The 88,122-nt window shown below is 65.3% G+C and carries 76 protein-coding genes, 1 tRNA gene and 1 pseudogene (1 of these 78 cut by a window edge); 32 read left to right on the top strand and 46 right to left on the bottom strand.

Translation table 11 applies throughout. The features are described 5' to 3' along the window. The 3 genes from trxA to LRX75_RS04785 all read left to right on the top strand — a co-directional run. A protein-coding gene (gene trxA / locus LRX75_RS04775) for a thioredoxin (RefSeq protein WP_231812343.1) crosses the window boundary here: on the top strand, window positions 1-473 show its 3' end. 526 nt of this gene lie to the left of the window's left edge; 473 of the gene's 999 nt are visible here — the last part of the coding sequence; the start codon falls outside the window, past its left edge; the stop codon is at window positions 471-473. Window positions 474-636: 163 nt separating this feature from the next. Then, window positions 637-1,302 carry an LON peptidase substrate-binding domain-containing protein gene (locus LRX75_RS04780; RefSeq protein WP_113149782.1) on the top strand — a complete coding sequence of 222 codons (666 nt, stop codon included), beginning with the start codon at window positions 637-639 and terminating at the stop codon, window positions 1,300-1,302. Between the two features lie 8 nt (window positions 1,303-1,310). Continuing rightward, window positions 1,311-1,499 (top strand): Trm112 family protein, encoded by a 189-nt coding sequence (locus tag LRX75_RS04785; protein WP_231812345.1) that lies wholly within the window; start codon window positions 1,311-1,313, stop codon window positions 1,497-1,499. A 40-nt stretch (window positions 1,500-1,539) separates the two neighbouring features. Here the strand turns inward: LRX75_RS04785 and LRX75_RS04790 are convergent, their stop codons facing one another. Then, window positions 1,540-2,841 carry a ubiquinone biosynthesis hydroxylase gene (locus tag LRX75_RS04790; RefSeq protein ID WP_420851154.1) on the bottom strand — a complete coding sequence of 434 codons (1,302 nt, stop codon included), beginning with the start codon at window positions 2,839-2,841 and terminating at the stop codon, window positions 1,540-1,542. Between LRX75_RS04790 and tesB the strand changes: the two genes are divergently transcribed. The 7 genes from tesB (at window position 2,830) to LRX75_RS04825 (ending at window position 10,807) form a co-directional block, all read left to right on the top strand. After that, complete coding sequence (gene tesB, locus LRX75_RS04795; RefSeq protein ID WP_231812347.1) at window positions 2,830-3,729, top strand: acyl-CoA thioesterase II; 900 nt, start codon at window positions 2,830-2,832, stop codon at window positions 3,727-3,729. The genes LRX75_RS04790 and tesB overlap by 12 nt on opposite strands. A 225-nt stretch (window positions 3,730-3,954) precedes the next feature. After that, window positions 3,955-4,305: a P-II family nitrogen regulator gene (locus LRX75_RS04800; protein WP_018328583.1), complete on the top strand. Its 351-nt coding sequence runs from the start codon at window positions 3,955-3,957 to the stop codon at window positions 4,303-4,305. 30 nt (window positions 4,306-4,335) lie between these two features. Then, entirely contained in the window at window positions 4,336-5,703 is a 1,368-nt protein-coding gene (locus tag LRX75_RS04805) for an ammonium transporter (RefSeq protein ID WP_231812348.1), read from the top strand. A gap of 253 nt (window positions 5,704-5,956) precedes the next feature. Beyond that, complete coding sequence (locus LRX75_RS04810; RefSeq protein ID WP_231812349.1) at window positions 5,957-6,289, top strand: hypothetical protein; 333 nt, start codon at window positions 5,957-5,959, stop codon at window positions 6,287-6,289. Between the two features lie 176 nt (window positions 6,290-6,465). After that, on the top strand, window positions 6,466-9,090 hold the full coding sequence (locus tag LRX75_RS04815) for an FtsK/SpoIIIE family DNA translocase (RefSeq protein ID WP_231812350.1): 2,625 nt from the start codon (window positions 6,466-6,468) through the stop codon (window positions 9,088-9,090). Between the two features lie 135 nt (window positions 9,091-9,225). Next, a complete protein-coding gene (locus LRX75_RS04820) occupies window positions 9,226-9,888 on the top strand; it encodes an outer membrane lipoprotein carrier protein LolA (protein WP_113149776.1) in 663 nt (220 codons plus the stop codon). A gap of 112 nt (window positions 9,889-10,000) precedes the next feature. Beyond that, window positions 10,001-10,807, top strand: a complete 807-nt coding sequence (locus LRX75_RS04825; protein WP_231812351.1) for an exodeoxyribonuclease III — start codon at window positions 10,001-10,003, stop codon at window positions 10,805-10,807. Window positions 10,808-10,813: 6 nt separating this feature from the next. Here the strand turns inward: LRX75_RS04825 and LRX75_RS04830 are convergent, their stop codons facing one another. Both LRX75_RS04830 and LRX75_RS04835 read right to left on the bottom strand, forming a co-directional pair. Further along, window positions 10,814-11,269 (bottom strand): cyclic nucleotide-binding domain-containing protein, encoded by a 456-nt coding sequence (locus LRX75_RS04830; RefSeq protein ID WP_231812352.1) that lies wholly within the window; start codon window positions 11,267-11,269, stop codon window positions 10,814-10,816. 54 nt (window positions 11,270-11,323) lie between these two features. Then, window positions 11,324-12,007 carry a response regulator transcription factor gene (locus tag LRX75_RS04835; protein WP_113149773.1) on the bottom strand — a complete coding sequence of 228 codons (684 nt, stop codon included), beginning with the start codon at window positions 12,005-12,007 and terminating at the stop codon, window positions 11,324-11,326. Between the two features lie 275 nt (window positions 12,008-12,282). Here LRX75_RS04835 and LRX75_RS04840 point away from each other — a divergent pair, with 275 nt between their 5' ends. Then, a complete protein-coding gene (locus LRX75_RS04840; RefSeq protein ID WP_231812354.1) occupies window positions 12,283-12,834 on the top strand; it encodes a L,D-transpeptidase family protein in 552 nt (183 codons plus the stop codon). Here the strand turns inward: LRX75_RS04840 and LRX75_RS04845 are convergent, their stop codons facing one another. Continuing rightward, entirely contained in the window at window positions 12,835-13,659 is an 825-nt protein-coding gene (locus tag LRX75_RS04845; protein ID WP_231812356.1) for a MerR family transcriptional regulator, read from the bottom strand. Window positions 13,660-13,784: 125 nt separating this feature from the next. On the opposite strand from LRX75_RS04845, the gene LRX75_RS04850 reads away from it, so the two are divergent. Continuing rightward, on the top strand, window positions 13,785-15,065 hold the full coding sequence (locus LRX75_RS04850; RefSeq protein WP_231812358.1) for a 4-aminobutyrate--2-oxoglutarate transaminase: 1,281 nt from the start codon (window positions 13,785-13,787) through the stop codon (window positions 15,063-15,065). A gap of 2 nt (window positions 15,066-15,067) precedes the next feature. After that, a complete protein-coding gene (locus tag LRX75_RS04855) occupies window positions 15,068-16,549 on the top strand; it encodes an NAD-dependent succinate-semialdehyde dehydrogenase (protein ID WP_231812360.1) in 1,482 nt (493 codons plus the stop codon). Window positions 16,550-16,646: 97 nt separating this feature from the next. Here the strand turns inward: LRX75_RS04855 and lpdA are convergent, their stop codons facing one another. The 16 genes from lpdA to sdhC all read right to left on the bottom strand — a co-directional run bounded on the left by lpdA (window position 16,647) and on the right by sdhC (window position 33,578). Continuing rightward, a complete protein-coding gene (gene lpdA / locus LRX75_RS04860) occupies window positions 16,647-18,050 on the bottom strand; it encodes a dihydrolipoyl dehydrogenase (protein WP_231812362.1) in 1,404 nt (467 codons plus the stop codon). Between the two features lie 101 nt (window positions 18,051-18,151). Continuing rightward, window positions 18,152-18,802, bottom strand: a complete 651-nt coding sequence (locus LRX75_RS04865; protein WP_231812488.1) for a LysE family translocator — start codon at window positions 18,800-18,802, stop codon at window positions 18,152-18,154. A gap of 97 nt (window positions 18,803-18,899) precedes the next feature. Then, window positions 18,900-19,313 carry an MAPEG family protein gene (locus tag LRX75_RS04870; RefSeq protein WP_231812364.1) on the bottom strand — a complete coding sequence of 138 codons (414 nt, stop codon included), beginning with the start codon at window positions 19,311-19,313 and terminating at the stop codon, window positions 18,900-18,902. 60 nt (window positions 19,314-19,373) lie between these two features. Beyond that, entirely contained in the window at window positions 19,374-20,621 is a 1,248-nt protein-coding gene (odhB, locus tag LRX75_RS04875; protein ID WP_231812366.1) for a 2-oxoglutarate dehydrogenase complex dihydrolipoyllysine-residue succinyltransferase, read from the bottom strand. A 239-nt stretch (window positions 20,622-20,860) separates the two neighbouring features. Continuing rightward, window positions 20,861-23,857: a 2-oxoglutarate dehydrogenase E1 component gene (locus tag LRX75_RS04880; protein ID WP_113149973.1), complete on the bottom strand. Its 2,997-nt coding sequence runs from the start codon at window positions 23,855-23,857 to the stop codon at window positions 20,861-20,863. A gap of 223 nt (window positions 23,858-24,080) precedes the next feature. Beyond that, window positions 24,081-24,983, bottom strand: coding sequence for a succinate--CoA ligase subunit alpha (gene sucD / locus LRX75_RS04885; RefSeq protein WP_231812368.1), 903 nt, complete (start codon window positions 24,981-24,983; stop codon window positions 24,081-24,083). Between the two features lie 3 nt (window positions 24,984-24,986). After that, complete coding sequence (locus LRX75_RS04890; RefSeq protein WP_231812370.1) at window positions 24,987-25,364, bottom strand: hypothetical protein; 378 nt, start codon at window positions 25,362-25,364, stop codon at window positions 24,987-24,989. Between the two features lie 4 nt (window positions 25,365-25,368). Continuing rightward, the gene (sucC, locus tag LRX75_RS04895; RefSeq protein WP_231812372.1) at window positions 25,369-26,565 is read right to left on the bottom strand and encodes an ADP-forming succinate--CoA ligase subunit beta; all 1,197 of its coding nucleotides are present in this window, start codon (window positions 26,563-26,565) and stop codon (window positions 25,369-25,371) included. A gap of 31 nt (window positions 26,566-26,596) precedes the next feature. Then, entirely contained in the window at window positions 26,597-27,559 is a 963-nt protein-coding gene (gene mdh / locus LRX75_RS04900) for a malate dehydrogenase (RefSeq protein WP_113149763.1), read from the bottom strand. A 188-nt stretch (window positions 27,560-27,747) separates the two neighbouring features. Next, window positions 27,748-28,842 (bottom strand): cell division protein ZapE, encoded by a 1,095-nt coding sequence (gene zapE, locus LRX75_RS04905; RefSeq protein ID WP_420851155.1) that lies wholly within the window; start codon window positions 28,840-28,842, stop codon window positions 27,748-27,750. 137 nt (window positions 28,843-28,979) lie between these two features. Further along, on the bottom strand, window positions 28,980-29,528 hold the full coding sequence (locus tag LRX75_RS04910; RefSeq protein WP_231812376.1) for a protease inhibitor Inh/omp19 family protein: 549 nt from the start codon (window positions 29,526-29,528) through the stop codon (window positions 28,980-28,982). Between the two features lie 160 nt (window positions 29,529-29,688). Beyond that, complete coding sequence (locus LRX75_RS04915) at window positions 29,689-30,468, bottom strand: succinate dehydrogenase iron-sulfur subunit (protein WP_231812378.1); 780 nt, start codon at window positions 30,466-30,468, stop codon at window positions 29,689-29,691. After that, the gene (locus LRX75_RS04920) at window positions 30,461-30,925 is read right to left on the bottom strand and encodes a DUF3052 domain-containing protein (RefSeq protein WP_231812380.1); all 465 of its coding nucleotides are present in this window, start codon (window positions 30,923-30,925) and stop codon (window positions 30,461-30,463) included. Before LRX75_RS04920 ends, LRX75_RS04915 begins: the two co-directional genes overlap by 8 nt. A 2-nt stretch (window positions 30,926-30,927) precedes the next feature. Then, window positions 30,928-32,790, bottom strand: a complete 1,863-nt coding sequence (gene sdhA / locus LRX75_RS04925) for a succinate dehydrogenase flavoprotein subunit (protein ID WP_231812382.1) — start codon at window positions 32,788-32,790, stop codon at window positions 30,928-30,930. A 4-nt stretch (window positions 32,791-32,794) separates the two neighbouring features. Then, a complete protein-coding gene (gene sdhD, locus LRX75_RS04930) occupies window positions 32,795-33,175 on the bottom strand; it encodes a succinate dehydrogenase, hydrophobic membrane anchor protein (protein WP_110735417.1) in 381 nt (126 codons plus the stop codon). A 10-nt stretch (window positions 33,176-33,185) separates the two neighbouring features. Continuing rightward, on the bottom strand, window positions 33,186-33,578 hold the full coding sequence (gene sdhC, locus LRX75_RS04935; protein ID WP_113149757.1) for a succinate dehydrogenase, cytochrome b556 subunit: 393 nt from the start codon (window positions 33,576-33,578) through the stop codon (window positions 33,186-33,188). 301 nt (window positions 33,579-33,879) lie between these two features. Here sdhC and LRX75_RS04940 point away from each other — a divergent pair, with 301 nt between their 5' ends. After that, window positions 33,880-34,389: a hypothetical protein gene (locus tag LRX75_RS04940; RefSeq protein WP_231812384.1), complete on the top strand. Its 510-nt coding sequence runs from the start codon at window positions 33,880-33,882 to the stop codon at window positions 34,387-34,389. A 30-nt stretch (window positions 34,390-34,419) separates the two neighbouring features. On the opposite strand, the gene LRX75_RS04945 is transcribed toward LRX75_RS04940, so the two are convergent. From LRX75_RS04945 to tsaD, 5 genes are read right to left on the bottom strand one after another with little or no spacing between them, the layout of a single operon-like run. Continuing rightward, entirely contained in the window at window positions 34,420-35,064 is a 645-nt protein-coding gene (locus tag LRX75_RS04945; protein ID WP_231812386.1) for a class I SAM-dependent methyltransferase, read from the bottom strand. 10 nt (window positions 35,065-35,074) lie between these two features. Continuing rightward, window positions 35,075-35,518, bottom strand: a complete 444-nt coding sequence (locus LRX75_RS04950) for an EVE domain-containing protein (RefSeq protein WP_231812388.1) — start codon at window positions 35,516-35,518, stop codon at window positions 35,075-35,077. A gap of 6 nt (window positions 35,519-35,524) precedes the next feature. Next, window positions 35,525-35,815: a YciI-like protein gene (locus LRX75_RS04955; RefSeq protein ID WP_231812390.1), complete on the bottom strand. Its 291-nt coding sequence runs from the start codon at window positions 35,813-35,815 to the stop codon at window positions 35,525-35,527. A gap of 18 nt (window positions 35,816-35,833) precedes the next feature. Beyond that, window positions 35,834-36,838: an NAD(P)H-dependent glycerol-3-phosphate dehydrogenase gene (locus tag LRX75_RS04960; RefSeq protein ID WP_231812392.1), complete on the bottom strand. Its 1,005-nt coding sequence runs from the start codon at window positions 36,836-36,838 to the stop codon at window positions 35,834-35,836. Continuing rightward, on the bottom strand, window positions 36,835-37,929 hold the full coding sequence (tsaD, locus tag LRX75_RS04965; protein ID WP_231812394.1) for a tRNA (adenosine(37)-N6)-threonylcarbamoyltransferase complex transferase subunit TsaD: 1,095 nt from the start codon (window positions 37,927-37,929) through the stop codon (window positions 36,835-36,837). The genes LRX75_RS04960 and tsaD overlap by 4 nt, the downstream gene beginning before the upstream one ends. A 75-nt stretch (window positions 37,930-38,004) precedes the next feature. Here tsaD and hemC point away from each other — a divergent pair, with 75 nt between their 5' ends. From hemC to LRX75_RS04990, 5 genes are all read left to right on the top strand, one after another. After that, window positions 38,005-38,934: a hydroxymethylbilane synthase gene (gene hemC / locus LRX75_RS04970; protein ID WP_231812396.1), complete on the top strand. Its 930-nt coding sequence runs from the start codon at window positions 38,005-38,007 to the stop codon at window positions 38,932-38,934. A 4-nt stretch (window positions 38,935-38,938) separates the two neighbouring features. Next, the gene (locus tag LRX75_RS04975) at window positions 38,939-39,643 is read left to right on the top strand and encodes a uroporphyrinogen-III synthase (RefSeq protein WP_231812398.1); all 705 of its coding nucleotides are present in this window, start codon (window positions 38,939-38,941) and stop codon (window positions 39,641-39,643) included. Between the two features lie 87 nt (window positions 39,644-39,730). After that, entirely contained in the window at window positions 39,731-41,080 is a 1,350-nt protein-coding gene (locus LRX75_RS04980) for a hypothetical protein (protein ID WP_231812400.1), read from the top strand. Window positions 41,081-41,091: 11 nt separating this feature from the next. After that, window positions 41,092-42,822 (top strand): heme biosynthesis protein HemY, encoded by a 1,731-nt coding sequence (locus LRX75_RS04985; RefSeq protein ID WP_231812402.1) that lies wholly within the window; start codon window positions 41,092-41,094, stop codon window positions 42,820-42,822. A gap of 123 nt (window positions 42,823-42,945) precedes the next feature. Beyond that, on the top strand, window positions 42,946-43,422 hold the full coding sequence (locus tag LRX75_RS04990) for a tellurite resistance TerB family protein (protein ID WP_231812404.1): 477 nt from the start codon (window positions 42,946-42,948) through the stop codon (window positions 43,420-43,422). Between the two features lie 8 nt (window positions 43,423-43,430). On the opposite strand, the gene LRX75_RS04995 is transcribed toward LRX75_RS04990, so the two are convergent. After that, window positions 43,431-44,672 (bottom strand): MFS transporter, encoded by a 1,242-nt coding sequence (locus LRX75_RS04995; protein WP_231812406.1) that lies wholly within the window; start codon window positions 44,670-44,672, stop codon window positions 43,431-43,433. Window positions 44,673-44,937: 265 nt separating this feature from the next. Between LRX75_RS04995 and LRX75_RS05000 the strand changes: the two genes are divergently transcribed. Beyond that, the gene (locus LRX75_RS05000; protein ID WP_231812408.1) at window positions 44,938-45,240 is read left to right on the top strand and encodes a YggT family protein; all 303 of its coding nucleotides are present in this window, start codon (window positions 44,938-44,940) and stop codon (window positions 45,238-45,240) included. Window positions 45,241-45,303: 63 nt separating this feature from the next. On the opposite strand, the gene LRX75_RS05005 is transcribed toward LRX75_RS05000, so the two are convergent. The 11 genes from LRX75_RS05005 to LRX75_RS05055 form a co-directional block, all read right to left on the bottom strand. Further along, on the bottom strand, window positions 45,304-46,956 hold the full coding sequence (locus LRX75_RS05005; protein WP_231812410.1) for an OFA family MFS transporter: 1,653 nt from the start codon (window positions 46,954-46,956) through the stop codon (window positions 45,304-45,306). Window positions 46,957-47,067: 111 nt separating this feature from the next. Beyond that, entirely contained in the window at window positions 47,068-47,448 is a 381-nt protein-coding gene (locus tag LRX75_RS05010) for a formate dehydrogenase subunit delta (protein WP_231812412.1), read from the bottom strand. After that, window positions 47,438-48,295: a formate dehydrogenase accessory sulfurtransferase FdhD gene (gene fdhD, locus LRX75_RS05015; RefSeq protein WP_231812414.1), complete on the bottom strand. Its 858-nt coding sequence runs from the start codon at window positions 48,293-48,295 to the stop codon at window positions 47,438-47,440. Before fdhD ends, LRX75_RS05010 begins: the two co-directional genes overlap by 11 nt. Window positions 48,296-48,353: 58 nt before the next feature. Next, window positions 48,354-51,233 carry a formate dehydrogenase subunit alpha gene (gene fdhF / locus LRX75_RS05020; RefSeq protein WP_231812416.1) on the bottom strand — a complete coding sequence of 960 codons (2,880 nt, stop codon included), beginning with the start codon at window positions 51,231-51,233 and terminating at the stop codon, window positions 48,354-48,356. Window positions 51,234-51,467: 234 nt separating this feature from the next. Next, window positions 51,468-53,036: a formate dehydrogenase beta subunit gene (locus LRX75_RS05025; RefSeq protein WP_231812418.1), complete on the bottom strand. Its 1,569-nt coding sequence runs from the start codon at window positions 53,034-53,036 to the stop codon at window positions 51,468-51,470. Beyond that, entirely contained in the window at window positions 53,033-53,452 is a 420-nt protein-coding gene (locus LRX75_RS05030) for a formate dehydrogenase subunit gamma (RefSeq protein WP_231812490.1), read from the bottom strand. The genes LRX75_RS05025 and LRX75_RS05030 overlap by 4 nt, the downstream gene beginning before the upstream one ends. A gap of 220 nt (window positions 53,453-53,672) precedes the next feature. Beyond that, the gene (locus LRX75_RS05035) at window positions 53,673-54,566 is read right to left on the bottom strand and encodes a LysR family transcriptional regulator (RefSeq protein ID WP_231812419.1); all 894 of its coding nucleotides are present in this window, start codon (window positions 54,564-54,566) and stop codon (window positions 53,673-53,675) included. Between the two features lie 166 nt (window positions 54,567-54,732). After that, a complete protein-coding gene (locus tag LRX75_RS05040; protein ID WP_231812420.1) occupies window positions 54,733-55,500 on the bottom strand; it encodes a sugar transferase in 768 nt (255 codons plus the stop codon). 275 nt (window positions 55,501-55,775) lie between these two features. After that, complete coding sequence (locus LRX75_RS05045) at window positions 55,776-56,777, bottom strand: DUF6030 family protein (protein WP_231812422.1); 1,002 nt, start codon at window positions 56,775-56,777, stop codon at window positions 55,776-55,778. 182 nt (window positions 56,778-56,959) lie between these two features. After that, on the bottom strand, window positions 56,960-57,157 hold the full coding sequence (locus tag LRX75_RS05050) for a hypothetical protein (RefSeq protein WP_113149735.1): 198 nt from the start codon (window positions 57,155-57,157) through the stop codon (window positions 56,960-56,962). A 179-nt stretch (window positions 57,158-57,336) separates the two neighbouring features. After that, a complete protein-coding gene (locus tag LRX75_RS05055) occupies window positions 57,337-58,206 on the bottom strand; it encodes a potassium channel family protein (RefSeq protein ID WP_231812424.1) in 870 nt (289 codons plus the stop codon). A 250-nt stretch (window positions 58,207-58,456) separates the two neighbouring features. Here LRX75_RS05055 and mprF point away from each other — a divergent pair, with 250 nt between their 5' ends. Together mprF and LRX75_RS05065 are read left to right on the top strand one after the other, a co-directional pair. Further along, window positions 58,457-61,093 carry a bifunctional lysylphosphatidylglycerol flippase/synthetase MprF gene (mprF, locus tag LRX75_RS05060; protein WP_269456060.1) on the top strand — a complete coding sequence of 879 codons (2,637 nt, stop codon included), beginning with the start codon at window positions 58,457-58,459 and terminating at the stop codon, window positions 61,091-61,093. After that, window positions 61,090-62,460: a virulence factor family protein gene (locus LRX75_RS05065; protein ID WP_231812426.1), complete on the top strand. Its 1,371-nt coding sequence runs from the start codon at window positions 61,090-61,092 to the stop codon at window positions 62,458-62,460. The genes mprF and LRX75_RS05065 overlap by 4 nt, the downstream gene beginning before the upstream one ends. A 17-nt stretch (window positions 62,461-62,477) precedes the next feature. Here the strand turns inward: LRX75_RS05065 and LRX75_RS05070 are convergent, their stop codons facing one another. From LRX75_RS05070 to LRX75_RS05095, 6 genes are all read right to left on the bottom strand, one after another. Continuing rightward, window positions 62,478-63,053 (bottom strand): dual specificity protein phosphatase family protein, encoded by a 576-nt coding sequence (locus LRX75_RS05070; RefSeq protein WP_420851148.1) that lies wholly within the window; start codon window positions 63,051-63,053, stop codon window positions 62,478-62,480. A 134-nt stretch (window positions 63,054-63,187) separates the two neighbouring features. Then, complete coding sequence (locus LRX75_RS05075) at window positions 63,188-63,667, bottom strand: chemotaxis protein CheW (RefSeq protein WP_062477976.1); 480 nt, start codon at window positions 63,665-63,667, stop codon at window positions 63,188-63,190. A gap of 97 nt (window positions 63,668-63,764) precedes the next feature. Further along, window positions 63,765-64,688: an arginase gene (gene rocF, locus LRX75_RS05080; RefSeq protein ID WP_231812428.1), complete on the bottom strand. Its 924-nt coding sequence runs from the start codon at window positions 64,686-64,688 to the stop codon at window positions 63,765-63,767. A gap of 188 nt (window positions 64,689-64,876) precedes the next feature. Next, window positions 64,877-70,588 (bottom strand): translocation/assembly module TamB domain-containing protein, encoded by a 5,712-nt coding sequence (locus LRX75_RS05085; protein WP_231812430.1) that lies wholly within the window; start codon window positions 70,586-70,588, stop codon window positions 64,877-64,879. A 147-nt stretch (window positions 70,589-70,735) separates the two neighbouring features. Next, on the bottom strand, window positions 70,736-72,655 hold the full coding sequence (locus tag LRX75_RS05090; RefSeq protein WP_231812432.1) for an autotransporter assembly complex protein TamA: 1,920 nt from the start codon (window positions 72,653-72,655) through the stop codon (window positions 70,736-70,738). 247 nt (window positions 72,656-72,902) lie between these two features. Further along, window positions 72,903-73,160 (bottom strand): YMGG-like glycine zipper-containing protein, encoded by a 258-nt coding sequence (locus tag LRX75_RS05095; RefSeq protein ID WP_113149728.1) that lies wholly within the window; start codon window positions 73,158-73,160, stop codon window positions 72,903-72,905. A gap of 419 nt (window positions 73,161-73,579) precedes the next feature. Here LRX75_RS05095 and hemA point away from each other — a divergent pair, with 419 nt between their 5' ends. Together hemA and LRX75_RS05105 are read left to right on the top strand one after the other, a co-directional pair. Continuing rightward, window positions 73,580-74,794, top strand: a complete 1,215-nt coding sequence (gene hemA, locus LRX75_RS05100; RefSeq protein WP_231812434.1) for a 5-aminolevulinate synthase — start codon at window positions 73,580-73,582, stop codon at window positions 74,792-74,794. Between the two features lie 89 nt (window positions 74,795-74,883). Next, a complete protein-coding gene (locus LRX75_RS05105; protein ID WP_231812493.1) occupies window positions 74,884-75,363 on the top strand; it encodes a DUF2938 domain-containing protein in 480 nt (159 codons plus the stop codon). 1 nt (window position 75,364) lies between these two features. Here the strand turns inward: LRX75_RS05105 and dxr are convergent, their stop codons facing one another. Beyond that, entirely contained in the window at window positions 75,365-76,549 is a 1,185-nt protein-coding gene (dxr, locus tag LRX75_RS05110) for a 1-deoxy-D-xylulose-5-phosphate reductoisomerase (protein ID WP_231812436.1), read from the bottom strand. A gap of 314 nt (window positions 76,550-76,863) precedes the next feature. Here dxr and LRX75_RS05115 point away from each other — a divergent pair, with 314 nt between their 5' ends. The 3 genes from LRX75_RS05115 to LRX75_RS05125 all read left to right on the top strand — a co-directional run bounded on the left by LRX75_RS05115 (window position 76,864) and on the right by LRX75_RS05125 (window position 80,288). Beyond that, window positions 76,864-77,880 (top strand): glycosyltransferase family 61 protein, encoded by a 1,017-nt coding sequence (locus LRX75_RS05115; RefSeq protein WP_231812438.1) that lies wholly within the window; start codon window positions 76,864-76,866, stop codon window positions 77,878-77,880. After that, complete coding sequence (locus tag LRX75_RS05120; protein ID WP_231812440.1) at window positions 77,877-78,881, top strand: O-fucosyltransferase family protein; 1,005 nt, start codon at window positions 77,877-77,879, stop codon at window positions 78,879-78,881. The genes LRX75_RS05115 and LRX75_RS05120 overlap by 4 nt, the downstream gene beginning before the upstream one ends. A gap of 69 nt (window positions 78,882-78,950) precedes the next feature. Next, the gene (locus tag LRX75_RS05125; protein WP_231812441.1) at window positions 78,951-80,288 is read left to right on the top strand and encodes a glycosyltransferase family 61 protein; all 1,338 of its coding nucleotides are present in this window, start codon (window positions 78,951-78,953) and stop codon (window positions 80,286-80,288) included. A 77-nt stretch (window positions 80,289-80,365) separates the two neighbouring features. Here LRX75_RS05125 and LRX75_RS05130 read toward each other — a convergent pair whose 3' ends face one another. Further along, complete coding sequence (locus LRX75_RS05130; RefSeq protein ID WP_231812443.1) at window positions 80,366-80,656, bottom strand: hypothetical protein; 291 nt, start codon at window positions 80,654-80,656, stop codon at window positions 80,366-80,368. Between LRX75_RS05130 and LRX75_RS05135 the strand changes: the two genes are divergently transcribed. Further along, entirely contained in the window at window positions 80,651-80,959 is a 309-nt protein-coding gene (locus LRX75_RS05135) for an acyltransferase (RefSeq protein WP_162742905.1), read from the top strand. The two genes, LRX75_RS05130 and LRX75_RS05135, sit on opposite strands and share 6 nt — an antisense overlap. A gap of 122 nt (window positions 80,960-81,081) precedes the next feature. On the opposite strand, the gene LRX75_RS05140 is transcribed toward LRX75_RS05135, so the two are convergent. Continuing rightward, window positions 81,082-81,158, bottom strand: a tRNA-Arg gene (locus tag LRX75_RS05140). Window positions 81,159-81,338: 180 nt separating this feature from the next. On the opposite strand from LRX75_RS05140, the gene LRX75_RS05145 reads away from it, so the two are divergent. From LRX75_RS05145 to metH, 4 genes and pseudogenes are all read left to right on the top strand, one after another. After that, entirely contained in the window at window positions 81,339-82,232 is an 894-nt protein-coding gene (locus LRX75_RS05145) for an ROK family protein (RefSeq protein WP_231812445.1), read from the top strand. Between the two features lie 4 nt (window positions 82,233-82,236). Continuing rightward, window positions 82,237-82,737: a heme-degrading domain-containing protein gene (locus LRX75_RS05150; RefSeq protein WP_231812447.1), complete on the top strand. Its 501-nt coding sequence runs from the start codon at window positions 82,237-82,239 to the stop codon at window positions 82,735-82,737. Between the two features lie 38 nt (window positions 82,738-82,775). Continuing rightward, the gene (locus LRX75_RS05155) at window positions 82,776-83,939 is read left to right on the top strand and encodes an AGE family epimerase/isomerase (protein WP_231812449.1); all 1,164 of its coding nucleotides are present in this window, start codon (window positions 82,776-82,778) and stop codon (window positions 83,937-83,939) included. 66 nt (window positions 83,940-84,005) lie between these two features. Beyond that, window positions 84,006-87,833, top strand: a pseudogene (gene metH / locus LRX75_RS05160) (methionine synthase). Window positions 87,834-88,122: the final 289 nt, after the last annotated feature.

Raw genomic sequence — 88,122 nt, forward strand, 5'->3', positions numbered from 1 at the left:
TGCAGACTGCCGGCGGCATCTTCGCTTCCGTGCTTCAGGTCGAGCCGGAAAGCCTGCCGGCGCGCGCGGGGCTTGCCGAGGTGATGATCGCGTCCGACGCGCTCGATCAGGCGCGCGAGATCCTGTCGGAGCTGTCCGACGAGCAGAAAGCCGAACCGCAGGTCTCCGCCCTGCTCAAGCGGCTCGACCAGATCGACGAAGCGCGCAAGCTCGGCGATCCCAAGGCGCTCGAAGCCGCGCTTCTCGCCGATCCCGACGACCACGCCGCCCGGTTGAACCTTGCCAAGATCCGCAATGTGGAGGGCGACCGCCAGGCGGCGGCCGATCACCTTCTGACGATCATGCGGCGCGACCGCACGTTCGAGGACGACGGAGCCCGCCGGGCGCTGGTCGCCTTCTTCGAGGTCTGGGGGCCTGCCGATCCGGCGACGCTGTCTGCGCGCCGCAAGATGTCGGCCATCCTGTTCGCGTGAACTTTTCCGCGCCGGAGCCGTTTCCTCCGGTTCGACATGCCGCATCCCCATCGCCATGATTCCCGCTTGAGATTTCGGCCGAGCGCACCATGTCATCCCATAATGCGAGGCGGACGGGCCGATGATCGGTCCGTTGCCCGAGATACGGCGGAGTTTGCCTGAGATGCAGGTCGGAAATGCACGTTACCTGAAGCCGAAGGATATTCCGGACGTCATTCCGGTGTTTCCGCTGACCGGCGTTCTGTTGCTGCCGGGCTCGCAGCTGCCGCTCAACATCTTCGAGCCGCGCTATCTCGCCATGTTCGACGATGCGCTCTGCGGCAACCGCCTGATCGGCATGGTCCAGCCCTCGCTGACCGACCATCGCGAGGACAGTCAGGCGCTGTGTCAGGTCGGTTGCGTCGGCCGCATCACGTCGTTCGCCGAAATGGAGGACGGGCGCTACATCACCTCGCTGACCGGCATCTGCCGCTTTCGCCTGTTCGACGAGATGCACCCGGTCAAGGGGTATCGTACCTTCAAGATCACGCCCTTTGCCGGCGATCTCTCGGAATCCGAGGACGAGGCGCAGGTGGACCGCGAGGCGCTGCTCGCCGCCTTCAAGGCCTATCTCGACACCAACAAGCTGGAAGCCGACTGGGAAAGCGTGGAGCGCGCCGGCAACACGACGCTGGTCAACTCCATGGCGATGATGCTGCCCTACGGTCCGGCCGAAAAGCAGGCGCTGCTGGAGGCGCCGGACCTGAAGACGCGTGCCGATACGCTGATCGCGATCACCGAGATCGTGCTGGCCAAGACCTTCGGCGACATCGAAACCATGCTGCAGTAGGTTTTGCAATGGACGAGAGGACCCGCCGCGTCGATCCCAAGCTGCTCGAGCTTCTCGTCTGCCCGCTCACCAAGGGGCGGCTGAGCTACCGCGCGGCGGAGAACGAACTCGTCTCGGAAAAGGCGCGGCTCGCCTATCCCATCCGCGACGGCATTCCCATCATGCTGATGTCCGAGGCCCGCAAGATCGACGACTGAGGGTCTCGCTCTTGTCGGCGCGACATCCCGGGCCGGTCGTTCAGATCGCCTTGCCCGTCAGCAGCTTCGGATCGCTGCCGGCGGCCGTGCCCGCCTGGCGGATGAAGAAGGACTTGAGGGGGGTCAGGCGATCCACGAGGCCGAGCCCGACATCGCGCAGCACGCGCACGGGCATGATGTCGTTGGAAAACAGCCGGTTCAGCACGTCCGTCGTCACGCCCATGCGCACCGTGTCGAAGCGGCGCCAGGTCTGGTAGCGCTCGAGGACGGCGAGCGAGCCGATGTCGAGGCCGAGGCGATCGGCATCCACGATGGTTTCGGCCAGTGCCGCCACATCCTTGAAGCCGAGATTGAGGCCCTGCCCGGAAATGGGGTGGATGCCATGGGCCGAGTCGCCGGCGAGCGCGAAGCGGTTGGCGACGAAGGCGCGGGCCAGCGTCAGCCCGAGCGGGAAGGCGCGGCGGCCGCCGACCACCTTCAAAGTGCCGAGCTTGTGGCCGAAGCGGCGTTCGAGCTCGGCCTCGAAGACGAGGTCGTCGCTGGCGATCAGGCGGTCGGCATCCTCCGTCCGCTCGGTCCAGACGAGCGACGAGCGATTGCCTTTCAGGGGGAGCGTGGCGAAGGGACCGGCCGGGAGGAAATGCTCTTCGGCCGTGCCGTCATGCGGGCGCTCGTGCTCGACCGTGGTGACGATGCCGGACTGGGCATAGTCGAAATTCACCGTCTTGATGCCGGCCGCGTCGCGCAGCCTGGAGCGCACGCCATCGCAGGCGACCAGCAGGCGGGCCTCGATCTCGCCGCCATCGGCCAGCATCAGCCGAACGGCGTGATCGTCGGCGGTAAAGCCGCGCGCGGTCGTGGAGGCGCGGATGTCGATGCCGAGGCTTGCCGCCTTGTCGCGCAGCGCACCCACGAGCGCGACGTTCGGGACCATGTGCGCGAAGGGACGCTCCGCATCCGCGTCGCCCTCGAAGGTGAGGAAGACGGGGCGGACGGGATCGGCGGTCTTGGAATCGGTGATGACCATGCGGCGGATCGGCTCGGCCTCCGGCGCGATCGTTTGCCAGATGCCCATGACGTCGAGCATGGCGGACGCGGCGGCGGCGATGGCGGAGGCCCGCTCGTCGCCGCGCCAGGCACCCTCCGGCGCGCCGTCGATCAGCGTGACGGACAGATGCGGCGCCGCCGTCTTGACCGCGACCGCCAGCGAGAGCCCGACATATCCGCCGCCTGCCACCAATAGATCGATCATCCGTCCCGTCCTTCGCTCTTGTGCTTCAGCGCTATATAGATCATCGACGTCATGCTTCCTACCGCCGGAGACCGCGCAATGTCCAATGATGCCCCGTCCGAAACCGCCCTCGCCACGACCGCCATGGACGTGCTCCTCCAGACGCTCGATCTGGAGACGCTGGAGGAAAACCTCTTCCGCGGCGTGTCGCCGCAGGTCGGCTGGCAGCGGGTGTTCGGCGGGCAGGTGATCGGGCAGGCGCTGGTGGCCGCGCAGCGCACGGTGACCGCGGACCGTCTCGTGCATTCGCTCCACGCCTATTTCATGCGGCCGGGCGACCCCACCGTGCCGATCATCTACGAGGTCGACCGGATCCGCGACGGCGGCAGCTTCACCACCCGGCGCGTGGTGGCGATCCAGCATGGCGCAGCGATCTTCGCGCTGTCGGCCTCCTTCCAGGTGGAGGAAGAAGGGCTGGAACACCAGGTGGCGCCGCCGGCGGTGCCGCAGCCGGAAGAGCTGATGGGCGAAGCGGAGATGAAGGCGATGTTTCTGGCGAACGCGCCGGAGGCGATCCGGCGCTACTGGGAGCAGCCGCGGCCGATCGAGATCCGTCCGGTGTCGCTGACGCACTACTTCTCGCGCGAGCAGCAGGAGCCGGTCCAGCACGTCTGGGTCAAGGCGACGGGCGCGGTGCCGGACGACCGGCCGCTGCAGGCGGCGGTGCTTGCCTATCTCTCCGACATGACGCTGCTCGACACCTCGCTGCGCGCCCATGGCACCTCGATCTTCGACCGCAGCATGCAGGTGGCGAGCCTCGACCACGCCATGTGGTTCCATCGCCCGGCCAAGCTCGACGACTGGCTGCTCTATACGCAGGACAGCCCCAGCACGAGCGGCGCGCGCGGCATGAACCGCGGCAGCCTGTTCGATCGCGCCGGAAACCTGATCGCGTCCGTCGCTCAGGAAGGACTGATTCGGAAAAAGGCAAATGACTAAGTCTTCAGCAAATTTTTAAATTTGCACAATTTTTAGCCTGAAAATCTGGCCAATATTTAACATTTCACCGACGGCCCATCGGTGAATGCGGTGATTTCGTGTCTTTTCATCTATTTTTCGCCCTGACGCGGAACTGGCACGCGCCTTGAATAGAACTGAGCGGTCGTTGGGGAAACAAGGCTCATCGGCATGCAAAGACGGCACGTGAGCCGCAGATGAACAAGGATGGGAAACCAGATGAAAATTGTGATGGCCATTATCAAGCCGTTCAAGCTCGATGAGGTTCGTGAAGCGCTCACCGCCGTCGGAATCCAGGGCCTGACCGTGACCGAAGTGAAGGGCTACGGCCGCCAGAAGGGGCATACCGAAATCTACCGCGGCACCGAATATGCCGTCAGCTTCCTGCCGAAGCTCAAGATCGAAATCGCCGTCGCTTCCGAGATCGTGGACAAGGCCGTCGAAGCGATCGCGTCTTCCGCCAAGACCGGCCAGATCGGCGACGGCAAGATCTTCGTCTACTCCATTGACCATGCGGTGCGCATTCGTACCGGCGAAACCGATTCAGAAGCGCTGTAAGCCACGGCTGTTAGAGGGAGCTTTCTTCACATGACATCTCACACATTCTCGACAACCCTCGGACGCTTCGGCGCCGCAACGGCCGCCTTCCTGGCGCCGGTTGTCGCATTTGCCCAGGACACCGCGGCGCCGGCCGTTGCCGAAACGGCAGCCGCCCTGCCGGTTCCGGACAAGGGCGACACCGCCTTCATGTTCGTCTCGACCATTCTGGTTCTCTTCATGCTCATCCCCGGCCTCGCCCTGTTCTACGGCGGCCTGGTGCGCACGAAAAACATGCTGTCGGTTCTCATGCAGTGCACCGTCATCGGCGCCACCGTGATGCTGATCTGGGTCACCTACGGCTACTCCTTCGCCTTCGGCGGATCCGAGAGCGCCTACTGGGGCGGTACCGCCAAGATGTTCCTGTCCGGCGTGACCAAGGATTCCACGGCGGCAACCTTCTCCGCCGGCGTCGTCATTCCCGAATATATCTTCGTGGTCTTCCAGATGACGTTCGCGGCGATCACGCCCGCCCTCATCGTCGGCGCCTTTGCCGAACGCATCAAGTTCTCGGCCTCCGTCCTGTTCTGCGCCCTCTGGGTCACGTTCGTGTACTTCCCGGTCGCGCACATGGTGTGGGATGCCAACGGCCTTCTCTTCAAGATGGGCGCGCTTGACTTCGCAGGCGGCACGGTCGTTCACATCAATGCCGGTATCGCCGGTCTCCTCGGCGCCCTGATGGTCGGCAAGCGCACCGGCTTCGGCAAGGACATGATGGCCCCGCATTCGATGACGCTGACGATGGTCGGTGCCTCCATGCTCTGGGTCGGCTGGTTCGGCTTCAACGCCGGCTCCAACCTCGAAGCCTCCGGCGGCGCGATGCTCGCAACGGTCAACACCTTCGTCGCGACGGCCGCTGCCATCGTCTCCTGGTCGATCGTGGAAACCTTCAACCGCGGCAAGGCCTCCATGCTCGGCGGCGCTTCGGGCATGGTTGCCGGCCTCGTCGCCGTCACCCCGGCCGCCGGCATCGTCGGCCCCATGGGCGCGATCGTTCTCGGCCTCATCGTCTCGCCGCTCTGCTACTTCTTCGTCTCGGTCGTGAAGAACAAGTTCGGCTACGACGACACGGCTGACGTCTTCGGCGTCCACTGCGTCGGCGGCATCTTCGGCGCCATCGCAACGGGCGTCTTCGCCAGCGCCTCGCTGGGCGGCATCGGCTATGCCGAAGGCGTCACGATGGGCGCGCAGGTCTTCACCCAGATCAAGGCCGTCGGCATCACCATCATCTGGTGCGGCATCGGTTCGGCGATCCTCTACAAACTCGTCGACGTCATCGTCGGCCTGCGTGTTCCGGTCGAAGCCGAGCGCGAAGGTCTCGACCTCGCAAGCCACGGCGAAGCGGCCTACCACTCGTAAGCGCTTTCGCAGGAGACCGGCCGAAAGCCGGTCTTCCCCGCGCCCGCGGGCGCATGATCGTCAAACCCGGCAGTCACCTGCCGGGTTTTTGCGTTCCGGCGCGCCTCTTGTCGGCCTGTCGCCTGCCTGTGTCGCCTGCCTGTCTCATTTCCCGACCCTTTGGTGCCGGTGATTTTTCAGGCGCCCTGCAGGTTGCCGATTGACTCCGCGCGAAAAAATTTTCAACTTTCGGTTTCCCTCATTGGAGACCATCATGGCCACTGCGATCCGCTTGCAACATCCCGGTACCGGCATGACGAAGATCGGATATTACGGCTTCAGCTGGACCAGTCTCTTCTTCGGCGGCATCCCGGCGCTGCTGCGGGGGGATGTAGGGCTCGGCCTCGGCATGATCGTCGTGGGCATGATCGCCGGCTTCATCGGGGTCGGTCTCGGCTGGTTCATCGTCGGCATCATCTGGGCCTTCATCTACAACAAGATCCACACGACGCGGCTCTTGGAGGCCGGCTACAAGCTGGCGGATGCGCCGGAGCGGGTGCGCGATGCCCAGCGGGCGCTCGGCGTTGGCGACCAGGGCGTTCTGTAGCCTCAATACGGCTCGTGCGTCGATTTTTGCCCGCCCACGCCGTCCGGGCGGGCATGGTTAATGGAGCTTTAACCCTCCTCTGCCTACCCTGCGGGCCGGAGCGCCTCTTCGTTCAGACGATGGGGGCGTTCGGCACGATCACGGCGCTTCAGGCGATCAGGACAGGCAGATTATCCATGGCAAGAAGCAATCAGGCGGCATTCGACACCCGGTCCGACAGGTTCGTGCTGTCGGCCTTCGTGTGGCGCCAGTCGGTGGCGCTGGCCGGTTACGCGCTGTTCGCGCTGCTGATGGCGGCGGTCGCCGCCCTGTCCACCTGGAACGTGGCGGATCCGAGCTTCTCCTATGCCACGGCCAACCCGCCGACCAATATTCTCGGCACGGGCGGCGCGGCCTTTGCCGACGGGATGATGCAGTTCTTCGGGATCGGCAGCGTCGTGGCGCTGCTGCCCGTGCTGGCTTGGGCGCTGGTCCTTATCGGCAACAAGCCGTTCGACAAGGTCATCAAGCGCGGCGTCTCGTGGTTCGTCGGCTCGGTTCTTGCCGCAGCCGCGCTGTCCTGCGTGCCGGCACCGGTCACCTGGCCTCTGCCCAACGGCCTGGGCGGCGTCTTCGGCGACATGATCCTGCGCCTGCCGGCGCTGATCACCGGGGAGTATCCGACCGGCAATTTCGCCACCGTGCTCGGCGCGATCATCGCCATTCCTGCCACCGTCTTCCTCGTCTATGCCGCCGGTCTCTTCGGCGTGGCCGATCCGGACGAGGAGGAGGCGCCGGTCGTGACGCCGAGCAAGGCGAAGACCGTGCGCGAGGAGATCGAGGACGACGAGGCGGGTGGCGGGTTCGTCATGTTCCTCGCCGGCGCCGTCACGCATATGCGCTACACGACGCAGGCCCGTTTCCGCCGCCTCTTCGGTCTCGCCCGCCGCAAGCCGGCACCCGAGCGCGATTTCGACGAGCCTTACGATTTCAACGACGACGAGTTCGGCACGCTGAACGAGCCGGTGCGGCGCAAGTCGGCCGTGCGGGTCGAGCCGTCCCTCGACGGTCCGGCCACCCCGCGCCGCGATCCCGGTTTCGACCTGGACGATGCCGATGACGCGGACGATGCGGACGACATGCTGCCGTCGGGTCTTCTCTCCGGCGATGACGACATGCCGATCGCTCCGGCCGCCCGTCGCGCGCCCGTCGCCGGCCGCGTCGTTGCCGCACAGCCGCGGCCGCGCGCCCCGGAAGCCGCCTTCGAGCGGCAGGCTCCTGGCGACGGCACCTTCACCCTGCCGCCGCTCGCGTTCCTCAGCGAACCGAAGAACGTCGTGCGCGACGCGACGCTCTCGGCGGATGCGCTGGAGCAGAACGCCCGCATGCTGGAAGGCGTGCTCGAGGATTTCGGCGTCAAGGGCGAGATCATTCATGTCCGTCCCGGCCCCGTCGTCACGCTCTACGAACTGGAACCGGCACCGGGCATCAAGTCTTCCCGCGTCATCGGCCTTGCCGACGATATCGCCCGCTCGATGAGCGCGATCGCCGCCCGTGTCGCCGTCGTGCCCGGCCGCAATGCCATCGGCATCGAACTGCCGAACCAGCGCCGCGAGACGGTCTATCTGCGCGAACTGATCGGCTCCCGGGATTTCGAAGGCAGCAAGGCGAAGCTCGCCATGGCGCTCGGCAAGACGATCGGCGGCGAACCCGTCATCACCGATATCGCCAAGATGCCGCATCTGCTCGTGGCCGGCACCACCGGCTCGGGCAAGTCGGTCGCGATCAACACGATGATCCTGTCGATCCTCTACCGCATGACGCCGGACCAGTGCCGGCTGATCATGATCGATCCGAAGATGCTCGAACTCTCCGTCTATGACGGTATCCCGCATCTGCTCTCGCCCGTGGTGACCGATCCGAAGAAGGCGGTCGTGGCGCTGAAGTGGACGGTGCGCGAGATGGAAGAGCGCTACAAGAAGATGTCGAAGATCGGCGTGCGCAACATCGACGGCTTCAACTCCCGCGTCGAGCAGGCGCTGGAGAAGGGCGAGGCGATCAGCCGCACGGTGCAGACCGGGTTCGACCGCCAGACCGGCGAAGCGACCTACGAGACGGAAGAGTTCGACCTGCAGCCGATGCCCTATATCGTCGTGATCATCGACGAAATGGCCGACCTGATGATGGTGGCCGGCAAGGACATCGAGGGTGCCGTGCAGCGGCTCGCGCAGATGGCCCGTGCCGCCGGCATCCATGTCATCATGGCGACGCAGCGTCCGTCCGTCGACGTCATCACCGGTACGATCAAGGCGAACTTCCCCACCCGCATCTCCTTCCAGGTGACGTCGAAGATCGACAGCCGCACCATTCTGGGCGAGCAGGGCGCCGAACAGCTGCTGGGGCAGGGCGACATGCTCTACATGGCCGGCGGCGGGCGCATCCAGCGCGTTCACGGGCCCTTCGTGTCGGACAACGAGGTCGAGCAGATCGTCTCCTACCTGAAGACGCAAGGAGCGCCGGATTATCTCGATGCGATCACCGAGGACGATGGCGAAGACGACGGCGAGGGCGGCAATGGCGGCGGGCCGGCCGGCACCGGCAATCTGTCGGAGTCCGACGACCCCTACGATCAGGCCGTGGCGATCGTCCTGCGCGACGGCAAGGCCTCGACCTCCTATGTCCAGCGCCGCCTCGGCATCGGCTACAACCGTGCGGCCTCGCTGATCGAGCGCATGGAGAAGGAAGGCATCATCGGCGCTGCCAACCATGCCGGCAAGCGCGAAATCCTCGTGCCGACGGAAGACGAGATCAGCGGACGCTGAGGGCGTTCTGTGGTCCGACCAGCAGAGCGTGGTCTTGTCCTGCGCGGTCTTGCCCGTTGAGGTCTTGCCCGTTGAGGTCTTGAAGGTGCCGCAGTTGCGCGCCACATCACGCAGAGATTGAACAGGAGTTTCCCCATGACAGAGACACGAACGACCGACAGGACGGGACAGACGGATCGGTCGCTCCTGTCGCGGCGCAGCTTCGTGGCCGGCGTGGCGGTTTTCGGCGTGCTGGCGACCCTCGGGCTGCCGCTCGACCCGGCCGCGGCGCAATCGACCGCGACGGCGCAGAAGATCGCCGATCATTTCGCCTCCGTGAAGACGATGAGCGGCGAGTTCGTCCAGTTCGGCCCGCGCGGCGAGCAGACGGGCGGAAAGTTCTTCATCAGCCGGCCCGGCCGCATCCGCTTCAACTACGAGGCGCCGTCGCCGATGCGCGTCATTGCCGACGGCAAGTCGGTGGTCATCGGCAACCAGAAGCTCAAGACCTGGGATCTCTATCCCCTGTCGAAGACGCCGCTGAACCTGCTTCTGTCCAATTCCATCGACCTTTCGGGCAAGACGGTGCGCGACGTGAAGGAAGAGACGGACCTGATCACCATCGTGCTCGGCGACCGCTCGATCTTCGGCGACAGCACCATCACCATGATGTTCGATCCGAAGACCTACGACCTTCGCCAGTGGACGATCACCGATCCGCAGAAGAAGGATACGTCCGTGATGATCTTCAATGTGAAGACCGGCATGCCGATGGACGATGCCGTCTTCCGCATTCCCTATGACGAGATCCGCAAATAGGGCTCCGCCGTCGCGCTTGTCGTCTGTGCGCAAAATGGATTAAAGGTCCCGCATGGGGCTGGCTCAAGGTCCCGTCCCCGCGGGACCTTTTTTGCATTCCGGAAGGCACATCATGACATTGTCGATCGCAACCTGGAACATCAATTCCGTTCGTCTGCGCATGCCGCTGGTGTCGGATTTCCTCGTGCGGTTCCAGCCCGACATTCTCTGCCTGCAGGAAACCAAGTGCCCGAACGATCTCTTCCCGGTGAAGGCCTTCGAGGCGCTCGGCTATGGCCATATGGCCATGCACGGGCAGAAGGGCTATCACGGCGTCGCCACGCTCTCGCGGCTGCCGCTGACCGAGCTGGTGGACCGGCGCGACTATTGCGGCGTCGGCGATGCACGGCATCTCTCGGTCGTCTTCTCGCACGGGTCCAAGCGCATCCGCCTGCACAATTTCTATGTGCCGGCGGGGGGTGACGAGCCGGACCGGACCATCAACACGAAATTCGGCCACAAGCTCGATTTCCTCGAGGAGATGAAGCTGCTGCACGCCGAAGCCGAGGCCGGCGTGTCCTCGATTCTCGTCGGCGATCTCAATGTGGCGCCGCTCGAACACGACGTCTGGTCGCACAAGCAGCTCCTGAAGATCGTCAGCCATACGCCGGTGGAGACGGAAGGCCTGACCGCGATCATGACGGGCGGCGCCTGGGTGGACCTGATGCGCCAGCACACGCCCTCGCCGGAAAAGCTCTATACCTGGTGGAGCTACCGCGCCAAGGACTGGGAAGCGGCCGACCGCGGCCGCCGCCTCGACCACATCTGGTCGTCCGCCGATCTCGCCACGGCTCTGCGGCAGGTCGATATCGTCAAGGAAGCGCGCGGATGGGAACGCCCGTCCGACCATGTGCCGGTGATCGCGACCTTCGACCTCTGAGGGCCTTCAGAGGAAGCGCGGGGCGAGATTGCCGACGCGGCGGATCATGGCGTGAAGGTTGTCGCGGATGCGCGTGTCGACGAGGGCGGCAACGTCGGGATATTCTTCCAGCATGCGGTGAAACAGCGGGCGGGTGATGCGGATGACCTCGGTCTCGACCTCCGCCGTGGCGGTGAACTTGCGTTCCACCAGCGAGATCATGGCGAGTTCGGACAGGAGCGTGCCGCGGCCGACATTGGCGATGGTCTCGGTGCCGCCAGCGGCTGTCGACCGGGTCAGCGCCAGGCGTCCGGCGGCGACCGCATAGGCGCAATCGGCCGGCGCCCCTTCGCGAAACAGCTGCTGGCCGCGCACCAGCCGGCGGCGCTCGGCGCCGAAGGCGACCAAGCGGAGCTTTTCGTCATCGATGTCCGCAAACAGCGGCACGATCGAGAGAAGGGCGATATCGTCGTTCAGCGCCAAGGGGCTCTCCGATCCGTTGCCGCCCGCGCGCGAACGGCCGATCGTCAGCCTTGGTTACGGGACGATCTTGTAGCCGCCATTTTCTGTCACCAAAATCTCGGCATTGGAAGGGTCGCGCTCGATTTTCTGGCGCAGACGATAGACATGGGTTTCCAGCGTGTGCGTGGTGACGCCGGAGTTGTAGCCCCAGACCTCCTCCAAGAGCACGTCGCGCGTCACCACCTTCTGGTCGGCGCGGTAGAGATAGCGGATGATGGCCGCTTCCTTTTCCGTCAGGCGGATCTTCTGACCGTTCTCCAGCGTCAGCAGCTTCTGGCTCGGCTTGAACGTGTAGGGGCCGACGGTGAAGGTGGCATCCTCGCTCTGCTCGTGCTGGCGCAGCTGGGCGCGGATACGGGCGAGCAGGACGGCGAAGCGGAACGGCTTGGTGACGTAGTCGTTGGCGCCAGCTTCCAGCCCGAGGATCGTATCGGAATCCGTGTCGTGGCCGGTGAGCATGATGATCGGCGCCTTGAAACCGCCCTTGCGCAGCAGCTTCACGGCCTCGCGGCCATCCATGTCCGGCAGGCCGACATCCATGATCAGCAGGGAGACCGTGGCGGTGCGCGCCGCCTGGATGCCCTTGCTGGCCGTCGCCTCCTGCAGGATGACGAACTCCTCGTAGAGCGAGAGCTGTTCGACCAGGGTCTGGCGCAACACGTCATCATCGTCGACGAGCAGAATGGTACGGGATGACATGACGGATTTCCTCCTGGGCGTCTGACGTAAATTAGCTCTCGCATCGGACTTGGCAAGCACGCGACACGCAATGGGCGTGCGGTGCCGGCACCAGGCAGGCCGGGGCGGCCCGCGTCATGCCGGAGACGGCAGGTCCGGCGTTGCCCTCGGCGAGAGGTCTGTCGGGCAAAAGCGCTTTTCCGGGAACAGCTTTGCGTCCTTTCGCTGACGGAACCTTGCTAACATGGCATGATGGCACCGCACCATCACGACCCATGCACTTTCCTGTGAGCCTCATGCGCAAGATCCCCAGAGAACCGCGTTCATCCCCCGGCACGATCATCGTGCGGGCAGCGCCGGGGAACCGGTGCCGGGCGCTGGTGTCGTTTGCCGGCCGGACGGAACAGGCGGCGATCGGGCGCGGCGGCATGACGGCGCGCAAGCGCGAAGGCGACGGCGCGACGCCGATTGCGGCCATGCCGCTGATCGACGGCTATGTCAGGGCCGATCGGATCGTGCCGCCGGCCACACGGCTGTCGCTGAAGCGAACGCGGGGCGACATGCTGTGGTGCGATGCGCCGGATCACGCGTGCTACAACCGGCTGGTCGCGGCGCCGTTTGCCGGCCGGCACGAGACGATGATGCGCGCCGACGGGCTCTACGACGTCTGTCTGGTGATGGACTGGAACATGCGCGCGCGCCGCCGCAACGGGGGCTCGGCGATCTTCTTCCATCTCATCCGCCCCGGCTACCAGCCGACGGAAGGCTGCATCGCCGTCAGCCTGCCCGCCATGCGGCGCATCCTCGCCTTCGCGCGCAGGGGAACGGTCGTGAAGGTCCTCGGCTGATCAGAAGGTCGCCGGCGTGTTGATCCAGATCAGCACGGTCTCGGCCTCGTGGAGGTTGCGCCAGGCGTGGTAGCGGGTGCTTTCGAAGGTGAAGCTGTCGCCGGCGGCGAGATCGAAGAACTGGTCGCCATCGAGCACGATCTGCATCCGGCCCTGGAGGACATGCAGAAATTCCTCGCCCTCATGCCGGTAGGCACCCTCGCTGGAGGCGCCGGGGGCCAGCACGAAGCGGTGGCACTCCATCTGGTGCCGGCCTTCGGCCAGCGGCTGGATGGTGACGCCGGAGGCGGTCGCAGGCCACGCGCTCCACTGACCGGCGCGCACGAGCGACTGCCGGTGCTCCCCGCCTTCCTGACCGGAAAGCGCCGCCAGCGTCGTGCCGAAGCAGGCCGCCAGCGCGTGGAGCGCCGGCAGGGACAGGCCCTGCGATATCCGCTCGAAGGAGGAGAGCAGCGACAGGGCGATGCCGGTTTCGTCGGCGACGCTCTGCAGCGTGCGGCCGGCCTGGCGGCGGATGTGGCGGATCTTCGGGCCGATGGCGCGGGAAGCATCCGCCTCGACCGGCGCGGTCTCCGTTGCCGCCGCTGGGGCCGTCTCGCCTTCGTCCTTCAGGACCTCACGGATGGCGGCCGGGTTCAGGCCCTTTTCCGTGCGCAGCCAGCCGATGGTCTTCAGCCGGTCCATCAGCGTCTGGTCGAACAGGCGCTGCCCCGTCGCGGATCGCAGGGGCTCGATCAGCCCCTGGCTCTCCCAGAGACGCAGCGTCGAGGCGGACACGCCGGCCATGCGGGCGGCTTCCGTGATCTTGAAGCGAATGTCGTCCATCTGCGTCGCCTGACGTGGTGCGTGGGGCCTCTCTTAGCCCGTGAAATCCGGATTGCAAACTCTACAGAAAAAATATAGGTAATTTTCATGGGCGCGCGGGCGCCCGTTGCCGGAGGAACTGTGCCATGTTGAATCTCGATGTCGCCGAACGGCGCGGCGCTGCCATATCGCGCGGCGTGGGCGTGACCACGCAGGTCTATGCCGAGCGGGCGGAGAACGCCGAAATCTGGGATGTCGAGGGGAATCGCTATATCGACTTCGCCGCCGGTATTGCCGTCGTCAACACCGGGCACCGGCACCCGCGCGTCATCGCCGCCGTCAAGGACCAGATCGATCGCTTCACCCACACCTGCCATCAGGTCGTGCCCTACGAGATTTATGTGCGTCTCGCCGAGCGGCTGAACGCGCTGGTGCCCGGCGATTTCGAGAAGAAGACAGTGTTCGTCACCACCGGTGCCGAGGCGGTCGAGAATGCGGTGAAGATCGCCCGGGCCGCGACGAAACGCTCCGCCGTCATCGCCTTTTCCGGCGGTTTCCATGGCCGGACCTTCATGGGCATGGCGCTGACCGGCAAGGTGGCGCCGTATAAAGCCGGATTCGGCGCGATGATGCCGGATGTCTTCCATGTTCCCTTTCCGGCCGAACTGCACGGCATGACGGTGGAGGCATCGCTCGCCGTGCTCGACCGGCTGTTCAAGGCGGACGTCGATCCCGCCCGGGTCGCGGCCTTCATCATCGAGCCGGTGCAGGGCGAGGGCGGCTTCTACGAGGTGCCGAAGGCGCTGATGATCGCGCTGCGCGAGATCGGCGACCGGCATGGCATCCTGCTGATCGCCGACGAGGTGCAGACCGGCTTTGCCCGCACCGGGCGCATGTTCGCCATGGAGCATTACCCGGTCGTCGCCGATATCACGACCATGGCCAAAGGGCTCGGCGGCGGCTTTCCGATCGCCGCCGTCACCGGCCGCGCCGAGATCATGGACGCACCGGGCCCCGGTGGCCTCGGAGGCACCTATGGCGGCAACCCGATCGGCATCGCGGCGGGCCTTGCCGTGCTCGACGTCATCGCCGACGAGGCCCTTTGCGCCCGGGCCGAACAGCTGGGTGCGCGGTTGAAACAGCGGCTGCAGTCGTTCAAGGACTTCGTGCCTCAGATCGTCGATATCCGGGGGCCGGGCTTCATGAATGCCGTGGAGTTCAACGTGCCGGGCACCGCGACGCCGGATGCCGACTTTACCAACCGGGTCCGGCAGCGGGCGCTGGAGAAGGGGCTGATCCTGCTCACCTGCGGCGTTTATGGAAATGTCATCCGTTTCCTCTCGCCCATCACCATTCAGGATCATATCTTTACCGAAGCGCTCGAGATCCTCGAGGATACGCTGCGCGACTGCGTCAAGGGAGACTGACAATGAGCCTATCACCGGACCTTCTCGCCAAGCTGAAAGACCCGAGCCTTGCCACCGACAAGGCGCTGATCGGCGCCGACTGGGTGGCGGCCGCCGCCGACGGCAAGACCTTCGACGTGCTCGACCCGGCAACCGGTGCCCATGTGGCGACGCTTCCCGACATGGGTCGCACCGAGACGGCGCAGGCCATCGCGGTCGCTCACAAGGCGCAGAAGGCGTGGGCGCGGAAGACCGGCAAGGAGCGGGCGCAGATCCTTCGCCGGCTATACGACCTGCTGGTCACGAACGCCGACGACCTCGCCGTCATTCTGACGACCGAGATGGGCAAGCCGCTGGCCGAGGCGAAGGGCGAGGTGCTCTACGGCGCCTCCTATGTCGAGTGGTTCGGCGAGGAGGCCAAGCGCGTCTATGGCGATACGATCCCCGGCCACCAGCCGGACAAGCGCATCATCGTCGTCAAGCAGCCGATCGGCGTCGTTGCGGCCATCACGCCGTGGAATTTTCCGAATGCGATGCTTGCCCGCAAGGTCGCGCCGGCGCTCGCCGCCGGCTGCGCCATCGTGTCGAAGCCTGCCGCCGAGACGCCGCTGTCGGCCTTGGCGCTGGCAATTCTTGCCGAGCGGGCCGGTCTCCCCGCCGGGCTCTTCAGCGTCATCCTGTCGACCGATTCGGCCTCCGTTGGGCTGGAGATGTGCGAGAGCGACAAGGTGCGCAAGCTGACCTTCACCGGCTCCACCAATGTCGGCAAGATCCTGTTCCGGCAGTCGGCGGGGCAGGTGATGAAGCTCGGGCTCGAGCTCGGGGGCAACGCGCCCTTCATCGTGTTCGAGGATGCCGATCTCGATGCGGCGGTCGAAGGCGCCATGGTGTCGAAATACCGCAACAACGGGCAGACCTGCGTCTGCGCCAACCGTCTCTATGTGCAGGCGAGCGTCTACGACGCCTTTGCCGAAAAGCTGGCCGCCAAGGTGCGCGCGCTGAAGGTCGGCGGCGGTTTCGAGCCGGATGTCAGTGCCGGCCCGCTGATCTCGGAAAAGGCGCTCGCCAAGGTCGAGGATCACATCGCCGATGCGGTCTCCAAGGGGGCCGCCATCGCCGTCGGCGGCGCGCGGGACGCGGCGAAGGGCGACCTGTTTTTCCAGCCGACGATCCTCACCGGCGTCACGCCCGAGATGAAGCTTGCCCGCGAGGAGACCTTCGGCCCCGTCGCGCCGCTCTTCCGCTTCGAGACGGAAGAGGACGTCATCGCCATGGCCAACGACACCGAATTCGGGCTTGCCGCCTATTTCTACGCCCGCGACATTTCCAAGATCTTCCGCGTGGCGGAAGAGCTCGAATACGGCATGGTCGGCATCAACACCGGCCTCATCTCCACCGAAGTCGCCCCCTTCGGCGGCATCAAACAGTCCGGCCAGGGTCGGGAAGGCTCGAAATACGGCATCGAGGACTATATCGAGGTGAAGTATCTCTGCCTGAGTGTGTGAGCGCATCGGACCTTGAAAGCAGAAAGCGGGCGCCTGACAACGCCCGCTTTCTGCATGTCAAAAAGACAGTTTCCGGCCGGAGCCGGACGCCCGTTTCTTACATATGGATTGGCTTGAAGAAGGTTGCCAGCGCGGCTTCCTTGACGGCTTCCGACATGGTGGGGTGGGCGTGGCAGGTGCGGCCGAGGTCTTCCGACGAGCCGCCGAATTCCATGAGGACGGCGATTTCGTGGATCATTTCGCCGGCGCCGAAGCCGATGATGTGGCCGCCGAGAACGCGGTCGGTTTCCTTGTCGGCCAGAATCTTCACGAAGCCGTCGATGGCCTGCATGGCGCGGGCGCGGCCATTGGCGGTGAAGGGGAACTTGCCGACCTTGTAGGCGATGCCGGCGCTCTTCAGCTCTTCCTCGGTCTTGCCGACGGAGGCGACTTCCGGCTGGGTGTAGACGACGCCGGGGATGACGTCGTAGTTCACATGGCCCGCCTGGCCGGCGAGGATTTCGGCGAGTGCCACGCCTTCGTCCTCCGCCTTGTGGGCGAGCATCGGGCCGCGCACGACGTCGCCGATGGCGTAGATGCCCTCGACATTCGTCTTGAAGTGGCCGTCGATCTCGACGCGGCCGCGATTGTCGAGCGCGACGCCGGCTTCCTCGAGGCCGAGACCGGCCGTGTAGGGCTTGCGGCCGGTTGCCACGAGAACGACGTCGGCCGAAATCGTCTGCGGCTCGCCGCCCTTGACGGGCTCGAAGGTCACGGTCGCGCCGTCGCCTTCGCGCGCGACGCCGGTCACCTTGGCGCCGAGGTTGAAGGCGATGCCCTGCTTGGCGAGGATGCGCTGGAACTGCTTGGAGACTTCGCCATCCATGCCGCCGAGAATGGTGTCGAGATATTCGACCACGGTAACCTGCGCGCCGAGGCGGGCCCAGACCGAGCCAAGCTCGAGCCCGATGACGCCGCCGCCAACCACGACCATGGTGCCGGGCACTTTTTCGAGCGCGATGCCGCCGGTGGAGGAGACGATGACGGTCTCGTCGATCTCGACGGGGACGCCCGGAATGCCGGCGACGTCGGAGCCCGTGGCGATGACGATGTTCTTCGTCTCGATCGTCTGTTCTTCGCCCGCTTCGTTGGTGACGACGACCTTGCCAGCGCCCGCAATGCGGCCGGTGCCCTGGATCGCGTCGATCTTGTTCTTCTTGAACAGGAAGGCGACGCCCTCGACGTTCGACTTCACGGTCGCGTCCTTGTGCTCCATCATCTTCGGCAGGTTGAGGCGCGGCGCCTCGACCTCGATGCCGAGGCTGTCCAGATGGCCGGCGGCGTGAAACATTTCGGAGGCGTGCAGCAGGGCCTTGGAGGGAATGCAGCCGATGTTGAGGCAGGTGCCGCCATAGGTCGCACGCTTTTCGACGACGGCCACCTTCAGGCCGAGCTGGGCTGCCTTGATGGCGGCCACATAGCCGCCGGGGCCGGTTCCGATGATAACGACGTCATAAGCCATGGATGATGTCCTTCCGTGCGCAGCCTGTCCCGGCTGCCGATGTTGACCGTGGCGGCCGCTTGGCGGCTGCCGGATTGGGAGGTCGAGAGGTGCCTCTGGGTTCAGGCTGCCTTCTCGGTTGCGAGTTTCAGGCCGAGCGCGATGAAGACCATGCCGCTGGCGCGGTCGATCCAGTGGCTGATGCGGGCAAAGCGGGCGCGCATGGCGGGCGTCGTCATGAACAGGCTGACGGCCACGAACCACAGGATGAGGCAGCTCGCCATGACGAGGCCATAGCCGAACTTGACCGCGACCGGCGTCTGCGTGCTGACCACCGTCGAGAAGATCGACAGGAAAAAGAAGACAGGCTTCGGGTTGAGCGCATTGGCGGCAAAGCCGAGGCCGAAGGCCTTGAACGCGGATTGCGGTCCGCGTGCGGCGGGCTCCGGGGCGGCTGCGGCTGTGGCATCGAGCGTTTCGGCCGGCTTTGCCTTCAGGGCCTTGACGCCGATATAGAGCAGGTAGGCGACGCCGCACCATTTGACGATGTTGAACAGGGTGATCGACTGCGAGATGACGAGGCCGAGACCGAGGATCGTATAGGTGACGTGGACCATCAGCGATGTGCCGACGCCAAAGGAGGTCAGGATCGCCGAGCGGCGTCCGTGCAGGATGGACTGGCGCATGACCATGGCGAGATCGGCGCCCGGCGAGACGATCGCGAAGGCGAAGATCGCCATCAGCGAGGCGAGTTCGAAAAGATAGGGATGCACGGACAGTTCCATCATGCGTCTCCGGCAGGTGCAGGTCTCCATCCCCTTGGGGATGGGCAGAGTGTCGATATCAGGCGTCGGGTCGCAACCCGGCGCTTCAGAAAACCAGAACGAGGCCCATCAGGCCGAGGCCGAAGAGGGCGCCCAGCCAGACGAGGGACCGGATATAGGGGATGCCCGCGAGATAGAGCGGAATGTAGACGATGCGGCAGGCAAACCAGATCCAGGCGCCGATGAGGCCCCAGCCCGAGGGGTCGCCGGCAAGGGCGAGACCGAGAGCGAGGCCGACGAAGGCCGGATAGGTTTCCTGCAGGTTCTTCGACGCCCGCTGAGCCCGGCCGACGAGCACGCCCTTCGGCTGCTCGTCGCCGTCGCGCGGGCCCGCATTCCAGCCGGAACCGAGTTCGCGGGTCACCAGCATGCCGTGCAGGCAGATCTGGAAGACGAGCAGGACCACGCTCCAGGCGACGAGCGCCGGAAAGGGCGAGGCGGCAATCACGGTCGGTTCCATGCAGGCATCTTTCGGTCAGGCAAAAGGCCCGCCCGTGCGGGCAGGCCTCGGGAGCGCGTCTTACAGGTCGAGAACGAGACGTTCCGGATCTTCGAGGCTTTCCTTGACGCGGACGAGGAAGGTCACGGCTTCCTTGCCGTCGACGATGCGGTGGTCGTAGGAGAGGGCGAGATACATCATCGGGCGGATGACGATCTGGCCGCCGACGACGACCGGGCGATCCTGGATCTTGTGCATGCCGAGAATGCCGGACTGCGGGGCGTTGAGGATCGGCGAGGACATCAGCGAGCCGTAGACGCCGCCATTGGTGATGGTGAAGGTGCCGCCCTGCATGTCGGCCATCGACAGCGAGCCGTCACGGGCAGCCTTGGCGAGGCGGCCAAGTTCCTTCTCGATCTGGGCGATCGACATCTGGTCGGCATCGCGGATGACGGGGACGACGAGGCCCTTGTCCGTGCCGACGGCCATGCCGACGTGGCAGAAGTTCTTGTAGACCAGATCCGTGCCGTCGATCTCGGCGTTGACCGCCGGCAGTTCCTTCAGCGCATGCGTCACGGCCTTGGTGAAGAAGCCCATGAAGCCCAGCTTCACGCCATGCTTCTTCTCAAAGACGTCCTTGTACTTGGTGCGCAGGTCCATGACCGCCTTCATGTCCACCTCGTTATAGGTGGTCAGCATGGCGGCGGTGTTCTGGGCGTCCTTGAGGCGCTTGGCAATGGTCTGGCGCAGGCGCGTCATCTTCACGCGCTCCTCGCGCGGCGCGTCGGCCGCGTTCGAGGGACCGCGTGCCGGGGCCTTGGCCTGTTCGGCCGGGGCAGCCGGCGCCTGCAGGCCGCGATTGACGGCGGCGATCACGTCGCCCTTCAGCACCTGGCCGCGCTTGCCGGAGCCGTCGACGTCCTCTGCCGAGACATTGTTCTCAGCGAGCATCTTGGCGGCAGCCGGTGCGGGCGGCATGGACGAGGGGGCAGACGGCGACGCCGCCTGCGCGTCCGCAGCCGGCTTTTCGGCAGCCGGGGCAGGCGCTGCGGCTTCGGCGGGCTTGGCCGCCGGGGCGGCGCCGGCACCGGCGCCCTCGCCGATCTGGCCGAGGAGCGCGCCGAGACCGACCGTCTCGCCTTCCTTGGCGACGATTTCCGACAGCGTGCCGGAGGCCGGTGCGGGGACCTCAATGGTGACCTTGTCGGTTTCGAGCTCCAGCAGCGGCTCGTCGGCGTTCACGGTGTCGCCGACCTTCTTGAACCAGGTGCCGATCGTGGCTTCGCTGACGGATTCACCCAGGGTGGGCACGCGGATTTCGGTTGCCATTGTTAAAACGTCCTGATGTTGCGGGCGCTGCTGCCAAACCGGTCAGTCGCGCCTGAAAGGGGAAGAAGGGGGGAAGCAGACCGCGGCGGAACGGCGTTCCGCCCACGGGACCGGCCATGAGACAGGCCGGCATCATCGGGCCGACAGTCCCGCCACCCCGCCGGACGGGCGAGGCCGGCTGCCGATGCAGCGGTCCGCCCGATCCGTGGTGTGGTGGAAAGCGTGCCCATATCGACGCGTCAGCCTCCGAGCGCGTCTTCGAGGAAGGCGGCAAGCTGAGCCAGATGCTTCGACATCAGGCCCGTTGCCGGCGAGGCTGCGGCCGGGCGGCCGGTGTAGCGCACCCGCTGGTACTTCGCATCGATATGCGCCAGCACCCATTCCAGATAGGGATCGATGAACGACCAGGATCCCATGTTCTTGGGCTCTTCCTGGCACCAGACCATCTCCGCATTGCGGAAGCGGCTGAGCTCGTTGATCAGCGCCTTGGCCGGGAACGGATAGAGCTGTTCCAGACGCAGCAGGTAGATGTCGTCGATGCCGCGCTTTTCGCGCTCTTCCAGGAGGTCGTAATAGACCTTGCCCGAGCAGAGCACGACGCGGCGGATCTTCGCATCCTTCTGGAGCTTGATCGGACCGTCCTTGATGACCTCGGCATCGTCCCACAGCAGGCGGTGGAACGAGGTCTCGCCGGCCATTTCCGAGAGGCTGGAAATGGCACGCTTGTGACGCAGCAGCGACTTCGGCGTCATGATGATCAGCGGCTTGCGGAAGTCGCGCTTCATCTGGCGGCGCAGCACGTGGAAGTAGTTCGCCGGCGTCGTGACGTTGACGACCTGCATGTTGTCTTCCGCGCACATCTGCAGCCAGCGCTCCAGGCGGGCGGAGGAGTGCTCCGGACCCTGACCCTCGTAGCCGTGCGGCAGCAGGCAGACGAGGCCCGACATGCGCAGCCACTTGCGCTCGCCCGACGAGATGAACTGGTCGAAGACGACCTGCGCACCGTTGGCGAAATCGCCGAACTGGGCTTCCCACAGCGTCAGCGCATTCGGACGGGCGAGCGAGTAGCCGTATTCGAAGCCGAGCACGGCTTCTTCCGACAGCATCGAGTTGATGACCTCGTAGCGCGCCTGGGTGGGCGAGAGGTTGGCGAGCGGAATATAGCGCTCTTCCGTCTGCTGATCGTAGAGAACGGTGTGGCGCTGCGAGAAGGTGCCGCGCTCGCAATCCTGTCCCGACAGGCGGATCTTCGTGCCTTCGACGGCGAGCGATCCGAAGGCCAGCGCCTCCGCCATCGCCCAGTCGATGCCTTCGCCCGTCTGGATCATGTTGGCGCGGTTGTCCATGAAGCGCTGGATCGTCTTGTGGACGTTGAAGCCTTCCGGCACTTCCGAGAGCTTGCGGCCGATCTCCTTCAGCGACTTCATCGGCACCGAGGTCTTGCCGCGGCGCTGTTCGTCCTGATTGTCGGCGGTGCGCAGGCCCGACCAGGCCCCGTCCAGCCAGTCGGCCTTGTTGGGCTTGTAGGACTGGCCGGCCTCGAACTCCTGTTCGAGACGGGCGCGCCAGTCGGCCTTCATCTTCTCCAGTTCGCCGTCCGTGATCAGGCCTTCGGCGATCAGACGTTCGCCATAGAGCTGCACGACCGTCTTGTGGCCGCGGATGACCTTGTACATCTTCGGCTGCGTGAAGGAGGGCTCGTCGCCTTCGTTATGGCCGAAGCGGCGGTAGCAGAACATGTCGATCACGACCGGCTTGTGGAACTTCATCCGGAATTCGATGGCGATCTTGGCGGCATAGGTCACCGCTTCCGGATCGTCGCCGTTGACGTGGAAGATCGGCGCCTCGATCATCTTGGCGACGTCGGACGGGTAGGGCGACGAGCGCGAGAAGGCCGGATTGGTGGTGAAACCGATCTGGTTGTTGATGATGAAGTGCAGCGTGCCGCCGACGCGGTGACCGCGCAGGCCGGACAGGCCGAGGATTTCGGCGGTGACGCCCTGGCCCGCAAAGGCCGCATCGCCGTGCAGCAGCAGCGGCAGGACCTTGGAGCGCTCCTTGAGCGGGATCACGTCGCCTTCGAAGACCGTCGCCATCTGGTCCTGCTTGGCGCGCGCCTTGCCCATGACCACGGGATTGACGATCTCGAGATGCGAGGGGTTGGCCGTCAGCGACAGGTGGACCTTGTTGCCGTCGAACTCGCGGTCCGAGGAGGCGCCGAGGTGGTACTTGACGTCGCCGGAGCCTTCCACGTCGTCGGGTGCCGCAGAGCCGCCCTTGAACTCGTGGAACACGGCGCGATGCGGCTTGCCCATGACGTTGGTGAGAACGTTGAGGCGGCCACGGTGAGCCATGCCGAGGATGATTTCCTTCATCCCCTCCTGGCCGCCGCGCTTGATGATCTGTTCGAGCGCCGGAATGAGCGATTCGCCGCCGTCGAGGCCGAAACGCTTGGTGCCCTTGTACTTCACGTCGATGAACTGTTCGAAGCCTTCGGCCTCGATCAGCTTGGAGAGGATCGCCTTCTTGCCTTCCGGCGTGAACTCGACGCCCTTGGCGGGGCCTTCGATGCGCTCCTGGATCCAGCCTTTGATCTCGGGATCGGAGATGTGCATGAACTCGACGCCAAGCGTGGAGCAGTAGGTCCGCTCCAGGATATCGACGATCTCGCGCATCGTGGCATATTCGAGCCCGAGCACGTTATCGAGGAAGATCTTGCGGTCCATGTCGCCGGCTTCGAAGCCGTAATTGGACGGGGACAGTTCGTGATAGTCCTCGACGGGGGCTGCGATCTGCAGCGGGTCGAGCTTGGCATGCAGGTGGCCGCGCATGCGATAGGCGCGAATGAGCATGATGGCGCGGATGCTGTCGCGGGTTGCCTGATGGATGTCGGCGGGGGTGGCGGCGACACCGGTCGCCTCCGCCTTGGCTTCGGCCTTCGCCTGCACCTTCTTCTCGATGACCTTCTCGACCGTGCCCCAGTCGCCGTCGAGCGCCGATGTCAGCTCGTCGCGCGGCGTCAGCGGCCAGTTCGGCTTCTTCCAGGAGGCGCCCTTGGCGGCCTTCACGACGTCTTGCGGATTGTCGGCCAGCGCCTTGAAGAAGGACTGCCACTCGCCCGAGACGGACGACGGATCCGCTTCGTAGCGCGCGTGGAGCTGCTCAATGTAGCTCGCATTGGCGCCGTCCAGAAAGGACGTCAGTTGAAATTGCTCGTTGGCCTCTTGCCTTGCCATGGTTTTATCGCGGACCTGTCCGTCCGCCTCCTGACTTGTTGGATGCGGCCCCTGTGGATCATGCGACGTGCCGTCCCGGGCCGACTTTGCGACGGCCATCCAATACGGCCGTATGCGTGTCATTTGTTTGGCAGGACCACAGCGCGAGGCTTTGACTGCCGTCTCGTCTTAGATGGTGCAAGGGACGGCCGGCGCCAGTGGCCGGCCGTCCCTTATCGTTGCATCAGCCCTTGAGGACTTCCACCAGCGTCTTGCCGAGGCGCGCCGGGGAGGGCGAAACACGGATGCCGGCCTGTTCCATGGCGGCGATCTTGTCTTCCGCGCCACCCTTGCCGCCGGAGATCACGGCGCCTGCATGGCCCATAGTGCGGCCGGGCGGTGCGGTGCGGCCGGCGATGAAGCCGACCATCGGCTTCTTGCGGCCGCGCTTGGCTTCGTCCATCAGGAACTGCGCGGCTTCCTCTTCGGCCGAGCCGCCGATCTCGCCGATCATGATGATCGACTTGGTCTCGTCGTCGGCCAGGAACATCTCGAGCACGTCGATGAACTCGGTGCCCTTGACCGGGTCGCCGCCGATGCCGACGGCCGTGGTCTGGCCGAGGCCTTCGTTGGTCGTCTGGAACACGGCTTCATAGGTGAGCGTGCCCGAGCGCGAGAGGACGCCGACGGAGCCCTTCTTGAAGATGTTGCCCGGCATGATGCCGATCTTGCACTCGTTCGGCGTCATGACGCCGGGGCAGTTCGGGCCGATCAGGCGGGACTTCGACGCGTCGAGACGCGCCTTGACCTTGACCATGTCGGCAACCGGAATGCCTTCGGTGATGCAGACGATCAGCGGAATTTCCGCTTCGATCGCCTCGATGATGGCGGCCGCAGCGCCGGCCGGGGGAACGTAGATGACGGACGCGTCGGCGCCGGTCTGTTCCTTGCCTTCGGCAACCGTCGCGAAGATCGGCAGCGTCTCGCCCTTGGCGCCTTCCCAGGTCTCGCCGCCCTTCTTCGGGTTGATGCCGCCGACCATCTGCGTGCCGTGATAGGCAAGTGCCTGTTCGGTGTGGAACGTGCCGGTCTTGCCCGTCAGACCTTGGACGAGGATCTTGGTGTCTTTATTGATGAGAATGGACATGGATCAGTTTTCCTCTTCCTCGAATTCGAGGGAATCAAATTCTTCGAAGGCGCCGTTGGACCAGCGGTAACCCTTGCCGGACGTCGACTTTTCGTCGTGATGGCTGTCGAGGTTCTTCGACCAGTGGGTCTGGAACCAGTCGAACTGCTTGTCGGCCTTCGAGATGCCCAGCTCGCCCTTCCAGACGTACAGCGTGTCGTCCTTCGACTTCAGCTTGAAGAAGGCGACGGCATCGTCGTCATGCGTGAAATGCGCCCAGCGATCGGCCGCCTCGTCGTCGAGGTCCGGGGTCGTGTCCCAGCAGACGAAGTAGCACAGGTTGATGTCGGTCTCGTTCGGTCCGAAGGACTGGCGATTGACCGTCTTCTTTGCAGCGCTCATCGGATCAGGCACCCTTCACGGCAGCGACGATCTTCTGGGCGGCGTCGTCGAGATCGTCGGCCGAGATGACGTTGAGGCCGCTCTCGTTGATGATCTTCTTGCCGAGGTCGACGTTCGTGCCTTCGAGGCGCACGACGAGCGGCACGGTGAGGCCGACGTCCTTCACGGCTGCGATCACGCCTTCGGCAATGACGTCGCACTTCATGATGCCGCCGAAGATGTTGACCAGGATGCCCTTCACGGCCGGATCGGCGGTGATGATCTTGAAGGCCGCGGTGACCTTCTCCTTGGTGGCGCCGCCGCCGACGTCGAGGAAGTTCGCGGGCTCGGCGCCGTAGAGCTTGATGATGTCCATCGTCGCCATGGCGAGGCCGGCGCCGTTAACCATGCAGCCGATGTTGCCGTCGAGGGCGACATAAGCGAGGTCGTACTTGGACGCCTCGATTTCCTTGTCGTCTTCCTCGGTCTTGTCACGCAGCGCGACGACGTCTTCGTGGCGGAACAGGGCGTTGCCGTCGAAGGACATCTTGGCGTCGAGGACGCGCAGGCGGCCGTTGGTCATGACGATCAGCGGGTTGACCTCGAGCAGGCTCATGTCCTTCTCGACGAAGGCCTTGTAGAGGATCGGGAACAGACGCTCGCCATCGGCCTTGGCTTCGCCTTCGAGCTTCAGCGCGGCGGTGAGAGCGGCGAGGTTGTCCGCCGTCACGCCGGCGACCGGGTCGATCGCGACGTTGATGATCTTTTCCGGCGTGTCATGCGCGACGGTCTCGATGTCCATGCCGCCTTCCGTGGAGACCACGAAGGAGACCTGGCCGACGGCGCGGTCCACGAGGATGGAGAGGTAGAGTTCGCGGTCGATGTCGGCGCCGTCCTCGATGTAGAGGCGGTTCACCTGCTTGCCGGCGTCGCCGGTCTGCTTGGTGACGAGCGTGTTGCCGAGCATTTCCTTGGAATGGGAAACCGCTTCCTCGATGGTCTTGGCAAGGCGCACGCCGCCCTTGGCGTCGGGGCCGAGTTCCTTGAACTTGCCCTTGCCGCGGCCGCCGGCGTGGATCTGGCTCTTGACGACGTAGAGCGGGCCGGGAAGCGACTTCGCCGCAGCTTCAGCCTCGTCGGCCGAGAAGATCACGACACCTTCGGCAACCGGTGCGCCAAAGCTCTTCAGGAGAGCCTTGGCCTGGTATTCATGAATGTTCATGGGGAAACTTCCTGTCTGATGTCGGGAAAGATTACTTCAGGCTCGGAGCGATGCCGACGCAAGCTTCGCAGAGGCCGGCAACGGCAGCCACGGACTTGTCGAAGGCTTCCTGTTCGGCCTTGGTAAACTCGACTTCGATGATGCGCTCGATGCCACCGGCACCGATGATGGTGGGAACGCCGACATACATGTCGTTGACGCCGTACTGGCCCGAGAGATAGGCCGCGCAGGGCAGGACGCGCTTCTTGTCCTTGAGGTAGGATTCGGCCATCTCGATGGCCGAGGCGGCCGGTGCGTAATAGGCCGAGCCGGTCTTGAGCAGGCCGACGATCTCCGCGCCGCCGTCACGGGTGCGCTGGATGATCTCTTCGAGACGCTCCTTGGTGACCCAGCCCATCTTCACGAGGTCCGTCAGCGGGATGCCGCCGACCGTGGAGTAGCGGGCGAGCGGAACCATCGTATCGCCGTGGCCGCCGAGAACGAAGGCGGTGACGTCCTGAACGGAGACGTTGAATTCCTGGGAGAGGAACAGGCGGAAGCGCGAGCTATCCAGCACGCCGGCCATGCCGACGACCATGTTCCGGGGCAGGCCCGAGAACTTCTGCAGCGCCCAGACCATGGCGTCGAGCGGGTTGGTGATGCAGATGACGAAGGCGTTGGGGGCGTATTTCTTGATGCCGGCGCCGACCTGTTCCATGACCTTGAGGTTGATGCCGAGCAGGTCGTCGCGGCTCATGCCGGGCTTGCGGGCAACGCCGGCGGTGACGATGCAGACGTCCGCGCCCTCGATCGCTGCATAGTCGCTGGCGCCGGTCAGGTTGGCATTGAAGCCTTCCACCGGCGAGGACTGCGCGATGTCGAGGCCCTTGCCCTGGGGCACGCCGTCGGCGATGTCGAAGAGAACGATGTCGCCCAGTTCCTTGAGGCCGGCCAAATGTGCCAGCGTGCCGCCAATCATTCCGGAACCGATAAGTGCGATCTTGTTGCGCGCCATGAAAGTGCTTCCTTTGAGATCAAATCTGGCAAGGTCTGCAGCGACACGTCTCCGCTTTTCCGGGCGGCACCCAACCTCACGGGCGAAAGCACTAGTCGTCTCCTCAAAAAATATCAACCGATACTTTTGGAGTGAGTTTTTTCAATCGTTTAGATCAATATTTTCTTACGTAAACGTAAAAAATCCGGTCACGAATTCTTCGCATTTGCAGCATGCGCGCCGGCATATTCGCTGCTTTGCAGTTCGATGAGCCGGGAAACCGTGCGGTCGAACTCGAAGCCTTCCGTGCCGCGTTTCACGGTCAAAAGGTTTTCCGGGCGGGCGGCGGCGGATGCGAACAGGCGCGCACCCTGGTCGTAGATCGTGTCCACCAGCATGATGAACCGCTTGGTTTCGTTTCGCCGCTCGGGGTCGAGCAGCGGAATGTCGTCGATGAAGATGACACGGTAATGCGACAGGATAATGAGGTAGTCGGTCGCGCCGAGCGGGCGGGCGCAAAGATCGGCAAAGGAAAAGCGCGCGCAGTCTCCGGCTGCTGATGGAACATGGATGGTGCGGCCCTTGAAGGTGAGATCGGCGGGCGCGGGCACGAGGCCCGCCGTTGCCGTCGCCCAGGAGGTGTCGAGTGCCTGACGGGCGGCATCGTCGAGCGGGGAGGACCAGACGGGCAGGCCGCTGGTCTTTTCCAGGCGATAATCCGTCTGCGTGTCGAGCGGCACGACATCGGCATGGGCGCGCAGGAGATCGACGAAGGGCAGGAAGAGCGCGCGGTTGAGGCCGTCGCGATAGAGATCGCCCGGCTCCACATTGGAGGTGGCGACGAGGACGCAGCCGCGCTTGAAGAGTTCGCCGAACAGGCGCGACAGGATCATCGCATCGGCGATGTCGGTGACCGAGAACTCGTCGAAGCAGAGGAGACGGGCTTCCGCATAGATATCGGCAGCGACGGGCGGCATCGGGTCCGCGTCCTTCGTCTCGCCGTTCTTCAGTTTCTGCCGGTGCTTGAAGATGCGATCCTGCACCTCGGCCATGAATTCGTGGAAATGCGCGCGCCGTTTGCGCTCGATCGGTACGGTCTCGAAGAACAGATCCATGAGCATGGTCTTGCCGCGCCCGACGCCGCCATAGAGGTAGAGACCCTTGATCGGCGGGCGCTGGTCTCGCTTCGAGGCGAAGAGCCAGCCGAGCGCGTTCGACTTGCGGTTGGCGCGACTGGCGGCCAGATCGGTGGACAGGCGGTCGAGGCGGGCGGCAATGGCGAGCTGGTCCGGATCGCGGCGCATGGCGCCGCTGGCGATCCGGGCCTCGAGACGTCTGGAGATGGTGTTCTCGGCGTTTGGCACGCGCAGCCTTCCTGGCCGTCAGAAGAAAGCCCGGTGTGAGCCGGGCGCTGGAGATCTCGGCGTCGACCGCTCGGGGATCAGCGGCTCAGGCTGACGGGCTGGCCGCCATTGGTCTGGCCATCGTAGCGGGAATCGGCCGTCTTGTAGAGGCGGGCGAGCGCGTTGCCGCTGCGGTCCTTGAGGACGACCTGCTTGCCGGCCACTTCCCAGGAACCCATCTGCGTCAGCTCGCCGGCGCAACCGCGCGTGCCGCCGCGCGAGCCGGAGCCGAGATTGGTCAATGTCAGGAACATATCGCAGGAGCTGCCGCCATTCGCGACGCGCCAGTTGCCGACCATGGATTCCTTGGTGACGTCGAGCGAGGCTGCGGGTGCGGCCGGAGCGCCGGGGGGGACCTGCGCGCCACCGAGTGCGGCCGTCTGGTTGACGGGTGCGGCCGGAAACTGGGAGGTGTCGCCGCTCGTCGGCGGCGGCAGCGCGCCGCCGGACACGGAGGGAACGGGCTGCGCCTGCAGGGGGGCAGGCCCGCCCATGTCACGCTGGTCGAAAGCGCCCACTGACGTGCGCTGGCATCCCGAAAGGGCCAGCACCGCCGCCAGACCCGCCGCAACATGATATGCCCGCATTTCGAACTCCCGGTCGTCTCGCATGAAAAATGAACGTTCGAGACAGATATAGGCCGGATTAAGGTTAATCGACCTTTAAGACTGCCGAAAAACGTCCTTTCCTACAGCCCTGTGGCGGTGAAGAAACGCGGTTCCACGTTTCCTCTCGTAAAATGTCCGGTCAGACGCGGCGTTCGACCATCATCTTCTTGATCTCGCCGATCGCCTTGGCCGGGTTGAGGCCCTTGGGACAGGTCTGCGCGCAGTTCATGATGGTGTGGCAGCGATAGAGGCGGAAGGGGTCTTCCAGATTGTCCAGACGCTCGCCCTTGGCCTCGTCGCGGCTGTCGATCAGCCAGCGATAGGCCTGAAGCAGGACGGCCGGGCCGAGATAGCGATCGCCGTTCCACCAGTAGCTCGGGCAGGATGCCGAGCAGCAGGCACACAGGATGCATTCGTAGAGACCGTCGAGCTTGGCGCGATCGTCATGGCTCTGCTTCCACTCCTTGGCGGGCGCGGGCGACACCGTCTTCAGCCAGGGCTCGATCGAGCGGTGCTGGGCATAGAAGTTGGTGAGGTCAGGCACGAGGTCCTTGACGACCGGCATGTGCGGCAGGGGATAGACCTTGACCGCCCCCTTCACGTCGTCCATGCCCTTGGTGCAGGCCAGCGTGTTGGTGCCGTCGATGTTCATGGCGCAGGATCCGCAGATCCCCTCGCGACAGGAGCGGCGCAGCGTCAGCGTCGGGTCGATGTTGTTCTTGATGTAGAGCAGGGCATCCAGCACCATCGGGCCGCAATCGTCGACATCGATGAAGAAGGTGTCGATCGACGGGTTCTTGCCGTCGTCGGGGCTCCAGCGATAGACACGGAATTCGCGGGTGTTCGTGGCGCCGGCGGGCTTCGGCCACACCTTGCCCTCGGTCATCTGCGAGTTCTTGGGAAGTGCAAGTTCAACCATGTGACCCGTCCGTTCTTTCCTTGCGCCGATCCTTGCGAATGACCAGCTTGAGCCCCGACCAGATCGCATCTATCGCGGCAACCTTGACATCCACCAGATCGAGACCGAGAGCCGCTGCGCGCACGACATCCTCGGTCACGTCCGTTCTAACCTTCGAAGCTTTCTTCGGCCATGAGATCCAGATCATGCCATCCGGCGTGATCCGGTCCTGTAGCCCGGAAAGCTCGTTCTCGATCTCCGCCCTCGCGATCGTGAAGGCATGGATCGCATCGTAAACTTTTTCCGTCTCCCGGATCGCTTCCCAGGAGGGAAGCCGGTCGCAGGCGGCAAAGTCAACCGAAGCCGACAACGCCGCCAGGCTTTCCGGCAGCGCGATGAACGCCGCCGTCATTCCGGGTTTGAAACCCAGCTTCCTTGGAAGCGGCGTGCCGGAATATCCCGCCTGCGCCGCCGCCATCGTCAGTAAACGCGGGCTTTGGGCTCGATCTTGTAGGGATCGATGCCGCCTGCGAGCAATTCGGTGTGAACCGGGCGATAGTCGAGCTTGACGTCGCCGGCCTCGTTGACCCAGGCCAGCGTGTGCTTGCGCCAGTTCACGTCGTCACGACCGGCGAACGGGCCGGAGGTGTAGTCCTCGCGTGCGTGGCTGCCGCGGCTCTCCTTGCGGGCTTCCGCGCCGACGACCGTGGTGATGGCGTTGGCCATCAGGTTTTCGAGTTCCAGCGTTTCCACGAGGTCCGAGTTCCAGATCATCGAGCGGTCGGTGACCTTGATGTCGGACATCTCCGACCAGATGGCGCTCATGCGCTTGCAGCCGTTTTCGAGCGATTCCTGCGTGCGGAACACGGCGGCGTCTTCCTGCATCGTGCGCTGCATCTTTTCGCGCAGAACCGAGGTCGGCGTTCCCCCGCTGGCGTAGCGCAGTCTGTCGAGACGGCCGACGATCTTGTCGCAGGCGGCCGTGTTCAGCGCCGGGATCGGGCTTGCGCGGTCGATGACCTCGCCGGCGCGGATGGCGGCGGCGCGGCCGAAGACCACGAGGTCGATCAGCGAGTTGGAGCCCAGGCGGTTCGCGCCGTGCACCGAGGCGCAGCCGGCTTCGCCGACGGCCATCAGGCCGGGTATGATGCGCTCCGGGTTCTCGCTGTCGGCATTCAGGACCTCGCCCCAGTAATTGGTGGGGATACCGCCCATGTTGTAGTGCACCGTCGGCAGGACCGGGATCGGCTCGCGCGTCACATCGACGCCGGCGAAGATCTTGGCGCTCTCGGAAATGCCCGGCAGGCGCTCGTTGAGAACGGCGGGATCGAGATGGTCGAGATGGAGGAAGATATGGTCCTTCGCCTTGCCGACGCCGCGGCCTTCGCGGATTTCGAGCGTCATGCAGCGCGAGACGACGTCGCGCGAAGCAAGGTCCTTGGCGGACGGTGCATAGCGCTCCATGAAGCGCTCGCCTTCGGAATTGACGAGATAGCCACCTTCGCCGCGCGCACCTTCGGTGATGAGGCAGCCGGCACCGTAGATGCCGGTCGGGTGGAACTGGACGAACTCCATGTCCTGCAGCGGCAGGCCGGCGCGCGCGATCATGCCGCCGCCATCGCCCGTGCAGGTATGGGCCGAGGTGGCCGAGAAGTAAGCGCGGCCGTAGCCGCCGGTCGCGAGCACCACCATCTTGGCCGAGAAGCGGTGGATCGTGCCGTCATCCAGGCACCAGGCGACGACGCCGGTGCAGCGGCTTCCGTCATCCGACATGATCAGGTCGAGCGCGAAATACTCGATGAAGAACTCGGCATTGTGCTTCAGCGACTGGCCGTAGAGCGTGTGCAGGATGGCGTGGCCGGTCCGGTCGGCCGCGGCACAGGTGCGCTGCACCGGCGGTCCTTCGCCGTAGTTCTGCATATGGCCGCCGAAGGGGCGCTGGTAGATCTTGCCCTCGGCATTGCGCGAGAAGGGCACGCCGTAGTGCTCGAGCTCATAGACCGCCTTCGGCGCTTCCATGGCGAGATACTGCATGGCATCGACGTCGCCGAGCCAGTCGGAGCCCTTGACGGTGTCGTAGAGGTGCCACTGCCAGCTGTCCGGCGTCATGTTCTGCAGCGAGGCGGCGATGCCGCCCTGGGCTGCGACCGTGTGCGACCGCGTCGGGAAGACCTTGGTGATGCAGGCCGTCTTGAAACCCTGCTCGGCCATGCCGAGCGTGGCGCGCAATCCGGCGCCGCCGGCACCCACGACGATGACGTCGTAGGAATGGTCGACATACTGGTAGGCCTTGCCGCTGATGGAAGTCGGGCCGTTGACGGACGGTGCTTCGGTCGATGCCATGGTTCTATCCTGCAAAGGCGAGCTTCAGGATGGCGAAAAGACAGAGCCCGCCAACCGCGATCGCGAAGAATGTATTGAGCATGAGAAGGACGATCTTGATGCCTTCGGCGTGGACGTAGTCCTCGACGATCACCTGCATGCCGATCCGCATGTGGGTCAAAGCGGAGATGACGACAAGGGCCATGACCACCGCGACGAACGGATTGGCGAGCGCCGCCACCACATCCGCATGCGGCGCGCCGGCATAGGTCATGATGAAGACGACGAAGAAGATGAGAAGGGGCACGTTGGCGACGGCCGTCAGGCGCTGGCGCCAGAAATGGTCCGTGCCCTCCTTGGCCGAACCGAGACCGCGAACCTTGCCGAGTGGTGTGCGCATATCCATGATCGGGCCCTCAGCGAACGATGTAGCCGACGATCCAAAGAAGGAGCGTCACGGTGATGGAGCCGATGGCACTGGCGATGGCGAGCTTGGTGGAGAATTCCTTCTCGTAGCCATAGCCCATATCCCACATGAAGTGGCGCAGGCCGCCGAACATATGGTGGATCAGCGCCCAGGTGTAACCGAACAGGATGACCTGGCCGATGATGGTGCCGAAGAACCAGCTGGCCCAGTCGTAATAGGCCGGACCGCTCGCCGCCGCGATCAGCCACCAGGCCACCAGAACCGTGCCGAAGTAGAGCGCAGCACCCGTGATGCGGTGCACGATCGACATGAGCATGGTCGGAATGAGCTTGTAGATTTGAAGATGCGGCGAAAGCGGCCGGCTTTTGGTGACATTCGTCATCTGAACCTCACGGAACGACCGGTCAATCGTCCAGAAACTAGACTTTTTATATCCGGTTTGCGCAGGGATTGCGCAGCATTCAGTTGTGGCGAGCTTTAATCTCCGGCAGGGGTCTTCACAAGCCTGTTTGCGGTGCGAAAGAAAATTAATCGATTAGAGACGGAGGTTTATCGGAACGGCCGTTAAACGGTATTTTAACGGTTAAGCATATCCGGCGAAATCCGATGCAACCGCCTGACTTTCGGGGCGACCTGCTCCAGATTGCTCTTAACGATTTGTTAAGATCCGCCGGAGGTTCATCATGTATCGGCACGTTGCCTTGCGACCGGTCGCCGTCGCGTTTGCCCTTGCCCTGTCCGCGTTCGGACCGGCCGATGCGCGGGACGAAGGGTATCGCGGGTACTATCTCTCACCCCAGCCGGAGCAACTCGAACAGAGATCCGGCGTTCGGCTCCAGGGCGACCGGCGGCCCGTGCCGGATTACCGCGTCGTGCGCGGCGTCTTCGATGGCGAGCGCCGCTATCGCGTGCGCGAGGATGCGACGGAATACCGCCGCGGCTGGCGCGCCCCGCCCGCCATCATCGTCGGGTCCGGGCGCTATTCCGGCAATGCGAATGACTGGTATCGCCGTGGTGCCGGCAGCACTTTCAGCATCACGACTTACGACGAGGATACCGGCTACGGTGCTGTCGAACGCTATCCTGCGCCGGAAACGCGCAGCCGTGTCATCACGGTCGATCGCGGTGCGGCACGTCGCAACGACAGCGCCTGCAGTTTCGAGGCGGGTGTCTGCGTCATTCGCGGACGCTGAGGCCGGCATGCCGCGCCGTCTGGCGGCGGCTTAGCGGAAGCGCCAGACAGTGGTCTTCTTGACCTCGCTGTCCTCCAGCGCCCGCGTCACCGGAACCGCGTAGGTCGCAAGCGGCTCCATGCGGTCGCGGGGGCAATAGGCGCGGCCGGGGTCGCCGACGATGACATCGATGCCGGTGCCAACCAGATCCTCGAACCAGGGTACCAGCCGGTCGGCAAAGGCCTTGTCGTAGAAGACGTCGCCGGCAAGGAAGACGTCGCATGCGAGGGGCTCGCCGATCCGATCGGCGTTTTCATGGGTCACGGCCACGTCGTTCAGCCGGGCGTTGAGACCGATTGCGCATCGTGTCCACGGATCGGTATCCAGTGCCAGGACCGAGGCTGCGCCGGCCTTCATGGCGGCGATCGCCACCAGCCCGGAGCCGGAGGCGAAATCGGCAACGCTGCGGCCGGCCACGATTCCGGGATGATCGAGAACGTAGCGGGCAAGGCCCTGTCCGCCGGCCCAGGCAAAGGCCCAGAAGGGCGGCGGCAGGCCGATGGCGTCCAGTTCCTCCTCCGTCTTCAGCCAGAGATCATGGGCCTCGCTTGCCAGATGCAGCCGGATTTCCGGGACATGCGGGGGAGCGAGCACGCTCGTGTTCTCGCGGATGAAGCGCTCGGGGTCGGTCTTCACGCGGCGGTCTTCATGCGGGGGGCGATTCCGGCGGGTGATCGAGGCCGCCCATGCGGCAGACCTCGCGCCATTCTTCCTCCGTCACCGCCTGGACGGAGAGGCGCATGGCGGTGACGAGCTGCATGGCTTTCAGCCGCTCGCTGGCCTTGACGTCCTTCAGCGTCACGGGTTTCGGCATGTCGCAGACGGCGCGGATGTCGACGCAGTCCCAGCGGGCGTCGCCCTCGGCCGTGGAGTCGGGATGCGACAGGGCGCAGACCTCGGCGATGCCGACGATCTCCAGGCCTTCATTGGAGTGGTAGAAGAAGCCCTTGTCGCCGATCTTCATGGCGCGCATGTTGTTGCGGGCGAGATAGTTGCGCACGCCGGTCCATTCGGTGCCGGCCTTGCCGGCATCCTTCTGCATGGCCCAGGACCATTTGAACGGTTCGGATTTCCAGAGCCAGTAGGCCATTGCGCGTCACTCCGGCTTGTTGAAGACCCAGTTCCAGGCTTTGACCTCGACGGAGGCGAAGAGGCCGGCCTTGGCGTAGGGGTCCTCTGAGAAGATCGCGGTGGCCGCATCCTTCGTCTCGGCCTCGATGATGACGAGGCTGCCGTTCGGCTTGCCGTCTTCGCCCAGGAACGGGCCGGCGATCTTCAGGATGCCACGGGCATTCAGGTCGTCGAGATAGGCGACATGGGTGGGCCGCGTGTCGAGGCGGATCTGGAGTGCGCCTTCCTTGTCGGTGCAAAGGGCTGCAAAGAGCATGGTCTTGCCTTTCCGGAGCTATTCTTGAGTGATGGGGCGGGACATGAGCTGTTCGAGCGCAGTTCCCACGTCGATGGTGCCGTCGATCATGGCGGCGACGGCGAAGGTCAGCGGCATGTCGAGCCCGAGGCGGCGGGCCTCGGCGGCCGCGACGGACGCGGCGAGCGCCCCTTCGACGAGATCGGCGGTGGGCTGGGCCGCGCGGCGCTCGCGCCCGAGCGCGATGCCGTAGCGCAGGTTGCGCGACTGGTGGCTGGTGGCAGTGAGAACGAGATCGCCAAGGCCGGAGAGGCCGCGAACCGTGTCGCCCTGGCCGCCGCAGGCCGCGACGTAGCGCGAGAGTTCGGCAAGGCCGCGGGCGATCATGGCCGCGCGGGCGGATTCGCCGAGGCCGGCGCCCTCGACGATGCCGCAGGCGATGGCGAGCACGTTCTTCAGCGCGCCACCGAGCTGGACGCCCGTGCGGTCCTGCGAGGGGTAGAGGCGGAAGGTGGGGCCGGACAGGGCGGTCGCGAGCCGTGCGGCGCGCTCCGCCGACGCCGACGCGATGACCATGGCGGTCGGCAGGCCTGTGGCGATATCGGCGGCAAAGCCGGGACCGGAGAGGACGGACACCGCGAGGTCGGGCAGTTCCTCGGCGACGACCGCCGTCAGCAGCCGGCCGGTGCCGCGCTCCAGCCCCTTGGCGCAGATGACGATGTCGGTGCCCGGCGCCAGATGTGGCCGGAGCGCTTGTGCGGCCTCGCGCTGCGCCTGCGACGGCATGGCGAAGAGGACGATGCCGGCGGTGGAAACGGAGGCCGGATCAACCGTCGCGCGAAGGGCGTCGGGCAGGTCGATGCCGGGCAGGGCCTCCTCATGGCGGCGCCGGCCGAGAATGGCTTCGGCGACCTCCCTTTTGCGGGCGATGAGGGTCACATCCGCACGTCCGGTGCGGGCGATGACCGTGGCAAGCGCCGTCCCGAAGGCGCCGGCACCGACGACGGCGACCTTGTCGGCGGCAGGAAGACGCGCCTCGTTCATGCCTTGGCGCCCCGTTTGCCGAAGCCGAGCAGGGTTTCGGCGTTCGGGTCGAGCGGCCAGCGGGCGCGGGGGGACACGGAGAGATCGTCGGCAGGCAGGCCCGCGGCCATGCGCTCGGCGCCCGCCCAGGCGATCATGGCGGCATTGTCGGTGCAAAGCGCAAGCGGCGGCGCGACGAAGGCGAAGCCGTTCTTGTCGCAGAGGCTGTCGAGCGTGGCGCGCAGGGCCTGATTGGCCGCCACGCCGCCGGCAACGACGAGGGAGGGCCGGCCGACATCCGGGTAGCGGTCGCGGAAGCGCTGCAGGCCGCGGCCGATCCGGTCCTTCAGGGTGCGCGACACCGCATGCTGAAAGGAGGCGCAGATATCGGCGATATCCTGCTCGCCGACCGGTGCGATGGATTGCGCCGCCTGCCGCACCGCGGTCTTCAGGCCCGAAAAGGAGAAGTCCAGCCGGGCCTCGCCGACGAGGGGGCGGGGGAAGGCGAAGCGTTCGGGATTGCCGCTGCGGGCGGCGCGTTCCACGGCCGGGCCGCCGGGATAGGGCAGGCCCAGAAGTTTCGCCGTCTTGTCGAAGGCCTCGCCCAGCGCATCGTCGATGGTCGTGCCCCAGCGCTCGTAGTCGCCCGTGCCGCGCACCAGCACCAGCTGTGTGTGGCCGCCGGACACGAGCAGCATCAGATAGGGGAAGGCGAGGCCATGGGTCAGCCGCGCGGTCAGCGCATGGCCTTCGAGATGGTTGATGGCATAGAGCGGTTTGCCTGCGGCGCGCGCCATCGCCTTGCCGGTCATGAGGCCGACGATCAGCCCGCCGATGAGGCCCGGGCCGCTGGTGGCGGCGATGGCATCGACCTGCGACAGCGACATTTGCGCGCGGGCGAGCGCCTCGGCGATCAGCGTATCCAGCGCCTCGACATGGGCGCGGGCCGCGATTTCCGGCACCACGCCGCCATAGACGCTGTGCTCTTCGAGCTGGCTGAGCACCACGTCGCCGAGGATCTCGCCGCGCCCGTCCGTGTCGCGCAGCACGACGGAAGCGGCGGTTTCGTCGCAGCTCGTCTCGATGCCGAGAATACGCAGGGGCCGGTTCATGGGCGGGTTACTCGAAGATTGCGGTCGGGAATAAAGGGGGATACACGGACCTCCGGTAACAACGGATCGTAGCGGATGCAAACGAAACCTTTCCGGATCGGCACGCGCGGCAGCCGGCTGGCGCTGGCGCAGGCCCATGAGACGCGCGACCGGCTGATGCTGGCGCATGGCCTGCCGGAGGAGATGTTCGAGATCGTGCCGCTGTCGACGGCGGGCGATCGCATCACCGATCGCGCGCTGTCGGAAATCGGCGGCAAGGGCCTCTTCACCCAGGAGCTGGAAGACCAGCTTCTGGCGGGTACGCTCGATTTCGCCGTGCATTCGGCAAAGGACATGGCGACGCGCCTGCCGGACGGTCTGTTCCTCTCCGCCTTCCTGCCGCGCGAGGACGCGCGTGATGCCTTCATCGGCGGTACGGCGCCGACCCTGCTGGCGCTGCCCGAAGGGGCGACGGTCGGCTCGGCCTCGCTGCGGCGGCAGGCGCTGATCCGCCGGCTGCGCCCGGATATCAACGTCATCGTCTATCGCGGTCTGGTGGAGACGCGGCTGCGCAAGCTGGCCGAAGGCCAGGTGGACGGGACGCTGCTGGCGCTTGCCGGGCTGAAGCGGCTCAATCTGGAGGGTGTCGCCACCGAAATCCTCGATCCCACCTATTTTCCCCCGGCCCCGGCACAGGGCGCGATCGCCGTGGAAAGCCGGATCGGCGACACGCGGATCGATGCGCTCCTGTCGGCCATCGACGATCAGAAGACGCATGAGGCCGTGACCTGCGAGCGGGCATTTCTCGACACGCTGGACGGCTCCTGCCGCACACCCATAGCCGGCTATGCGATTTCCGACGGGGAGCAGATCTCCTTCTCCGGCATGATCCTGACGCCGGACGGAACGCAGCACCACCGGGTCTTTGCCGAAGGGCGGGCGGCGGACGCGCAAGCGATCGGGGCGCGGGCGGGCGAAGACATCCGGGCCGATGCGGCGCCCGGCTTCTTCTCCAGCTGGTCCTGAGCCGGTGCGCGTCCTCGTCACGCGCCCGGAAACCACAGCGGACACCACGCTCCGGCGGCTGGCGCTTGCCGGCCATGAGACGCTGCTTCTGCCGCTAAGCGAAGCCGAGCACCTGCCGATCCGGGCGACGGCGCTTGCCGTGTCAAGCGTGGTCGCGACCAGCGCCGAAGCATTCCGGGCGCTGCGGCAGTCGCCCGATGCCCTGCCCTCCCTGACGCGCCTTCCGGTCTACTGCGTGGGACCCGCGACGGCGGAGGCGGCGGTCGATCTCGGCTTCTCCCAGGTCCGGGTCGGTCCCGGCGACGCCGCGGGCCTCGCGGAATTGATCCTGCGTGATCGCGGCGGCGCACAAACGGGCCTTCTCCTCTATCTCGCAGGCACGCCACGGCTGCCGGAACTGGAGACGCGCATGACCGTTGCCGGCGTTCCGCTGCAGGTTCGTCTCGTCTATCGGATGCGGCCGGTCGTGCGCGCACCGGGGGAATGTTCCGCGCGCGTACAGGCTTTCGACCCGGACGCGGTCCTGTTCTACTCGCGGGAGGCGGCCCGGCAGTTCTTCTCGGAAATTGCCCCGGCGATGCTGGCCGATCGGGTGCGGATCCTCTGTCTCGGGGCCCGGATCGCCGATGCCGTGCCGCCCGGATGCCGTCACGTGGAGATTGCGCCGCGGCCGGACGAGGACGCGCTTCTCGCGCTCATCGACGCCTGAATCACGCAAATCGACCGGCGGGGCCTTTCCCTCGCCGGGGTCGGTGTCTAGGTTTATGCTGTTGACCTCACGCATAGAGAAGAGAGCATGGATCCGGAGAACCCGCCGCGCCGCACCAAGCCCGACCAGGAGCCGCTGACGATCGATCTGCATGCCACGCCGGATGCGTCCGATGGGGCGCGACCGCAGGATGCGGACGCTCGCCCCGATCCCCTGGAGCAAGAGACCGTGGCGCCCGTCTCGTCCGATGACGCCGTCGTGACGGAGACTCAGACCGGTGCCGCGGCGCATGATCCGCTCGGGGAACCTCTCTCTCCCGCTGACGCCTCGAGCGAAACGTTTTTTGACAAGAGCCGGGAGACCGAGGCGGAAGACGCGTCGCGCGCCGAAGCGGCGGCTGCCGCTTTTGCCGAGGAGCCGGCATCGTCCGCGCGCCCCGATACGGCCTCCGTTCCGCCGACACCGCCGACCCGTTCTGTGGCGGCTGCAAGCCCGTCGCGCTCCGGTGCACTGGCAGCCGGCATTCTCGGCGGTCTGATCGCGCTCGCCGGTGCCGGCGTGCTGCAATATGCAGGCATTGTTCCCTCGATCGGTCCTGCATCCTCCGGGACGGCCGATGGGGGACGCGATCTCGGTGCCGAAGTGGATGCGCTGAAGGCGCAGATCCCGGAGGCCGGCGCTTCCGGTGGAGAGGGGCTGGAACAGAGACTCGCCGCGCTCGAGCAGAGCGTCGGGGCTGCCGGCGATGCCTCCGGCACAGACACGCTGAAGGCGCAGGTCGAAAGCCTGACGCAGGAGCTTGCCAGCGTGACGTCCGGTCTCGCCGACCAGAGCCGTGCGGCGGAGGCGGCGACGTCAACGCTTTCGACGCGCATCGAGGAAGCGGAGAAGAAACTCGAGGCCCCGGCAAGCGACGTCCAACTGGCGCGCGCCATCGCAGTGACGGCGCTGAAGACCGCGATCGACCGCGGCGGACCGTTTCTGGCCGAGCTCGACGCGCTGAAGAGCGTTTCGCCGGATGACCCCGCGATCGCCGGTCTGGCCGATATCGCGCCGCGTGGCGTCGCGTCGCGCGCCGACCTCACGCGCACCTTCCCCGATACGGCCGATGCGATGCTCGCGGCCATTCGCGGCGCCGATCCGAACCAGGGTATCTTCTCGCGCCTCATCGGCAGCGCGGCCTCTGCCGTGCGCGTCCGCCCCGTCGGCAGCGTCGAGGGCACGGGACCGGAAGCCGTCGTCGCGCGCATCGAGGACCGCCTGACCAATGGCGACCTGAAGGGTGCGAGCCTCGAATGGGACGGCCTGCCGCAGCCCGCCAAGGATGCCGGCGCCGAATTCCGCACGAAGCTTGACGAACGCATCGCGGTCGAGGGCCTGATCGACGCCGCCGTGGCCGGAGCCGCATCCGGCTCCACACCCGCCAAACAGGGCTGAGGAGAGCCGATTTGATCCGAATTCTCATCTTCGTCCTGATCGTCCTTGCGCTCGGCGCTGGCTTTTCCTGGCTGGCGGACCGGCCGGGAGAACTCTCGCTGATCTGGATGGGCCAGCGCATCGAGACCAGCCTGATGGTCGGTGCGACGCTTCTGGTCACGCTGATCGCGGCCATTCTGCTGATCGTCTGGCTCGTCCGCGTCATCTGGTTCTCGCCGCATTCGATCGCCCGGTACTTCCGTGTCCGCAAGCGCGACCGCGGCTATCAGGCGCTCTCGACCGGGCTGATTGCCGCCGGTGCCGGCGATGCGACCCTCGCCCGGAAGATGACGGCGCGCACGCGCGGCCTTCTGTCGGCCGATCAGGAACCGTTGATCCATCTTCTCGAAGCGCAGACGGCGCTGATCGAGGGCAAGCACGACGAGGCACGGCGGACGTTCGAGCGCATGGCCGAGGACCCGGAAACGCGCGAGCTCGGCCTGCGCGGGCTCTATCTCGAGGCCAAGCGTCTGGGCGCCAACGAAGCGGCCCGGCAATATGCCGAGCGGGCGGCCGACAAGGCGCCGCATCTCGCCTGGGCGACCCTGGCCACGCTCGACGAGCGAAGCCAGGCCGGGCGCTGGGACGAGGCCGTGCATCTGCTCGACCAGAGCCGGACCAGCCATGTCATCGACCGCAAGGAAGCCGACCGCAAGAAGGCCGTGCTTCTGACCGCCCGTGCGCGCGAAAAGCTCGATGCCGATCCGAAGGCGGCGCGCGACGATGCGCTGGCCGCGCTGAAGCTCGACCCCACCCTCGTGCCGGCCGGCCTGATCGCCGCCAAGGCGCTGTTTCGCGAAGACAATTTGCGGAAGGCGGCGTCCGTGCTCGAAAAGCTCTGGAAGCAGGCGCCGCATCCCGAGGTCGCGAAGGCCTATGTCCGGGCGCGGAGCGGCGATTCGGCCGTCGACCGGTTGAAGCGCGCCCGCAAGCTGGAGGCGTGGAAGCCGAACAATGCCGTCTCGCTGATGGCGGTGGCGGAAAGCGCGCTCGAAGCGCGCGAACTGTTGCTGGCCCGTTCGCTCGCGGAAGCGGCCGCCCGTATCGCGCCGACCGAGAGCGTCTTCCTGCTGCTCGCCGATATCGAGGAAGCGGATACCGGCGACGAGGGGCGCATCCGCCACTGGATGAACCAGGCGCTGAAGAGCCCGCGCGACGCCGCCTGGATCGCCGACGGCGTCGTGTCGCAGGAATGGCTGCCCGTTTCGCCGGTCAGCGGACGTCTGGATGCCTTCGAGTGGAAGATGCCGGTCAACACGATCGACAGACCGCTCGAGGAGGGTGGGGTCAGCCGCGGCGAAGCCGCCATTCGCAGCCTCCCGCCCGTTGCGACACCGGTTGCCGCTCCCGACCGGGCGGATCCCGAAGCCGTGGCGACGGCACCTGAAGCGCCTGTGGAAACGGTGGAGCGGACGGCGGCGATCGCCGTTCCCGTGCCGACCGAATCGGTCATCGTTCACGAGCCGATCGAGCCGGCACGCTCGGTGGCCGTGACGGAGCCCGACGACGCCGCGCGCAACGCGCTGGTCAAGACGGAAGAAGGTGCGCGGGCCGCCAGGGTTGCGGCTCCGCCGGTCTCCGGTGCCGCCCCTGCCGGCAAGCCAGCGGAGGTGCAGGTCGAGCCGTTCTTCGGCCGGCCGCCCGACGATCCCGGCGTGCGCACGGATAGAGTTGCAGAAAAGACGACATTCAAACTTTTCTGACGGTTCGGGGGCCCTGCGGGGCCCCTTTCCGCGTTTGTGGCGCGAATAGGGCTGGACCCGGCTTTCCGCCTCGTCTTTCCTGTCGGCATCAACGACCCTCCTTTCGTGAGCGCCGCGCAACCCATGTTCGACCTTATCCGCACCTTCATCGACAGTCTCACCGGTGCCGAGCACCCGAACCCGATCGAGGCCGGCGATCCGCGCATCGCGATCGTCGCCCTCTGTATCCAGGTGATGGAGGCCGACGGGCATGCCGACGATATCGAGCGTCGCAAGCTGCGCTCGATGATCAAGGAACATTACACGCTCGACGATGCGGCGCTCGATGCGCTGATCGCCGCCGGCGAGAATGCCGAGAGCGAGGCGATCGACTTCTTCCGCTTCACCTCCGATATCAAACGGCACTTCAGCGAAGAGCAGCGCATCGATCTCGTCGGCATGCTGTGGGAGATCGTCTATGTGGACGGCGAGCGCAGCGAGATGGAAGATCACGTGATCTGGCGGATCGCCGACCTGCTCGGCGTTTCCGGCCGCGACCGCATCATGAAGCGGCAGGAAGCGGCGGCGAAATCCGACATCGTGGAGACGGCGGAGCACTGACCAAGACGCTACTGCTTCGTCTCGGGCGCATCCAGCGTGTCGATCCGGCGCAGCTGCGAGAAGCCGAGGGACCAGAGCACGGCCACCAGCAGCGTGCCGGCGCCGCCGATGACGACGGCGGGCACCGCGCCGAAGGCGGATGCCATCATGCCGGCCCGGAATTCGCCCAGCTCGTTCGACGCACCGACGAAGACCATGTTGACGGCGTTGACGCGGCCGCGCAGCTCGTCCGGCGTCCAGAGCGTGATCAGCGTTTCCCGCACATAGACCGAGATCATGTCGGAGGCGCCCATGATGACGAGCGCGACGATCGAGATCCATGGCGTGGCGGACAGGCCGAAGACCACGGTGGCAAGGCCGAAGAGGGCGACGCCCACGAACATCAGCACGCCGGCGCGATGGCGGATGGGATGGGCGGCCAGCCACATGGCCATGCCGACCGCGCCGACGCCCGGCGCCGCGCGCAGGAGGCCGAGGCCCCAAGGGCCGAGATCGAGGATATCGCGGGCAAAGACCGGCATGAGGGCGATGGCGCCGCCCAGGAGCACGGCGAAAAGATCGAGCGAGATCGCGCCGAGCACGATCTTTTCCGCCCTGATGTAGCGGAAGCCGGCGGTGATCGCCTGCCAGCTCTGGGCCGTCTGGCTGGTCTTCTGCGCCGGCTTCGGGATGGCATAGACCATGACGACGCTGGCCGCGAAGAACAGGACGGCGACGCTGTAGGGAACGGCCGGTCCGAGCGCATAGATGAGGCCGCCGACGACGGGGCCGACGATCATCGCGGTCTGCCAGGAGGTGGAATTCCAGGCGATCGCATTGGCGAGATCCCGCTCCGGCACGAGATTGGGCGCGAGCGACTGCGAGGCTGGCGCGAGGAAGGCCCTCTCGATCCCGAAGACGACGAGGATCGTATAAACCGGCCACAGGGTGAACGTGCCGGTCAGAGTCAGGGCGAGGAGGGCCGCCGCGCAGAGCGTGCTCACGCCCATGCAGAGGCCCATGATCATGCGCCTGTTGTAGCGGTCGGCGACCGAGCCGGTGCCGAGGATCAGCACCAGCGACGGCAGGAACTGGAAGAGACCGATGAGCCCGAGGTCGAACGGATCGCGCGTCAGGTCGTAGATCTGCCAGCCGACGGAGACGCTGACGATCTGGATGGCGAAATAGGCGAGGAACCGGGCGAAGAAGTAGCGGCGATACCCGACATGCCGGAAGGCGGCGTAGCGGTCTCCGGTTGCGACGATAGACATGAGCTGGTCTTTCCCGGCCTTTTCGTATCGGCCTCGTCTTGAGGGGCGCCGGCCTTTGCTCGCCTTGGCGCCGTCTTAAACATGTTGCGACACCGCGCGCGACGCAGGGTTGCCGCCTTCGCTGCCAGTGTCTACATGTCAGTCAACACCTGCACAATGCCGCGTTCCGGGAATCGGTTCGCGGGATGCTGTGCAGTCCTGAATGTTGGAACGACGGTCGCCCATCGCCGATGGCGCACGGCGGTCCAGGAACCGGAGGCCCGGCATGCTCGCCGTCATCGCAACACTGAATTTCATCATCAATATCGCCTGGTTTCTCATCATCGCCTCGGCGATCTTCTCCTGGCTCTATGCCTTCAACATCATCAATACGAACAATCAGGCGATCAGCATGATCGGCCGCTCGCTCTACCAGCTGACGGAGCCGCTCTATCGCCCGATTCGCCGGATCCTGCCGAACATGGGCGGTGTCGATCTGTCGCCGCTGGTGGTGCTCGTCATCCTGTTCTTCCTGCAGCAGCTCCTGAACACGACGATCGCTCCGGCCCTGCTCGCGCCGCGCTACTGATCGACGTTTGCCGTTTCGGATATGAAAGCCCTTCGCGCGACCGCGTGAAGGGCTTTTTCGCGTTCAGCCGAAGAGCGCGAGGCTCGCCTTCACCGTGACCCAGACGCCCCAGGCGAGCGGCACGCCGACGCAGGCCCAGGCGAGAAGTGCCTTCGCATCGAGGCCACCCCGGCCGATGCCGAAGGAGCCGGACGGGCCGGCATTGACGGCGGCGGTCTTTGCCTGAAGCGCTGCGACCTCCGCGTCCTTCATGAACCATTTGTCGGCGAGCGGCCGGACGAAGGCATTGGCGACCAACCCAAGCGCCAGCATGCCGGCGAGGATGTACATGGTGGTGTTGTAGACCTGATCGCGCGGCAGTCCGGCGGCGATCTGCGCCTCGCGGATATAGTTGACCACGACCGGCCCGATGATGCCCGCCGTCGCCCAGGCCGTCAGCAGCCGGCCGTGGATGGCGCCGACGAACTGCGTGCCGAAGATATCGGCGAGATAGGCGGGAATGGTGGCGAAGCCGCCGCCATACATCGACAGGATGATGCAGAGCATGCCGACGAAGAACAGCTTGCTCTGGATCCCGGCCGCCCAGGGCGCCAGGGCATAGAGGACGATGCCGATCAGGAAGAAGCAGAAATAGGTGTTCTTGCGCCCGATCCTGTCGGACAGCGAGGCCCAGAAGAAACGCCCGCCGATATTGAAGAGCGACAGAAGCCCGGTGAAGCCGGCAGCGATCGCGGCGACCCCCGCCAGCTGCTCTTTCGACATGTCGGTGAAGGCGACGCCCGGTGCGCCGATCAGCGCGCCGGCGAAGATCTCCTGCAGCATGGGCGAGGCCATGCCGATGACGCCGATGCCGGCGGAGACGTTGAGGCAGAGCACGGCCCAGATCAGCCAGAACTGCTTCGTCTTGTGCGCGTCGCGCAGATGCACGTGGCGCGTGGTGATCATGCTGCTCTTGGCGGCGGGCGGGGTCCAGCCTTCCGGGCGCCAGCCGGCGGGCGGGATGCGGTAGCCGAAGGCGCCGGCCAGCATGAAGACGAGATAGCCGAGCGCCATCACCACGAAGGTCTGCCAGACGCCGACCGACGTGTCCGAACGGAAATGCGTCATCAGGATATTGGCGAGCGGCGCGCCGATCATGGCGCCGCCGCCAAAGCCCATGATCGCCATGCCCGTCGCCATGCCGCGCCGGTCGGGAAACCATTTGATGAGGGTGGAGACGGGCGAGATATAGCCGAGGCCAAGCCCGATGCCGCCGATGACGCCCGCACCGAGCCACATCAGCCAGAGCTGGTGCGTTGCGACGCCGAGAGCGGCGATGAGGATGCCGCCGCACCAGCAGAAGGCCGAGACGGTCGCGGCCTTGCGCGGACCGACCTTCTCCAGCCAGCCGCCCCAGATGGCCGCGGACGAGCCGAGCAGCACGAAGAACAGCGTGTAGATCCAGCCGAGATCGCTCACCCGCCAGTCGCAGGTGGTGGTGAAGAGGGCGGAGCCGAGCGTGAGATCGGCGCAGGCCGCGGGTGCGGAGATGCCGATCGCCTTCGACAGGGGCAGCCAGAAGACGCTGAAGCCATAGGCCATGCCGATGCAGAGATGGATGGCAAGCGCTGCCGGCGGCACCAGCCAGCGGTTGAAGCCGGGTTTCGCAATGATGCGTTCCCGGTCGAGCAGTCCCGCAGACGCGGGAATGCCGAGTGGTTGCGTCGTTGCCGACATGGTGGTCCTCCTCCTCTACGCCCCTCCTCGGGCGGTTGGTCTGCGTCGTCGCAGGCACTTCCAAGGATCCGCAGCCTCCACACCGCAGATCCCTCGCGCCTGCGCGGGGTCTTACGTCGTCTCCGGCATGTTCGGCTCGGACAGCGATTCGCCGGCCGCGGTCCCCTTGCCGCCGGGCGCGCCGCGTGCGGCATCCGCGCCAAGGCCTACGGCATCCTCTTTCGAATGCGGTCGCTTGATCAGCGGGGCGGCGGCCAGAACCAGCGGATCGAAGCCGGCATCTCCCTGTTCGATCAGCGCGAAGAAGGCGCCGCGCATGCGCGGCTCCCAGAACTTGTTGATATGGATGGCGACGCCGGCCGGCCCGTCCTCGTGCGGTTGCGAGCGGAAGAAGGTGGCGATCTGGTTGGCCATGCGCACGAGCTTGGCGTTCGTGCCCTGTCGCGGTCCGTCTTCGCCGGGATGGGTGTTCTGCGCGTTCTCAGGCGACATGGCTCGTCCTCTCCTCGGCGTGGACGATGCGGTCCGCATGCGTGAAAACCTCGAACTCCTCGCCGCGCACCAGCGCCACCAGCGTCATGCCTGCTTTTTCGGCGGTGCGGATGGCCAGCGCCGTCGGCGCGGAGATGGCGATGATGAAGGGGCTGCCGAGAATGGCCGTCTTCTGGACCATCTCGACGGACACCCGGCTCGTGACGACGACGGCACCGTCCGTACCCTTGTATCCCTGGCGGGCTGCGGCGCCGGCCAGCTTGTCGAGCGCATTGTGCCGGCCGACATCCTCGCGCACCGCGACCAGACCCTGGCCGGGCGTATAGAAGCCGGCGCCGTGGACGGCACGCGTCTCGGCATGAAGCGGCTGCCGCGTGTTCAGCAGGGCGACGGCTTGCGCGATCTCGCCCGGCGTCAAGCCGAGGCTGGAGGCGGAGACGGAGGGTGTCTCGCGCACGGCCTGCTCCAGCGATTCGATGCCGCAGAGACCGCAGCCGACGGGTCCGGCCATGTGCCGGCGGCGGGTGACCAGCGCCTCGTGCCGCGCGTCGCGCAGGGTGATCTGCAGGTCGTAGCCGTCCGGCGTCTCCACGGCCTCGATGCCCTCGATGTCGGCGGGATCGGCAATGATGCCTTCCGTGAGGCTGAAGCCGGTGGCGAAATCCTCGAAATCCGCGGGCGTCGCCATCATCACCGCATGGGTGGAGCCGCCATAGCTGAAGGCAACGGGCGTCTCCTCGGGAACGATGCGGGTGGCCGGGCGGATGCGACCGTTGCGGCGGGAAAGCTGCGGCACGGTGCGGGCGAGGGGCGTGGCGGTGGATGGGATCACTTCGGTGTGGGTCATGGGCATCATCTAAGCGCGATCCCCGCTCTGTCCACCGTCCGGCCGTTTGCCGCGGGTCTCATTCCGCAGCCTCGAGCTTGGCGGCGATGCGGCGCGACCGGCGGGCCTGGTCTTCATATTCGGCCTGCCATTCCGACGGGCCGTTCGAAGGCGAGATCTGCACGGCGGTGACCTTGTATTCCGGGCAGTTTGTGGCCCAGTCGGAAAAGTCCGTGGTGATGACGTTTGCCTGTGTCGTCGGGTGGTGGAATGTGGTGTAGACGACGCCGGTCGCAACCCGGTCCGTGATCAGCGCGCGCAGCGTCGTGTCGCCCGAGCGGCTCGCCAGCCGCACCCAGTCGCCGTCGCGAATGCCGCGCAGCTCGGCATCGTGCGGGTGGATCTCCAGCCGGTCCTCCTCGTGCCAGACGACGTTTTCGGTGCGCCGCGTCTGCGCGCCGACATTGTACTGGCTGAGGATGCGGCCGGTGGTCAGAAGCAGCGGGAAGCGCGGGCCGGTCTTCTCGTCGGTCGCGACATATTCCGTGCGGATGAACTTGCCCTTGCCGCGCACGAAGCCGTCGACATGCATGATCGGCGACCCCTCGGGCGCCGCCTCGTTGCAGGGCCATTGCACGGAGCCCTTTTCCTCCAGATAGGCGTAGGAGACCTTCGCGAAGCTCGGCGTCGTCGCGGCGATCTCGTCCATGATCTGCGACGGGTGGGTGTAGGTCCACGAGAGGCCCATGGCGCGGGCGAGGTTCTGCGTCACCTCCCAGTCGGCATAGCCGTTGCGCGGGGTCATCACCTTGCGGACGCGGTTGATGCGGCGTTCGGCATTGGTGAAGGTGCCGTCCTTCTCGAGGAAGGTCGAGCCCGGCAGGAAGACGTGGGCGTAGTTCGCCGTTTCGTTGAGGAACAGGTCCTGCACGACGACGCATTCCATCGCGGCGAGGCCGGCCGCGACGTGCTTGGTATCCGGGTCGGACTGGAGAATGTCCTCGCCCTGGATATAGAGCCCCTTGAAGGAGCCATCGACGGCGGCATCCAGCATGTTGGGAATGCGCAGGCCCGGCTCGTCGGAGATCGTCACGCCCCAGAGTTTTTCGAAGATATCGCGGGTGGCGTCGTCCGACACATGACGATAGCCCGGCAGCTCGTGGGGGAAGGAGCCCATATCGCAGGAGCCCTGCACATTGTTCTGCCCGCGCAGCGGGTTCACGCCGACGCCGGGGCGGCCGATATTGCCGGTCGCCATGGCCAGATTGGCGATCGCCATGACGGTGGTGGAGCCCTGGCTGTGCTCGGTGACCCCAAGGCCGTAATAGATCGAGCCATTGCCGCCCGTGGCAAACAGGCGGGCAGCACCCCGGAGCGCGTCAGCCGGCACGCCGGTGAGCGCTTCGGTCGCTTCCGGGCTGTGGCGCTCTTCGGAAACGAAGCCGGCCCAGTCCTCGAACTCCGACCAGTCGCATCGGTTGCGGATGAAGTTCTCGTCGCAGAGGCCCTCGGTGACGATGACATGGGCGAGCGCCGTGACGACGGCGACATTGGTGCCGGGCCGCAGCGGCAGGTGGAAGGCTGCCTCCACATGGGGCGAGCGGACGAGATCGATGCGGCGGGGATCGATGACGATCAGCTTCGCGCCTTGCTGCAGCCGCTTCTTCAACCGCGAGCCGAACACGGGATGGCCGTCGGTCGGGTTGGCGCCGATGACGATGACGACATCGGTCTGTTCGACCGAATCGAAGTTCTGCGTGCCGGCCGAAGTGCCGAAGGCCTGGCCGAGGCCATAGCCGGTCGGCGAGTGGCAGACGCGGGCGCAGGTATCGACATTGTTGTTGCGAAAGCCCGCGCGGATCAGCTTCTGGACCAGATAGGTCTCCTCATTGGTGCAGCGCGAGGAGGTGATGCCGCCGATCGACTCGCGGCCGTACTGGTACTGGATGCGGCGGAACTCGGCCGCCGTGTGGGCAAGCGCCTCCTCCCAGCTGACCTCCCGCCAGGGGTCGGTCACCTTTTCGCGGATCATCGGATGGAGGATGCGCTCCTTGTGGGTGGAGTAGCCATAGGCGAAGCGGCCCTTGACGCAGGAATGACCGCGATTGGCTTGGCCGTCCTTCCACGGCACCATGCGCACCAGCTCCTCGCCCCGCATTTCCGCCTTGAAGGAACAGCCGACGCCGCAATAGGCGCAGGTGGTGACGACCGAATGCTCCGGCTGGCCGATGGATATGACGGATTTTTCGGTGAGCGTCGCGGTGGGACAGGCCTGCACGCAGGCGCCGCAGGAGACGCATTCCGAGGACAGAAAATCCTCGTGCTGGCCGGGCGAAACGCGGCTCTCGAAGCCACGGCCCTCGATGGTCAGTGCAAACGTGCCCTGCACCTCCTCGCAGGCCCGCACACAGCGCGAACAGACGATGCATTTGGACGGGTCGTAGGTGAAGTAGGGGTTGGATTCGTCCTTCGGCATCCAGCGGGCATTGGTGCCGTCGCCATCGCGCGCCTTCACGTGGTTGTTGCCGTCATAACCGTAGCGCACGTCGCGCAGGCCGACCGCACCGGCCATGTCCTGCAGTTCGCAATCGCCGTTCGCCGCGCAGGTCAGACAGTCGAGCGGGTGGTCGGAAATATAAAGCTCCATCACGCCCTTGCGGATGTCCTTCAGCCGCGCCGTCTGGGTGTGGACGACGAGGCCCGGCGCGACCGGGGTCGTGCAGGAGGCCGGCGTGCCGTTGCGCCCGTCGATCTCGATCAGACAGAGCCGACAGGAGCCGAAGGCATCGACCATATCCGTCGCGCAGAGCTTCGGCACCTGAATGCCCGCCTCCATCGATGCGCGCATGATGGAGGTTCCCTCGGGCACGGTGATTTCGCGACCGTCAATGGTCAGCGTCACCAGCTTTTCCGCGCGGGAGGCGGGGGTGCCGAAATCGGTTTCAGGAACGAGAAGCATGGGGGTCTCCTGAAAGATGCGGGTGCGGTGTGGTGGTGTGGGCGGTGTTGCCGTGGGGTTGCCCCTCATCCGCCTGCCGGCACCTTCTCCCCATCAGGATGGGGAGAAGGGACGGGTGGCGCGATTTTGCCCTGTTCGAAAACGGCGAGCAGGCCACGTCCTCTCTCCCCGCATGCGGGGAGAGAGTTAGGGTGAGGGGCTGCCCACGAGCCACTGCGGTGTTGAACGCATTCATCATTCCGCAGCCTCCACGACCGGTGCCGCAACGAAATCGTCCGGGAAATGCGTCACGGCACTCATGACGGGGTAGGGCGTGAAGCCGCCCAGTGCGCAGAGCGAGCCGAACTTCATGGTGTTGCAGAGGTCGGTCAACAGCGCGAGGTTCTTTTCCGGCTCGATGCCGCGGCCGATGCGATCGACGACCTCCACGCCGCGGGTCGAGCCGATGCGGCAGGGCGTGCACTTGCCGCAGCTTTCCACGGCGCAGAATTCCATGGCGAAGCGGGCCTGTTTCAGCATGTCGGCGGTGTCGTCGAAGACGGTGATGCCGGCGTGACCGATGAGGCCGCCGGCGGCCGCAAAGGCCTCGTAGTCGAAGGGCGTGTCGAACAAAGCGCGCGGGAAATAAGCGCCGAGGGGGCCGCCCACCTGCACCGCCTTGACGGGACGTCCCGTGGCGGTGCCGCCGGCCACGGTATCGACGATTTCGCCGAGCGTCAGGCCGAAGGCGACCTCGTAAAGGCCGGTCTGGCGGGCGTTGCCGGCGATCTGGATGGGGATCGTGCCGCGGGACCGGCCCATGCCGAAGTCGCGATAGTGTTCGGGACCCTTGTCGAGGATGATGGGCACCGAGGCGAGCGAGATGACGTTGTTGATGACCGTCGGCTGGCCGAACAGGCCTTTGTGCGCCGGCAGCGGCGGCTTGGCGCGGACCACGCCGCGTTTGCCCTCAAGAGAGTTGAGGAGCGCGGTTTCCTCGCCGCAGACATAGGCACCCGCGCCCGTGCGGATCTCGATATCGAAGCTGCGACCCTGTCCGAGCACGGACGTGCCGAGCATGCCGGCGCGCCGGGCGATGCCGACGGCACGCGTCATCGTGTCGATGGCGTGGGGATATTCCGAGCGGATATAGACGAAGCCCTTGGTGGCACCGGTCGCCAGACCCGCGATCGCCATGCCCTCGATGACGACGAAAGGGTCGCCTTCCATGATCATCCGGTCGGCAAAGGTGCCGCTGTCGCCTTCGTCGGCATTGCAGACGATGTATTTCCGCGCGTCCGGACAGTCGAGGACGGTCTTCCACTTGATGCCGGTCGGGAAGCCGGCGCCGCCGCGGCCGCGCAGGCCGGAAAGGGTGACGGCCTCGACGATCGCCTCGGGAGGCATCGCGGCCGCTCGGGTCAGGCCGGCAAGCCCGCCATGGGCGCGGTAGTCGTCGAGGGACAGCGGATCGACGATGCCACAGCGGGCGAAGGTGAGGCGGGTCTGAGTTTTGAGGAACGGGATCTCCTCGGTCGGGCCGAGGAAGAGCGGATGATGGCCGGCCGCAGGCCTTTCGGCGCCGAGGAGGCCGGCGTCGAGCAGGGGGACGACGTCGGCCGGTGTGACGGGACCGTAGGCGATGCGGCCCTCCGGCGTCTCCACCTCCACCAGCGGCTCCAGCCAGTGCAGGCCGCGCGAGCCGGTGCGCACGATGGTGAGATCGAGCCCGCGGGCTGCTGCTTCCTGCGCGAGGCGCCCGGCGACGCGGTCCGCACCGACGGCAAGGGCTGCGGCGTCGCGGGCGATGAAGATGCGGGTCATGCGCCCACCTCCGCCAGAAGCGTGTCGAGCCCCTCGGCGTCCAGCCGCCCGTGCACCGCGCCGTCCAGCATGGCGGCGGGTGCGGTGGAACAGAGCCCGAGACAGAAGACCGGCTCCAGCGTCACCACGCCGTCCGCTGTCGTCTGGTGGAAATCGATGCCGAGGCGGTTTTTCGCCCGTTCGCCCAGACGGTCGCCGCCCATGGCCTGGCACGCCTCTGCGCGACAGAGTTTCAGCACATGCCGCCCTGCGGGATGGCTGCGGTAGTCGTGGTAGAAGGTGACGACGCCGTGAACCTCGGCGCGCGACAGGTTCAGCCCCGTGGCGATCATCGGAACGGCCTCATTCGGAACATGCCCGAACGTGTGCTGCACGGCATGCAGGATCGGCAGCAGCGGGCCTTCCAGATGCTTCATATCGGAAACGATCTCGGCGACGCTCGTGGCGAGGTCGCTGCTGACACGGTGTCGATCCACCCGGCTCCTCCTGATCTGTCCGCGACGCGCCGGCGATGTCGCCGGCCTCCTCCAAGCGGGTCCTGTCGAGGAGACGGAAACCTGGCGTCGGCTGGCAAAGGTCTCAGAGATGGCGCGCGCGCGCAATATGGAAGAACCGTGGAGCGATAGAGGATCTCTATCAGAGGCCTTGCTGTTCGGCGAGCTTGCGCGCCTCGTGCAGCAGGGCCGAGACCAGTGGCGTATAGGGTTCGCGGTGTGTCGCCACCAGACCGACGAGGTGGCCGGCATCCGGCTCCTCGATCGGGATCACATGGATATCATCGTGAAAGCCGAAGGATTTCGCGACGTTGTAGGGCATGATGCTGGCCCACTGGCCCGTGCGGATGTGGGAGAACAGCACGATCATCGAGTTGGATTCGAGCGTCGGGCGGGCCTGGACGCCGGCCGCGCCGAAGTGCTGGTTGATGATCCGGCGGTTCTGCATGTCGTTGGTCAATAGGCAAAGCCGAATGGTGCTGGCTTCCGCCCAGGTCACGGACGCCCGGTCGGACAGCGGCGTGCCGGAGGCCGTGACGAGGTGATATCGCTCCATCAGCAGGGGCACGCTGGTCACCCGACCCACCGGCTCGTTGTCGAGATAGGTGAGGCCCGCGTCGATCTCGAGATTTTCCAGAAGGCCGAGCATTTTCGAGGACGTGGTCGAGAGCACGGAGAAGGTGACCTCGGGATGCGTTTCCTGAAAGGGGGCGGTCAGCCGCGGCACCATCGCAAGCGTGGTCGGGACGGCCGCGAGCCGGATATGGCCGACGAGCCCCTTCTTGGCCGCCCGCATCTCCTGACGCATCGTGCGGGCATCGCCGACGATGCGGCGGGCCCATTCCAGCACCCGCTGGCCTTCCGGCGTCAGCCCCTGAAAGCGGGAGCCGCGATTGACGAGCATGACGCCGAGGTTGTCTTCAAGCTGGCGGATGGCGGCGGACAGCGTCGGCTGGGTGATGCCGCATTGCTCGGCGGCACGGCCGAAATGCCGTTCCTGCGCGAGAGCGATGAAGAATTCGAGCTTGTCGATCATGCCGGCGCGATCATGCGCTTTCCCGGCCGTCTGGGCAACTGGCGGCCCGGCCGTCTGGGCAACGGGCGGCCCGGTCGTCTGGGCAACGGGGGACCCGGTCGCCTTGCGCAAACGACGGCGCGGGCATTTCGGCCCGCGCCGTCCGATCCGACGGGGAGGTGTCCGGTCAGGAGCCGGTGCCGCCCCGCAGTTCGTTGATGATGGTGCGGACGAGGATGCGGATGTCGAGCAGGATGGAGAAGGTCCTGATATATTCCACGTCGCTCAGGATGCGGCGGATGGCCATGTCGCGGTCCGTCGTCGGGCCACGAAGGCCGCGGGACTGGGCAAGGCCCGTCAATCCCGGCCGAACCAGATGGCGGTTCTCATAGCCGCGGACGAGGTCCGCATAGTTCATGCCGCCTGCGATCATGTCGGGTACATGCGGGCGGGGTCCGACGAGCGACATATGGCCGACCACGACGTTCCAGAGCTGGGGGATTTCGTCGAGGCTGGTCTTGCGCAGGAACCGGCCCATCCGCGTGACGCGGGGATCGCCATCGACCGTCAGCCGCACGCCGGCGTGGTCGCATTGCTCGACATACATCGAGCGGAATTTCAGGATTTCGAACGGCACTTCGTTCCGGCCCGTGCGCATCTGGCGGAAGAAGACGGGCCCCTTGCTCTCCAGGCGGATTAGGATGGCGATCAGGAGAAGGATCGGGGCCAGAATGATCAGGCCGGCAAGCGCGCCGCTGACGTCCATCGCCCGCTTCAGGGCAAACTGGATCGGCTTGAGCGGACGCGTGCGCGCTGACAGGGTGGGGATGTTGTCGTTTGCCAGCAAGGTCTCGGCCAGAATGGTTTCCAGCATGGGCAGACGCACGCCGGCATCACGTCCAGCGACGCGGGCTTCGTTACGACCAATTCTTTGCAGTATGGGATGGGTGCTCATTGGCTGTTTCCCTGCAACTAAAGCTTTGTCGTCGATGTGACGTGATGAATGGGCAAGGCGCACCCGGTTTGTATGCAACGGCAAAGGTTTGTGCCGTATTGATACACCAAGGCGCCCTCTAAACTCGGCTTTCAGTAAGTATTCAGCCGATCAATATTTGCACTTAATGATTTATTAAAGCCGCGGAATTTTAGCAACCAGGCATCTCAAAAGCCTTGTCTATTGGTTAATCCTAAAATTCTAATGTTATGCGCTGTGCTGGTCCGCGCGTGCGGTCATTGGCCGGGGAAGGGCGGGAGCTTGAAGCTGTGGAGCGCGCTCTTCGGCATCCACAGCGAGAGGCCGGCATCGCTCAGCGGCAACCAGGCGAAGGGATCGAAGAAGGCGTCGCTGATCTTGCGACGCGGCTTGTCGCTCTGGCGGGCGAGAAAGTTGAAACGCGGCAGATCGCCCATTTCCCGCTTGAACAGAATGTGGCTGCCGAAGTCGTCCCTGTCGAATTCCTGCAGTGCGGCGATCTGGCGGAGCATCTCGCCGTCGTCCTGCCAGTGCACCTGCTCGAGGAAGGATTCGACAGCCCGGCTGCCGGCCGCGATCACGGCGGCGCGATCGGCCTCGAGCTCGATGTTGAATTTGACGCGGAAGGAAAGCACGCGGCCCTGGAGATCGCCCTTCAGCAGCACGAAGACGGAGGAGTGCTGCGGTGGCGGCGGCTCGTCCGGCGGGGCGTCCACCAGAGGCTCGTTGTCGGGATCGGCGTCGTCGCCGGTGCGCAGTTCGAGGTTCTCGATCGGCAGCGCCGGCGGCGGGGCGGCGCTTGCGGCCACGCCCTTTCCGATCGATAGGAAGGAGGAGCATTCGGATCCGCGCCCGTTCACCGCGCCGGCCGTCCAGGTGATCTCGGGAAAGCCGTTGGTGCGCAACGCGTCGCACAGCTTGCGCGGATCCATGCGGATGGCCCGGACGAAGGTGGTGGGAATTCCGTCCAGGTTGGCGCGCGCATAGCGGGGAACCTGAATGGTGGGCGCCGGCAGGCGGATGCCCTTGACGAGGCGCACGGCCGGGATGACGAGGCCGGGGGCGGTTTTGGAGGGCGTGACGTCAGCGGGGAAGAGCTGCTCCAGCTTCACCGTGGGATAGCCGAAATGCGCCAGGACCAGATTGAGGTTGCGCAGGTCGTTTGCACCCAGCACCGTCCCGACGATCGCCGTGAAGACGACGAGAACGGCCATGGCAAAGAATACGCGTCCCGAACGACCCTTCTTCACACTCGTCATGCCGCGTCATCGTCTCCGTCTGATCGTCGCCCGCCTGCCAGCGCCGGGCGTCGTGTCGGACGCCCTCGGCTACGCTGTGCTGCTGTTATGCCTGCTGCCCTATGAGCCCGTCTTTCCGGGGAGTCCAGTGTGGCGGCGACGCGATGCGTCGGGTGCGGATGTCTGCGCTCGTCTCCGCTTCGTCAGCGGGCATGCCGGTCGCGATAGGCGAGAATGGTGACGTGCAGGACCATCAGCGGCCAGACGACGCAATAGAGCAGGCCTGCGACCCGCATGATGTCCCAGCCCTTGACCCGTGCCATCTCGCCTTCGCGAAACGTCGTCTCAAGAAAGAACAGCGCCACGAGCGTGTAGAGTGCCAGCAGGATCGTTTCCGTCATGACTGTTTCCGCAAATCGAAATATAACAGGAGCCGGCAGGCTTGCCTAGGACAAGTGTGTGCCAGATCGGCACAATGCGCCCGCGCGTTGCCGAGGGCTGCGACACGTGGAGACATCCGGCTCTCATCAAGCCTGTCGATGCTTGCGCGGGTCTGGAGCGTGCCGGTTTTTCCGGTCGATCAGAGGCCTTCGTCGGGAATGTTCAGGATGTGACCGCAAGCCTTGCAGTGGACGGCATCGGCATCGTGCCGGTTCAGGCCGCATTGCGGGCAGGCGAAGCGCACCTTGTTCGGCCGGACGATGGCCTGTGCCAGGCGCACGAACAGCGAAATGCCGAAGATCATCGTGACGATGGAGGTCAGCTTGCCGAGCGTGCCGGGCAGGGTGATGTCGCCGAAGCCGGTGGTGGTGATGGTCGCCACGGTGAAATAGAGGGCATCCACGAAGCCGGTAATGCCGGATTCCGTTGCGAAGAACGCCGTGTAGACGAAGCCCGTGACGAGGAAGAGAAACGTCACGAAATTGATGCAGGCGCCGATGACGTCCTGATACGCCCGGCAGCCGGCCCGGTGGACCAAAATGCCGAAAACCCGGCTCTGGCTGAAGGACCAGATGCGCAGGGCGCGGAGAAAGGCAAAGTTCGAGAATGTCTCGGGAAAAAGCAGCGTGGCGAGAATGACGATATCGACCAGCGTCATCGGCCGCACGAGGAAGCGCCAGGCCTTGTTGGCGATCATCGCGCGCGCCGTCAGCTCGAAGGCGATCAGCGCGGCGATCGCATAGTCGATGGCGAGATAGACGCCGTGGCGCGTGAGATAGGGCCCCGCCAGGAAGAACAGGATGACGGCGAGATCGACGATGCCGATCGTCACCTGAAAGCCGACAGCCTGACCATCGGTGCCGTAATAGAGCCGCCGCAGCGTGGCGCGCAGGCCGGATGGCGGGTCCGACCGGGGTGCATCCTGTCCGGTTGCGACGCCCGTGGTGTCCTGAAGGCCCTCTGCCGCCGCTGCCCTGCCGTCTGTTCCGCCGCTCGTGCTGTTCGTCATTCTGCCCGCCTGACCTGCGTCGAGAGATAGCCGGGTCCGCACCCGCTTCAAGAGCGCACACATCCGCGTCTGCCCTCGTATTGCCGGAATTGCTGATGAAAGCCAGAGGTGACCTTGACTTCGGCCCGTTCTCGCGCAGTTTCACATCGGCCGAACGTTACAGGAAGTTCACTGTCAAGCAGCCCGGCCCGGCGATATAGAGCTTCGCGAAAGAGCGCTTTCCCGGCCCTTACCAGACGCATGTGGTTCCATGACCCTTCCCGATACGACGCCATCCACCCCTGCTTCCGCCGGCGCACCCGCGACAGGCATCGAGCCTGACGGCCCCCGCGACATTCTTGCCCGCTTTGGCGGCGTCAGCCGGTTTGCAGCCGGCGGCGCCATTCTGCTCGTCGCGGCCATCGTCGTCATCGCCATCGTGCATCTGACGTCGGAAGTCCGCTACGAGGACGTGATGGACGCGCTCGACAGCACGAGCTGGACCGCGATCGTTCTTGCGCTGGTCTTCACCGGCCTCAGCTTCTTCGCCCTGACGTTCTACGACGTCAGCGCGCTCTCCTACGTCAAGCATCGCCTGCCCTACAACGATGTCGCCCTGACGGCCTTTGCGGCCTATGCGGTCGGCAATACTGCGGGCTTCGGCCCGTTGAGCGGCGGGGCGATCCGCTACCGGGCCTATTCCCGGCTCGGCCTGAAGCCGGAGGAGATCGGCGGGGTCATCGCCTTCGTCACGCTGGCCTTCGGCCTCGGCCTTGCCGCCGTGGGCTCGCTCAGCCTTCTCGCCATCGCGCCGGAAGTGGCGCCGCTCACCTGGCTGTCGGCATCCGGCCTGCGGATCGTCGCCATTCTCGTGCTGACGGCCATCGTGGCGCTGATGGTGGCGGGGCGTGACGGGCAGCCGCTCGTTTTCGCCCGCATCTCGGTGCGCCTGCCGGATTCGCGCACGGCCTCGCGCCAGTTCCTCGTCACCGTTCTCGATCTCGCAGCCTCCGCCTCCGTGCTCTACGTGCTCCTGCCGGAAGGGACGATCGGCTGGCCGGCCTTTCTCGCCATCTATTCGGTGGCCGTCGGGCTGGGTGTTCTCAGCCATGTTCCGGCCGGTCTCGGCGTGTTCGAGACCGTCATCGTCGCCGCCCTCGGCCAGACGGCGAGCGTCGATACGGTTCTGGGCGCGCTGGTGCTCTACCGCCTGATCTACCATGTCGTGCCGCTCATTCTCGCCGTGCTGTTCGTGGTCATCGCCGAGGTGCGCACGGTTGCGCGCAAGCCGGTCGGCTCCAGCCTGCGGCGGGTTGCCGGGCGTCTGACGCCGATGCTGCTCTCGGCGCTCGCGCTCGTGCTCGCGGCCATGCTGGTGTTTTCGAGCGTGACGCCGACGCCGGACGAGAACCTCGCCTTCCTCGCGGATTACGTGCCGCTGCCGGTCATCGAGGGCGCGCATTTTCTGGCGAGCGTGCTCGGCCTTGCGCTGTTGATCGCGGCACGCGGCCTCGCGCGCCGGCTCGACGGGGCGTGGTGGGCAGCCCTCGGCCTGTCGCTCGCGGCTCTCCTGCTCTCGCTGGTCAAGGCCGTGGCCCTGTTCGAGGCGGCGCTTCTCGCCTTCTTCATCGTCAGCCTGCTCATCAGCCGCCGCGTGTTCACGCGGCCGGCGACCATGACCAGCACGGCGCTGACGGTGCCGTGGCTGACCGCCATGGGTGCGCTCTGCCTGTTTGCCGTGGCCGTGCTCCTGTTCGTCTATCGCGACGTCGAATATTCCAACCGACTCTGGTGGGAGTTCGAGCTCTCGGCCGAGGCGCCGCGCGGCCTGCGCGCCGTGCTCGGCCTCGTGCTCTTTTCCGGCGCCATCGCCTTCTGGAGCCTGATGCGGCCGGCGCGCGGCACGATCGAAACGCCCTTGCCCGCCGATCTCGACAGGGCCATGGCGATCATCGCGCAGCAGGGCATGTCGGATGCCAATCTCGTGCTGATGGGCGACAAGAGCCTGATGTTTTCCCATGATAACCGCGCCTTCATCATGTACGGCCGGCAGGCGCGCTCCTGGATCGCGCTGTTCGATCCGGTGGGCCCGCGCGACGCCTGGGCCGACCTGATCTGGCAATTCGTCGAAAGCGCCCGCGCCGTCGGGTGCCGCCCGGTGTTCTATCAGGTGTCGCCAGCCGGGCTGTCCTATTATGCGGATGCCGGCCTGCGCGCCTTTCGCCTCGGCGAAATCGCCACGATGGACCTGACGAATTTTACCCTGAAGGGCGGCAAATGGGCGACGCTGCGCCAGACGGTGAGCCGCGGGCAGCGCGACGGGCTGGAATTCGCGCTGATCGAGGCCGCCGATGTGCCGGCGATCCTTGACGATCTGCAGGCCGTCTCCGATACGTGGCTCGCGCATCACGAGGCCAAGGAGAAAGGGTTCTCGCTCGGCGCGTTCTCCCGCGATTATCTCAGCCGTCAGCCGGTCGCGGTTCTGAAAGTCGAGGGCCGGATCGTCGCCTTTGCCAATATCCTGGTGACCGATACGCTGGAAGAAGGCTCGGTGGACCTGATGCGGTTTTCGCCCGACGCACCCAAGGGATCGATGGATTTCCTGTTCGTCTCGGTCATGGAGCATCTGCGCGATCGCGGCTTCAAGCGCTTCAACCTCGGCATGGCGCCGCTCGCAGGCCTTTCGGAGCGGCGGTCCTCGCCGGTCTGGGACAAGGTCGGGCGGACCGTCTTCGAGCACGGCGAACGTTTCTACAACTTCAAGGGCCTCAAGGCCTTCAAGACGAAGTTCCATCCCCGATGGGAGCCTCGTTACATGGCAGCCGGCGGCGGGATCGGTCCGATCCTGTCGCTGATGGACGCCACCTTCCTGATCGGCGGCGGCGTGAAAGGGCTCGTGAAGAAATGAGACTGTTGAAGACGTTGACGGTTCTGAGCCTGCTGGCGACGGCGCCTGGTTCAGCCTTTGCCCAGAATGCCTCCGGTTTCGATACCGGCATGATCCCGGCGCCGCGCATCCTCAAGCCCTCGGGCGAGGTGAAGGCCGCCGTGGTGCTGCTGTCGGACGCGGCCGGCTGGGGCGCGAAGGAAGACGGCGTGGCATCGCGGATGACGGAGGAGGGGGCGCTGGTCATCGGTATCGACCTGCCCTCCTATCTTGCAGCCCTTGCCAAGGACGATGGCGACTGCGTCTACACGGTTTCCGACATCGAGTCGCTCAGCCAGCAGATCCAGCGCTCCCTCGACAATTCCGACTACGACCTTCCCATCGTCGCCGGTGTCGGTGCGGGCGGTGCCATGGCGCTGGCGATCGCGGCACAGACGCCCGCCGCGACCATCGGCCATACGCTCGCCGCCGATCCTCAGGCGGGCATCGCGCTCACCCGCGAGCTTTGTACCCCGGCCGACAAGCGCACCGTGGGCGATCGGATGGAATACGGCCTGACCGACGGGCCGCTGCCCGACCCCGTGACGGTTCTCCTCAGCCCGGCGGCGCCCGCTGACGGCAAGACCCATGTGGAGGCGCTGAAGGCCAAGCATGACGACATCGACGTTCAGGACAGCGACGGCGAGATCTGGCAGGATTTTTCCGACGCGCTGTCCGGCCTCGTGGAAAACGGGGGCGGCGACGACAATCCGCTCGGCCTGCCGCTGACCGTGCTCGACGCCAAGCCGACGCGCGATACGATGGCCATCGTGCTTTCGGGCGACGGCGGCTGGCGCGATATCGACAAGGAGGTGGGCGATGTCCTGCAGCAGCAGGGCATGCCGGTCGTGGGCATCGATTCGCTGCGCTATTTCTGGACCGAGCGCGAGCCGCAGGAGGTTGCCAACGATCTGTCGCGCATCATCGGGCTCTATACCAAGCGCTGGAACGTCAAGCGCGTGCTGCTGATCGGCTATTCCTTCGGCGCCGACGTGCTGCCGCGGACCTACAATCTCCTGCCTGCGGCCGACCGCGCACGCGTCTCGCAGCTCTCGCTCCTCGCCGTGTCGCATCAGGTGGACTACAAGATCTCCGTTCTCGGCTGGCTGGGCGCCGCGGCATCCGACGGCCATGGCGATCCGGCCGACGACCTGAAGACCATCGACCCCGCCCTCGTCCAGTGCGTCTACGGCACCGACGAGGAGGACGATGTCTGTCCGACGCTGAAGAGCACCGGGGTCGAGGTGATCCCGATCGAGGGCGGCCACCATTTCGACGAGGACTACCCGGCCTTGGTCAAGCGCATTCTCGACGGGTATGACAAGCGTCTGGGCAAGCGCGCGCCTTGATCTCCCGGCGGGCCGGCCTAACCCGGCCTGCCGAGCGCCGCTTCGAGGCTTTCCCAGCTTTCGTCCATGGCGAAGGCCGAGGAGAGGAAGGGGATGGCGATGTGGCCGAAGGCGATGGACAGCTGCTGCTCGGCCGTCTTCTCGTCCTTTCCGGCGATCTGGCTCGCATAGATGACGCTGGCAAGGCCCGTGCGGTCGGCACCGGACTTGCAGTGAACGAGAATGGGCTTGGGGGCATCGCGCAGGATCGCGATCAGCTTCCGGCTCTTCTCGGTCGTCAGGGCGCGGGAGGCGGACATGGGGAAGTCGATGTGCACGAGGCCTTCGCGTGCGGAGGCTTCCACCTCGTCCCGATACCAGGCGTCCTCGCTCGGGCCGCGCAGGTTGACGACGGTGCGGATGCCGTAGCGGCTCTTGTAGTCGGCGAGATCCGCGCCGGACGGCTGGGCCGAGCGGTAAAGCTGGCCGGGAACGACTTCATGGAAATTGTCGGTCAGCAGCAGGCCGCCGAAGTGCACGCCCGCCATCAGCGTGGCGGGCAGGAAGGCGGTCCAGAGCAGGGCTGCCAGCGAGGGTTTTTTGCGTGTCCACATGCACCAGGATCTCCGGATCGGGTGGGCGCGAGGGTGTCTCGCGCCGCCGTCCGGTTTTCCCAGAGGCGTGTAACAGCTTTATTTAATATTGCTGTCCGCCAGCCGTCAGTCTGCCATTTCCTCCCCCGGCAGCGTCAGGCTGCCATTTCCTCGACGTCGCGTTCCTTGAACATGCGGGCGAGGTTGAGGAAGCAGATCATGCCGTTTTCGTTGGCGATGATGCCTTCGGCGTAAGCCTTGTCGAAGGAGGTCGTGACCTCGGGAACCGGCTGGACCTGGCTACCCTGGACAGTCAGGATGTCGGAGACGCGATCGACCACGAGGCCGACGACCATGGAGTGCACTTCGGCGACCACAATGGCGCTGCGCTCGTTGGCGACGGTCGATTTCATGCCGAGCTTGTGGGCCAGATCGATGATCGGGATGACCGTGCCGCGCAGGTTCATGACGCCGATGACTTCCGGCGGCGAATGCGGAATCGGCGTCGAGGGCGCCCAGCCGCGGATTTCGCGGATCGTGGTCGTCTTGACGCAGAATTCCTGGTCATGAAGCCGGAATGCAATGATTTCCAGCGTTTCGCCGCCAAAACCGGCCATTGTCAGTGCGTTGCTCATGTCTCTTGTCCCCGCATTCGAAATCACGACGGATTTTCAGACTGCAGGATACAGCATCAATGGTTAAAAGAGCTTTTCGAGCGGCAGAGCGCCTGTCTCAGCCGCTGCGGGTCGGTCGGTCGAGGATGCGGCGGCCGAAGAGGCTGGCGGCGAGCTCCACCATGACGCGGGCGCTCTTGCCGCGGTCGTCGAGGAAGGGGTTCAGCTCCACGAGGTCGAGCGACGACACGCGGCCGCTGTCGCAGAGCATTTCCATGACCAGATGCGCCTCGCGGAAGGTCGCGCCGCCGGGAACGGTGGTGCCGACGCCGGGCGCGATGTCCGGCTCGAGAAAATCGACGTCGAGGCTCACATGCAGAAGCCCGTCCTCGCGCTCCACGGCCTTCAGGATCTCCTTGACGATGGCGGCGACGCCCATCTCGTCCAGCGCGCGCATGTCGTAGACGTTGACGCCGTGGCGGTTGATCTCCTGGCGCTCGGTCTCGTCGACGGAGCGGATGCCGACCTGATAGACACGCTTCGGATCGACCAGGGGCCGTCCCGGCGGCAGGATGTCCGCAAACTCGGCCTGACCGCAGAAGAAGGCGACGGGCATGCCGTGCATGTTGCCCGAGGGCGAGGTTTCCGGCGTGTTGAAATCGGCATGGGCATCGAGCCAGAGCACGAAGAGCGGGCGCCCGACCGCGGCGGCATAGCGGGCCATGCCCGAGACGCTGCCCATGGACAGCGCATGGTCGCCGCCGAGAATGACCGGAACGGCGCCCTTTTCCGCAGTGTCGAAGGTCGCTGCTTCCAGTGCGCGGGTATAGCCGGCGACGATCGGCAGGTGCTTGGTGCCGGGATGTCGTCCGAGATGTTCCACCGGCTCGGGGCGCAGGTCTCCGTGGTCGGTGACGTCGAAGCCGAGATCGGCCATGACGCGGTCGATGCCGGCGATCCTGAGCGCCGTCGGGCCCATGCTGCAGCCGCGGCGGCCGGAGCCTTCCTCCAGCGGTACGCCAATCAACCCAATCGAGACCATCTGCATCTTCCCTCAGCGAAACGTGTCGGCACGGACTGTGCACCGGCAGGGGTCTCGCCGGAAGATGCAAGATGGGTAAATCTGCAGGCCCATTCCGGCAAATTGCAAAGGGTCATCCATCAGATTGCGTAGCGCGACCGTCCGAAGCGCCGTTCCCGGGCCGCGGACGCATCGATCGTGCCGGAGCGTCAATATTCCTTCTCGTAGAAGACGCCGGCGCCGCCGCCCTCCGAACCTGCCTCGCCGCGCAGCTTCACGCCGCGGCCGACGTCGAGATTGATGACGGCCTTGGCGCCGTCTTCGGCACTCTGCTGCAGCTCCAGATAGGTACGGTCGTTGATGTAGCGGCCCGCCCGGAACATGGCGCCGCCGCCATCGTCCGTGGACACGTCGAGGTCATCAACGCCGAGCTTGTTGCGCAAACCGTCGAAGAGCGAGCCGCCGGGGCCGCCGGCAAGCTGTGCCACGGCGCTGGCCAGCTGGGCGATCTGCACGGCCGAGAGGTTGGAAAGCGACCGGTTGAAGATCAGCTGGGCGAGGATTTCATCCTGCGGCAAAGCGGGGGACGAGCTGAACGTAACGTTGGGGCTGTTGGCAAGGCCGGCGACATTGACGGTGACGGTGGTCGAGCCGGCCGTCGATGTGGCGTCGAGGTCGAGCGCCGGGATGAGGTTGCCGCCGAAAGTGATGGTGCCGTCGGTGAAGGTGATCCGCTTGCCGAGGATCTCCAGCCGGCCGCGGCGCATCTGGAAGCCGCCGGTGACGGCCGGGTTCACCGCGGTGCCGCGAATCACGAGATCGCCGCCGAGCTCCGCATCGACGCCGCGGCCGCGCACGAAGATGCGGGACGCCGCGACCGTCATGTCGAAGGCGATGCCGCCGCTCTTCTGCGTCGTGCCGTCGCCGGCGTCCTTCTGCACCTGCGCCTGCATGCGGCGCACGTCGGCCGGCGCGTTGCGATGCTTGATGTTGATCTCCGACAGGGAGGCCGGCAGCTTTTCGGGAATGGTGATGGAGGCCTTGGGAATGGCGACGCGCCCGCTGAGGACCGGCGATCCCGTCAGGGGGCCGGTGAGCTTCAGCGTGCCGTCGAGGTTCGCCGTCAGCAGGCTGCCATCGACATAGGTCGCCTTGGCGAGGCGGATGTCGAGATCGGCGGGAAAGCCCGAGCCGGGCTCGATGCCGATCGTGCCGGTGACGGCGAGCGAGCCGCCGGTCGAGAGCGTGCCCGTCAGCCGCTCGATGCGCGCCTGTTGTCCGGCGAGAATGACATTGGCGGTCAGGCCGTTGATGGCCAGGTTGCGGCGGGCGTCGAGCAGGCGGGCACCGGAGGTGGTGACCGAGCCGTTGACGATGGGGGCGGAGACCGCACCGGAAATCGCCGCATCGACCTTCGCAGTCCCGGTCAGCACGAAGCCGTTCTGCGCGAGGATCGGGCCGAGCAGCGAGAAGGGGAGGTCGCCGTTGAACCGCATGTCGATCGGCCGGTTGCCGGCAATGCCGAGCTTTCCCCCGCCGTTGAACGCAAGGCCGCCGCCGCCGCGAATACCGGTGTCGAGCGTGACGGTGTTGTCGGCAAAGCCGCCCTTAGCCGTTATGGTCAGTGCGCCGACGCCGGCCGACTTTGCCTGCGCCACGGTGGCATTGGCCCAGCGCAGGTCGTAGGTGACGTTGGGGGCGGCAGCGGTGCCCTTGGCGACGATCGAGCCGTCGATGGTGCCGTCGGCGCCGAGCGTCGGCGCAACCGCATTGATCAGACGGGCGGGCAGGCGGTCGAGGCGGACGCTCAGATCGAGCGTGTCGCCCGCCGTGCCGGTGACGGCCAGCGTGCCGCCGGATGCCCCGATGCGCAGGTCGGACACGCGAACCCTGCCGTTCTCGATGACGATGGTCGAGGGAGCGGAGAGCTTGAGCGCGATCTGGCGCGGGGCGGCCGACAGCGTCGAAAGCCGGACGGTCGTGCGCGCCGCCGCCGTTTCGATGGCGCCGCGGAACACGAGCGGCGCGTTGTCGTAGACCGCGTCGAGGCGAACGTCGGTGAGACCGGCCTGTTTCTGGTCGAAGGCGAGATCGAGGTTGGAAACGCGATTTGCCCCCTGCACGATCGTTTCCACTTTGGCGGTGCCGCGGATGGCGAGCGCCTTGAGGTCGTCGACGGTGATGTCGGCTTGAGGGCGGGTGATGACGAGATCGCCCCGCTTGATGCCGGAGCCGGAGGCCTTGAGCGCGAGCGAGGTCTTGCCATCCGTGCTGGCAATGGTGGCGGAGCCTGCAAGGTCGCCGGAGGCGCGCTCGCCGGCCATGGCGGCGATCAGGCCGACATCCGGCAGGTTGAAGGTGATGGTGCCGTTCGGCTCGTAGGCTTCGGTCAGGTCGATGCTGCCGTCCAGCCGGTTGTCGCCGATCCGGGCGGCCAGTTCCGGAATGCGGATGCGGCCGTTCGTCGTTTCCAGCCGGGTGCGGATGTCGATCGCCTGGCCGCCGAGCGCGCCGGTCGCGGTGATCGCGGCCTGCGGGTTTGCGGGATCGGCGGTCACGGTGGCTGCGGCGACGAGATCGCTCAGCGTTCTCCCGGCAAGAGTCGCGCCGCTGGAGCGGATCTCGGCCTTGACCAGCGGGCGCTCGATGGCGCCGGTGGCATCCAGCGTGAAGCGGGCATTGCCCTTGGCGTCGGCCAGCACCTTGCCGAGGTCGGGAAGCGTGCCGGCGGTTGCCGCCGTCAGCTGTCCGTCGATCAGCGACAGCGAACCATTGGCGGTGATCGTGCCCGAATCGACCGCGATATTGGTGACGTTGAGCGCACCGGCCGCGTCCCGCGTGACGTTGGCCGACAGAGCGAGGTTGCTGTCGAACCGCGACGCGAGCGCGGCAGGCAGGGAGGCCGGCGGTGCACTGAGGCGAAGGGCCGCGCGCAGGCTGTTGTCGCTCATCTGGAACCGGCCGTTGACCGCACCGTCGAGACCGGCGCTGTCGATGGTGACCGGATCGAAGCCGATCGCATCCGGGGCAACGCTGATGGTCGCATCGAGCTTCAGCGGTGCGGGCAGCAGGCGGCCGAGATCGGCGTTGACGAAGCGGGTTGCGCCGGCATCGACGGTGGCGCGGACCGTGCCCTGCCGGCCGGTGATGTCGAAACGATCGCTATGGGCGACGACGCCGACGGTCTCCAGCCGGCCCTGGGGCGCGGCGACATAGGCCAGCTGGCCTTTCACATCGATGACGGCGCCGGTCATGGGGCCACGGGCGACGATATCGGCCGTGGTAATGGCGACGCGCGCCTCTCCCCCTTCGATCGGCTGGGCATATTCGACGGCCGGGTTGCCGCGAACGGCAACGGTGACGTCGAGCGTCTCTCCGACGAGACCGGTGACGCTGGCCGTGCCGCCGGGAAGCTGGATGGCGAAATCGTCGAGGCGGACGCCGCCCTCACCGAGCGCCAGCGTCTTCGGATCGGACAGTTCGAGCGGAATGCCGCGGGGTGCGGCGTTCAGCGACTGGATGGTGAAGGACGGCGTACCGCTCTCCGTGGTGACCGAGCCTTTCAGCGACAGCGGCGCATTGTCGAAGGTGCCGTCGAGCGCGATGGCGGTGTCTGCGCCCAGCTTGTTGAGGGTGATTGTCGCGCCGGTCGCGCGGTTGGTGCCCTGGCCGAGCGAATCGGCCGTGATCTTGCCCTCGACGGTCAGGTTCTTCAGATCGGTGATGGTGACCTGCGCGCGCGGCTGGACGATCGAGAGATCGCCGCGCGAAAGGCCGCTGCCGGTCGCATCGATCGCAACCGAGGTCTTGCCGTCGCGGCTGACGATGTCGGCCTTGCCCGTGAGGTCGCCGGCGGCCGTCTGGCCGGCCAGGGACGCCAGCGCGCCGACATTCGGCAGCGCGAAGTTCAGCGTTCCGTTCGGCTGGAAATCGGGCGTGAAGGTGAGCGCGCCGGTGATCCGGTTTTCGGCGACCGTCGCCTCGAGCGCGGGTATGGCGAGCGCGCCGTTCTCGGAGGTCAGATCCGCCGTCGCCGTGACCGTCTGGCCATCGACCGCGCCATTGGCGGTGAGCTTGCCGACCGGCAGGCCGCCCCGCAGCGTGGTGTCGGCGACGACCGTGAGGCCGGTGACGGTTTTCCCGGCGATGGTCGCCTGATCGGTCCTGGCTTCCGCCTTGATGCCGAGCGCGCTCAAGGGGCCGGAGAGATCGGCGGTGAGGGTGGCGCGGCCGCTCGCATTGGCCGCGAAGGCGCCGATGTCGGGAACCGCGGCCTCGATCCGTCCCGTCAGGCTGCCCGACTGGAGGGCGAGATTGCCGGTGGCGTCGAGCGTCGGAGCCTTCAGCGACAGGCCCGACAGCGACAGGGCGCCATCCGCCCCCGTTTCGATCCGGCCGTTCAGCGAGACCGGACCGCCGGTGCGGCTGGCGACAGCCGGCGGCAGGGCGTCTGCGGGTGCGGTCAGGCGAAGATCGGTCGAAAGCGTGCCATCGGAGAGGCCGTAGCTGCCGGTAAGAGTGCCGTCGATCGCGGCGGTGTCGATGGTCAGCGGGTCGAAGGCGATGGCGTTCGGGGTCACGTCGAGGCGGCCGTCGATCGTCAGGGGGCCGCGGATGAGCCGGTCGAGATCGGCATTGGCGAGCCTGGTCGCGCCGGCGGTCAGCGAGACGGTGACGGCGCCGCTGCGATCCGTGATATTGAAGGCATCGCTATGAGCCTTCAGCGCGGCGTTCTCGATGGTGCCCTGCGGCAGCACGGCGCGGTCGAGCGCGGCATTGAGGTCGAGCACGGCGGAGCGGGCATCGCCGACGAGGGAGAGATCCGCCGAGGTGACGGCGAACTCCGCCGTTCCACCGGCGAGGGGCAGGCGCAGCGGAGCCGGACCATCGACGCCGGCAAGCGTCACCTTGAGGTCGTTGCTGCCGACCGTGCTGAGCGTACCGCTCGCGTTGACATCGATTGCGGCCGTGGAGATGCGACCGCGGTCAATGCGGATCGCGGTGCCGTCCTGCAGAGCCGCGGCAATGTCGATCGCAGTGGTGCCTTCAAACAGCGGGCGCAGGGTCTCCGGCATCAGGGCGGCAAAGGTGCCGCCGCCGTTGAGCGACAGCGTCCGGTAGCCGTCGGGTGCCAGCGTATGGGCGCCGTCGAGCTTCAGGACTTCCTGTCCGTCGAGGGCAGCGCTCGCCGTTCCGTTCCAGCGCGAGAGGGGGCCGTCGCCGGTCAGGCGGACGGTGACCGCGGGCTCGCCGGGCAGCCGCAGCGCGCGAGCCAGCATGCCGCCCTTCGGCTCGTCCACGCTGGCTTCGAGCTTCAGCGCGTTGGCGGCGGGATCGTAGACGATATCGGCGAGCGCCTTGGCGTCCGGCCGGTCGCGCTGGGCGACGGCCACCGTCGCGGCGATGCTGGAATTCGTGGCGTTGACCGTGCCGCCCGCGTTCAGAACCTGATCCTCGCCGGCGATCGCTTTGCCGACGACCACTTCCTTCAGGTCGAAGCGATCGATCTTCACGTCGAGCGGCAGCGCGAAGCTGGAGCGGACCTCCTCGGTCTGCTGCGAGGGAATGGGCAGGCGGTCGATGCGGATATAGCCGGCGGAGAGGTTGGCAGCGTCAAATCGCTTGGAGAACAGCGCCGTCGGGGTCCAGTCGAGCGTCAGCTCGCGGATTTCGGCGTAGGCGCCCTTGCTGTCGTAGAGCGCGATGGAGCCGGCCTCGAAATGGCCGGTGAGAAGCGCGCTCGGATCGTTGATCTGGACGATCTGGTCGGGCGTCGAGGCATATTTCTCGATCAGGCTGGCGACCATGCGAGCCCCGGGCGCCGTGAAGCCTGCAAACAGCACGAAGGCCAGCGCGAGGACGACGACAAGGCCGAGGAGAATGGCGAAGCCTCGCAAGGCGATCGAGAAAATCCGTGTCATCGTCTGCTCCATGCCAGGCCGGCGTCTCGTCCTGACCCATAGGTCGTCATCATCTGCGCAACCCGTAGGTTGCGATCATGTCATTGAAACGGCAATCTGCCCTGGGACAGCAGCCACCGGCATGCTCTGCCACCCGCCGCTGGTCGTTCAGAACGTCTGGCCGATCCCGGCATAGATGCCGTAGCGCGTGCCCCCGTCATAGGGGTTCAGCGGCACGGCGAAATCCACGCGAATGGGGCCGACCGCCGTCAGGTAGCGCACGCCGATACCGGCGCCGATCTTGACGTCGGAGAAATCCGGGACGGTCTTTGCCGATACGGTGGCGGCATCGATGAAGGGGACGACGCTGATCGTCTTCGTGACGCCGATGCGGGCCTCGACGTTGGCATTGACGTAGGAGCGGCCGCCGAGGAGATCGTCGTCGGCATTGCGCGGACTGATTTCCTGGTAGGAGAAGCCGCGCACCGTGCCGCCGCCGCCCAGGAAGAAGCGACGTGTCGCGGGAATATCGTCCAGCCCGCCATCGGCGGCGATGACGCCCGCACCGAGGCGGCCGGCCAGCACATATTTGTTGTCCGCGCCAAAGCCGAGATAGCCGGTGGCCGAGCCTTCGAACGTCGAGAAGAACGTCTCGCCGTAGACGTCGTAGCTCGGCTTGACGCTCAGCGTCGCGCGGTAGCCTTCCGTCGGGTTCAGCTTGTCGTCGCGGGCGTCGCGGACGTAGTCGAGCGGGATCGAGGGCGTGAGATAGCGGCGTTCGCCGAAGGCGTCCTCGATGTTGTTCCAGGCAAGTTCGGCGCCGATCGACACCGTATCGGCTTCGGAGAGTTCGTAGGCGAGGCCGACCGCGCCGGTCACCACCTGCGCCTTGTAGGCATCCGGATCCATCAGCGACGCCTTCACGCTGGCGGTAAGCGTGGAGTAGGGATCGAAGACGCCGGGCTTGGTGAAGAGAATGCCGGCGGTATAGTCGAGATCGGTGATCTCCTTGGTTTCGCCCAGCCGGTCGATCGAGCCTTCGATGCGCAGCGATTCCGCCTCGCCGAAAAGGTTGCGGTGGCCCCAGTAGCCCTGGATGCCGAAGCCGTCCGTCGAGGAAAACTTGGCGCCCGCGCCGAAATAACGGTGCTTGCCTTCGGACACTTCGATGGTGAGCGGCAGCGAGCCGTCCGGCGCCAGCTGCTCGGCCTCGCGGATGGTGATGCTGGAAAAGACGCCGAGCTGGCGCAGGCGCTCGGAGGCCTTGCGCATCTCCTCCGGCGAATATTGCCGGCCGGTGTTGAGGCGCGAATAGTTGGCGACGAAATCCGGATTGACCGTGCGCGCGCCCTTGATGGCGACAGCACCGAAGGGCGCGACCGGACCGCCTTCGGCACCGATCGTCACATCCACCGTATTGGTCTTGTGATCGGCGACGGCGGTGCGTCCCTTCAGGGTGGCGAGCGGCCGTCCTTCCTTCTTCAGGTCCTCGACGATCTTCTCGCCCGCCTTGATGATCAGGGTCGAGTCGGCGCGGCTGCCAGGCTGGAGATCATAGGCCTTGGGATCGCGCCCGCCGGCGTCGCTTTCCAGAAGAATGGTGCCGAAGGTGAAGACCGGGCCGGGATCGACCGTGATGGTGACCGGCACCGGCGCACCGGCCGGAAAGACCGGATCCGGCGGCAGGCTCTCGATCGGCTTGCCGGCGACCATGACCTGCACGGTGCCGCCATAGCGGGCCTTCTCGTACAGCGCTGCCAGCAGCCTGTCGCGGTCGTCACGGGCCTTGATGGCAAGGCCGAGATTGCCGGAAACGGGCTTGTCCTTATCCTGGACCAGGCGCGAACTGCCGGACAGCGCGCTCTTCAACTCGTCGTCGTCCGTGCCTTCGTTCAGCGTCACGGTGTAGGTGACGGGATCGATGACCTCGGCGGTCTCCTCGTCCTTGTCCTTGCCGAAGAAATTGATGCCGAACAGCTTAAAGGCTTCGGCATCCTGCACGGAGGCCGGGCCGCACAGGGCCAGAGCGGCAACGCCAAGGGCAAGGCCGGCTCTACGATACGCGGGACTGACAGTCGGCAAACGCATTCGATTCCGCATCCCGTGTCGGCTGACAGTCCTGGAGCGATCGCCCACGGAAAGCGATGCCGTCTCTTCCAACGTTTGCACGTTTGCGATGTCCCGTGACACTACACATCCTCGTGAGGCGGATGAAGTCTCCAACGCCTCGTGACGCGAGAAACAGTCGTCAGTGTGACGTTACGGAAACAGAAGCCCCGCCGACGCGGGGCTTCTCGTCATATCGACCCGGGATCCGGGCGGGCTGCATGCGCAATCAGCGCGGGCAATCGTCGATGTAGCGACCGCCATTGCGGTCGCGGTAGTAGCACTGGCCCGGCTGTTCCGAGACGTTGCCGATGACGGCACCCGAAACGCCGCCGATGGCCGCGCCGACGGCTGCGCCGCGAACATTGCCGGTGACGGCGCCGCCGATGACCGCGCCCGAGACGGCGCCGATGCCGGCACCCTTTTCCGTCTGGCTGCAGCTGGCAACCGTCATGGCGAGAACCGCCAGTACAAGGGCTTTCTTCATAATGATCTCTCCTGAGGGACGCGACGGCAGGCCGCCGCATCCATACCGCACATGAGAAATGACAGGTGCTTGTCGTTTCCCGAACCTTAACCGAAGAAGTTAAATGCGACCTTCCCAAAGTCCAATGCGAAGGCCATAAAAAACGTCCCCAACGGAATGGACGACAGTTATGATGAATGAAAGCTGAAGATGGCTGGACGCTCTGCCTGCCTTTTTCGGCTCGGGGATCGCGATATCGTGTCACAGGTCTGTTTTCGGCCGCGGTCTTGACTTGATCCGGAGGAGGGTGGAATGAAATCCTTCAGAATAATCTGGAACCATTCAAAACAATGGGCCCGATGCCGCGCAAGCCATGAGGGCGCGTGCCGGCCGGCACCGGGATGGTCCGATCAAAAGACGCCAAGGGTCTGGAGACACGCATGAACTTCGAGCACTTCTTCAGGTCGGAACTGGACGGGCTTCACGCGGAAGGCCGCTACCGCGTCTTCGCCGATCTGGAACGCCAGCGCGGACAGTTTCCCAAGGCTCGCCGGCATACGGCCGACGGCGTCAAGGACGTGACCGTCTGGTGCTCGAACGACTATCTGGGCATGGGCCAGCACCCCAAGGTGATCGACGCGATGAAACAGGCGATCGATCACTGTGGCGCGGGTGCGGGAGGCACCCGGAACATCTCGGGCACGACGCACTACCATGTTCTTCTGGAGCAGGAGCTTGCCGATCTGCACGGCAAGGAATCCGCGCTGCTTTTCACCTCCGGCTACGTGTCCAACTGGGCCGCCCTGGGAACGCTCTGTTCGCGCATTCCCGGCATCATCGTCTTCTCCGATGCCGGGAACCACGCCTCCATGATCGAGGGGATCCGCCACGCCAAATGCGAGCGGGTGATCTTCAAGCACAATTCGGTTGCCGATCTCGAGGCCAAGCTAGCGGCGGCCGATCCGGCGGCCCCCAAGCTCGTCGCCTTCGAATCCGTCTACTCGATGGATGGCGACATCGCCCCGATCAAGGAGATCTGCGACGTGGCCGAGCGCTACGGCGCGATGACCTATCTCGACGAGGTGCATGCGGTCGGCATGTACGGCCCGCGCGGCGGCGGCATTGCCGAGCGCGAAGGCCTGATGCACCGGCTGACGGTGATCGAGGGAACGCTCGGCAAGGCCTTTGGCGTCATGGGCGGCTATATCGCGGCTTCCGCGGCGCTCTGCGACTATATCCGCTCGTTCGCCTCGGGCTTCATCTTCACCACCGCGCTGCCGCCGGCGCTGGCCGCAGGCGCGCTGGCCTCCATCCGGCACCTGAAGGAAAGCCAGGTCGAGCGCTTCGCGCACCAAGAGCGGGTGCGCCGCCTGCGGTCGCTGCTCGACCGTAACGGCATTCCCCACATGCCCAATCCGAGCCATATCGTGCCGGTGATCGTCGGCGATGCGGCGAAGTGCAAGTGGATCTCGGATCTCCTGCTCGACAATTGCAACATCTACGTCCAGCCGATCAACTACCCGACCGTGCCGAAGAAGACCGAGCGCCTGCGCATCACGCCGACGCCGCTGCATTCGGACGGCGATATCGACCATCTGGTCGGCGCGCTGCACCAGCTGTGGTCGCGCTGCGCGCTGGCGCGCGCCGTCGCCTGAGGCGGCTTCGCATATTCCGCTTCGCAGCCCCGGAATTCTGATCTAGAACACGCAGGATCGAGGAGAACGGCGAGGGGACAAGCCTGATGATGATGGAACTGATCTGGCGCGGGCTGGTGATCGGGGTGGGCGCGACGCTTGCCATGGATCTCTGGGCGATCCTGCTTGCGGTCGTCTTCGGCGAGCCGAAGGCCAACTGGGCGCCTGTCGGACGGTGGTTCTACCATGCGGGCCGGGGCCAGCTGTTTCACGAATCCATCAGCGATGCCGCGCCTTTTGCCAATGAGAATGCGCTCGGCTGGATCGGCCATTACGCCGTCGGAATCGTCTACGGGATCCTGCTGGCGTTCTTCGTCGGTCTCGACTGGTTTGCCGCGCCGACGCTGGTGCCGGCGCTGGTCTGGGGCATCGTGACCGTGGCGGCAGGCTGGTTCCTGCTGCAGCCGGGGCTCGGCCTCGGCGTCGCCGCGGCGAAACTCCCAAACCCGAACCGGGTGCGCGCGCTCAACCTGGCCGCCCACGTCGTCTTCGGCCTCGGGCTCTATGCGACGGCGCTGCTCCTCCGCTGAGTCAGGCGGCCGCGCGGGTGCCGATCGCCTCGGCGGCGAAGCGGCGGGCGGCGGCATCGCCGGCAAAGACGGCGTCCATATCCTCGGCTGCCGGCCAGTCGATCATCCGCTCCATCACCGTCTCGGCGATATCGGCCATGTCGAGAAAGCCGATGCGGCCGGCGACGAAGGCCTCGAACGCCACTTCCTCGGCCGCGTTCATCGCCGCACCCTGAAGCCCGCCGCGCGTCAGGGCGGTGCGGGCAAGCCGCAGCGCGGGGAAGCGGACCTCGTCGGGCGCTTCGAAATCGAGCCGCGCCAGCTTTGCGAAATCCAGACGCTCGACATCGAGCGCCGGGCGCGCGGGATAGGTCAGGGCGTAGCCGATCGCGGTGCGCATGTCCGGCGCGCCGAGCTGCGCGAGCACCGAGCCATCGGTATAGCCGACCATGGAATGGACGATCGACTGCGGATGGACGATGACCTCGATCTGCTCGGGGGCCACGTCGAAGAGGTGCTTGGCCTCGATCATCTCCAGCGCCTTGTTGAACATCGACGCGCTGCCGATGGAGATCTTCAGGCCCATCGACCAGTTGGGATGCGCCCTTGCGATCTCCGCGGTGACCCCGGCCATCGCCTCGCGCGACCATGTGCGGAACGGCCCGCCGGAGGCCGTGAGCACGATGCGCTCCAGCGCGTGACGCTGGTCGTCCTCCAGCGCCTGGAAGATCGCGGAATGCTCGCTGTCGACCGGGATGAGGCGCCCGCCGCCTTCCGCCACCGTGCGCACGAAGAGCGCGCCGGCTGACACCAGGCATTCCTTGTTGGCAAGCGCGATATCGGCGCCGCGCCGGGCGGCGGTCAGCGTGGGGGCGAGGCCCGCCGTGCCGACGATCGCCGCCATGACCCAGTCCGCCGCGCGGGCGGCGGCCTCCTGCAGTCCGCTTGGCCCTGCGGCCACCGCGATGCCGGTGCCGGCCAGCGCCGATTTCAGCTCCAGATAGCGCCCCTCGTCCGCCGTCACCGCCAGCCGCGCGCCCGCGGCCCTGGCCTGTTCGCAGAGCAGCCCGATATTGCCGTTCCCCGTCAGAGCCTCCACCACGAACCGCTCCCGCCCCCCGAGCTGCGCCACCACGTCGAGCGTGCTGCAGCCGATGGACCCGGTGGAACCGAGGATGGTGATGTGGTGGTGCTCTGATGTCGTCATTCCGCTTACGTCGATCTCGCTGTTCACGCGCCAACGTCGTACAAGCGGAAAAAATCCGGAACAAGGCTTAACCGTGCCGGACGCGCGAGAAGATTCGCACGAGCGGAAAAATCAGTCGAAAGGCTTCACGGTTCATGTTAGAGCCAGCGATGCAGTAAGTAAGGTAATATTCTTCGTCACTTGGTCTGAAAAATGCATATGCCCTCTGGCAAGCGTGTTCGAAACAGTGTCCCTTCAAGCGTGCCACCGGAGCAGTGTCATTCGTAATGGTTGAAGCCGTCGATATCCGCAGTATGCATCACGTGCATTTGGGCGTGATTGAATCTCCTGCATTTCTTGCGCCTCCTCCGGTCGTTTCCGGTCTCGATCTCATCCCCGCGTCCATCCACGATGCCATGCGGCCCGGCTGGTACTCGAACTATCACGGCGCGCGGTCAATTTCGATCGACAAGGTGTTCGACGTCCACGTGACGGCCGAGGGCCTCGTGTTCAACAGCGATGGCAAGGTGATCAGCCAGACGATCACGCAGCACGCGCCGGAGGAACAGGAGCGGGCGCTTCGCGACATCGCATCGGCGAGCGATATTCCGGTGATCGATACGTCCTGTCTGCTTCTGAGAAAGCGGGGAGAGGCGAATTACGGGCACTGGATGGTGGAAATTCTGCCAAAGCTCGAACTGGCGCGAAAGCTGACCCATGTGTCGGGCGTCACCATTCCCGATGTCGGCAGCGGCATGAACAAGGTTATCTCCGATTCTCTCGGCATCGTCGATACGATCAAATCGACGCCGCGCTTTCCGCTGAAGGCCAACAGCGTGACCTTCTTCAAGGAGTTGATCGTCGTCAGCGGCATGACGTTGCACGGCTCCTATATGTCGCCGCTCGTCTTCGAGGCGCTCGACAGGATCCGGGATGCGGTGGAGGGCGAGGCGCCGCGCAAGATCTTCGTCAGCCGCGCGGGCGCGCCGCGCAATATCGGCAACGAAGCCGATCTTCACCGTCTCGTCGCGGACCACGGGTTCGACATCCTGCATCCCGGAAAGCTGGATCTGAAGGAACAGGTCCGCAAATTCAAGAATGCATCCTGCGTCATGGGCGTCATGGGTGCCGGCATGACCAATATCATGTTCGCCCCGTCCACGGCGCGCATCATCAATCTCGCGCCCGCGACGATGCCGGATACCTTCTTCTACTTCATCGCGACCCTGAAGGGGCAATCCTACGAGGAAGTGCGCGGCGAGAACGTCAACGGAGGACCGTCATGGGACGAGGCATTTTTGGTCGATTCTGGAAATCTGACGAACCTGCTGGGAGCGGACTCCAAAGCATGACGGATCTGCCGACGACCGCTCCCTCGGCAGCAAAGGTCGGTCTAGGCTTCGACTACAATGATGGTGGCATCAGCAACCAGAAGCTTGCTCTGCTGGGACTTGTCATCAATGCATCCAGAATGCCGGATGCGACAGATCGGTTCATCTATCTGCCGAGGATCTACAGCCGGGATCAGGATGAATCCAAATCGACGTTCCATGCATTCGGCGATGTGTTCTGGACCGAAATGTTCGTCGCGTTTCTTCATCGCTGGGGTGTCGGCGTCGTTCCGATCCCGGAGGTCGACTATGCGGATCGGATCGAGCGGGGCGGGTGGAACCATTTTCACCTCGGCGCGGCTCACCTCGGATCCATCGCCGAAAAGGAAGAGACTGCGGCGACGGATATCATCTCCGATTTCTGCAGATCGCTGGTGCCGCGGGTCAAAAGTTCGTCCCTGTTCCAAGCCTTGTGCAGCGAGATCATCTACAAGAACAATCTTTCCGTCATGGCACAATTTCGGATCGAGGGCGATTGGGCATCTTACTGCCGATACAATCTCGACCCGGTCCTTGTTCGCCCTGAACAAAACTATCTGACGCCCGTCGAGATATGCGCGAAGATCAAGTGTTCTCTGCCGGACGTGGATCAGCTTTACGTGTTCTGCGACGAGCGCTACGCGCCGCAGCCCAAGCATCTCATCAACCAGGAGGTCCAAGATGCCACGGGCATCCGATTGTTCTGGAAGACCGACTTTATGGACGTCGAAACGTACAAGAACATGTCGGCGATAGATGCGTCTCTCATCGACTTCGAAATCAGCAAGCTGGCATCGACCTTCATCGGTTTAAGTCGGTCCACTTTCTCGAATATGTCGGCATTCGAGCGTTTTTCGAAAGATTTCACCAGTCTGTCGCACGATTATATCTACAATCTCCCTCAGGAGAATTTGGGGCTCCGCGTTGATAAGGGCACGCGCGTCGATCCTTGGGAGACATGCGGTCTTCCGTGGCCGAGCTGACCGGATGGAGCCGACACGGACTTCGTAGATATCAACGCCACGCTAAGCTTCTTTCACTATGGTGTGATTTTGTCTCTTCCCCAGAAAGTTATCGAGAGTATTACGAAAAAGATATGGTTGTTTAATCATCAATTCGATCATTATCAAAAGATACTGCTTCTGGATCATTCCGGAAAAATCCTTGGTTATAACGGAGCGAACGAGACGTCTTGGCTTGAGGAAGGTGGTATCCTCTATTTTCTCGGGCCAAGAGGACAGAGATCCATTTGTTTTGCACAAGCGGTGCGTCGCCTAGGTCGACTGGTTCTTGAAGGGGAGTTCCTCGATCCAAACCTGAACGGTGCAAAAGTCCAACTTGAAGAGGCTTCAGGCGTGCAGCACTTGCTGCCCGTTTCCATTGAAGAAATAGCCTCGCACAGGGAGGTTCTGAAACCTTCGACGGATGTCCACTACCCGCCACATATGTTCGGGGACTTGTCGATGGATGGGGATTCGTATCCCGCGCCAGCCGTTCAACGGATGCAGTTGAACGACGCACGCATCATTTCCCGATTTGGGGCTGTCCGCGTTGGTAGCCGTTTCGTGGAGAGCACGGCATTTCAGCATCCCTTCTTCTTGACGCATAATCTCATAGAGGATCGCGGCGCGGGATATCTGCATGCCAGTGCAGGCGACGTTGTCTCGATCGATCGAGCATTCTATGTTTGCGGTGGTGTCTACGATAATTATTACCACTGGCTTTTGTTTCTTATCGCAAGACTCCATCCCGATTTCTTTTCTGGTATCGACACGATTATTACGTCTCAGCCGAATACAGAATATCAGCGCACTGGTTTGGAAGCTCTTCTAAAGACATACGATCTGAAAGCCGTCTACATCAGAGACAATGTCAGTCTACATGTCGGCGAGCTGACGTTCGCGCAACAATTCGGTACCGCAGGCCTTGATCCGCATCCGGTGTTCATGGAAACATTCCGAGATCTGAAGGCTGCGCTTGCGCGTTCAGCGAGCCCGGCGTCAGAGCGGATCTACATTTCTCGGTCCGATGCCTCTGAGCGCAAGCTGGTGAATGAGCACGAAGTGGAGAGCTTGGTGGCCGAACACGGCTTTCAGGTCGTCTCGCTACAGGGGCGCAGCTTGCACGAGCAAGCAGCCCTCCTGCACGGCGCTCGCGTCGTCATCTCTCCACACGGTGCCGGTATGACAAATATTGTTTTCTGTCAGCCGAATGCAAAAGTGCTGGAATTTCAGAATCCGGCACACATCAATTGGTGCATGAAGCGTTTAGCAGCCATTAACAGCTTGTATTACGGATTTCTCATGGGGTCGTTGGTCGAGGAAGGTCGAAAAGAGTATCATATTAATATTTTTCGTTTAAGAGGTGTACTGAGCGAAATGGATCTCTGAACAACCGGGTATCGGAGAAATATCTGGTATCTATAAGTGATCCTGAATGGGCCTGAACAAAGCCCTACAATTAGGATTTACACATTAACATTATCGAGCAGTTCCCCGGCGAGAATGAGATCTCGATAAAACATGATGTGCTTAGCGATTTTGCTGGAAATGTCGTTGTAAATGGCAAGGAAAATAGGGTCAAAATAGAGCGGCCCTCCAGCTGTACCGATGTCTATGTCGAGGTCAGTGGCGGAGGCACCGTCGAAATCGGTGCACGGACCCGACTTTGCGGACAGCATATCCGGTTGTTCGCGCCCGGTAGGATCACCCTCGGCGACGGGTGCGCTTTCAATGGTCTCAGCTACTTTCACATGCACGAGAGCGCCATCATCCAGCTAGGGACCGACTGCCTGATTGCTGGCAATACATCCTTCAGCACCAGCCATGTCCACAAGATCATCGACCTCGATACAGGCGAACGCTTAAACCCGGCAGGAGACATCATCGTCGGCAATCACGTCTGGATTTCCGCCGATGCCTCACTGTGGCCGGGTGCCGTTATCGGGAATGATAGTGTTGTTGGCAAAGGCTCGTATGTTTCGAAGGAATTCCCAGCAAACTGCATCATCGTCGGAGCGCCTGCACGCGTTGTTCGCGAAAGAATTACTTGGGAAGGCTAAGCACATCCCTCGTGTCTCAGACATCGAGCAAAGCCTTGGATCTCCTACCATAACCTCAAGAACGAACAAAAACGTTGGGCTCAGGAAAACGTTGGAGCATCGTAAGGCCGAGCTTTGACGAATGGTGATCCCGACTGGACTCGAACCAGTGGCCTACAGATTAGGAATCTGTCGCTCTATCCACCTGAGCTACGGGACCATGGGTGGCATCCTTACAAAAGACTGTCGGGGAAGCCAAGGGGGTTGGTGGGGATTGGTGGTTCGGCAGGGGCGGGGCCTGCGTGTTCGGGGGGCTTGTCCGGCAGGGCTTCAAACCGGATTGCCGGGGTGATATGCAGACCCGCCTGCGCCTCTCTGCAGGCCTGCGCGAGGGGGATGGATGTATATCGGAATCGACTGGGGCGGCACCAAGATGGAGGTGGTGGCGCTGGATGAGGCGGGCGCGCTGCGGGCGCGCGAGCGCGTGCCGACGCCGGCCGCCTACGATGCCTGTCTCGATGCGGTGCGGTCGCTGGTTCTGTCGGCGGAAAACGCGGCGGGCGCTTCGGGCAGCGTCGGCATCGGCATTCCCGGCAGTCCCAATCCGCGCACGGGCCTCGTGCGCAACTCCAATGCCGTCATTCTCAACGGTCGTCCGCTGGGCCGCGATCTCGAAGCCTTGCTCGGTCGCCCGGTGCGGATCGCCAACGATGCCAATTGCCTGGCCGTCTCCGAGGCGGTCGATGGGGCGGGGGCGGGGGCCGAGACGGTGTTCGGCATCATCATCGGCACCGGGCATGGCGGCGGTCTGGCCATCGGGCGCAAGGTGCATGCCGGCTTTCAGGGCGTCGCCGCCGAAGTCGGCCATTATCCGCTGCCCTGGATGCGCCCGGAGGAGTATCCCGGCCACACCTGCTGGTGCGGCAAGACGGGGTGCCTCGAAAAATACGCCTGCGGCACGGGCGTCGAACTCGATTACCGCCTGACCACCGGACGCGAGCGTCTGGCCCGCGACATCGTCGCCGACATGCGCGGCGGCGATGCGGTCGCCCGCGGCGTCTATGCGCGCTTTGCCGATCGTCTCGCCCGCAGCCTCGCGCTCCTGACCAATGTGGTCGATCCCGACGTCTTCGTGCTCGGCGGCGGCATGTCCAATGTCGACGAGATCTATGACGACCTGCCGGGCCTCGTCGCGTCGTATATCTTTGGTGATTCGTTCGAAACGCCGATCCGCAAGGCCGTTCACGGCGACAGTTCGGGCGTGCGCGGCGCCGCATGGCTCTGGAAGGACTAGACGCATGACCGCTTCTCTCGAAACCGATATCGCCCGCGTCGCCCTTCAGGAAAAGACGCTCACCTTCGCGCGCTTCGACGCCGATGTCGCCTGGGCACTCGGCCTGCGGCTGCGCGACATGGCGGCGGCCGCGTCTCTCGGCGTCGTCATCGATGTCAGCCTGTTATCCATGCCGCTGTTCTATGCGGCGCTGGAGGGCACATCGCCCGACAATGCCAACTGGGTGCGCCGCAAGCGCAACTGCGTCGCCCGCTTCTTCCGCAGCAGCTATGCGACCGGGCTAGCGCTCGCCCGCGACGGGCGCAGCCTGCAGGACAAGTTCGGCCTGTCGGATGCGGATTTTGCGGCCCATGGCGGCAGCTTTCCCATCACGGTCGCCGGGGCCGGCTGCATCGGCGCCGTCACTGTCTCCGGCCTGCCGCAGCGGCAGGATCACGCGATGGTGGTCGAGGCGCTGGCAGGCCATCTCGGCCATGATCTCGCGGGCCTGCGTCTCGACGTCTGATCCGTTTCTCCGAAGTCTTCTCCGCAAAGGTGCCATCCATGGCCGTTTCCGCGCTTTCCGCCACGCTCGACCACTGGCTGACCGAACAGGCCCTGCCGCTCTGGCGGGACACGGGCTTCTACGATCCCGATGGTGGCTTCGTCGAGACGATCGACCTTTCCGGCCGGCCGACGCGCGACAATCTGCGCGCCCGCGTGCAGCCGCGCCAGACCTATTGCTTCGCCGAGGCGGGCCTGCGCGGCTGGGCCGGCGACTGGCAGGGGGCAAGCGCCGGCGGTCTCGCCTTCTTCGATCGGGTCTTCCTGCAGCCGAGCGGCTTCTATGGCGCGCTGGCCGATGCGGACGGCACGCTGCTCGACCCGTCCTTCGACATCTACAATCAGGCCTTCGCCCTGCTGGCCTTCGCCTATCTGGCGCGCGCCTTTCCCGAGCGCCGGACGGAGATGGCGGCGCGCAGCACGGCCCTGAAAGCCCGACTGGACGACTGGTGCAAGCACCCGGTCGCCGGCTTCGAGGAGGACAACCCGCCGCGTCTGCCGCTGTGCTCCAATCCGCATATGCACCTGTTCGAGGCCTGCCTTGCCAGCGAAGAGGTCGAGGGGTTCGATCAGGTCGGCTGGACCAATCTCGCCGACGAGATCGCCTCGCTCTGCATGGACCGCTTCATCGATCCGCAAAGCGGCGCGCTGCGGGAGTTCTTCGACCATGACTGGACGCCGATGCCCGGCGATCTCGGCCGTGTGGTGGAGCCGGGGCACCAGTTCGAATGGGCCTGGCTGCTGCTGCGCTGGGGCGAGCGCCGGGGCGATGCGGGTGCGATTGTCAAGGCGCGGCGCCTGTTCGAAATCGGCGAGGCGCACGGCATCTGCGCCACGCGCAAGGTCGCCATCATGCAGCTCAACGACGATTTTTCCGTGCGCGACCCGCTGGCGCGGCTCTGGCCGCAGACCGAGTGGCTGAAGGCGGCGATCCGGCTCGCGGCGCTGAGCGAAGGCGCGGCACGGGCCCGCTATCTGGGCTCCGCCGAACGGGCGATCGCGGCGCTGACCCTGTTTCTGGATGTGCCGGTGAAAGGGCTGTGGCGCGACAAGCTGCCGGAGAGCGGCGTCTTCATCGAGGAGGCGGCGCCGGCCAGCACCTTCTACCACATCCTCTGCGCGATCTATGAGCTCAAGGACTGCCTTGCGCGCATCGAAACGTAACATATATTGACATAAATATATCTTTATGTCACTCCGAAGCCTGTCCAGCAGGCGAAAGGTTGTCCCATGTCCGCCATCACGGCCCTTTTCGGTGAACCGACCCCGGCGCCCGACGGCTCCGAGGTCGCCCGCGCGCTCCGCCAGGCCGCGTCCGAGCGCATCCTCATCATGGACGGCGCGATGGGCACGGAGATCCAGACGCTCGGCCTGACGGAAGAACACTTTCGCGGCGAGCGCTTTCAGGGCTGCGAATGCCATCTGCAGGGCAATAACGACCTTTTGACCCTGACGCAGGCGGCGGCGATCGAGGACATCCACTATCGCTATGCGCTGGCGGGTGCCGATATTCTGGAGACCAACACGTTCTCCTCCACGACCATCGCCCAGGCCGATTACGGCATGGAAGACGCCGTCTACGAACTCAACCGCGACGGTGCCCGGCTTGCCCGGCGCGCCGGCCTGCGCGCGCAGGACAAGGACGGCCGCCGCCGGTTCGTGGCCGGCGCGCTCGGGCCCACCAACCGCACCGCGTCGATCTCGCCGGACGTCAACAATCCCGGCTACCGCGCCGTCAGCTTCGACGATTTGCGGCTCGCCTATGGGCAGCAGCTGCGCGGCCTGATCGACGGCGGCACGGATATCGTGCTGATCGAGACGATCTTCGACACGCTGAACGCCAAGGCCGCCGTCTTCGCGACGCTCGAAGTGTTCGCCGAGCGCGGCATCACCCTGCCGGTGATGATCTCCGGCACGATCACCGATCTCTCCGGCCGCACACTGTCCGGGCAGACGCCGACCGCCTTCTGGTACTCGCTGCGCCACGCCCGGCCGTTCTCGATCGGCCTCAATTGCGCGCTCGGTGCCAACGCCATGCGGCCGCACCTGGCCGAGCTGTCCGGCGTGGCCGATACGCTCATCTGCGCCTATCCGAATGCCGGCCTGCCCAACGAGTTCGGCGCCTATGACGAGAGCCCGGAGGAAATGGCCGCGCAGATCGCCGGCTTTGCGCGGGACGGCCTCGTCAACATCGTCGGCGGCTGCTGCGGCTCGACGCCGGCGCACATCAAGGCCATCGCCGAGGCCGTCGTCGGGCATGTACCCCGCTCCGGTCTCGACACGAACGTACAGGCAAGGCTCTAAGACATGGCTCCTTTCGCACCCCGGACGATCCCGGGCATCGCACCGCAGATGCGGCTCTCCGGGCTGGAGCCCTTCACGCTGACGAAGGACATTCCCTTCATCAATGTGGGCGAGCGCACCAATGTCACGGGTTCGGCGAAATTCCGCAAGCTGATCACGGCGGGCGACTACGCCGCGGCGCTGGACGTCGCGCGCGATCAGGTGGCGAACGGCGCCCAGGTCATCGACATCAACATGGACGAGGGCCTGATCGATTCCAAGCAGGCGATGATCGAGTTCCTGAACCTGATCGCCGCCGAGCCGGACATCGCCCGCGTTCCCGTGATGATCGACAGCTCCAAATGGGAGGTGATCGAGGCCGGCCTGAAATGCGTGCAGGGCAAATCCATCGTCAATTCCATCTCGCTGAAGGAAGGCGAGGCGAGCTTCCTGCATCAGGCGCGGCTGTGTCGGGCCTATGGCGCCTCGGTCGTCGTCATGGCCTTCGACGAGCAGGGCCAGGCCGACAGCCGGCAGCGCAAGGTCGAGATCTGCACCCGCGCCTATCGCATCCTCACCGAGGAGGTCGGCTTTCCGCCGGAGGACATCATCTTCGACCCCAACATCTTCGCGGTGGCGACGGGCATCGAGGAGCACAACAATTACGGGGTCGATTTCATCGAGGCGACGCGCGAGATCGTGGCGACCTTGCCGCATGTCCACATCTCTGGCGGCGTGTCCAACCTGTCCTTCTCGTTTCGCGGCAACGAGCCGGTGCGCGAGGCGATGCATGCCGTGTTCCTCTACCACGCCATCCAGGCGGGCATGGACATGGGCATCGTCAATGCCGGGCAGCTGATCGTCTATGACGCGATCGAGCCGGAATTGCGCGAGGCCTGCGAGGACGTCGTTCTCAACCGTCGGCCGGATGCGACCGACCGACTGCTCGCGCTGGCCGAGCGGTTCAAGGGAGCGGCCGGCCGCGAGGCCAAGGAGCGCGACCTGCGCTGGCGCGAATGGACGGTCGACAAACGGCTCGAACACGCGCTGGTCAACGGCATCACCGAGTTCATCGTCGACGACACGGAAGAGGCGCGGCTTGTCGCCGCCCGCCCGCTGCACGTCATCGAAGGGCCGCTGATGGCCGGCATGAACGTCGTCGGCGACCTGTTCGGGGCCGGCAAGATGTTCCTGCCGCAGGTGGTCAAATCCGCCCGCGTCATGAAGCAGGCGGTCGCCGTGCTGCTGCCCTACATGGAAGCGGAGAAGCTCGCGGAAGGCGGCGAGGCCCGCCAGTCGGCCGGCAAGGTGCTGATGGCGACCGTCAAGGGCGATGTGCACGACATCGGCAAGAACATCGTCGGCGTGGTTCTCGCCTGCAACAATTACGAGATCATCGATCTCGGCGTCATGGTTCCCGCAGCCAGGATCCTGGAGGTCGCAAGGGCCGAGAAGGTCGATATCATCGGCCTCTCCGGCCTGATCACGCCGTCGCTGGACGAGATGGTGCATGTGGCATCGGAGATGCAGCGCGAGGGGATGAACCTGCCGCTGCTGATCGGCGGCGCGACCACCAGCCGGGTCCATACGGCGGTGAAGATCCATCCGCGCTACGATCTGGGGCAGGCGGTCTATGTCACCGATGCCAGCCGTGCCGTCGGCGTCGTGTCGAACCTGCTGTCGCCGGAGGCGCGCGATCCCTATATCGAGACGATCCGGGCCGATTACCGCAAGGTGGCGGAGGCGCATGCGCGCTCCGAACGGGAGAAGCAGCGTCTGCCGCTGGAGCGTGCCCGGGCGAACCGCCATCGCGCCGACTGGTCCGCCTATCGCCCCACGACGCCGTCCTTCCTGGGAACGCGGGTGTTCGATGGCTGGGATCTCGGAGACCTTGCGCGCTACATCGACTGGACGCCGTTCTTCCAGACCTGGGAGATGAAGGGCGTCTACCCGAAGATTCTCGATGACGAGCGCCAGGGGGCGGCCGCGCGTCAACTCTTCGCCGATGCGCAGGCCATGCTGGCGCAGATCATCGCGGAAAAATGGTTCGTGCCGAAGGCCGTGATCGGCTTCTGGCCGGCTGGCGCCACGGGCGACGATATCCAGCTCTTCACGGACGAATCGCGGGAGACGCCGCTTGCGACCCTGCACACCTTGCGCCAGCAGATGGCCAAGCGCGACGGTCGGGCCAACATGGCGCTTGCCGATTTCGTCGCGCCGACCGAGAGCGGCATCGGCGACTATGTCGGCGGCTTCGTGGTGACCGCCGGGATCGAGGAGATCGCGATCGCCGAACGGTTCGAGCGTGCGAACGACGATTATGCCGCGATCCTCGTCAAGGCGCTGGCCGACCGTTTCGCCGAAGCCTTTGCCGAGCGGATGCACGAACGCGTCCGCAAGGAACTCTGGGGCTATGCCGCCGAGGAGGCCTTCGAGCCGGAAGCGCTGATCGCGGAGCCTTATGCCGGCATCCGCCCGGCGCCGGGCTATCCGGCCCAGCCGGATCACACTGAAAAGACCACGCTGTTCGACCTGCTCGATGCCGAAGCCGCCATCGGCGTCCGCCTGACGGAGAGCTTTGCCATGTGGCCGGGCTCCTCCGTCTCCGGTCTCTACATCGGCCATCCCGAGGCCTATTACTTCGGTGTGGCCAAGGTGGAGCGGGATCAGGTGGAGGATTATGCCCGTCGCAAGGGCATGTCGGTGCTGGAGGTGGAGCGCTGGCTCGGGCCGATCCTGAACTACGTCCCGAAGCCGGCAGACGCTGCCGAATAGGCAGCGACCGGGTCCGTCGCACACTCCGCCAATCGCTTTGAAAACGACGCCCGAGCCGCTGCTCCGGGCGTCGTTTTCGTTTACGGAATCGGGCCGGGATGGCCTGCGGTCAGAATTTGCGAAACATAACAGTGACTTGTCACTTTTATGAAGTTTTTCGAGCGGGGGCTGTTGACGAACGCTCTTCCCCGGATCTATAAACCGCACACCAACGAGGGCGGCGGCGCTGCTGGCGACCGACGAACTCGCTCTGAAGTTTCTTGACTTTGTAGCGACTTGGCGGTCTCAG

It is taken from the genome of Rhizobium quercicola (assembly GCF_021168455.1).
Lineage (GTDB): Bacteria > Pseudomonadota > Alphaproteobacteria > Rhizobiales > Rhizobiaceae > Ferranicluibacter > Ferranicluibacter quercicola.

Coding starts and splice junctions, on each gene's coding strand:
- LRX75_RS04845 (WP_231812356.1), bottom strand. CDS start 13,659: ATGGACGACATTCGCTTCAAGATCACGGAAGCCGCCCGCATGGCCGGC.
- LRX75_RS05075 (WP_062477976.1), bottom strand. CDS start 63,667: ATGAGCAACGCACTGACAATGGCCGGTTTTGGCGGCGAAACGCTGGAA.
- LRX75_RS04825 (WP_231812351.1), top strand. CDS start 10,001: ATGACATTGTCGATCGCAACCTGGAACATCAATTCCGTTCGTCTGCGC.
- LRX75_RS04870 (WP_231812364.1), bottom strand. CDS start 19,313: ATGGAACCGACCGTGATTGCCGCCTCGCCCTTTCCGGCGCTCGTCGCC.
- LRX75_RS04835 (WP_113149773.1), bottom strand. CDS start 12,007: ATGTCATCCCGTACCATTCTGCTCGTCGACGATGATGACGTGTTGCGC.
- LRX75_RS05005 (WP_231812410.1), bottom strand. CDS start 46,956: ATGTCGGCAACGACGCAACCACTCGGCATTCCCGCGTCTGCGGGACTG.
- LRX75_RS05055 (WP_231812424.1), bottom strand. CDS start 58,206: ATGACGAACAGCACGAGCGGCGGAACAGACGGCAGGGCAGCGGCGGCA.
- LRX75_RS04815 (WP_231812350.1), top strand. CDS start 6,466: ATGGCAAGAAGCAATCAGGCGGCATTCGACACCCGGTCCGACAGGTTC.
- sucD (WP_231812368.1), bottom strand. CDS start 24,983: ATGTCCATTCTCATCAATAAAGACACCAAGATCCTCGTCCAAGGTCTG.
- LRX75_RS04955 (WP_231812390.1), bottom strand. CDS start 35,815: ATGCTCTTTGCAGCCCTTTGCACCGACAAGGAAGGCGCACTCCAGATC.
- lpdA (WP_231812362.1), bottom strand. CDS start 18,050: ATGGCTTATGACGTCGTTATCATCGGAACCGGCCCCGGCGGCTATGTG.
- LRX75_RS04910 (WP_231812376.1), bottom strand. CDS start 29,528: ATGCGGGCATATCATGTTGCGGCGGGTCTGGCGGCGGTGCTGGCCCTT.
- sdhA (WP_231812382.1), bottom strand. CDS start 32,790: ATGGCATCGACCGAAGCACCGTCCGTCAACGGCCCGACTTCCATCAGC.
- zapE (WP_420851155.1), bottom strand. CDS start 28,842: ATGCGCCGCGATCCGGACCAGCTCGCCATTGCCGCCCGCCTCGACCGC.
- LRX75_RS05065 (WP_231812426.1), top strand. CDS start 61,090: ATGAGACTGTTGAAGACGTTGACGGTTCTGAGCCTGCTGGCGACGGCG.
- LRX75_RS04785 (WP_231812345.1), top strand. CDS start 1,311: ATGGACGAGAGGACCCGCCGCGTCGATCCCAAGCTGCTCGAGCTTCTC.
- LRX75_RS05105 (WP_231812493.1), top strand. CDS start 74,884: ATGATGGAACTGATCTGGCGCGGGCTGGTGATCGGGGTGGGCGCGACG.
- mprF (WP_269456060.1), top strand. CDS start 58,457: ATGACCCTTCCCGATACGACGCCATCCACCCCTGCTTCCGCCGGCGCA.
- LRX75_RS04980 (WP_231812400.1), top strand. CDS start 39,731: ATGGATCCGGAGAACCCGCCGCGCCGCACCAAGCCCGACCAGGAGCCG.
- fdhD (WP_231812414.1), bottom strand. CDS start 48,295: ATGACCCACACCGAAGTGATCCCATCCACCGCCACGCCCCTCGCCCGC.
- LRX75_RS05155 (WP_231812449.1), top strand. CDS start 82,776: ATGGCCGTTTCCGCGCTTTCCGCCACGCTCGACCACTGGCTGACCGAA.
- LRX75_RS04890 (WP_231812370.1), bottom strand. CDS start 25,364: ATGAGCGCTGCAAAGAAGACGGTCAATCGCCAGTCCTTCGGACCGAAC.
- LRX75_RS04940 (WP_231812384.1), top strand. CDS start 33,880: ATGTATCGGCACGTTGCCTTGCGACCGGTCGCCGTCGCGTTTGCCCTT.
- LRX75_RS04995 (WP_231812406.1), bottom strand. CDS start 44,672: ATGTCTATCGTCGCAACCGGAGACCGCTACGCCGCCTTCCGGCATGTC.
- LRX75_RS04880 (WP_113149973.1), bottom strand. CDS start 23,857: ATGGCAAGGCAAGAGGCCAACGAGCAATTTCAACTGACGTCCTTTCTG.
- sucC (WP_231812372.1), bottom strand. CDS start 26,565: ATGAACATTCATGAATACCAGGCCAAGGCTCTCCTGAAGAGCTTTGGC.
- LRX75_RS04855 (WP_231812360.1), top strand. CDS start 15,068: ATGAGCCTATCACCGGACCTTCTCGCCAAGCTGAAAGACCCGAGCCTT.
- tsaD (WP_231812394.1), bottom strand. CDS start 37,929: ATGAACCGGCCCCTGCGTATTCTCGGCATCGAGACGAGCTGCGACGAA.
- LRX75_RS05085 (WP_231812430.1), bottom strand. CDS start 70,588: ATGACACGGATTTTCTCGATCGCCTTGCGAGGCTTCGCCATTCTCCTC.
- LRX75_RS05025 (WP_231812418.1), bottom strand. CDS start 53,036: ATGACCCGCATCTTCATCGCCCGCGACGCCGCAGCCCTTGCCGTCGGT.
- sdhD (WP_110735417.1), bottom strand. CDS start 33,175: ATGGATATGCGCACACCACTCGGCAAGGTTCGCGGTCTCGGTTCGGCC.
- LRX75_RS04820 (WP_113149776.1), top strand. CDS start 9,226: ATGACAGAGACACGAACGACCGACAGGACGGGACAGACGGATCGGTCG.
- LRX75_RS05010 (WP_231812412.1), bottom strand. CDS start 47,448: ATGTCGCCTGAGAACGCGCAGAACACCCATCCCGGCGAAGACGGACCG.
- LRX75_RS04840 (WP_231812354.1), top strand. CDS start 12,283: ATGCGCAAGATCCCCAGAGAACCGCGTTCATCCCCCGGCACGATCATC.
- LRX75_RS05150 (WP_231812447.1), top strand. CDS start 82,237: ATGACCGCTTCTCTCGAAACCGATATCGCCCGCGTCGCCCTTCAGGAA.
- LRX75_RS04960 (WP_231812392.1), bottom strand. CDS start 36,838: ATGAACGAGGCGCGTCTTCCTGCCGCCGACAAGGTCGCCGTCGTCGGT.
- LRX75_RS05095 (WP_113149728.1), bottom strand. CDS start 73,160: ATGAAGAAAGCCCTTGTACTGGCGGTTCTCGCCATGACGGTTGCCAGC.
- LRX75_RS05145 (WP_231812445.1), top strand. CDS start 81,339: ATGTATATCGGAATCGACTGGGGCGGCACCAAGATGGAGGTGGTGGCG.
- LRX75_RS05135 (WP_162742905.1), top strand. CDS start 80,651: ATGCACGAGAGCGCCATCATCCAGCTAGGGACCGACTGCCTGATTGCT.
- LRX75_RS04810 (WP_231812349.1), top strand. CDS start 5,957: ATGGCCACTGCGATCCGCTTGCAACATCCCGGTACCGGCATGACGAAG.
- LRX75_RS05070 (WP_420851148.1), bottom strand. CDS start 63,053: ATGTGGACACGCAAAAAACCCTCGCTGGCAGCCCTGCTCTGGACCGCC.
- LRX75_RS04805 (WP_231812348.1), top strand. CDS start 4,336: ATGACATCTCACACATTCTCGACAACCCTCGGACGCTTCGGCGCCGCA.
- LRX75_RS04990 (WP_231812404.1), top strand. CDS start 42,946: ATGTTCGACCTTATCCGCACCTTCATCGACAGTCTCACCGGTGCCGAG.
- fdhF (WP_231812416.1), bottom strand. CDS start 51,233: ATGCTTCTCGTTCCTGAAACCGATTTCGGCACCCCCGCCTCCCGCGCG.
- rocF (WP_231812428.1), bottom strand. CDS start 64,688: ATGGTCTCGATTGGGTTGATTGGCGTACCGCTGGAGGAAGGCTCCGGC.
- LRX75_RS05045 (WP_231812422.1), bottom strand. CDS start 56,777: ATGACGAGTGTGAAGAAGGGTCGTTCGGGACGCGTATTCTTTGCCATG.
- LRX75_RS04950 (WP_231812388.1), bottom strand. CDS start 35,518: ATGGCCTACTGGCTCTGGAAATCCGAACCGTTCAAATGGTCCTGGGCC.
- tesB (WP_231812347.1), top strand. CDS start 2,830: ATGTCCAATGATGCCCCGTCCGAAACCGCCCTCGCCACGACCGCCATG.
- LRX75_RS04915 (WP_231812378.1), bottom strand. CDS start 30,468: ATGGTTGAACTTGCACTTCCCAAGAACTCGCAGATGACCGAGGGCAAG.
- LRX75_RS05040 (WP_231812420.1), bottom strand. CDS start 55,500: ATGAGCACCCATCCCATACTGCAAAGAATTGGTCGTAACGAAGCCCGC.
- LRX75_RS04780 (WP_113149782.1), top strand. CDS start 637: ATGCAGGTCGGAAATGCACGTTACCTGAAGCCGAAGGATATTCCGGAC.
- hemC (WP_231812396.1), top strand. CDS start 38,005: ATGCAAACGAAACCTTTCCGGATCGGCACGCGCGGCAGCCGGCTGGCG.
- sdhC (WP_113149757.1), bottom strand. CDS start 33,578: ATGACGAATGTCACCAAAAGCCGGCCGCTTTCGCCGCATCTTCAAATC.
- hemA (WP_231812434.1), top strand. CDS start 73,580: ATGAACTTCGAGCACTTCTTCAGGTCGGAACTGGACGGGCTTCACGCG.
- LRX75_RS05120 (WP_231812440.1), top strand. CDS start 77,877: ATGACGGATCTGCCGACGACCGCTCCCTCGGCAGCAAAGGTCGGTCTA.
- dxr (WP_231812436.1), bottom strand. CDS start 76,549: ATGACGACATCAGAGCACCACCACATCACCATCCTCGGTTCCACCGGG.
- odhB (WP_231812366.1), bottom strand. CDS start 20,621: ATGGCAACCGAAATCCGCGTGCCCACCCTGGGTGAATCCGTCAGCGAA.
- LRX75_RS04800 (WP_018328583.1), top strand. CDS start 3,955: ATGGGAAACCAGATGAAAATTGTGATGGCCATTATCAAGCCGTTCAAG.
- LRX75_RS04850 (WP_231812358.1), top strand. CDS start 13,785: ATGTTGAATCTCGATGTCGCCGAACGGCGCGGCGCTGCCATATCGCGC.
- LRX75_RS05050 (WP_113149735.1), bottom strand. CDS start 57,157: ATGACGGAAACGATCCTGCTGGCACTCTACACGCTCGTGGCGCTGTTC.
- LRX75_RS05090 (WP_231812432.1), bottom strand. CDS start 72,655: ATGCGTTTGCCGACTGTCAGTCCCGCGTATCGTAGAGCCGGCCTTGCC.
- LRX75_RS05035 (WP_231812419.1), bottom strand. CDS start 54,566: ATGATCGACAAGCTCGAATTCTTCATCGCTCTCGCGCAGGAACGGCAT.
- mdh (WP_113149763.1), bottom strand. CDS start 27,559: ATGGCGCGCAACAAGATCGCACTTATCGGTTCCGGAATGATTGGCGGC.
- LRX75_RS05000 (WP_231812408.1), top strand. CDS start 44,938: ATGCTCGCCGTCATCGCAACACTGAATTTCATCATCAATATCGCCTGG.
- LRX75_RS04920 (WP_231812380.1), bottom strand. CDS start 30,925: ATGGCGGCGGCGCAGGCGGGATATTCCGGCACGCCGCTTCCAAGGAAG.
- LRX75_RS05030 (WP_231812490.1), bottom strand. CDS start 53,452: ATGAAGCATCTGGAAGGCCCGCTGCTGCCGATCCTGCATGCCGTGCAG.